The 112134-nt window shown below is 71.2% G+C and carries 109 protein-coding genes and 1 pseudogene (2 of these 110 cut by a window edge); 57 read left to right on the plus strand and 53 right to left on the minus strand.

Going from position 1 to position 112134, the window contains the following annotated elements; all coding sequences use genetic code 11:
• The 5 genes from HDC93_RS20680 to HDC93_RS20700 form a co-directional block, all read right to left on the minus strand.
• Positions 1 to 1259: the 5' portion of an acyl-CoA carboxylase subunit beta gene (locus HDC93_RS20680; protein ID WP_185012357.1), read on the minus strand. The gene continues 313 nt to the left of window position 1, outside the view; the window shows 1259 of its 1572 coding nt (coding positions 1-1259); it begins with the start codon at positions 1257 to 1259; its stop codon lies beyond the left edge, outside the window.
• The gene (locus HDC93_RS20685; protein WP_185012358.1) at positions 1256 to 1513 is read right to left on the minus strand and encodes a hypothetical protein; all 258 of its coding nucleotides are present in this window, start codon (positions 1511 to 1513) and stop codon (positions 1256 to 1258) included. Before HDC93_RS20685 ends, HDC93_RS20680 begins: the two co-directional genes overlap by 4 nt.
• Complete coding sequence (locus tag HDC93_RS20690) at positions 1513 to 2109, minus strand: VOC family protein (protein WP_185012359.1); 597 nt, start codon at positions 2107 to 2109, stop codon at positions 1513 to 1515. Before HDC93_RS20690 ends, HDC93_RS20685 begins: the two co-directional genes overlap by 1 nt.
• Positions 2110 to 2146: 37 nt before the next feature.
• Entirely contained in the window at positions 2147 to 3850 is a 1704-nt protein-coding gene (locus tag HDC93_RS20695) for a (2,3-dihydroxybenzoyl)adenylate synthase (protein WP_185012360.1), read from the minus strand.
• Positions 3851 to 3934: 84 nt separating this feature from the next.
• Positions 3935 to 9229 (minus strand): type I polyketide synthase, encoded by a 5295-nt coding sequence (locus tag HDC93_RS20700; protein ID WP_311774588.1) that lies wholly within the window; start codon positions 9227 to 9229, stop codon positions 3935 to 3937.
• A 378-nt stretch (positions 9230 to 9607) separates the two neighbouring features.
• Between HDC93_RS20700 and HDC93_RS20705 the strand changes: the two genes are divergently transcribed.
• Positions 9608 to 10057, plus strand: coding sequence for a MarR family winged helix-turn-helix transcriptional regulator (locus tag HDC93_RS20705; RefSeq protein ID WP_185012362.1), 450 nt, complete (start codon positions 9608 to 9610; stop codon positions 10055 to 10057).
• Positions 10058 to 10072: 15 nt separating this feature from the next.
• Here HDC93_RS20705 and HDC93_RS20710 read toward each other — a convergent pair whose 3' ends face one another.
• The 4 genes from HDC93_RS20710 to HDC93_RS20725 all read right to left on the minus strand — a co-directional run bounded on the left by HDC93_RS20710 (position 10073) and on the right by HDC93_RS20725 (position 15385).
• Entirely contained in the window at positions 10073 to 11932 is a 1860-nt protein-coding gene (locus tag HDC93_RS20710; protein ID WP_185012363.1) for an FAD-dependent monooxygenase, read from the minus strand.
• 105 nt (positions 11933 to 12037) lie between these two features.
• Complete coding sequence (locus HDC93_RS20715) at positions 12038 to 13387, minus strand: NAD(P)/FAD-dependent oxidoreductase (RefSeq protein WP_221516936.1); 1350 nt, start codon at positions 13385 to 13387, stop codon at positions 12038 to 12040.
• A gap of 63 nt (positions 13388 to 13450) precedes the next feature.
• A complete protein-coding gene (locus tag HDC93_RS20720) occupies positions 13451 to 14272 on the minus strand; it encodes an AfsR/SARP family transcriptional regulator (protein ID WP_185012364.1) in 822 nt (273 codons plus the stop codon).
• Positions 14273 to 14476: 204 nt separating this feature from the next.
• Entirely contained in the window at positions 14477 to 15385 is a 909-nt protein-coding gene (locus tag HDC93_RS20725; RefSeq protein ID WP_185012365.1) for a LysR family transcriptional regulator, read from the minus strand.
• A 186-nt stretch (positions 15386 to 15571) separates the two neighbouring features.
• Here HDC93_RS20725 and HDC93_RS20730 point away from each other — a divergent pair, with 186 nt between their 5' ends.
• On the plus strand, positions 15572 to 17017 hold the full coding sequence (locus HDC93_RS20730) for an MFS transporter (protein WP_185012366.1): 1446 nt from the start codon (positions 15572 to 15574) through the stop codon (positions 17015 to 17017).
• Between the two features lie 30 nt (positions 17018 to 17047).
• Here HDC93_RS20730 and HDC93_RS20735 read toward each other — a convergent pair whose 3' ends face one another.
• Positions 17048 to 17776, minus strand: coding sequence for a LuxR C-terminal-related transcriptional regulator (locus HDC93_RS20735; protein ID WP_185012367.1), 729 nt, complete (start codon positions 17774 to 17776; stop codon positions 17048 to 17050).
• A gap of 524 nt (positions 17777 to 18300) precedes the next feature.
• Here HDC93_RS20735 and HDC93_RS20740 point away from each other — a divergent pair.
• The 3 genes from HDC93_RS20740 to HDC93_RS20750 all read left to right on the plus strand — a co-directional run bounded on the left by HDC93_RS20740 (position 18301) and on the right by HDC93_RS20750 (position 21455).
• Positions 18301 to 19632, plus strand: coding sequence for a cation:proton antiporter (locus HDC93_RS20740; protein ID WP_185012368.1), 1332 nt, complete (start codon positions 18301 to 18303; stop codon positions 19630 to 19632).
• Positions 19633 to 19681: 49 nt separating this feature from the next.
• The gene (locus tag HDC93_RS20745; protein ID WP_185012369.1) at positions 19682 to 20014 is read left to right on the plus strand and encodes an antibiotic biosynthesis monooxygenase family protein; all 333 of its coding nucleotides are present in this window, start codon (positions 19682 to 19684) and stop codon (positions 20012 to 20014) included.
• Between the two features lie 1210 nt (positions 20015 to 21224).
• Positions 21225 to 21455 carry a hypothetical protein gene (locus HDC93_RS20750; RefSeq protein WP_185012370.1) on the plus strand — a complete coding sequence of 77 codons (231 nt, stop codon included), beginning with the start codon at positions 21225 to 21227 and terminating at the stop codon, positions 21453 to 21455.
• 96 nt (positions 21456 to 21551) lie between these two features.
• Here HDC93_RS20750 and HDC93_RS20755 read toward each other — a convergent pair whose 3' ends face one another.
• Complete coding sequence (locus HDC93_RS20755) at positions 21552 to 21899, minus strand: hypothetical protein (RefSeq protein WP_185012371.1); 348 nt, start codon at positions 21897 to 21899, stop codon at positions 21552 to 21554.
• 104 nt (positions 21900 to 22003) lie between these two features.
• On the opposite strand from HDC93_RS20755, the gene HDC93_RS20760 reads away from it, so the two are divergent.
• On the plus strand, positions 22004 to 22177 hold the full coding sequence (locus tag HDC93_RS20760; RefSeq protein ID WP_185012372.1) for a hypothetical protein: 174 nt from the start codon (positions 22004 to 22006) through the stop codon (positions 22175 to 22177).
• Positions 22178 to 22381: 204 nt separating this feature from the next.
• Here HDC93_RS20760 and HDC93_RS20765 read toward each other — a convergent pair whose 3' ends face one another.
• The 4 genes from HDC93_RS20765 to HDC93_RS20780 all read right to left on the minus strand — a co-directional run bounded on the left by HDC93_RS20765 (position 22382) and on the right by HDC93_RS20780 (position 24708).
• A complete protein-coding gene (locus tag HDC93_RS20765) occupies positions 22382 to 22801 on the minus strand; it encodes a PIN domain nuclease (protein ID WP_185012373.1) in 420 nt (139 codons plus the stop codon).
• Positions 22801 to 23049, minus strand: coding sequence for a type II toxin-antitoxin system VapB family antitoxin (locus HDC93_RS20770; RefSeq protein ID WP_185012374.1), 249 nt, complete (start codon positions 23047 to 23049; stop codon positions 22801 to 22803). The genes HDC93_RS20765 and HDC93_RS20770 overlap by 1 nt, the downstream gene beginning before the upstream one ends.
• A 674-nt stretch (positions 23050 to 23723) precedes the next feature.
• A complete protein-coding gene (locus tag HDC93_RS20775; RefSeq protein ID WP_185012375.1) occupies positions 23724 to 24497 on the minus strand; it encodes a hypothetical protein in 774 nt (257 codons plus the stop codon).
• Between the two features lie 13 nt (positions 24498 to 24510).
• Positions 24511 to 24708 carry a hypothetical protein gene (locus HDC93_RS20780; RefSeq protein ID WP_221516937.1) on the minus strand — a complete coding sequence of 66 codons (198 nt, stop codon included), beginning with the start codon at positions 24706 to 24708 and terminating at the stop codon, positions 24511 to 24513.
• Positions 24709 to 24999: 291 nt separating this feature from the next.
• Between HDC93_RS20780 and HDC93_RS20785 the strand changes: the two genes are divergently transcribed.
• Positions 25000 to 25893: a glycosyltransferase family 2 protein gene (locus HDC93_RS20785; RefSeq protein WP_185012377.1), complete on the plus strand. Its 894-nt coding sequence runs from the start codon at positions 25000 to 25002 to the stop codon at positions 25891 to 25893.
• A gap of 514 nt (positions 25894 to 26407) precedes the next feature.
• Here the strand turns inward: HDC93_RS20785 and HDC93_RS20790 are convergent.
• Positions 26408 to 28147 carry a bifunctional 3'-5' exonuclease/DNA polymerase gene (locus HDC93_RS20790; protein WP_185012378.1) on the minus strand — a complete coding sequence of 580 codons (1740 nt, stop codon included), beginning with the start codon at positions 28145 to 28147 and terminating at the stop codon, positions 26408 to 26410.
• Positions 28148 to 28199: 52 nt separating this feature from the next.
• Positions 28200 to 28532 (minus strand): hypothetical protein, encoded by a 333-nt coding sequence (locus HDC93_RS39710; RefSeq protein WP_398985800.1) that lies wholly within the window; start codon positions 28530 to 28532, stop codon positions 28200 to 28202.
• A 6-nt stretch (positions 28533 to 28538) separates the two neighbouring features.
• Here HDC93_RS39710 and HDC93_RS20800 point away from each other — a divergent pair, with 6 nt between their 5' ends.
• The gene (locus tag HDC93_RS20800) at positions 28539 to 29678 is read left to right on the plus strand and encodes a DUF2786 domain-containing protein (protein ID WP_185012379.1); all 1140 of its coding nucleotides are present in this window, start codon (positions 28539 to 28541) and stop codon (positions 29676 to 29678) included.
• A gap of 32 nt (positions 29679 to 29710) precedes the next feature.
• Here HDC93_RS20800 and HDC93_RS20805 read toward each other — a convergent pair whose 3' ends face one another.
• The 4 genes from HDC93_RS20805 to rpmB form a co-directional block, all read right to left on the minus strand.
• Positions 29711 to 30238, minus strand: a complete 528-nt coding sequence (locus tag HDC93_RS20805) for a DUF4232 domain-containing protein (protein ID WP_185012380.1) — start codon at positions 30236 to 30238, stop codon at positions 29711 to 29713.
• Positions 30239 to 30839: 601 nt separating this feature from the next.
• On the minus strand, positions 30840 to 31355 hold the full coding sequence (locus HDC93_RS20810; RefSeq protein ID WP_398985803.1) for a hypothetical protein: 516 nt from the start codon (positions 31353 to 31355) through the stop codon (positions 30840 to 30842).
• 114 nt (positions 31356 to 31469) lie between these two features.
• The gene (gene rpsN, locus HDC93_RS20815; RefSeq protein ID WP_185012381.1) at positions 31470 to 31775 is read right to left on the minus strand and encodes a 30S ribosomal protein S14; all 306 of its coding nucleotides are present in this window, start codon (positions 31773 to 31775) and stop codon (positions 31470 to 31472) included.
• Complete coding sequence (gene rpmB / locus HDC93_RS20820; RefSeq protein WP_185012382.1) at positions 31775 to 32011, minus strand: 50S ribosomal protein L28; 237 nt, start codon at positions 32009 to 32011, stop codon at positions 31775 to 31777. The genes rpsN and rpmB overlap by 1 nt, the downstream gene beginning before the upstream one ends.
• Positions 32012 to 32075: 64 nt before the next feature.
• On the opposite strand from rpmB, the gene rpmG reads away from it, so the two are divergent.
• The 5 genes from rpmG (at position 32076) to HDC93_RS20845 (ending at position 34876) form a co-directional block, all read left to right on the plus strand.
• A complete protein-coding gene (gene rpmG, locus HDC93_RS20825) occupies positions 32076 to 32240 on the plus strand; it encodes a 50S ribosomal protein L33 (RefSeq protein ID WP_030846000.1) in 165 nt (54 codons plus the stop codon).
• Between the two features lie 2 nt (positions 32241 to 32242).
• Positions 32243 to 32500, plus strand: a complete 258-nt coding sequence (locus HDC93_RS20830) for a type B 50S ribosomal protein L31 (protein ID WP_185012383.1) — start codon at positions 32243 to 32245, stop codon at positions 32498 to 32500.
• Positions 32501 to 32504: 4 nt separating this feature from the next.
• Positions 32505 to 33707 carry a GTP-binding protein gene (locus tag HDC93_RS20835; RefSeq protein ID WP_185012384.1) on the plus strand — a complete coding sequence of 401 codons (1203 nt, stop codon included), beginning with the start codon at positions 32505 to 32507 and terminating at the stop codon, positions 33705 to 33707.
• A gap of 5 nt (positions 33708 to 33712) precedes the next feature.
• On the plus strand, positions 33713 to 33946 hold the full coding sequence (gene rpsR, locus HDC93_RS20840; protein ID WP_185012385.1) for a 30S ribosomal protein S18: 234 nt from the start codon (positions 33713 to 33715) through the stop codon (positions 33944 to 33946).
• Positions 33947 to 34657: 711 nt separating this feature from the next.
• Positions 34658 to 34876 (plus strand): DUF397 domain-containing protein, encoded by a 219-nt coding sequence (locus HDC93_RS20845; RefSeq protein ID WP_045296613.1) that lies wholly within the window; start codon positions 34658 to 34660, stop codon positions 34874 to 34876.
• 92 nt (positions 34877 to 34968) lie between these two features.
• On the opposite strand, the gene HDC93_RS20850 is transcribed toward HDC93_RS20845, so the two are convergent.
• A complete protein-coding gene (locus tag HDC93_RS20850) occupies positions 34969 to 35463 on the minus strand; it encodes an ATP-binding protein (protein ID WP_311774589.1) in 495 nt (164 codons plus the stop codon).
• 195 nt (positions 35464 to 35658) lie between these two features.
• On the minus strand, positions 35659 to 35829 hold the full coding sequence (locus HDC93_RS20855) for a hypothetical protein (RefSeq protein ID WP_179878927.1): 171 nt from the start codon (positions 35827 to 35829) through the stop codon (positions 35659 to 35661).
• Here HDC93_RS20855 and HDC93_RS20860 point away from each other — a divergent pair.
• From HDC93_RS20860 to HDC93_RS20880, 5 genes and pseudogenes are all read left to right on the plus strand, one after another.
• Positions 35828 to 36652, plus strand: coding sequence for a helix-turn-helix transcriptional regulator (locus HDC93_RS20860; RefSeq protein WP_051715698.1), 825 nt, complete (start codon positions 35828 to 35830; stop codon positions 36650 to 36652). The two genes, HDC93_RS20855 and HDC93_RS20860, sit on opposite strands and share 2 nt — an antisense overlap.
• 118 nt (positions 36653 to 36770) lie before the next feature.
• The gene (locus HDC93_RS20865; protein WP_185012387.1) at positions 36771 to 38234 is read left to right on the plus strand and encodes an aldehyde dehydrogenase family protein; all 1464 of its coding nucleotides are present in this window, start codon (positions 36771 to 36773) and stop codon (positions 38232 to 38234) included.
• Between the two features lie 105 nt (positions 38235 to 38339).
• Positions 38340 to 38891, plus strand: a complete 552-nt coding sequence (locus HDC93_RS20870) for a DinB family protein (RefSeq protein ID WP_185012388.1) — start codon at positions 38340 to 38342, stop codon at positions 38889 to 38891.
• A 10-nt stretch (positions 38892 to 38901) separates the two neighbouring features.
• On the plus strand, positions 38902 to 39543 hold the full coding sequence (locus HDC93_RS20875; protein WP_185012389.1) for a PadR family transcriptional regulator: 642 nt from the start codon (positions 38902 to 38904) through the stop codon (positions 39541 to 39543).
• Between the two features lie 6 nt (positions 39544 to 39549).
• Positions 39550 to 39831 (plus strand): annotated as a pseudogene (locus tag HDC93_RS20880) (ABC transporter permease); the annotation flags it as partial.
• Positions 39832 to 39842: 11 nt separating this feature from the next.
• Here the strand turns inward: HDC93_RS20880 and HDC93_RS20885 are convergent.
• Together HDC93_RS20885 and HDC93_RS20890 are read right to left on the minus strand one after the other, a co-directional pair.
• Complete coding sequence (locus tag HDC93_RS20885) at positions 39843 to 40223, minus strand: hypothetical protein (RefSeq protein WP_260419674.1); 381 nt, start codon at positions 40221 to 40223, stop codon at positions 39843 to 39845.
• Positions 40220 to 40543, minus strand: a complete 324-nt coding sequence (locus tag HDC93_RS20890) for a hypothetical protein (RefSeq protein WP_185012390.1) — start codon at positions 40541 to 40543, stop codon at positions 40220 to 40222. Before HDC93_RS20890 ends, HDC93_RS20885 begins: the two co-directional genes overlap by 4 nt.
• A 121-nt stretch (positions 40544 to 40664) precedes the next feature.
• Here HDC93_RS20890 and HDC93_RS20895 point away from each other — a divergent pair, with 121 nt between their 5' ends.
• Both HDC93_RS20895 and HDC93_RS20900 read left to right on the plus strand, forming a co-directional pair.
• Positions 40665 to 41459 (plus strand): helix-turn-helix transcriptional regulator, encoded by a 795-nt coding sequence (locus HDC93_RS20895; RefSeq protein ID WP_185012391.1) that lies wholly within the window; start codon positions 40665 to 40667, stop codon positions 41457 to 41459.
• Positions 41452 to 41673, plus strand: coding sequence for a DUF397 domain-containing protein (locus tag HDC93_RS20900; RefSeq protein WP_185012392.1), 222 nt, complete (start codon positions 41452 to 41454; stop codon positions 41671 to 41673). The genes HDC93_RS20895 and HDC93_RS20900 overlap by 8 nt, the downstream gene beginning before the upstream one ends.
• Before the next feature lie 24 nt (positions 41674 to 41697).
• Here the strand turns inward: HDC93_RS20900 and HDC93_RS20905 are convergent, their stop codons facing one another.
• Complete coding sequence (locus HDC93_RS20905) at positions 41698 to 43104, minus strand: glutamate decarboxylase (RefSeq protein WP_185012393.1); 1407 nt, start codon at positions 43102 to 43104, stop codon at positions 41698 to 41700.
• A 42-nt stretch (positions 43105 to 43146) separates the two neighbouring features.
• Positions 43147 to 44439, minus strand: coding sequence for an ion channel protein (locus HDC93_RS20910; protein WP_398985818.1), 1293 nt, complete (start codon positions 44437 to 44439; stop codon positions 43147 to 43149).
• Positions 44440 to 44532: 93 nt separating this feature from the next.
• On the opposite strand from HDC93_RS20910, the gene HDC93_RS20915 reads away from it, so the two are divergent.
• The gene (locus tag HDC93_RS20915) at positions 44533 to 45294 is read left to right on the plus strand and encodes a MerR family transcriptional regulator (RefSeq protein WP_185012395.1); all 762 of its coding nucleotides are present in this window, start codon (positions 44533 to 44535) and stop codon (positions 45292 to 45294) included.
• Between the two features lie 19 nt (positions 45295 to 45313).
• On the opposite strand, the gene HDC93_RS20920 is transcribed toward HDC93_RS20915, so the two are convergent.
• The gene (locus tag HDC93_RS20920) at positions 45314 to 45679 is read right to left on the minus strand and encodes a YbjQ family protein (protein WP_184848451.1); all 366 of its coding nucleotides are present in this window, start codon (positions 45677 to 45679) and stop codon (positions 45314 to 45316) included.
• 134 nt (positions 45680 to 45813) lie between these two features.
• Between HDC93_RS20920 and HDC93_RS20925 the strand changes: the two genes are divergently transcribed.
• On the plus strand, positions 45814 to 46716 hold the full coding sequence (locus tag HDC93_RS20925; protein ID WP_185012396.1) for a VTT domain-containing protein: 903 nt from the start codon (positions 45814 to 45816) through the stop codon (positions 46714 to 46716).
• A gap of 89 nt (positions 46717 to 46805) precedes the next feature.
• On the opposite strand, the gene HDC93_RS20930 is transcribed toward HDC93_RS20925, so the two are convergent.
• Both HDC93_RS20930 and HDC93_RS20935 read right to left on the minus strand, forming a co-directional pair.
• Positions 46806 to 48503: a threonine/serine exporter ThrE family protein gene (locus HDC93_RS20930; protein ID WP_185012397.1), complete on the minus strand. Its 1698-nt coding sequence runs from the start codon at positions 48501 to 48503 to the stop codon at positions 46806 to 46808.
• Between the two features lie 119 nt (positions 48504 to 48622).
• Positions 48623 to 49114: an inorganic diphosphatase gene (locus HDC93_RS20935; RefSeq protein WP_003975424.1), complete on the minus strand. Its 492-nt coding sequence runs from the start codon at positions 49112 to 49114 to the stop codon at positions 48623 to 48625.
• Between the two features lie 79 nt (positions 49115 to 49193).
• Between HDC93_RS20935 and dacB the strand changes: the two genes are divergently transcribed.
• The 6 genes from dacB to folE all read left to right on the plus strand — a co-directional run bounded on the left by dacB (position 49194) and on the right by folE (position 56860).
• Positions 49194 to 50813: a D-alanyl-D-alanine carboxypeptidase/D-alanyl-D-alanine-endopeptidase gene (gene dacB / locus HDC93_RS20940; protein WP_185012398.1), complete on the plus strand. Its 1620-nt coding sequence runs from the start codon at positions 49194 to 49196 to the stop codon at positions 50811 to 50813.
• Between the two features lie 104 nt (positions 50814 to 50917).
• Entirely contained in the window at positions 50918 to 52045 is a 1128-nt protein-coding gene (locus HDC93_RS20945) for a zinc-dependent metalloprotease (RefSeq protein ID WP_185012399.1), read from the plus strand.
• A gap of 196 nt (positions 52046 to 52241) precedes the next feature.
• Positions 52242 to 53279, plus strand: a complete 1038-nt coding sequence (gene tilS / locus HDC93_RS20950; protein ID WP_185012400.1) for a tRNA lysidine(34) synthetase TilS — start codon at positions 52242 to 52244, stop codon at positions 53277 to 53279.
• A gap of 62 nt (positions 53280 to 53341) precedes the next feature.
• On the plus strand, positions 53342 to 53902 hold the full coding sequence (hpt, locus tag HDC93_RS20955; protein ID WP_185012460.1) for a hypoxanthine phosphoribosyltransferase: 561 nt from the start codon (positions 53342 to 53344) through the stop codon (positions 53900 to 53902).
• Positions 53903 to 54088: 186 nt separating this feature from the next.
• Positions 54089 to 56128: an ATP-dependent zinc metalloprotease FtsH gene (gene ftsH, locus HDC93_RS20960; RefSeq protein ID WP_185012401.1), complete on the plus strand. Its 2040-nt coding sequence runs from the start codon at positions 54089 to 54091 to the stop codon at positions 56126 to 56128.
• Between the two features lie 126 nt (positions 56129 to 56254).
• A complete protein-coding gene (gene folE / locus HDC93_RS20965; protein ID WP_185012402.1) occupies positions 56255 to 56860 on the plus strand; it encodes a GTP cyclohydrolase I FolE in 606 nt (201 codons plus the stop codon).
• A gap of 30 nt (positions 56861 to 56890) precedes the next feature.
• Here the strand turns inward: folE and HDC93_RS20970 are convergent, their stop codons facing one another.
• The 6 genes from HDC93_RS20970 to HDC93_RS20995 all read right to left on the minus strand — a co-directional run bounded on the left by HDC93_RS20970 (position 56891) and on the right by HDC93_RS20995 (position 61944).
• Positions 56891 to 57379, minus strand: a complete 489-nt coding sequence (locus tag HDC93_RS20970; RefSeq protein ID WP_097218629.1) for a DUF3180 domain-containing protein — start codon at positions 57377 to 57379, stop codon at positions 56891 to 56893.
• A 60-nt stretch (positions 57380 to 57439) separates the two neighbouring features.
• The gene (gene folK / locus HDC93_RS20975) at positions 57440 to 58051 is read right to left on the minus strand and encodes a 2-amino-4-hydroxy-6-hydroxymethyldihydropteridine diphosphokinase (protein WP_185012403.1); all 612 of its coding nucleotides are present in this window, start codon (positions 58049 to 58051) and stop codon (positions 57440 to 57442) included.
• On the minus strand, positions 58048 to 58407 hold the full coding sequence (folB, locus tag HDC93_RS20980) for a dihydroneopterin aldolase (protein WP_185012404.1): 360 nt from the start codon (positions 58405 to 58407) through the stop codon (positions 58048 to 58050). The genes folK and folB overlap by 4 nt, the downstream gene beginning before the upstream one ends.
• A 236-nt stretch (positions 58408 to 58643) precedes the next feature.
• On the minus strand, positions 58644 to 59150 hold the full coding sequence (locus tag HDC93_RS20985) for a nuclear transport factor 2 family protein (protein WP_031106701.1): 507 nt from the start codon (positions 59148 to 59150) through the stop codon (positions 58644 to 58646).
• On the minus strand, positions 59147 to 60037 hold the full coding sequence (folP, locus tag HDC93_RS20990; protein ID WP_185012405.1) for a dihydropteroate synthase: 891 nt from the start codon (positions 60035 to 60037) through the stop codon (positions 59147 to 59149). The genes HDC93_RS20985 and folP overlap by 4 nt, the downstream gene beginning before the upstream one ends.
• 71 nt (positions 60038 to 60108) lie before the next feature.
• Positions 60109 to 61944 carry a phosphatidylglycerol lysyltransferase domain-containing protein gene (locus tag HDC93_RS20995; protein ID WP_185012406.1) on the minus strand — a complete coding sequence of 612 codons (1836 nt, stop codon included), beginning with the start codon at positions 61942 to 61944 and terminating at the stop codon, positions 60109 to 60111.
• Between the two features lie 230 nt (positions 61945 to 62174).
• Between HDC93_RS20995 and HDC93_RS21000 the strand changes: the two genes are divergently transcribed.
• Positions 62175 to 63293, plus strand: coding sequence for an esterase family protein (locus HDC93_RS21000; protein ID WP_185012407.1), 1119 nt, complete (start codon positions 62175 to 62177; stop codon positions 63291 to 63293).
• A gap of 134 nt (positions 63294 to 63427) precedes the next feature.
• Positions 63428 to 64882, plus strand: a complete 1455-nt coding sequence (locus HDC93_RS21005) for a hypothetical protein (RefSeq protein ID WP_260419675.1) — start codon at positions 63428 to 63430, stop codon at positions 64880 to 64882.
• Between the two features lie 66 nt (positions 64883 to 64948).
• On the opposite strand, the gene HDC93_RS21010 is transcribed toward HDC93_RS21005, so the two are convergent.
• Positions 64949 to 66283: a PH domain-containing protein gene (locus tag HDC93_RS21010; protein ID WP_185012408.1), complete on the minus strand. Its 1335-nt coding sequence runs from the start codon at positions 66281 to 66283 to the stop codon at positions 64949 to 64951.
• Entirely contained in the window at positions 66280 to 66810 is a 531-nt protein-coding gene (locus HDC93_RS21015) for a PH domain-containing protein (RefSeq protein ID WP_185012409.1), read from the minus strand. The genes HDC93_RS21010 and HDC93_RS21015 overlap by 4 nt, the downstream gene beginning before the upstream one ends.
• Before the next feature lie 31 nt (positions 66811 to 66841).
• On the opposite strand from HDC93_RS21015, the gene HDC93_RS21020 reads away from it, so the two are divergent.
• Positions 66842 to 67993, plus strand: coding sequence for an NADH-quinone oxidoreductase subunit D (locus tag HDC93_RS21020; protein ID WP_185012410.1), 1152 nt, complete (start codon positions 66842 to 66844; stop codon positions 67991 to 67993).
• A gap of 120 nt (positions 67994 to 68113) precedes the next feature.
• Here HDC93_RS21020 and HDC93_RS21025 read toward each other — a convergent pair whose 3' ends face one another.
• On the minus strand, positions 68114 to 69109 hold the full coding sequence (locus HDC93_RS21025; protein WP_185012411.1) for an SAM-dependent methyltransferase: 996 nt from the start codon (positions 69107 to 69109) through the stop codon (positions 68114 to 68116).
• Positions 69110 to 69227: 118 nt separating this feature from the next.
• Here HDC93_RS21025 and HDC93_RS21030 point away from each other — a divergent pair, with 118 nt between their 5' ends.
• Together HDC93_RS21030 and HDC93_RS21035 are read left to right on the plus strand one after the other, a co-directional pair.
• Positions 69228 to 70421 (plus strand): sensor histidine kinase, encoded by a 1194-nt coding sequence (locus HDC93_RS21030; RefSeq protein WP_185012412.1) that lies wholly within the window; start codon positions 69228 to 69230, stop codon positions 70419 to 70421.
• 57 nt (positions 70422 to 70478) lie between these two features.
• Complete coding sequence (locus tag HDC93_RS21035) at positions 70479 to 71147, plus strand: response regulator transcription factor (RefSeq protein WP_097218660.1); 669 nt, start codon at positions 70479 to 70481, stop codon at positions 71145 to 71147.
• A 149-nt stretch (positions 71148 to 71296) separates the two neighbouring features.
• Here the strand turns inward: HDC93_RS21035 and HDC93_RS21040 are convergent, their stop codons facing one another.
• Positions 71297 to 72403, minus strand: coding sequence for a DUF5937 family protein (locus HDC93_RS21040; RefSeq protein ID WP_185012413.1), 1107 nt, complete (start codon positions 72401 to 72403; stop codon positions 71297 to 71299).
• A 159-nt stretch (positions 72404 to 72562) separates the two neighbouring features.
• Between HDC93_RS21040 and HDC93_RS21045 the strand changes: the two genes are divergently transcribed.
• Entirely contained in the window at positions 72563 to 72748 is a 186-nt protein-coding gene (locus HDC93_RS21045) for a hypothetical protein (protein WP_185012414.1), read from the plus strand.
• Here the strand turns inward: HDC93_RS21045 and HDC93_RS21050 are convergent.
• Positions 72741 to 73922 carry a low specificity L-threonine aldolase gene (locus tag HDC93_RS21050; RefSeq protein ID WP_185012415.1) on the minus strand — a complete coding sequence of 394 codons (1182 nt, stop codon included), beginning with the start codon at positions 73920 to 73922 and terminating at the stop codon, positions 72741 to 72743. The genes HDC93_RS21045 and HDC93_RS21050 overlap by 8 nt on opposite strands.
• Before the next feature lie 181 nt (positions 73923 to 74103).
• Between HDC93_RS21050 and HDC93_RS21055 the strand changes: the two genes are divergently transcribed.
• The 10 genes from HDC93_RS21055 (at position 74104) to HDC93_RS21100 (ending at position 83175) form a co-directional block, all read left to right on the plus strand.
• Complete coding sequence (locus HDC93_RS21055) at positions 74104 to 75033, plus strand: Rossmann-like and DUF2520 domain-containing protein (RefSeq protein ID WP_185012416.1); 930 nt, start codon at positions 74104 to 74106, stop codon at positions 75031 to 75033.
• Positions 75030 to 76031, plus strand: coding sequence for a pantoate--beta-alanine ligase (panC, locus tag HDC93_RS21060; protein WP_185012417.1), 1002 nt, complete (start codon positions 75030 to 75032; stop codon positions 76029 to 76031). The genes HDC93_RS21055 and panC overlap by 4 nt, the downstream gene beginning before the upstream one ends.
• On the plus strand, positions 76028 to 77737 hold the full coding sequence (locus HDC93_RS21065) for an L-aspartate oxidase (protein ID WP_185012418.1): 1710 nt from the start codon (positions 76028 to 76030) through the stop codon (positions 77735 to 77737). The genes panC and HDC93_RS21065 overlap by 4 nt, the downstream gene beginning before the upstream one ends.
• Positions 77738 to 77742: 5 nt before the next feature.
• Positions 77743 to 78717: a carboxylating nicotinate-nucleotide diphosphorylase gene (gene nadC / locus HDC93_RS21070; RefSeq protein ID WP_185012419.1), complete on the plus strand. Its 975-nt coding sequence runs from the start codon at positions 77743 to 77745 to the stop codon at positions 78715 to 78717.
• A 15-nt stretch (positions 78718 to 78732) separates the two neighbouring features.
• The gene (locus HDC93_RS21075) at positions 78733 to 79530 is read left to right on the plus strand and encodes a type III pantothenate kinase (RefSeq protein ID WP_185012420.1); all 798 of its coding nucleotides are present in this window, start codon (positions 78733 to 78735) and stop codon (positions 79528 to 79530) included.
• 1017 nt (positions 79531 to 80547) lie between these two features.
• Positions 80548 to 81282, plus strand: coding sequence for a hypothetical protein (locus tag HDC93_RS21080; RefSeq protein ID WP_260419693.1), 735 nt, complete (start codon positions 80548 to 80550; stop codon positions 81280 to 81282).
• Positions 81222 to 81410, plus strand: coding sequence for a hypothetical protein (locus HDC93_RS21085; protein ID WP_031111863.1), 189 nt, complete (start codon positions 81222 to 81224; stop codon positions 81408 to 81410). Before HDC93_RS21080 ends, HDC93_RS21085 begins: the two co-directional genes overlap by 61 nt.
• A gap of 184 nt (positions 81411 to 81594) precedes the next feature.
• Entirely contained in the window at positions 81595 to 82032 is a 438-nt protein-coding gene (locus HDC93_RS21090; protein WP_221516976.1) for a BlaI/MecI/CopY family transcriptional regulator, read from the plus strand.
• A 9-nt stretch (positions 82033 to 82041) separates the two neighbouring features.
• The gene (locus tag HDC93_RS21095; RefSeq protein WP_185012422.1) at positions 82042 to 82575 is read left to right on the plus strand and encodes an amino-acid N-acetyltransferase; all 534 of its coding nucleotides are present in this window, start codon (positions 82042 to 82044) and stop codon (positions 82573 to 82575) included.
• Between the two features lie 264 nt (positions 82576 to 82839).
• Positions 82840 to 83175 (plus strand): Lsr2 family protein, encoded by a 336-nt coding sequence (locus tag HDC93_RS21100; RefSeq protein ID WP_010048839.1) that lies wholly within the window; start codon positions 82840 to 82842, stop codon positions 83173 to 83175.
• A 9-nt stretch (positions 83176 to 83184) separates the two neighbouring features.
• Here HDC93_RS21100 and HDC93_RS21105 read toward each other — a convergent pair whose 3' ends face one another.
• Entirely contained in the window at positions 83185 to 83901 is a 717-nt protein-coding gene (locus HDC93_RS21105) for an SCO3374 family protein (RefSeq protein WP_185012423.1), read from the minus strand.
• Between the two features lie 430 nt (positions 83902 to 84331).
• Between HDC93_RS21105 and HDC93_RS21110 the strand changes: the two genes are divergently transcribed.
• A complete protein-coding gene (locus HDC93_RS21110) occupies positions 84332 to 86857 on the plus strand; it encodes an ATP-dependent Clp protease ATP-binding subunit (protein ID WP_185012424.1) in 2526 nt (841 codons plus the stop codon).
• Positions 86858 to 86926: 69 nt separating this feature from the next.
• On the opposite strand, the gene HDC93_RS21115 is transcribed toward HDC93_RS21110, so the two are convergent.
• Complete coding sequence (locus HDC93_RS21115) at positions 86927 to 87571, minus strand: HAD family acid phosphatase (RefSeq protein WP_185012425.1); 645 nt, start codon at positions 87569 to 87571, stop codon at positions 86927 to 86929.
• 440 nt (positions 87572 to 88011) lie between these two features.
• Here HDC93_RS21115 and HDC93_RS21120 point away from each other — a divergent pair, with 440 nt between their 5' ends.
• Complete coding sequence (locus HDC93_RS21120) at positions 88012 to 88725, plus strand: M23 family metallopeptidase (RefSeq protein WP_185012426.1); 714 nt, start codon at positions 88012 to 88014, stop codon at positions 88723 to 88725.
• Between the two features lie 190 nt (positions 88726 to 88915).
• On the opposite strand, the gene HDC93_RS21125 is transcribed toward HDC93_RS21120, so the two are convergent.
• On the minus strand, positions 88916 to 89512 hold the full coding sequence (locus tag HDC93_RS21125; protein WP_185012427.1) for a TetR/AcrR family transcriptional regulator: 597 nt from the start codon (positions 89510 to 89512) through the stop codon (positions 88916 to 88918).
• Positions 89513 to 89636: 124 nt separating this feature from the next.
• Here HDC93_RS21125 and HDC93_RS21130 point away from each other — a divergent pair, with 124 nt between their 5' ends.
• From HDC93_RS21130 to HDC93_RS21140, 3 genes are all read left to right on the plus strand, one after another.
• A complete protein-coding gene (locus HDC93_RS21130) occupies positions 89637 to 91220 on the plus strand; it encodes an MDR family MFS transporter (RefSeq protein WP_185012428.1) in 1584 nt (527 codons plus the stop codon).
• A gap of 116 nt (positions 91221 to 91336) precedes the next feature.
• On the plus strand, positions 91337 to 91771 hold the full coding sequence (locus HDC93_RS21135; protein ID WP_185012429.1) for a helix-turn-helix transcriptional regulator: 435 nt from the start codon (positions 91337 to 91339) through the stop codon (positions 91769 to 91771).
• Positions 91772 to 91842: 71 nt separating this feature from the next.
• Entirely contained in the window at positions 91843 to 92289 is a 447-nt protein-coding gene (locus HDC93_RS21140; protein WP_185012430.1) for a VOC family protein, read from the plus strand.
• Positions 92290 to 92305: 16 nt separating this feature from the next.
• On the opposite strand, the gene cseC is transcribed toward HDC93_RS21140, so the two are convergent.
• The 5 genes from cseC to HDC93_RS21165 form a co-directional block, all read right to left on the minus strand.
• Complete coding sequence (cseC, locus tag HDC93_RS21145) at positions 92306 to 93655, minus strand: two-component system sensor histidine kinase CseC (RefSeq protein ID WP_185012431.1); 1350 nt, start codon at positions 93653 to 93655, stop codon at positions 92306 to 92308.
• Between the two features lie 14 nt (positions 93656 to 93669).
• Positions 93670 to 94371, minus strand: coding sequence for a two-component system response regulator CseB (cseB, locus tag HDC93_RS21150; RefSeq protein ID WP_185012432.1), 702 nt, complete (start codon positions 94369 to 94371; stop codon positions 93670 to 93672).
• 128 nt (positions 94372 to 94499) lie between these two features.
• Positions 94500 to 95153 (minus strand): hypothetical protein, encoded by a 654-nt coding sequence (locus HDC93_RS21155; protein ID WP_185012433.1) that lies wholly within the window; start codon positions 95151 to 95153, stop codon positions 94500 to 94502.
• The gene (locus HDC93_RS21160) at positions 95141 to 95680 is read right to left on the minus strand and encodes a SigE family RNA polymerase sigma factor (protein ID WP_030251439.1); all 540 of its coding nucleotides are present in this window, start codon (positions 95678 to 95680) and stop codon (positions 95141 to 95143) included. The genes HDC93_RS21155 and HDC93_RS21160 overlap by 13 nt, the downstream gene beginning before the upstream one ends.
• A 322-nt stretch (positions 95681 to 96002) precedes the next feature.
• On the minus strand, positions 96003 to 96944 hold the full coding sequence (locus HDC93_RS21165; RefSeq protein WP_185012434.1) for an A/G-specific adenine glycosylase: 942 nt from the start codon (positions 96942 to 96944) through the stop codon (positions 96003 to 96005).
• A 535-nt stretch (positions 96945 to 97479) separates the two neighbouring features.
• Between HDC93_RS21165 and HDC93_RS21170 the strand changes: the two genes are divergently transcribed.
• Positions 97480 to 98337 (plus strand): hypothetical protein, encoded by an 858-nt coding sequence (locus tag HDC93_RS21170; RefSeq protein WP_185012435.1) that lies wholly within the window; start codon positions 97480 to 97482, stop codon positions 98335 to 98337.
• A 360-nt stretch (positions 98338 to 98697) separates the two neighbouring features.
• On the opposite strand, the gene disA is transcribed toward HDC93_RS21170, so the two are convergent.
• Positions 98698 to 99822, minus strand: coding sequence for a DNA integrity scanning diadenylate cyclase DisA (disA, locus tag HDC93_RS21175; RefSeq protein WP_031104906.1), 1125 nt, complete (start codon positions 99820 to 99822; stop codon positions 98698 to 98700).
• An 80-nt stretch (positions 99823 to 99902) separates the two neighbouring features.
• The gene (gene radA / locus HDC93_RS21180; RefSeq protein ID WP_142161067.1) at positions 99903 to 101312 is read right to left on the minus strand and encodes a DNA repair protein RadA; all 1410 of its coding nucleotides are present in this window, start codon (positions 101310 to 101312) and stop codon (positions 99903 to 99905) included.
• Between the two features lie 196 nt (positions 101313 to 101508).
• On the opposite strand from radA, the gene HDC93_RS21185 reads away from it, so the two are divergent.
• Complete coding sequence (locus HDC93_RS21185; protein ID WP_185012436.1) at positions 101509 to 103239, plus strand: BACON domain-containing protein; 1731 nt, start codon at positions 101509 to 101511, stop codon at positions 103237 to 103239.
• 8 nt (positions 103240 to 103247) lie between these two features.
• On the opposite strand, the gene HDC93_RS21190 is transcribed toward HDC93_RS21185, so the two are convergent.
• Positions 103248 to 104066, minus strand: coding sequence for a hypothetical protein (locus tag HDC93_RS21190; RefSeq protein ID WP_185012437.1), 819 nt, complete (start codon positions 104064 to 104066; stop codon positions 103248 to 103250).
• 71 nt (positions 104067 to 104137) lie between these two features.
• Between HDC93_RS21190 and HDC93_RS21195 the strand changes: the two genes are divergently transcribed.
• The 4 genes from HDC93_RS21195 (at position 104138) to ilvD (ending at position 108643) form a co-directional block, all read left to right on the plus strand.
• Entirely contained in the window at positions 104138 to 105070 is a 933-nt protein-coding gene (locus HDC93_RS21195) for a Ppx/GppA phosphatase family protein (protein ID WP_185012438.1), read from the plus strand.
• Positions 105071 to 105152: 82 nt separating this feature from the next.
• Entirely contained in the window at positions 105153 to 105977 is an 825-nt protein-coding gene (locus tag HDC93_RS21200) for a sugar phosphate isomerase/epimerase (protein WP_185012439.1), read from the plus strand.
• Positions 105974 to 106606, plus strand: a complete 633-nt coding sequence (locus HDC93_RS21205; RefSeq protein ID WP_185012440.1) for a TetR/AcrR family transcriptional regulator — start codon at positions 105974 to 105976, stop codon at positions 106604 to 106606. Before HDC93_RS21200 ends, HDC93_RS21205 begins: the two co-directional genes overlap by 4 nt.
• Before the next feature lie 183 nt (positions 106607 to 106789).
• On the plus strand, positions 106790 to 108643 hold the full coding sequence (ilvD, locus tag HDC93_RS21210; RefSeq protein WP_185012441.1) for a dihydroxy-acid dehydratase: 1854 nt from the start codon (positions 106790 to 106792) through the stop codon (positions 108641 to 108643).
• Between the two features lie 372 nt (positions 108644 to 109015).
• Here ilvD and HDC93_RS21215 read toward each other — a convergent pair whose 3' ends face one another.
• A complete protein-coding gene (locus tag HDC93_RS21215; protein WP_185012442.1) occupies positions 109016 to 111178 on the minus strand; it encodes a protein kinase domain-containing protein in 2163 nt (720 codons plus the stop codon).
• Between the two features lie 181 nt (positions 111179 to 111359).
• Between HDC93_RS21215 and HDC93_RS21220 the strand changes: the two genes are divergently transcribed.
• Both HDC93_RS21220 and HDC93_RS21225 read left to right on the plus strand, forming a co-directional pair.
• The gene (locus HDC93_RS21220; protein ID WP_185012443.1) at positions 111360 to 111680 is read left to right on the plus strand and encodes an SH3 domain-containing protein; all 321 of its coding nucleotides are present in this window, start codon (positions 111360 to 111362) and stop codon (positions 111678 to 111680) included.
• A 236-nt stretch (positions 111681 to 111916) separates the two neighbouring features.
• Positions 111917 to 112134 carry the 5' portion of an EamA/RhaT family transporter gene (locus HDC93_RS21225; RefSeq protein WP_185012444.1) on the plus strand. Its footprint extends 295 nt past the window's final position, so only the first 218 of its 513 coding nucleotides appear in the window; the start codon lies at positions 111917 to 111919; the stop codon falls past the right edge of the window.

Genomic DNA, 112134 nt, shown 5'->3' on the forward strand with positions numbered 1-112134 from the left:
CTGTCCATGACGATGTAGGCACCTCCGTACGCCTTGCGCAGGATCAGCGAGATCCTCGGCACGGTCGCGTTGCAGTAGGCGTAGAGGAGCTTGGCTCCGTGTCGGATGATCCCACCGTGCTCCTGGTCCACGCCGGGCAGGAAGCCGGGTACGTCCAGAAGGGTGACGATCGGGATGTTGAAGGCGTCGCACATCTGGACGAAGCGGGCCGCCTTCTCGGATGCCTCGATGTCCAGCACCCCCGCGAGGGACTGCGGCTGGTTGGCGACGACGCCGACGACCTGGCCGTCCAGCCGGGCCAGCGCGCAGATGATGTTACGGGCCCAGCGCTCGTGGACCTCCAGGTACTCGCCGTCGTCGACGATCTCCTCGATCACCTTGGCCATGTCGTGCGGGCGGTTGCCGTCGGCCGGAACGAGGTCCAGCAGGACGTCCGACCGGCGGTCGGCGGCGTCTGTGGACTGCACCCGGGGTGGGGTCTCGCGGTTGTTCTGCGGGAGCAGCGACAACAGGTAGCGCACCTCGGCGAGGCACGTCTCCTCGTCGTCGTACGCGAAGTGGCACACACCGGAGGTCTCGGCGTGCACGTCCGCGCCGCCCAGGGCGTTCTGGGTGATCTCCTCACCCGTCACCGCCTTGACCACGTCCGGGCCGGTGATGAACATCTGCGACGTCTCGCGGACCATGAAGACGAAGTCCGTCAGGGCGGGGCTGTAGGCCGCGCCGCCGGCGCACGGGCCGAGCATCACGCTGATCTGCGGGATGACGCCCGACGCCTTCGTGTTGCGCTGGAAGATGCCGCCGTAACCGGCCAGTGCCGAGACGCCTTCCTGGATACGGGCGCCCGCACCGTCGTTCAGGGAGACCAGCGGAGTACCCGCCGCGATGGCCATGTCCATGATCTTGTGGATCTTCGTGGCGTGGGCCTCGCCCAACGCGCCGCCGAAGATACGGAAGTCATGGGCGTAGACGAAGACCGTACGGCCCTCCACCGTGCCCCAGCCGGTGACGACACCGTCGGTGTAAGGCTTCTTGGCCTCCAGACCGAAGCCGGTCGCCCGGTGCCGGCGCAGCTGCTCGACCTCCTGGAAGGAACCCGGGTCCAGCAGCAGGTCGATCCGCTCCCGTGCGGTCAGCTTGCCCTTGGCGTGCTGCGCCGCCGTCGCCTTCTCGCCGGGACCGGCCAGTGCCTGCGCACGGATCTCGTACAGTTCGGCGACCCGGCCGCGCGCGTCGCGTACCACCGGCTGGGGAGTCATGCCGGCCGGTCTCGATCTTCCAGCCGGAGCACTGACTCGTCGAACCTGGCCATGGTTCCGCAGTAGCCGCCGGTGAGCGCGGAGAACCAGACGGCGTCGCGGGCGCCGATCCGGTCGCGCTCCAGGACGAGCGGTCCCTCGGCGGTGGCGATGCGCACGTAGTCGCCGACGGTGTCCGTCGTCGCGGAATCGCTCGTCACCGCGTCCAGCAGGGTGCGGAACTCCGGGACGTCGAGGACGTACAGGGTGGCCATCAGGTGTTGTCCCTCTCGTATCGTGCGGCGATCAGTTCGGCCTTGCGCTGCCAGGTGGCCTTGAGGGACGGATCGCCCTTGCGGACCACGTCGGTCAGCGCGGCCACGGTCAGCTCGGCGTCGCGGGCGTCGATGTCCCCGAACTCCCTCAGCGGGCGGGTGATTTCGAGCTGGATGCCGTTCGGGTCGTCGAAGTAGATGGATTCGATCATTTCGTGGGCCAGCGGAGGGGTGACCCGGATTCCGGCGGCCTTCAGCTTGGCGCGCCAGGCCAGGAGTTCTTCCTCGGTGTCGACGTGGAGGGCTATGTGCCGCGACACGTGCATGAGGTCGTCGGGGGCCTGGTCCTGGGGGAGGTCGAAGTAGTAGAAGAAGGCCAGGTGGTTGCCCTTGCCCAGGGCGAAGAAGAAGTGGACGAAGTCCGGGAAGTCCTCCGACAGCCAGCCGGTTCCCGTGACGGCGTGGACGAGCGGCAGGCCGAGGGCGTCGCGGTAGAAGGCCACGGTGGCCTCGGGGTCCCAGGTGACGTGGGCCAAGTGGTCGACTCCCTGGAGCGAGAGCCGGTCGTGCGGAGTGGGGCTGCCAGTGGGTTGCATGCTCGTTTCCTTTCCTGACGTACAGGTGGGGCTGCCGTTACGGGCGCGGAAGCGCGGTCACCCGCGCGGGCCGGGCCCGGCCGGGTGTCGGCCGGGCGGGGACGGCCCGTTCGCCGGCCAGCTTCCGCAGGGCCTTCTTGTCGATCTTCCCGACCGGCGTCTGGGGCAGTGCGGGGAGGAACATGAGCAGTTCCGGGGTCTTGAAGGCGGCCACACCGCGCTCGTGGAACAGATGCTGGATGTCCGCGAGATCGAGTGTCTGCCCGCCCTTGAGGACGACACAGGCGCACACCGACTCGCCCCACTCCCGGTGGGGCGAGGGCACTACGGCGACGTCGGCGACCTGCGGCAGGCTGCGCACCAGGTCCTCGACCTCGTCGGCGGAGATCTTCTCGCCGCCGCGGTTGATGAGGTCCTTCGTGCGGCCCTCCACGGTGAGATTGCCGGCCCCGTCCTGGCGGACGACGTCTCCCGTCCGGTACCAGCCGTCCGCGGTGAAGGCGCGCGCGTTGTGCTCGGGGGCGGCGAAGTAGCCCCTGGGCGTGTAGGGGCCGCGGGTGAGGAGCCGGCCCGGCTGCCCCGGGGGTACGGGCACGTCGTCGTCGTCGACGAGGAGGATCTCGTCGTCGAGGCAGATGGGCCGCCCCTGTGTGGTGAGGACCAGGTGGTCGGGGTCGTCGAGCCGCGTGTAGTTGAGGAGGCCCTCGGCCATGCCGAAGACCTGCTGGAGCCGGCCGCCGAGACCGCCCAGGAGGCTTTGCGCCTCGGCGGGCGACAGCACGGAGCCGCCGACCTGGACCACCTTCAGACTGGACAGGTCATGGTGGTTCGTTGCCGCGGCATCCAGCCACCGTCGGGCGACGGCGGGGACGAGCGAGGTGACGGTCGCCCGCTCCTGCTCGATCACGGCGAAGGCCGCCTCGGGGTTCGGCGACGGCATCAGCACGGCCCGGCCGCCGTTCATCAGCGCCGCGAGGACGCCGGGGCTGGCCAGGGCGAAGTTGTGCGCGATGGGCAGGACGGCGAGATAGACCGTGTCCTGGTCGTAGCCGCAGACCTCGCCACTGCGGCGGGCGTTGTACTCGTAGTCGTTGTGCGTCCTGGCAATGATCTTCGGAAGGCCCGTGGTGCCGCCGGACAGCAGGAACAGCAGTACCTCGCTCGCGTCGGGGGCGAGGGCGTCGAGCCGGTGCCGCCGGGCGGCCGGATCACCGGTGGCGGTCATGAGCGCGCGCAGGTCGACGTTGCCGGGGCGCACCGTGTCCCCGACGACCAGGACCCGGCATCCGTGGCCGCGTATCCGTGCGACGTGTTCGGCGAGCGACTGGTGGTCGAAGTCGCGCCAGTTGCTGGGCGCCACCACGGCCGAGACCTTGGCGAGCTCGGCCATGTACGTCAGCTCGTGCTCGCGGTGCGGGGGCAGGGCGAGGACCGGGGCCACGCCGAGCCGGGCGCAGGCGAGGACGAGGGCGATGAACTCCCGGCAGTTGGGCAGCTGGACGAGGATGTTGTCGCCGCGTTTCAGGCCGGTGCGGGCCAGACCTTCGGCCAGGATGTCCGCGGTCTCGGCGAGTTCCCGGTAGGTGATGCGCCGGTCGCCGTCGACCAGGGCGACGCGCGGCCCGTACGCGTCCGCCCATTCCCACATCAGCGCGCCCAGCGGCCGCTGCCGCCAGTAGCCTTTCGCGACGTACTGCTGGACGAGGTCGTCGGGCCAGGGGACGGCACCCGCTCGTGTCATGTGTCTCTCCTGCTTCTGCGGTCCTGTACGCACGGATCCCAGGGCTGGCGGCGGCGAAGACGCCGTCGCCGGCCGGTTGTCCGATCAGCCGACAAGGAGCTCCGCGTCGGTGCGCTCGGCGACGGGTTCGATGTCGGAGGGCATGTCCGTGTCAGCCTCGGCCGGTGTGAGTTCGCCGCGCAGGAACCCGGCCACGGCCTCCACCGAGGGCCGCTCCCACAGCAGCGTGGCCGGCAGGGCGAGCCGGAACCGCTTCTCCAGGCGGCGCCGTACGACCACGGTCATCACGGAGTCGAGGCCCAACTCCGTGAGCGGTGCCCGTACGCTGAGATCCGCGGGGCTGGTCTTCATGACGTCGGCGACACTCTGGCGGACGGCGTCGATCAGGTAGTCGTGCAGCTCGTCGGGGGACAGGGACTCCCACTCGGCGTTCCCGGCGTCCGCGGACGCGGCGACCTCGGGGTCGTCGACCGTCAACTCGCTGAGCAGCCGCGGCCGTACGGCACCCGGCGTCGGCGGCAGCGTGCGCAGGACGGCGTAGTAGCCGCTGTCGTGCCGGTCGGCCAGTTCCCAGCAGCGGAAGGCCTCTGCCACGGTGATGTCGGCGGTGCCGCGTGCCTCCAGCTCGGCGTCGATCACCTCGGAGGAGGTCGACATGCCGAGCCCTCGCCACGACGTCCAGCCGAAGCTGACCGTGGCGTGGTCACCGGCGGCCCGCCGGTGACCGGCCAGGGCGTCTAGGAAGGCGTTGCCGGAGGCGTAACTGGCCTGTCCGGGCAGTCCCAGGAGCAGACCGCAGGACGAGAACAGGGTGAAGAAGTCGACGCTGCCGGGCGGGAAGATCTCGTGCAGGACCAGGGCGCCGTCCACCTTCGGCCGCATCACCGTGCGCAGCGAGTCCTCGGTCAGATCCGCGAGCATGCGGTTGTCGAGGACACCCGCGGCATGCACCACGCCCCTGACCGGCGGGAGTTGCAGTTCGGACGGGGACAGCAGCTTGGCCGCCTGGTCGCGGTCGGTGATGTCCAGGTCGAGGGCCCGTACGGTCACGCCGAGCGCTTCGAGGGACCGCACGGCCTCGATCTGCCGCTGAACGCGCGGGTCCTCGACCGTGTCCCAGGTCTCGCGGGGCGGCAGCCCGGAGCGTCCGGCGAGCACCAGACGCCGGGCGCCCCGGCCGGCCATCCAGTGGGCGATCTCGAGGCCGAGCGCGCCCAGACCACCGGTGATCAGATAGGTGCCGTCGGCCCGGAACTCCGTCGCGGCCCGGGTTGCGTCCTTCTCGATCCGGGCGAGCCGGCTGACGGTCCACTGCCCGTCGCGTACGACGATGACGTCCTCGCCCCTGACCGAGCCGAGCACGGACAGCAGCCCGTCGTCGTCCGGCGACGCACCGTCCGCCGCGAGGTCGACGATGCCGCCCCACAGGTTGGGGTGCTCACCGCCGATCACACGGCCGAGCCCCCAGAGGCCGCCGTGACCGAGGCTTGTGTCGTCGGCGCTCTCGCGCACCCCCTGAGAGACGCACCACAGCTTCGGCCGGTCCGCGAGCCGCGCGGCGGCGAGCCACTGCGCGGTGCCGGCCAGCAGCCAGGTCGCGCGGAGGGCTGCGTCGGTCACGGTCTCCGTCGCGGTGGTGACCGCGGGCACCACCAGCACTGCCGTGGACGCCCCGAGCCGCTCCCGCACGGTTTCCAGTTCCTGGGGCATCGTCAGGCTCACGCAGGGGGTGCCCGCGGTGGTCAGTTGCCCGGCGAGGGCGGCCTTCACCGTGGTGTCGTCGCCGACCAGCACGACGAGGCCGGGACGGTCGGCCGAGGAGGCGTCGAGTTCGAGGGGCCGCCACACCATCTCGTGGACGAGGCGACGGGGGCTGGCCGCCGCCCCGGGATCGCCGTCCAGCACGCCGTAGCGCAGTCCGCGAAGGGTGGCGACGACGCGTCCCGTCTCCTCCGCGATCTCGACGTGCACGGTGTCCGTGGCCGCCGTCCCCTCGGCCACCCGCACGCTGATCAGCACGCGGGCGGGCGAGTCGCCGCGCAGGGCGACCTCCCGGATGTGCGCGGGCATGCGCAGCGTGGGCGGGCCGTCAAAGGCGACGGAGGCGATGGAGAGGGCGGCGTCGAGGACGGAGGCCCAGGAGGTGGGCCGCTCCTCGCGGTCGCCGTCGGCACGGACACGGGCCAGCAACTCGCCCGGGCCACGCAGGAGTTCCTCGACGGCCCACGGGAAGCCCATCGCGGCGACGCCGATCGAGGCGAGCCGGTCGATGGGGAAGTCCGGGGAGAGGGACTCCGTGCAGCGGCTCAAAACGTCCATGAGCGGGAGCATGCGGTCGTCCGCGACCGTCACGCCGTGCGACACCGACGCCGTGGTGTGGGTCAGCCAGGCCTGGCCGTCCTCGTCGTCCGCTCCCTGGTCGAGCAGCCGCGACGCCAGGCGCACGGTGCCGTCCTGCAGAGCGACCTGAAGCTCCCTCGCGGTGGTCACGGAGACGGGCACGCGAAGCGACACGTCGCTGAGCGCGGGCCGCTCGCCGGAGCCGGTGGCCGCGGTGAAGAAGGTGTTCAGCAGGACGGTGGCGGGGATGATCTCGACGCCCTGGACGGGGTGGTCGCCGGGGTAGGGGCGGCAGGTCTCGTCGAGGTAGGTCTGCCAGACCTGCAGCGGCGTCGTCCCGGTCACCACCGTGCGCGTGCCGAGCAGGGTGTGGCTGTCCACGTCGTGGCCGCCGCCACCGGCCAGTTTGGGCCCGGACTCGGCCCAGTAGGGGCGGTGCTGCCAGGCCGGCGGGGGCAGTTCCGCGAGGGCGGACGCGGGCCACATCGCGGCCCAGTCGATCTCGCCGCCGTGGCAGTGCAGGGCGCCCAGGTTGGTCAGCAGCGTCTCGCGCTCCGGCTTGCCGCGGCGCAGGGTGTGGGCGACCAGGGCGTCGGTGACGCCGAGGCTGTCGAGGGTCTCGTCGATCGAGTGCGCCACGACAGGGTGCGCGGAGACCTCGACGAACCGGCGGTAGCCGTCCTCGACCGCGGCCGTGACGGCTTCGGTGAAGCGGACCGGGTTGCGCAGGTTGGCCGCCCAGTAGCCACCGTACCGGACGGGGTTCGCGCGAGGATCGTCGAGAGCCGTCGTGTAGACGGGAAGCACGGCGGGGCGGATGTCCAGGTCGTGGTCCGCGGCGACGAGTTCGCCGAGGAGCGGATCCATGTGGCTGCTGTGGAAGGCCACATCGGAGTCCACACGCCGTACGACGAGCCCCTCGTCCTTCCACTGGGCGCTCACGGACTCCACCGCGGCCGTGTCACCGGCCACCACGGTGGAGGAGGGCGAGGCGGAGATGGCCGCGACGACGTCGGTCCGGCCGGCCAGCCGCCGGGCCGCCTCCTCGAACGGCAGGTTCACCATCGCCATGCCACCCAGGCCCGCGACCCGGCGCAGCAGGATCGACCGGCGGCAGATCAGCCGTGCACCGTCCTGGAGGCTCAGGACGCCGGCCGTCACGGCCGCCGCGATCTCGCCCACCGAGTGCCCGATCACCGCGTCCGGCAGGACGCCCTGGGCACGCCACACGGCGGCCAGGCCGACCTGCATGGCGAAGATCATCGGCTGGATTCGGGAGACGTCTCCCAACTCGCCGTCGCTGATGACCTGGCGCGGGGAAAACCCGATCTCCGCCATGAAGACGGGGGCGATCTCGTCGATGACTGCGGCGAACTTCGGGTCAGTGGACAGGAGTTCACGCCCCATGCCGGCCCACTGGGCGCCGTGCCCGGAGAACACCCACACGAGCCCCGCACCGGCGGCGGCCTCGGATGCGCTGCGCCCGGACGCGACGCCCGGTACGGACTCCTCGGCGGCCAGGGCCCGCAGCCGGGAGACCAACTCGGCGCGGTCGCCCGCGACGATCGTCGCGCGATGGGCGAGGTGGGACCTGCGCCGTGCGAGGGTGTGCCCGAGCGCTGCCGCCGAAGGCGCGGCGCCTTCGGTCTCCAGCGCGTCCGCGAGCCTCCCCGCGTAATCCCGGACCGCGGCCTCGGACGCGCCGGACAGCGGATACACCCGGGCGGCGGGCTGCGCGTCGTGGCCGTCCTCCGCCGGTTCGGCGCCCTGGGGCGCCTGCTCGAGGATGATGTGGCTGATAGTCCCGCCGTACCCGTAGCCGGACACACCGGCCCGCCGCGGACCGTCGGTCCGCGGCCAGGGCGTCGGTTCGGCGACGACACTGAGGCCGGACTCGGTCCAGGGAATGGCGGGGTTGGGCCGTTCGAAGTTGGCGGTCGGCGGTATCTGGGCGTGTTGCAGGGCGAGTACGCCCTTGATGACACCGGCCACGCCCGCACCGGCTTCGAGGTGGCCGATGCTGGGCTTGACCGAACCGATGAGACACGGGCGGTTGGCCGGACGGCCCGCGCCGAACACGGCAGCCATGGCGCCCGCCTCGATCGGGTCGCCCATGCGGGTGCCGGTGCCGTGGGCCTCCACGAAGTCGACGGAGGCGGGGGAGATCTGCGCGTGCTCGTAGGTGCGCCGCAGCAGGTGCGTCTGTGCCTCCTGGCTGGGCGCCATGATGCCGTTGGTCTTGCCGTCCTGGTGGATGCCGCTGCCCCTGACCACCGCGAGGACGCGGTCACCGTCGCGCTGGGCGTCGCTGAGCCGTTTGAGGACGATCACGCCGGCGCCCTCGCCGCGGCCGTACCCGTCGGCGGCGGCGTCGAAGGACTTCGAGCGGCCGTCCGGCGAGGTCGCGCCGGCGGCGTCCAGGACCATCGTCAGCCCCGGCCCCGCCATGATCATCACGCCGCCGGCCAGGGCGAGCGGCACCTCGCCCAGGCGCAGGGACTGGCAGGCCTGGTGGATGGCGACCAGGGACGAGGAGCACGCGGTATCCACCGCGACGCTGGACCCGCGCAGGTCGAGCGTGTACGAGATCCTGTTCGCGACGGCGCAGAAGGCGCCGCCGATGCCCGTCCACGCCTCGATGCGCGGCAGGTCCTCGAGAAGACGCCGTCCGTAGTCGTCCGAGCCGACACCGATGAAGACACCGGTGTCGCTGCCGGCGAGCGAGCGTGGCGGAACACCGGCGTGCTCCAGGGCCTCCCAGGCGACCTCGAGCACGATCCGCTGCTGCGGGTCCATCAGCTCCGCCTCGCGCGGGGTGATGCCGAAGAATTCCGCGTCGAATCCCTCGATGTCGGACAGAAACCCGCCGAAGCGTGTGGTGCGCCTGAGCAGCGCCGCGTTCTCCGCGCTGGAGGAGTTGTACGGCTCCCAGCGCTCGGACGGGATTTCACCGATGGCGTCCTTGCCCGCCATCAGAAAGTTCCAGAACCGCTCGGGAGAATCGATGTCACCGGCGAACCGGCATCCCATTCCGATCACCGCGATCGGTTCGATCGCCGTCGCTTCTCGCCCCGCATCCGGAGTCTGACTGACCACTGGAGAATGCCCCCTCGTCACTGCCTTGGGCCGTTCTCTCCACCACGTGGGGAAAGAAGGGCCTTCGTCGGGCGTACGAGAGGATCCTGGGCAACGCGACATGCCGCCCGCTTGCGGTACACATGGGGGCCCGACGTCGGAGGGGGCGGCGTCCGAGGCGCAGAGCTTGGCGTGGCTAAATATTAGCCGACCAACTATTACGGGGCAAGGGATCCCGGGGAATCCAAGTGGGGTGTGTGGAGGTGAACTTGTAGCCTCTGCAAGAAGACCGAGGTCGACGGCAGGGGGCGCCGGGTGAATCGCGCATTTGACGACGGATCAGTGAACCAGTTGCTGGCAAGCATCGCCCGCTCCCACCGCAACCTCGCGGGCGCCCTGCTGCGTCAGGTGGGCCTCTACCCCGGGCAGGAACTGCTGCTGATGCGCCTGTGGAACCGCGACCATCAGCCGCAGGGTGATTTGGTGACGGCGCTTCGGCTGGAGGCGTCGACGGTGACGAAGATGCTCAAGCGCATGGAGGCCCAGGGCTTCGTCACGCGGCACCGCCCGCCCGACAACCAGCGGATCGTGATCGTCTCCCTCAGCGACAAGGGCCGCGAACTGCAAGGCGAAGTGGAGGAGCTCTGGCGGGAGCTGGAGCAAGCCGCTGTCGGCAGCATGACCCCTTCCGAGCTCGGCCGGACGCTCGACGTCCTCCGGCACCTGGAGGCCGGCCTCGCCGAAGCCCAGGCGTCCCGCGAGCCCAGGCCCTCCCCGTCCGAAACGGAGTAGGGCCGGGGCCTGGGGTCAGAGCCGGGCCAGCGGGCGCGCTACGACGATGTCGAGCCGCCCGGACAGCAGGGCCGTGTGGATCCGCGTCCCCCAACTCTCACCGCGATGCGAGTCCGGCGCGGCGAGTGCCCATCCGTCGGGCGCGTCCAGGAGGACGATCTTGCGCGAGCTCTCGCGCACCAGGTCCGCGTAGGCGAGGGCCCGCCCCCACCCCTGCTCGGTCAACTCCTCTCTCGGCAGCCGCAGATGTACGCCGATGGCGCCTGCCCGCGTTTGCTCCGAGCACCACTGGACGAAGTCCTCACCCTCGGAGGTCCACGCGGGTACCGGAGGGCAGCCGACGCCGACCACCACTGACATACCGTCCTGCGGCGCCGCAGTCGTGGGCAGCACCCGCTCGATCATCCGGATCCCCACCGCACGCGCGAAGGCCTCACCGTCCGCGTCCTGCGCCCGCAACAGGGCCATGGGTTCCGCACCGTTCCATCGGACCCGCTCGATCCTTGCCCGCCAGGCGTCCTGACTGCCGTCGGGTCCGCCTGCGGACCAGTCCACGATGACGAGTCCACCGCCGGCCTGGGCGCTCGACTCGACAGCGTCCGGCGGCGTCACTGTGGCGATGCGGTTCGCCAGAATGGTGCCGTCCACTGTGAGCGGCAGGGAGACGGCCGAGCGAGCAGCCCCGGACTCTGGCGGGACGTCGGGTGTCGACCGGCGTGCGAACCAGGACTCGACCTCGTCGATGCGCGACGCGTGACGACGCTTCAGACCCGCGTACGAAATGGCTCCGGTCCTGGTGAGGAAGTGGAAGCCGAACTGCTCCGGCTCCATGTGCAGCCGCCGGGCGAACGTGCCCCACCAGCGCATGCTGGGCGCGGCCCAGTTCTGGGTGCGCTGCACCTCCGGCCGCCGCTTGGCCTCGTACGCGCGGAACGCGTCGGCCGTCGTGCCCTCGGTGTCCAGGGCCTCGGCGAGGGCGATCGCGTCTTCCATGGCCATCTTGGTGCCCGAGCCGACCGAGAAGTGGGCGGTGTGGGCCGTGTCCCCGAGCAGCACCATGTTCCGGTGCGACCAGTTGTCGTTGCGCACCACCTGGAACGAAGCCCACTTGCTGTTGTTGACCAGCAGGGGATGGCCGTCGAGATGTTCCTTGAAGATTTCTTCGAGCAGTTCCTTGGAGTGGATGTCGCTCACACCCGGGGCCCCCGCCGCGTCCGTGGAGACGTCCATGCCGGCCGCCCGCCAGGTGGCGTTGTCCGTCTCGACGATGAACGTGCTGGTCTCCGGCTCGTACGGGTAGGCGTGCGCGGCGAACGGGCCGAAGCGCGTCTGAACGAAGGGGAAGGTCACCCGGTCGAAGCGCGCAGGGGTCCCGAACCAGATGTACTTGGGCCCCGACGCGTCGACGGTTGTGCCGAAGACCTCCGCATACGCCCTTCTGGTCGCGGAGTTGGCGCCGTCCGCGACTGCCACCACATCGGCGTCGTGGAACGCGTCCGCGAGCGGTATCTCGTGGCGGAAGTACAGCTGGGCGCCGACCTCGGTGGCCTGTTCCTGGAGGATACGCAGGAGCGTTCTGCGGGAGATCGCCGTGAACCCGTAGCCGCCGTACCGAAGGCAGCGGCCCTGGTGCCGCAGTTCCATGTCGGTCCACTGCGCGCTCGCCTCGCGCAGGCGCCGGCAGGTTTGCGGGTCGGCCCGCTCGAAGGCGGCCATCGTGCGGTCGGAGAAGACTACTCCGAAGCCGAACGTCGCGTCCGCGGCGTTGCGTTCGTAGACGGTGACCGAGGCCTGAGGGGCACGCAGTTTGACGAGGCGGGCGAGGAAGAGGCCGGCGGGTCCGCCGCCGATCACGGCGAAGGTCTGAGGTCGCATGGTGGTGGCTCTCCTGGGAGCAGAAAAGAGGGCGGACGAGGGGAAGCCCCGGCGAGCAGCGCACCGCTCTGCTCGCCGGGGCTCGTGACTGAGGGCCGTAGGGAGTCACGCCACGGGGGCGGGTTCCTTGGCGGCTTCCTCGTCCTCCGCCACGTTCAGCTCCTCGTAGAAGGGGCAGCCCCAGTGGGGCTCGAACGGGGCGAAGGTGTCCCACTTCGACTGGGCGCGAAGGTGCCCGAGCAGGACGTTGCGCGGGTTCCAGAAGTCACCGCTGACCAGCCGCGCGACCCACTTGTTGCTGCCGAGCTGGTCGCCGGAGATGTCGAAGCCCGCGTCCGTGAGGAAACCGCGCAGGCTGTAACCGGCCTCGTAGTAGGCGTAGATGAGGCGTCCGTAGACGTCGTAGCCGGTCTTGTAGAAGTTGGAGTAGGCGAGCTGAAGCTCGTTGGCGCGCTCCGGCTCGGACAGGATGGCGTCCACCGCCTCGGCGGCCTTCAGGCCGGTGCACATGGCGAGGAAGACACCGCCGGAGAAGATCGGGTCGAAGAAGGTCGCGGAGTCGCCGACCATGAACCACCCGTCGCCGGTGATCGTGTCGGAGTAGTAGCAGTAGTCGGTCTCCACCTTCAGCTCGCCGATGGGCTCCGTGCCCGTGAGGCGCTGGGTGATCCGGGAGATACGGGACACGTGGTCCCTGAAGACGGCCTCGCGGTCGGCCACACCGTGCAGCAGGTCGCGCGGCATGACCGCGCCGACGCTGATGGTGTCCGACCAGATCGGTATCGCCCACACCCAGCCGTCGGCGTGGCCGCCGATCTGCAGGTCGCCCTCGACACCGGGGTTGTACTGCTCGTCCAGGCCCTTGAAGTGCTGGTACGCCGCCACCATGCGCAGGCTGTCGATGCTGCGGCGCAGCCCGAAGGTGTGCGCCACCTTGCTGGCCCGGCCGCCGGCGTCGATGACGTACGGCGCGTGGGCGGTGTAGCTCTTGCCGCCGTGCTCGTAGCGCACGCCCACGACACGGTCGCCGTCCCGCAGCAGCTCGTGGACCGTTGCCTCCTGCAGCACTGTGGCGCCGTTCTCCTGCGCCACGTCGGCCATCGTCTTGTCGAAGTGGGCCCGCTCGACCTGGAACGTGACGTGGTGGCGGCCGGGCCCCTGACCGGCGAACGGGATGCGCCCGAACCGTCCCTTGCGGCCGCCGCTGAACTCCGCCCCGTGCTTGAGCACGTACCCCTGCTCCAGGACGCGCTCGTACGCGCCGAGTTCTTCGAGAATTGCGGATATCGGCGGCAGCAGCGACTCACCGATATGAAATCGAGGGAGGGAACGCCGCTCAAGCACGAGCACGGACCGCCCCGACTGGGCAAGCTTGGTCGCCGCCGTGGTGCCCGCCGGGCCGGCACCGATGACGATGACATCCACCTGCTCGAGCGGGGTCTGGGCAGAATTCACTTACGGTCTCCTTCGAAAGGCATGAACCGGGAATGCGTGAACTGGGAACGTGCGCACAATTCGTCAGGCTGCGAAGCAGTCGAGCAGCATTCCGCCGCGCTGCGGGAGGCTTTCAAGGGTCGGATCACCGTTGAGGATCGCCCGGTGCAGACGGCTCAGCTTGTGCGACGGATCGATACCCAGGTTGGTGACGAGAGTGCTCCGGAGTCCGGCGAACACTTCAAGGGCCTGGGATCGTCGGCCGGCCCGATAAAGGGCGACCATCAATTGTGCGTGCAGGTTTTCGTGGAAGGGGTGCTCAGCCGTGAGGTCCGTGAGATCGCCCAGTATGTCCAGGTGCCGGCCCTGGCGCAGTTCGGCCTCCATGAGCTGCTCGACAGCGGTCACCCGGGCGTTGTTCAGCCTGGTCACGTGCGCTTGCAGCAGCGGACCGGTGCTGACGTCGACCAGGGCGGGCCCACGCCACATGTCCAGAGCCGACCGCAGCACCAGCGATGCGCGCGCGTAGTCGCCCGTGGCGATCTCACCGCGGCCCCGGGCCGCGAGATCCTCGAATCGGCGGTATTCCAGGACGGCCGGATCGACAGTGAGCTGATATCCCCCGTGGAAGGTTTGGAGGAGACCCTTCGGGTCGAGTGAGGCGCCGCTCAGCTCAAGGTCTTTGGAGAGCTGTTGGCGGAGGCGGACAATATAGGTCTGTAGCGTTATCTTTGCGCTCTGCGGCGGGGTTTCTGACCAGAGTTCCTGCACCAGGTCGCGCAGCAGGACGACCTGATTGCTGCGTACGGAGAACAGGGCGAGCATTTGCCTGATCTTGGGTGCCCTGGGAGCCGCTTCATTTCCATTGATCTGAAATCTGAACGGACCAAGAGTGCCTATATCCATCTGCCCTCCGCACACAGTTTTGCGCCGTTTGGCATTGCGTGACTGCAGGTGTGGAACTTAGGCAGCGATTTGGGTCGTACACAAGGTGTGCGGCACTAAGGTGTGAGCGCTCGGTATCGGAGGGCGTACCTCAAGTGATCCCGTGGATGCCTCGACCGCCACCGACCGGTACGAAGGCCGGTATCGATCAGGCCTGTCGCGGGGTCAAGCGGCTCGTTCGAGTTCCTGGAAGGCCTCGCGGGCCGTGGCGAGGAACGCGGGCACGCTGGGCCGCAGCTCCGCCCGGCGCAGCCAGGTCATCGTGATCTGGGTCTGCGAGGCGCTGCCCGTCAGGGGTACCGCGGCCACTTCGCCGCGGGCGGCGGGTCCGGTCACCGCGATCTCGGGCAGCAGCGCGCAGCCCATGCCCGCGGAGGCGCACTGGCACAGGGCGGCCATGCTCGCGACCTGGGCGTCGATGACAGGCGCGTCCGGACCCAGCGTGTCGATCAGCGTGTCGAGCATTTCCCGGAATCCGCACCCCTGCGGGGTGGCGAGGAACGACTCGCCGCGCAGGTCCTGGCCGACGACCCGGGCGTAGGACGCAAGTCGGTGGTCGATGGGCGCGACCACCATCAGCCGGTCGGTGGTGAGGGGCTCGCTCGCCAGGAGCTTGTCCCGGGGTGCCTGGCCGAAGGTGAGCGCGACGTCGATCTCGCCGCGCCGGACCCACTCGTAGAGCTGGCCGCGCCCCCCCTCGCGCAGCGTTACCTGGACGCGCGGGTAGAGCCGGCGATAGCGGGCGAGGATGGCGGGCAGCCGGTGCGCGCACAGGGTCTCCAGGCCGCCGACGGTCAACTGACCGCCGGGCTCCTGGGCTTCCTCCTCCACGGCGGTGCGCGCCTCCTGGACGAGCAGGAGCATCTGGTCGGCGTACTCGACCAGCCGTTCACCGGCCGGAGTCAGCGACAGCTTGCGGCTGGTGCGGTCGAAGAGCTTGGCGGCGAGCTCGTTCTCCAGGGCCTGGATCTGCTCGGTGACGCTGGACTGGGCGTAGTTGAGCTCTGCCGCGGCCCGCGTGAAGTTGAGTGTGCGCGCCACGGTCCGGAACGTCCGCAGGTGACGCAGTTCCACAGCTCCCGCCCTTCTGATCGGCTCTGCCGATGGTCGTCATCGGAAGTGCCCGCTTCTGCAACCGGGTTCGCACTGCAAGGATTTCAGGTATCGCCCCCTGCCCACAACCGGTCCCGGCGATATCTCATGCTGCCGTTGTGCGGCTTCTGCTCAAGAACACCCCCGTACCTCCTTGGGAGGACAGCCATGTCCAGCCAGTCCGCCAGCCCCCCGAACGTCTCCCGTCCTTCTCCCGGCGCCCCGCCCGGCACATCCGCCACCGCATCGAAGGGGCTCCTGCTGCTGGGGCTGTCGCTCGGTTACTTCATGGTCATGCTGGACACCACTGTCGTCACGGTGGCGCTCCCCGCAATCGGCGAGGATCTCTCGGGCTCGCTCGCCGGACTGCAGTGGGTCTCCAACGGATACACGCTCACCTTCGCGGCCCTGCTGCTCACCGCCGGTGCGCTCTCCGACCGCTACGGCGGCCGGAAGGTCTTCCTGACCGGCCTGTGGCTGTTCGCCGTATTTTCCGGCCTCTCGGCGGTGGCCACCTCCATGGGAGCACTGATCGCCCTGCGGGCCCTGCTCGGCATCGCGGGCGCTCTGCTCCTGCCCACGTCACTGGCGATCATCGCGCACGCCTACACCGATCCGGCGGCCCGTGCGCGGGCCATGGGCGGCTGGGCCGCGATCAGCGGCACCGCGCTGGCCGCGGGTCCGCTGGTCGGGGGTGTCCTCACCGACACGCTCGGGTGGCAGTCCATCTTCCTGCTCAACATCCCGGTCGGGCTCGTCAGTATCGCCATCACGATGAAGTACGCCCCGGTCAGCGCCCCCAAGCCCGCCAAGGGACTCGACCTGCCGGGCCAGATCAGTGCCGTTCTGGCCCTCGCCGGCCTGACGTACGCGCTCATCGAGAGCCAGCCCAAGGGCTGGGGCTCTCCCGAAGTGCTCGGCGGATTCGCGGTGTTCGCGGTGGCCGGGGCTCTGTTCGTGCTTGTCGAGCGCCGCAAGGAGACCGCGACCCGCGCCCCGATGCTGCCGCTGGAGATGTTCCGCAACCGGACGCTGTCCGCCGGCCTGTTCGCCGGACTCCTGGTCAACTTCGGGCTCTCGGGAGTCCTGTTCGTCCTGTCGCTCTTCTTCCAGGAGGCGCTCGGCTACTCGGCCTTCACCGCGGGCCTGGCCTTCCTGCCGCTCACCCTGCCGACGGCCTTCAACCCGATCTTCACCGGCCGTCTCGTGGCCAGGATCGGCGCCCGCAAGCCCGCCATCGCAGGCTTTCTGATGATGGGCGTCGGTGTCCTGATCCAGTCCGCCTCAACAGCGGATTCCGCCGTCTCGCTCGTCGCGATGTGCGTCGGCCTGCTGGTGCTGGGATTTGGTGTCTCCTTCTCCATTCCGCCGCTGATGACGGCGATCGTGGGGTCGGTGGCCAAGGAGCAGGCGGGTATCGCCTCGGGCGCGCTGAACTCCGCGCGTCAGACCGGTGCCGTCCTGGGTGTGGCTGTCCTGGGCGCGGTGATGGGCGGTGCGTCGTCGGCCGACGACGGCACCCGGGTCGCGCTCGTGGTGGCCGGCCTCGTCCTGCTCGCCGGGGCGGGTGTGGTGGCCGCGTACATCGGCCGCCCCGCAAAAGACAGCGCCTGACGGGGCGGGCCGCCGGAAGAAGCCGACCGACTATGAGAAGAAGCCGGTCGGCCGACGCGCGGAGATCAGGGATGCGGCTCGGGCCTTGTTCACCGCGTCGATCCGTGAAACGGCGCCCAACTTGCTGAAGATGTTCCGCAGATGCCGCTTCACGGTCGGTTCCGACAGACCAAGTGAAGCGGCGATCTGCGCGTTGCTCATCGCGCAGGCCGTCAGATCGAGCACCTCACGTTCCCGGTCGGTGAGCCGGACGTCGTTGCTCTGCCTCCTGGACAGCAGCAGTGCCTCGGGCGGTACGGCGAGGAACACGCGCCGGTTGCTCTCGCGGCAGGCGCGCACGGTGGCGATCAGCTCGTGGCCGGACGCGGTGCGCGAGAGGAACCCGCGCACTCCCGCACTGAGGAGTTCCTGCACGAGCCCGAAGTTGGCATGGGCGCCCAGTATCACGATGGCCGCCTGGGGGGCTGCCTGTCTCAGGTGGTGCACTGCCATCGTCGCACCGTCGGCATCGCGGATGCCGAGGAGGATGACATCCGGGTCACGTGCGCCGGCCAGAGCGAGTGCGTCGCTCATGGCTTCGGTGTCGCCCACCACCGCGATCTCCTGGGCATCGGACAGGAGACTGCACAGTCCCTCTCGGAACAGGGCTTCCTCGTCGATCAGGAGGACTTTGCTGACCTGGGGCCCTAAGACCGGCGACGCCGCTGCTGAAACGCTCTTCACGCTTGTTCGACTCTGGCCTACGTGAACGTTGTCCATACTCTCCTCGGATTCCTCCGGGCAGAACGAAGAGGTGGGCCGGCATGGCCCAGCCCCGAGTCGGGACCGGATATACGGAGGTCGATGCGCGGAGCGGGAGACAGCACTGTCTGACCCGCTGCGGGAGTCATGGCATGGGTGTGGACGCTGCCTCAACGCGTGGAGACGCCGGGCGTACGGGGACACATTCGAAATGTCGGACTCGCGTCATCGGCTTACCGACCTGCATAGTGCCCCCCGATTCGCGCGGTCAAGTCTTTTAAGAGTCAACATCCCAGCCGTTGTGACGGTATCAGCCGCATACGTGATGCAGGTAATCCGAAAGCAAAGGATCGACGGTGAGTGAATACTGGGCGGCTGGCCCTCTGTCGTCACGTCTTGTGACTTGATCTGTACTTGCAGCACGCGCCCCGGGCGTGTAAGGCGAACGGTGGTCGATGACGCATGCAACTTCCATGTGATCCGCAGTGGCGACCCGCCATCCTCGGGTACCGCATCTGTATCCGCTGGGGTTAGGGGGATTCGTGCAGCACGCCATCCACTTGTCGGCGGCCGCCGACAAGAATCTCGAACTGGTATTAAAAGTCCTGCCGGCCATCGCCGTGATCCTGGCGGCCTCTGCAGTCTGCGGCCGGCTCGCGGTCATGGCGAAGCAGCCCCGCGTACTGGGAGAAATGATCGCGGGCGTACTGCTCGGTCCGACATTCTTCGGCGCGCTGTTTCCCGACGTGCAAAAGGCTGTGTTGCCCGTGGAGACGAAGCCGATTCTTTATGTGCTGAGCACCATTGGGCTGACCTTCTTCATGTTCCTCGTCGGGGCGGGACTGGACCACGGGTCGGCCGACGGGGCGAAGCAGGGCAGGCAGGCCGCGGTCCTGGCGATCTCGGGTGTGGTGCCGTCGTTGCTGCTCGGGGCCGGGGCGGGGTACCTGCTCCACGGCCGCCTGTCCCGCGACGACGTGAGCCCTGTCGAATTCGCCTTCTTCGTCGGCGGAGCCTTGTCGATCACCGCCTTCCCCATGCTGGCCCGAATCCTCTACGAGCGCCGGATGCAGAATACGACGCTGGGGCGCATGACATTGCTCGGTGCCTCGATCGACGACGCGGCAGCGTGGTGCTTCCTCGCCGTACTGTCCGCGGTGCACGCCGATGAAGGCGCACTGCACGCGGTCCGCACCATCACGCTCTCGGTCGTATTCGCCCTCGTCATGTTGCTGATCGTAGCCAAGTGGCTGCGCCCGCTGGGGGCTTCTGCGGAACGCACAGGGCGCCTCGGTTTCGACCAGATGTACCTGGTGGTCGGCATCGTCGTGCTGTGCGGTTACATCACCGACTACATCGGGATCTACTCGGTCTTCGGCGGATTCATCGCAGGCCTTGCCATGCCGCGAAACCCCGCGTTCCGCGAGGCATTGCACAGCCGCATGATGGATTTCGTGTGTGTGCTGCTCCTGCCCGTCTTCTTCGCCTTCTCTGGCCTGAACACCCAGTTGAACGGGCTCGCGGGATGGGGCATGGTACTTCCCTTCCTGCTGATCCTGGCGGCTGGTTTCACTGGAAAGTACTTCGGTTGCGCCTTTGCGATGAAGGCTTCAGGATTCTCCTGGCGTGAGTCTTATGCCGTCGGCGGACTGATGAACGCCCGCGGCCTGATGATCCTCATCTTCATCAACATCGGTCTGGCGCAGGGGATGATCACGCAGGACGTCTTCTCTCTCCTGGTGCTGGTGGCCGTGATCACCACCGCCGCCGCGCTGCCGTTGTACAAGCTGGCGCTGCCCGAGCGCATGGAAAAGCAGTTGGAGACCGGGCAGGAGATACAGGCTCAACGGCCCGAACTCGCCCGCATGACCTGATCGGATCCACTCTCGACTCCCATCTCCCGGCCCGAGGAGCCCACCACCCATGAGTGAAACCGTCATCCGCGCCGACGACGGCACCGTTTCCATGATCAACGTTTTCGAGGTCGAGCCCGAGCGCCAGCAGGATCTGGCCGAACTGCTCAGCGAGGGCGCCGAGAAGCACATCCGGCACCGGCCGGGATGCATCTCGGTGAACATCCTCCCCAGCAACGACGGCAAGCGGCTCATTTACTTCGCCCAGTGGCGCAGCAAGGCCGACATCAAGGCGACCATGTCGGACCCCGACTGCCAGGTCTACCGCGACAAGGCAGCCGAACTGGCCAAACCGGACGCCCACGCGTACTCGGTGTTCGCGGTTCACCATCCGGAGGGCTGACAGTCGATAACGCTGAAGACGGCCCGCCAGAATGGGCCTGACGTAGTACGCACCGGCCTGGCCACGTCTCCCGGATGACCGGGCCGGTCCGCCGCCATGCCTACGACCGGCTCGACCCAGCCGAACGGTGAGAGCACACCGACGGCGTTCGAGAAGGCTTGCGGCGTTGGCCGCCTCCGCACCAGCGCAGGAGGGGGTCTTGTGTACTCGCTACACGTGGTCACGCAGAATGCGAGCTGGTGCAATCAGGAGGGCGGCCCGCTGCTGCTGGAGCCCACGCAGTGTCAGCGGCAGCTGCCTCTGGTGGACAGCCGGTGGAGGACATGGTCATGGAACGGCGGGTGACCGGCCGTGCTCTGTCCAGTGTGGCTCGGGCCGAGCCGCAACTGCCCGTAGCGCTGCCCACGGACGACGAGCTGCGCCGACGGGCCGCGGCCTCGACGATCGTGGGACAGTTGCGCGGGCTCGCCGAGTGGGTGGCGCGCGACGTCCGCGCGGTGACGGCGGCGGGGCGGCTGCGGATGGCGGATGCCCGCGAGCTGGTTGACGTGTTGGGCACAGGCGACAAGGCCGAGAGGGTGCGCTCGTCGGCCGACCTGCCGCGTCTGGGGCTGCTGGCGGAGTGGGCGAAGAAGGCGCGGCTGGTCCGGGTGGTCAAGGGGCGGTTGTGTGCGGTGGCCAGGGCCCGGCCGGTGCTGGCCGACCCGCTTCAGCTGTGGCTCCGTGCTTTCGAGGCGTGTTCTGAGCTGCGGCAAGCCCTGATCGGTGCGCGAAGTGGCTGGCATATGGAGTCGATGCTCTTCGACGCGTACGAGGATGTGCTGGAGGACGTGCTGAACACGCTCTACAGCCTGCCGTACCCGATGCCCTGGCCGCGGCTGCGTGACTCCGTTCACCTGGCCTACCGGGCCCGCTTCCAGCTGGACGGTGGTTCGGACATCCAGCACCGGATGTGGTTCGAGCGCGCCGATCAGGACCTGCGCATGGTGCTCGACACGTTGGTGGACCTGGGCGCGATCGAGCGTGAGCGGGGGAGGGCCGATCCGGTGTTCGAGGTCGATCTTTCCGCCGAACCCGAATTGCCTGAGGGCATGCCGCCGGAGCTCGCGGAGTTGCTGGGCGCCGCAGGGGTGGCGCCGGACCCGGCGGCACAGGAGCGTGACCGCCGCCTGCGTGAGGAGCTGAGTGCCGCCGGGCCGGCTACCGGGACATGGAGTTGTTCATCGACGGGCTCGGTGACGTCGCCCTCGCCGACCGGCTGCGGATCGCCATCACCGAGCGGGGCGCCTTCCGGTGTTTCAAGGACGTCCTCGCCCGGGACGAGCGCGCCTGGCGTAGGTACCACCGGCTCCGTGATGAGCGACAGCGCGGCCGGGCCCGCGCCTGGTTGGCGGAGGAGGGCTATTGCCCGTCCGCGTCACGCAGCACGTCCTCGCGCTGACCGTCGCGATCATGGCACGACGACCACGCCGGACAGCCAGTCCTGCGCTCACTGCCCGCCTGTGATCACTGATCCCTTGGATCGGAATCAGTCATCTCAGCGGGGCGTCAGGCCGGCGTCGGTGAGGCGGCGCATCAGTGAGGGCTTGCCGCGGTGCTGCTCGCGCAGGTCGTCAAGGCGCCGGGCGAATTCCTCGGGGGTGCCCGCTCGGTCGTGGAGGTCGCGGAGATCCTTCAGGAGGGTGACAGCGGTGTCGTAGGGGCCGGGCTGCTTCCGTCCGATCAGGTGGGCGATGTCCTGCCAGCCATGCTGGGTGTTCTCGGCCAGGTGGTCCAGGTGGCTCTCGCGCGCCCGCTGTTCGGCTCGGCGGGCCTGGGCGCGGGCCTGTTCCTGCTGTCGGGTGCGAGCGGGTGCCGCGTGCTGCCGACGACTGGTCGGTGGCATGGTCCGGGTGCGGTTGTGAGCTGTGCCGTGCCCTTGGCGCGTTCCTCGGCTCCCGGTCGCGGCGGGTCCTCGAATGGCCACTGGCGAAGGGGGGACGACGGCATGTGCACACGAGGATCGACTCGGCCGAGTTGCGGGTGCGCCACCAGATCAGGCGGCAGGGGCGCCCGTACACGCTGGTGCTGACGAAGACCCAGGAGCTGTTCACCCGTGAGCAGACGGTCCGCGGCCAAGCCGCGGCGGATCTGGCATGGCTGATGTCGCTGCGGAACGGATGACCGCGGCCTCCGGCCGGGTGGCCTTGTCGTGCGGATACGCCCATCGGAACCGGTTCGTCGACCGAGGTGACCGCCGCGGCGTTGCCACCGGCGCGGAGAGTCGTCACCGGCGGCCGTCTTCGCCCCCGAGCTTGACCGTCCGGGCACCGCGCTACCGCAGGAGACGTACCCACCCTGCGAGATTGGGTGGGAGGCTCGACCTGTTCAACGGTCGGCGCTCCCGGGCGGGACGACCCATTCGGTGGGTTGGCCGGTGAGGGAGGCGATCATGTCGAAGTCGCCGTCGTAGTGGAGGACCGTCCGCTGGTGCAGTTCTGCCGTGGCGGCGATCAGCAGGTCGGGGAGGGACAGGGCGCGGTGGAAACCCGCGTTGAGAGCGTGACGCTGGACTTCCAGGGCGCGGGCGAAGGCGCGGTCGTCGGCGTGGAGGTAGTCGAAGGCGTGGAGCCAGGTGCTGATCCGTGTCGCCTCCGAGCTGTCCCGTGCGGAGTGGATCATCTCGTACTCGGTGGGCTGGCACACGGCGAGGAGGTAGCGCTCATGCAGGGGCTTGAGTACGTCCTTGACGTTCGGCTTCGTCCAGCGGGCCAGGGCGGACTTGTCGATCAGGTAGCGGTCCTGCATCAGGCGGCCCGGCCTCCGTCGCCGTCGCGCTTGAGGGAGCCGTCCGCGTTGCGGGGCCCGGTGTTCTCGACGATCTCACTGAAGTCGAGCTCGCCGGCCTCGATGGCGTCGAAGCCCTCTTGTCGGAGGTGCCTCTTGACGGCGTCTTCCATGGCGAGGCGGACGGCTTTGGCCTTTGTCTTGGTCCCGAAGATACGCATGGCCTCGGTGACCATGTCTTCGTCGAGGTCGATGACGGTTCTGGCCATGTGGAGATCCTCTCGGAGATGCTTCCGCTAGTGAAACGATACCATTCATCGTCTATGGCAGATATCGTTTCCTTCGGGGATCTCCCCTCATGGATGGAGGCTGTGGCGTTCATGGCGACACACTGCGCGGTCACTCCTTGTGGAAGATGGACAGTCGTCCTGATGTCAGGCTCCGCCCCTGTCGTGGGTTGCATCAGAAGCGACGGGATGGCGAGAGGCGGCTGGCCAAGCAGCCCCGTCGGTGGACAGCCGGTGGACAGAAGCCTTTGGACGGTTCGTCACGGGGTGGCGCAGGTCAACCTGGCGCACATGCTTTGATCAGCAAAAACGCCACCGGACAGCATGGCGAGGCACTGGGTAACACGAGTGCTCGCGGTCTCGTAATGCGTAGGTCTCGGGTTCGAATCCCGAAGGCGGCTCCATCGTAACCCCAGGTCGGGCCTCTGACCTGGGGTTTCTTGTCTTGGGTGACCTGGGAACATCGGTAATCAGGCACTTCCGTCTGTGCATCGCAACGCCTTGCTTGCGCGAAGCGCCCCGGGTGGACAGCCGTGCGTGATCCTCCGTCAGGGGACTTCTGCTGCCGCCCTGGGGCATGGGTGAATTCCACCGGTCTCCGATGAAACGACAGGCGCCTCGCCTGCCGTCCGCCATGGGCGACGCAGGCCGGTGCTTCACCGCTGCTGCTGCCCGGGCGGCCGGTCGGCGTAGTCCTCGACCAGGTTGCTGATGAGCGCCAGGAGGGCGTTGGCTCGGAAGCGGTCCTGGTGTTGGGTGCGGAGGGTCTGGTGGGCCTCGCGGAGCCGGGTCAGGGCGGTCGGCTCGCGGTTCTGTACCGCTTCGAGCAGCGGGTCGGAGACCAGGTCCAGGCAGGCGCTGAGCAGTCGGCGGGTGGCCGGGGTCGGTGGGGCGGGGTCGGGGGCGGTGTAGGCGGTGGTCAGGTAGCGCGACGGATCGGTGAGGCTCCAGCCGACGACGGTGCCGTGCTGGACCAGGAGCGCCACGTCCGGGGCGATGCCGATGGCGGCCTCCAGAGGTTCGTCGAGGACGTCGACGTTGCGCAGACAGGTCAGTACGGCGTCCTCGGGAGCGCGGCACAGCACCGTGCACATGTCCAGCCGGAAGTCCCGGACGTCGTCCGCCATGAGCCCGCCCGGGCGTACCGCGGGCAGGACGGGGACGCGGTCGGAGATTTCTGCGTACGTGGACACATATGGCATCTGGAATTCGGCTCCCACCAGTTTCCGGCTGTCCTGGTCGAAGCGGAGGATGTCGGGGGTGTCCCACAGCCAGTCCTGGCTGCCGAACGTGGCCGAGAGGAACCGCTCACGCTCCTCCGTGTTCGCGTAGTGCGCGACGTCCACGGAGTTGCCCGTGAAGCGGGGGGTGAGGGGCAACTGATCGGCCGTCACCGTTGCGTGCCAGCCGTCGCCCAAGGTCAGTCTCATGGTCGATGCCGTCTCATTTGATCTGCACTGCCGGAGCCATGTAGCCGTTCTTGGCTGGAATCCTGCCCTCCACCACGTCGGCGTGGGTGATCGGTTCGCCGGGGTCGGTGGGCAGGCCGCCCAGCGCCTCGGCCCCGGACTCGCCCTTGATGCCCGACGGACCGTATGCCGTGATGACATTGCCTCCTCCGGCGCCGCCACCCCTGGCCACCACGACGTCCTCGCCCTGTCGGAAGATCAGGTTTCCGCTGCCCGCCGTTGAGTGCGGTCCATCGCCTGGTCGAGCCGGTCCAGCACGTCCGGTCTCCTTCCTTTCGTGCCTCACGCCAGGCAGCGCGTGCCCTGCCGCACCCGACATCCTGTGCCCGCTCCGGTCGGGTGCCGCCTGCGCTGAACGGCGTAGGGGAACCGCCGTCCGGCAGGCGTACTCAAGGGGTCCCTACCGTGAACGGCTAGCATCGCCCGTCAATCAGTCAGCTGCCGACCGGTACGAGGTGAGGACATGGGGGCGCCCAGGATCGCCGTCGCCGTGGTGACGATGGGCAACCGGCCCGACGAGGTCGAGGCCCTGCTGGAGTCCGTGGCCAAGCAGGACGTGCCGCCCGAGCGGATCGTCATCGTCGGCAACGGCTGCCCGCTGCCCGACTTCGCCCGGCGGCTGTCGCTGCCCGGCGAGGTCACCGCCGTCGAGCTCGACGAGAACCTCGGCTGCCCCGGCGGGCGCAACGCGGCCCTGGCACGGCTGCGGGAGTTCGGTGACATCGACGTCGTGGTGGATCTGGACGACGACGGTCTGCTCGTCGACGCCGACGTGCTGCGCCGCGTGCGGGACCTGTACGCCGGCGACGAGCGGCTCGGCATCGTCGGCTTCCGCATCACCGACGAGCTCGGTGAGACGCAGCAGCGGCACGTGCCCCGGATCGGCAACTCGGACCCGCTTCGCGGCGGTTACGTCACCGGGTTCCTCGGCGGCGGGCACGCGCTGCGGATGGCGATGCTCGACGAAGTCGGCGACTGGCCCGCCGAGTTCTTCTTCGCGCACGAGGAGACCGACCTCGCGTGGCGCGCCGTGGATGCCGGGTGGCGGATCCTGTACGCGCCGGAGCTGCTGCTCCGGCATCCGAAGACCTCGCCCGCCCGGCACGCCATCTACTTCCGGGTGAACGCCCGCAACCGGGTCTGGCTGGCCCGCCGCCGGCTGCCGCTCCCGCTCGTCCCCGTCCACCTGGGCGTGTGGGTGCTGCTCACCCTCGCCCGGAACCGGTCGCGCGCCGGACTGCGGGCGTGGTTCGGCGGGTTCGTGGAAGGCGTACGGGAGCCGGCGGGGGAGCGGCGGCCCATGCGGTGGCGGACGGTGTGGCGGCTCACCCGGCTGGGGCGACCGCCCGTCATCTGACGCCGTGCAGGTGTCGGATGGCGACCGCCCGTCATCTGACGCCGTGCAGGTGCCGGAGCGAGCGATGGGGAGGACTCCGCCGGAGCGATGGAGAGGGCCGCGCCGGGGCGAGTGGGCCCGTCGGAGCGATGGAGTGGGCCCCGGTCGATCACCTCTGCCGACCGGGACCCGGATCCGGCCGCGGCGGCGACACTCCCCCGAGTTGCGCGTCCAGACGCGCGCACCGCCGGGCCGGATCCGATGTAGTGATCACATCAGGCTTTGCCAACCGATGGCTGACATTCGGCCAACGGTTCGCCGTTGTGTCGTCTCCCGGGCCGGAAGTTACTAAGCCAACGTCGAGGACGGCCAGGGCAGCGGCAGGTCCCGGTGGAAGCACGGGCTGCTGCTGCGCGAGCGGGGGCACATCGGCGAGGCGCGCGAGGAGTGGGGCTCCGCGCCGGCGGCGCTGGAGGGCACGGACGAGCGGGCGGTGGTCAGGGAGCTGCGTGAGCTCCTGGCGCGTTCCGTCTGATCACTTGGCGTCCGCGTAGCACTCCACCACCGCCGTCGTGAACGGGAACCGCACCGGTGTGTCCCCGAAGGTCAGCCTGCCGGCCAGGTCCGCCGCCTCGCGGATCGCCGCCACGACCGCCTCCGTCTCCTCCTCGGGGCAGTGCACGATCACCTCGTCGTGCTGGAAGAAGACCAGCTCGGCCGCCAGCTCCGCGCAGGTCCTGCGCAGCGCGGCGAGCAGGAGCAACGCCCAGTCGGCGGCGCTGCCCTGGACGACGAAGTTGCGGGCGAAGCGGCCTCGGGCGCGGGCGTTGGTGGAGGCGTATCCGGGCACCCACTGCCCGCCGTCCGACTGCTCGTCCTCCCCGGAGCCGGAGCCGGAGCCATAACCGCCCCCGGAGCCGGAACCTTCGGCAGCCGTCGGGATGCCGGCCTCCTCGCTCGCGTCGTCCGTCCTCCGGGCCGCGGGCGGGCAGGTCCGGCCGAGCCAGGTGCGTACGAGCCGGCCCTCCTCACCGGCCCGGGCCGCGTCGTCGACGTACGCCACCGCCCTGGGGAAACGGCGTCGAAGCGCGGCGAGGTTCTTCAGGCCGTCGCCGGAGGTCTGGCCGTAGACCGCGCCGAGCACGGCGAGTTTGGCCTGGGAGCGGTCGCCGGAGAAGGCCCGGTCGGAGACGGACTGGTACAGGTCGGTCTCCCGGCCGGCCACCTCCATCAGGCCGGGGTCGCGGGAGATCGCCGCGAGGACGCGCGGTTCCATCTGGTCGGCGTCGGCGACGACGAGCCGCCAGCCGGGGTCGGCGACCACGGCGCGCCGGATCACCTTGGGGATCTGGAGCCCGCCTCCGCCGTTGGTGACCCAGCGCCCGGTCACCGTCCCGCCCGCGAGGAACTCCGGCCGGAAACGGCCCTCGCGGACCCAGTCCTGGAGCCAGGACCAGCCGTGGGCGACCCAGATGCGGTACAGCTTCTTGTACTCGATCAGGGGCTTCACGGCGGGGTGGTCGACCGTCTGGAGCTCCCAGCGGCGGGTCGAGGAGACCTTGATGCCGGCCTGGGAGAAGGCTTTGACCACGTCGGCGGGCAGATCGGGGCGGACGCGTCTGCCGAACGCGGCGGACACCTCGTCGGCCAGCTCGGCCAGGCGGCGCGGCTCGCCGCCGCCCGCGTACCGCTCGCCCAGCAGGTCCTGCAGCAACGCGCGGTGCACCTCGGCGCTCCAGGGCAGCCCGGTGCGGTTCAGCTCGGCGGCCACCAGCATGCCCGCCGACTCGGCGGCCGTCAGCAGCCGCATGCGGTCGGGGTGCTCTGCGCTCGCGTGCCGCCGCTGCTGCTCGGCGTAGACCGCGAGGAGGTCCGGCAGGGGCAGGTGGACGCCCCGGGGCTCGAACAGGGAGGACTGGGAGCCCGGTTCGGCGGAGCGCTGCGGTGGATCGGGAGGCACGGGGCCGCCGCGCAGCCGGGCCAGGGCGGCCGCGGCCGAGCGTGGTTCCCCGTACCGCCCCTCGTGGCCGAGGAGGAGGGTCTCGGCGGCTTCGATGTCGTAGCACCGCTCGGCTCGCACCCCCGTGGCGAGCAGGCGCGGGTAGACCTCGGCGGTGGACCGCCACACCCACCGCGTGACGCCGGGACGGCTCCGGACGGACTCGGCGGGATCGGCCTCCCGCTGCACCGGGCCGGCGGGCAGCCCGTCCGGACCGAGGGGGGCGACGTCCACGCCACCGTCCTCGGCCGGAGCGAGTGCCCACCGGTCGGCCATGCTGCGAGTGTGCCAGGGGGGTCTGACAACGCCCCGGCGGCGCAGGCCGCCGTCAGGACTCGTCCAGCACCTCCTTCTGTGCCTGCACGATCTTCTCCAGCACCGCGGCGACGTACCGCCCGGTCTGCTCCTTGCCGATGCCGATGCCGATGCCGATGCCGATGCCGATGCCGAGGCCGCTGAGGACGCCCTCGCCGTTCTCGTGCTCCAGCAGCGCGAGCAGGATGTGCTCGGTGCCCCTCGAAGCCCCGCCGCGCCGGGGCGAGCGAATTCGGGAGTGAGACGTACGGGATCGCGGGCGTCGGTCCGGGGCCGAATCCGGAAGCGGGTCCGCGGGTCGCCCTTGCGGGGCCGGGCCGGCCCTGGCGTGCCGACATGGCACCATCGGCCCGTGAGTACGTCCACCACCGTCGACCGCGCGTTCGGAGCGGCCCTCTACCAGACCGGCGAGACGGCCCTCGACACCGGCGCGTCCCTGCTCGCCTCCGACCCGGCGGCGGACGCCGAACTCGACCGGCGTGGGGAGGAGTTCGTCGCGGCGGCCTGGCGGCGCGGCTGGCAGCCCGCCGACGTCGTACGGATCGTGCGACGCGAACTGGACGACGTCCACGTACTCCTCGTGGCCGCGCTGATCCGCGCGCAGGCACCCGGCGACGGACCCCGGGGCCACCGCTGGAACACGCAGCTCGCGGAACTCCCCGCCGACGCCCCGCCCCGCACCGACCGCTTCTCGTACGCCACCGCCGTACTGGAACTGTACCGGCTGCTGCTGCGGCTGCCCTCCCTGGAGGCCCTGGAAGACGCGCCCGGGGAGGCACTGACCGAGTCCCGCATGCTCACCCGCATCCGTGCCCTGCTCGCCAAGGCCGAGGCCACCGGGTTCCCGGAGGAGGCGGAGGCGCTCAGCGCCAAGGCGCAGGAGCTGATGGCCCGGCACAGCGTGGACGAGGCGCTGCTCGCGGCGCGGGCGCCCTCCCCGGACACCCCCGGGGCCTGCCGGATCGGGGTCGAGCCGCCGTACGAGCAGGCCAAGGCGGTGCTGCTGGACGCCATCGCCGGCGCCAACCACTGCCGGGCGGTGTGGAGCGAACCCCTCGGCTTCTCGACCGTCGTCGGATTCGAAACCGACCTGGAGGCGGTCGAACTCCTCTACACCTCACTCCTGGTGCAGGCCACGACCGCGATGACGAAGGCGGAGGCCGCGCTGGGGGCGCCCCCTGCCCGAGCGCAGCCGAGAGCTCGGGGGAGGGCGGGCGGCCGCAAGCGCACCAAGACGTTCCGGCAGTCGTTCCTCGCGGCCTACGCCCACCGCATCGGCACCCGTCTGGCGGCGGCTGCCGAGACCCAGGTGACCGACGACCTGCTCCCGGTCCTCGCCTCCCGCGAGGTCGCCGTCACCGGGAGGCTGGACCGGATGTTCCCGGAGACCACCACGACCCGGCTGCGCGGGGTGCGGGACGCGGCGGGCTGGACGCAGGGCGCGCAGGCGGCGGACCGGGCCCAGGTCCGGCACCGGCCGCCGCTGCGCTGACCTGCGGTCGTCGGTCAGTTTTGTCAGTCCCGTCAGTCGCCCGACGTCTCGAAGCCGCTCACCGACGGCTTCTGGTCATCCGTCCAGTCGACCGCGCCGTACGACCAGGTCAGTTCGTGCGCCGTCCTGGTGTCGCCGGGCAGGGTGAAGGACGCCTTGCGCACGTCGAGGCTCCCCGGGGAGCCCGCCTCGCTGCGGACGTAGGTGATCGTGAAGGACGTGGTGCCGCCCTTCCCGAGGGTCAGCGACTGGGGCTTCGCGCCCTCGTCCGGAAGGACGGAGGTCGTCTTGTCGTCGGCCAGCAGGTCCACGCCGGGGAAGCCCTTCAGGGTGCACTGCGCGCCCTTGTTGCTGAGCGTCACGGTGACGGTGCCGGTGTCGCCGGCGGCCGGGGCGGCGGCGGCGCCGACCTCCACGCCCATGTCACCGAGCGCGCAGGCCGAGTCGCTCGGCCGGTCCGCGTTCTTGACGTCGTCGCCACCGGACTTGTCGTCGCTGCAGCCGGTCAGCAGGACCGTCGCGGCGAGGGCGGCGGCCAGGGTGAGGGAGTAGGTGCGCATGAGGTCCTCTGGACGTGTCGAACGAAAGCGGCATCGGGCCCCTGGATCATCACGCACGCGACTGCCGCAGGGGCACGCACCCCCTACGATTCCCCCGAACGCCGGACGGGCCCTTGGGGTCCTTGGACTCGCGGTGCCTTCCCGGACGTGGAGGGGGCCGCTGGGCTCGTGGTGACTTTCCGGACGCCGGACGGGTCCTTGGGCTCGCGGTTACTTCCCGGACGCGGGCGGGCCACTGGGCCCCCGCTGACTCCGCGAACGCCGGACCGGTCCTTGGACTCGCGGTGCCTTCCCGGACGTGGATGGGGCCGCTGTGCTCGTGGTGACTCTCCGGACGCCGTCGGGCCGCTGTGCTCGTGGTGGCTCTCCGGACGCCGTCGGGCCGCTGTGCTCGTGGTGGCTCTCCGGACGCCGACGGGCCGCTGTGCTCGTGGTGGCTCTCCGGACGCCGACGGGCCGCTGTGCTCGTGGTGGCTCCCCGGACGCCGACGGGCCACTGGGCCCCCGCTGACTCCTCTCCCGCTGACTCCTCCCCGAACGCCGGACGGGCCGCGGTGCCCGCAGGCGATCCGCGGCCCGTCCGTACGTACGCCGTCGGGTGTCAGCCGAGGCTCGCCGTCGGCAGTCCCGTCGGGAGCTTGCCGCCCTCGGTCTTCCGGTAGGTCTCCGCGCCGAGGCCGCCCTCCCAGGTGACCTTGAGGCTGCTCCCGTTCACGGAGTCGACCATGCCGGTCGCCCGGTCCTTGGAGCCGTCCGTGCACTTCAGGCGGATCATGCGCATCCCGGACTCCTCGCCCGCGGTGCCGCTGCACACGCTCCCGCCGGTGCCGAACAGCGCGGCCTGCTTGCCGGTGATCACCAGGGCCACGGCCTTGCCGTCGGTCGTCGCGAGCCAGCTGCCCGCCAGTTCGCCGCCGGCCGAGTCCCCGGAGCCGGACCCGGAGTCGCCGCCCGTACCGGCGGACGAGGAGGCGGACGGGGACGCGCTGGAGGCCGTGTCGTCGCCCGAACCGCCGTCGCTGCTGCACGCGCTCAGCACGAGCACGCCCGCCAGCCCCGCGGCCGCCGCCGCGACGCGCACGGCGCCGGAGCGGCGCGAGAAGATCACCGAAGTCACAGCAAGCCCCCAAGCTGTAGCCGGCCGACCGGCCCGGACGGCACCGGCCGGCCACCTGGCCGGAACGATCGCAGCAAGCTATCAGGGCCCGTCAAGGGCCCCCGGGTCCGCCTCTCACCAGGACGACTTGCGCACCCCGGGCAGATACCCCGCGTGCGCCTGCTCCCGCAGACTCACCCGGGACAGCCCGAACGCCCGGAAGTAGCCGCGCGGCCGGCCGTCGACGCCGTCGCGGTTGCGCACGCGCGTGGCGCTCGCGTCGCGCGGCTGCCTGCGCAGCTCCGCCTGTGCGGCGAGCCGTTCGGCCTCCGTCGACGACGGCCGTCGGATGATCTCCTTCAGTTCGGCCCGCCGGGCGGCGTACCGCGCGACGACCTCCTGCCGCCTGTCGTTCTTCGCGATCTTGCTCTTCTTGGCCATCAGACCCTCACTCCCCGGGCGCGGATCCGGGCGACGGCCGCCTCGATCCCGATCGTGTCGACGGTCTTGATCCCCTTGGTGCTGAGCCGGAGCCGTACGTGCCGGCCCTCGCTCGGCAGCCAGTAGCGCTTCGACTGGATGTTGGGGTCGAACCGGCGCGACGTGCGCCGGTGGGAGTGCGAGATGCGGTTGCCGAAGCCCGGCCGGGTGCCGGTCAGCATGCAGTGCGCGGACATGGGTGGTGACGTACCTCTCTGCTCAGACGATGGAAATGGATTTCATTTTCAGTATCATAGCGGCATGGCACGCAACGAACTCCGTCCGGTCATCAAGCTCCGGTCCACCGCCGGGACCGGCTTCACCTACGTGACCCGCAAGAACCGCCGCAACGACCCGGACCGCATGACCCTGCGCAAGTTCGATCCGGTCGCCGGCCGCCACGTCGACTTCCGAGAGGAGCGCTGACCATGCGCCAGGGAATCCACCCGGAGTACGGCCCCGTCGTCTTCCGCGACCGTGCCGCGAACTACGCCTTCCTCACCCGCTCGACCCTGTCCGCCACGGCGAGCGAGAAGACCGTCGAGTGGGAGGACGGCAACACCTACCCGGTCGTCGACGTCGAGATCTCCGACGTGAGCCACCCCTTCTACACCGGCACGGCCCGCGTCCTGGACACCGCCGGCCGCGTGGAGCGCTTCGAGCGCCGGTACGGAAAGAAGGGCTGATCCCGTGGCTGTTCCTCCCGGTCTCCCCGTCGTGATCGTCGGCGGGCTGCACGCCGACGCCCGCAGGGCGGCCGTCGCTCGGCTGCTCGCCGACGTCCCCGGCAGTGTCGTCCTCCACCACGACCTGGCGACGGCCGCCGCGGGCACGGTCGTACGGACCATCAGGGGCGCCTCCGGCATCCTCGACGCGGGGGAGGCGCCGCTGGTCAACGACTGCGCGTGCTGCGCCCTGCGTGAGGATCTGGTGCCCGAGCTGGAGCGGCTGCGGGACGCCGGCGGCACCCGGCTCGCCGTCGTCGAGCTGTGGGACTCGGTCGAGCCCAAGGCCATGGCCGAGGTCGTCACGGCCGGCGGGCTCACCGTCACCGGTGTGATCACCGCAGTCGACCCGGCCCTGGTCCTGCCGTACCTCGGCAACGGCGACGACCTGGCCGACGGCGGGCTCGCCGCGGCCGCCACCGACCAGCGCACGGTCGCCGACACCTTCGCGCGCCAACTGGAGTACGCCCCCGTCCTCGCGGTCGCCGATTCCCCGGAGGCCGACGACGAGGACCGCGAACTGCTCGCGCAGCTGCACCCGACGGCCCGCCAGGTCCCGATCGGCCGGGCAGCCCCCGCGGACCCGGTCGACGACGGTCTGACGGTGCCGACCCCGCGCCTGCGTCCGCTCTCCCCGCTGGCCCGGGCCGCCCTGGCCGGCTTCGACGTGGAGGCGGCTGCCGCCGCCCAGCACCCGGCCTGCGCCCTGCTGCCCGCCGAGGCCGACGCGCACGGCGTCTCCACGCTGGTCTGGAACCGGCGCCGCCCCTTCCACCCGGAGCGGCTGTACGCCGCGCTGGAGGACCTGACCTGCGCGGCCGCCCGCAGCCGGGGCCGCTTCTGGCTCGCCGACAAGTCCGACACGCTGTTCCACTGGGACGCGGCCGGCGGTGCCCTGTGTGTGGAGAGCGCGGGCCCCTGGCTGGCCTCCCTGCCGGACGCGGCCTGGGAGATGGTCCCGCCGGTGCGCCGGGCCGCCGCCGCACTGGACTGGGACGCCGAGCACGGCGACCGCTGCCAGCACCTCGTCTTCACCTCGCCCGGCCTCGACCGGGACGGCCTGGAGCGGCTGCTGGAGTCCTGCCTGCTGACCGACGCCGAGTACGCCGCCGGGCGCGACGCCTGGCAGCGCCTGCCGCACGCCTTCGACACCCTCCTGGAGGTCTGACCCCCATGCCGCGCAAGCCCGACCGCAAGCCCGCCAAGGACCGGCCCAACCCCCTGGACCGGGCCGGGATCACGTACATCGACTACAAGGACACCGAGCTGCTGCGGAAGTTCATCTCCGACCGCGGCAAGATCCGCAGCCGCCGGGTCACCCGGGTGTCGTCCCAGCAGCAGCGACAGCTGGCCAGGGCGATCAAGAACGCACGCGAGATGGCGCTGCTGCCGTACGCCACCCGCTGAGCGGGTCCGATCAGGGTGAGGTTCCCCACGCTTGACGGGTGGGGCCTCCCGCCCATGACGTGACGGGGCCGGACCGCCCCCGCCGGCCGACGGCCGGGGCACGGGTCGCGACGGGCCATCGGGACCGGCCGGGCACCGGCCGGACGCCGGTCGGGCCTGCCGGGCCGCGGTCGTCGTCCGGGCGGTCCGGGACGCGCGCCGCGCGGGTCGTCCGGGTCCGAACGCCGAGCGGGTGTCCGGCGATGGTCCGAGCACCGCACCGGCAGGGAGGACGACCCGCACCTCCTGCGACCGGCCTATTTCTCCCCGTCCTCGCAGGCCGCAGCGGTATTCCGGATGCCGGTCGGCCAGTCGAACGGCCGTCCCGCCGCCCCGCGCCTCAGCTCCCGCTTCTCCTGCGCTGCTCCGCCGCGGCCGTCCCGCACCGCAGCCGAGCGGATGCTCCGCCTCCACCGGACCTCCCCGAATCCGGCGACTTCGTCGCAGGCCACCGGGAACGAGAGGCGGGGCGGGGCCGTCAAACAGTCGAGAGCTTCGGTAAAGCGGTCGTCAAAGCTGTAACCGCGGGACCACCCCGCGTGCACGTGCATCTGCCCATGCATCTGCACATGAACAGAGCTATGATCCGGGTCAGTTGACCACTGCACCAATGGCCACACCAGCCAGTGCACCACCGGGGAGCGACCTGTGGATCACGACGCGTACAACGGCATGGCGGCCGCCGGGCTGCACGGTGTGGCCTGGCAGAAGAGCCGGCACAGCAACTCGCAGGGCTCGTGCGTGGAGTTCGCCCGGCTGCCGGGCGGCGACGTGGCCGTGCGCAACTCGCGCTTCCCCGACGGTCCCGCGCTCGTCTACACCCGTGCGGAGATCGAAGCGATGCTGCTGGGAGTGAAGGACGGCGAGTTCGACCACCTGGTGGGCGGCTGACGATCCGCCAGGCCCCGGAGAAAAGGGGGCAATCGGCACTCAACGTGCGGTGACGCGCGTAGAACCGCGACGCGAGGAAGCGCCGCGGTTTCTCATTCGCCGACCGTCCGTGAACCGGTCCGCGGCAGCCGGAACAGCGCCCAGACCACCTTGCCGTCGAGCGCGCCCGCGAGCGGATGCCAGCCCCAGCTGTCGCTGAAGGAGTCGACGAGGAACAGCCCGCGGCCCGACTCGGCTGAGAAGTCGTCGGTCTCCCGGGCGACCGGGCTGTCGTGGCTGGGATCGCGCACCGCGCACACCAGTCGCTCGGTCCACCGCATCAGGTGCAGCCGCACGGCGGCTTCACGGCCGCCGGTGCACGCGCCGGCCGCCGGGAGGCCGTGCCGCAGGGCGTTGGTGACGAGTTCCGAGACCACCAGGCAGACGTCGTCGAACCGCTCGCCCATGTCCCACTGGTCGAGGGTTCTGCGGGTGAAGTGCCGGGCCTCGCGCACCGCTTCGTAGCGGGCGGGCAGAGCGCAGGAGGCGGCGTCGGACACGGCCGCGGGATCCAGCGGCGGAAGGCCCTGCCGTAACGGCTCGAGCATGGTCGATCCATTCGTCCCCATGCGAGGCACTCCCGGGAATTCGCGGTCGGTGCGATGCGGCGGTGGTGCGGGACCATGGTTTCGGATGCGTACAGCAGATGCAAGGGCAGATGCACGTGCAGGTGACCGGAATGCGATGTCCCGTACCGCTTGTTGGTCAATTTTTCCGTCATCTTCATGTCTCTCTTCGGCCGTTCACTTGCCTTCTTCTTGCTCCCGCGCGCGAGCGTCGACCGTCTCGATTCCGTTTCCGTAACCGGACGAGTACTGCTCGAAGTGTTTTAGTGGCAGACTGCGGCCCCTGAAGACGTTGGGGAGGCTGGCGAACGTGAGCGCGGGAGAGCCGGGATCGGTGGTGCGGCGCATGCTGCTCGGATCACAACTCAGGCGACTGCGTGAGGCGCGGGGGATCACGCGCGAGGCGGCGGGCTATTCGATCCGCGCCTCCGAGTCGAAGATCAGCCGGATGGAGTTGGGCCGGGTGAGCTTCAAGACCAGAGACGTCGAGGACCTGCTCACCCTGTACGGCATCACGGACGAACAGGAACGCGCCTCCCTGCTGTCGCTGGCGAAGGAGGCCAACGTCGCCGGGTGGTGGCACAGTTACTCGGACGTGCTGCCCAGCTGGTTCCCGACCTACGTCGGCCTGGAGGGCGCCGCCTCACTGATCCGGGCGTACGAGGTGCAGTTCGTGCACGGCCTGCTGCAGACCGAGGCGTACGCGCACGCGGTGGTCCGGCGGGGCATGCAGGGCGCGAGCGAGGCCGACGTCGAGCGCCGGGTCGCGCTGCGTCTGGAGCGGCAGAAGTACCTCGTCGACGAGCGCGCGCCCGACTTCCACATCATCCTGGACGAGGCCGCCCTGCGCCGCCCGTACGGCGACCGCGAGGTGATGCGGGGCCAGCTCCAGCACCTCATCGAGATCTCCGAGCGGCCCAACGTGCGCCTCCAGGTGGTGCCGTTCAGCCTCGGCGGCCACTCCGGCGAAAGTGGCGCGTTCACGATCCTCAGCTTCCCGGAGTCCGACCTGTCGGACGTCGTCTACCTGGAGCAGCTCACCAGCGCGCTGTACCTGGACAAGGCCGAGGACGTCGCCCAGTACGAGAAGGCGCTCAAGGAGCTCCAGAGCGACAGCCCGGGCCCCTCGGAGAGCCGGGACCTTCTGCGCGGACTCCTCCAGCTCTCCTGAAGGATCCCTCCGAGTCTCCCCAAGGACCCCTCCAACTGGCCTGAAACACAAGTACGATGACGTGTGATCAGATCGTGGAGGCGCGATCAGGGGTCTGCTTAGGGATCGAGGGATCACATTGTCGTCGTCCTGCTTCACCGACCTTGCACAGCAGTACATCGACGGTGAGTGGCGCCCGGGTACCGGTTCCTGGGACATCATCGACTTCAACCCGTACGACGACGAGAAGCTCGCGTCGATCACCATAGCCACGGCCGACGAGGTCGATCAGGCGTACCGGGCGGCGGCCCGCGCCCAGAAGCAGTGGGCCGCGACCAACCCCTACGCCCGCCGGGCGGTCTTCGAGAAGGCGCTGCGCCTGATCGAGGAGCGCGAGGCCGAGATCTCCGAGGCCATCATCGCCGAGCTCGGCGGCACGCGTCTGAAGGCCGCCTTCGAGCTGCACCTCGCCAAGGAGTTCCTGCGCGAGGCGGTCCACCTGGCGCTGGCCCCCGAGGGCCGGATCATCCCCTCGCCGGTGGACGGCAAGGAGAACCGCGTCTACCGTGTGCCGGTCGGCGTCGTGGGCGTGATCAGCCCCTTCAACTTCCCGTTCCTGCTGTCGATCAAGTCCGTCGCCCCGGCGCTCGCGCTCGGCAACGCCGTGGTGCTCAAGCCGCACCAGAACACCCCGATCGTCGGCGGCTCCCTGGTCGCGAAGCTCTTCGAGGACGCGGGGCTGCCCGGCGGGCTGCTGAACGTCGTCATCACGGACATCGCGGAGATCGGCGACGCCTTCATCGAGCACCCGGTCCCCAAGGTCATCTCCTTCACCGGTTCCGACGCCGTCGGCCGGCACGTGGCGACCGTCTGCGCCCGGCTGTTCAAGCGTTCCGTCCTCGAACTGGGCGGCAACAGCGCGCTGGTGGTCCTCGACGACGCCGACATCGACTACGCCGTCGACGCGGCGGTCTTCAGCCGGTACGTCCACCAGGGCCAGGTGTGCATGGCCGCCAACCGGGTCCTCGTGGACCGGTCGGTCGCGGACGAGTTCACCGAGAAGTTCGTCGCGAAGGTCAAGACCCTCAAGACGGGCGACCCGCGCGACCCGGAGACCGTCATCGGCCCGGTCATCAACTCCTCGCAGGCGGAAGCCCTCTCCGGGGTGGTCGAGCAGGCCCTCGCCGAGGGCGCCACGGCCCTGGTGCGCGGCGGGCGGACCGACAACCTCGTCGAGCCGTCCGTGCTCACGGACGTCCCCGCCGACTCCGCGCTGCTGCGGCAGGAGGTCTTCGGGCCGGTCGCGTTCCTGGTCCCGTTCGACGGCGAGGAGGAGGCCGTACGCCTCGTCAACGACACCCCGTACGGCCTGAGCGGTGCCGTCCACACCGGGAACATCGAGCGGGGTGTGGCGTTCGCCAAGCAGATCGACACGGGCATGTTCCACGTGAACGACGGCACCGTCCACGACGAGCCGATCGTCCCCTTCGGCGGTGAGAAGCACTCGGGCATCGGCCGGCTCAACGGCGACACGATGCTGGACTCGTTCACCACGACCAAGTGGATCTCGGTGCAGCACGGCCGGAGCGGGTTCCCGTTCTAGAACCTCTCGGCGCCCGGGCCCTTGCGGACAGAAACTGACCGCAAGGGCCCGTAGCTTGGTCGTTGTCGGGGGAGAGGCCCCCTGACCAGGCGAAAGGCGGCGGTCATGGTCACTCACGTTCCGGCGGAGGCACACGGCGACGAGCGCGGGGCGCTCCTGTCCTTCATCGCCGAGCAGCGCGGAGGGGTCCGCCGGGCGGTGCTCGGGCTGACGGACGAGCAGGCCTCGTCGCGGCCGAGTGCGAGCGAGCTGTCCCTCGCCGGGCTGGTCAAGCACGTCGCCGAGGTCGAGCAGATGTGGATCTCCCTGGCCAAGGGCGAGCCGCCGGCCGTCGTGCGGGACCAGACCAACTGGCACGAGTGCTTCCGGCTGGTCGAGGGCGAGACGGTCGAGTCGCAGCTGGCGTACTGGGAGAAGGTCGCCGCCGAGACGGAGGCCTACATCCGCTCGGTGCCGAGCCTCGACGACACCTTCGCGCTGCCGGCACAGCCCTGGTTCCCGCCGGACGGCCGGGTCTCGCACCGCTGGCTCTGTCTCCACCTCATCCGCGAGACGGCCCGGCACGCCGGTCATGCCGACATCGTCCGCGAGTCCCTGGACGGCAGGACCGCATTCGAGCTGGTGGCCGAGGAGCAGCGGGCGGTGGCAGAGGCATAGCCTTGGCCGCATGTCAACGATCCGCCTCCTCGTGCTCGGCGCGGTCCGTATGCACGGGCGGGCCCACGGCTACCAGGTGCGCAACGACCTGGAGTACTGGGGCGCGCACGAGTGGTCCACCGCCAAGCCCGGCTCGATCTACCACGCGCTGAAGCAGATGGCGAAGCAGGGGCTGCTGCACGCGCACGAGATCGCCCCGTCCACGGCCGGCGGTCCGCCGCGCACGGAGTACGAGATCACCGGGCCGGGCACCGAGGAGTACTTCCGGCTGCTGCGGGAGGCGCTGGTCACCTACGACCAGCGGGGGGACATGAAGGCGGCCGCCGTCGGCTTCGTCGTCGACCTGCCGCGTGCCGAGGCGGTCGCGCTGCTGAAGGAGCGGACCCTGCGGATCGAGCAGTGGCGGGCCGCCGTCCTGGAGCACTACGTGCCCGAGGAGGGGCCCGGGCAGCTCGGGCACATCGGCGAGATCATGAACATGTGGGTCCACACGGCCGACTCCGAGGCCGAGTGGACCCGCGGTCTCATCGAGCGCATCGAGGGCGGCGCCTACACCTTCGCCGACGAGGGCGACCCGTTCGTCGGCGTCCTGGCGGAGGACGAGGAGAACCCGTACGCGACGGGGGAGCGGCACCCGGGGGACGCTCACTAATCAAAACTGGTCGCGGGCAAGCCCGAGATGGTCCAGGCCGTGCAGATCCTGGTCTGGCCGGTCGGCTTCCTGTCCAACGCCCTGGCCACCCCCGGCTCGATGCCCGGCTGGCTGGGCACGGTCGTCGAGTGGAACCCGATGTCCCACACGGCCACGGCCGTCCGCGACCTGCTCGGCGTACCCGGCACGGAATCCGGGCACGTGTGGGCGGCCGTCGCCTGGCCTCTGGCTCTGCTGGCGGTGTTCTTTCCGCTGGCGGTGCGCAGGTTCGGTCGGCTCAGCCGGTGAGTGCGGAGGTTTCAGCCCTCCGTACGTGACGGGAGGACGGCTGATGCCTCGCCGGCATCGGGAGAGGAGCCCTCGCCCGGACAGGAACGCGCCTTGACGTCCGCATATACGAGAAGACGGGCGCCCCTGCTCTCCGCGATGCGGCACACGTCGGTCAGGGCCTCGCTCACGCGGGCGAGGAGGTAGCGGAGCTGGGCGGCGGTCACGTGCTCGTCGTCGAGCATGTCGGAGAGGTGGGCGAGCAGGTCACCGGCCATGTCGAGCTGGACGCTCTCGGTCGTGTCGGCGGCCCGGGAGAGGCGACCGCTGCCGTCGGTCAGGAGGTAGCAGGGCCTGCCTTCGGGGCTTGACCAGGGCAGGAGGCGGGCGGGGGTGAGGGCGTGGTGTGTCATGCGGTCAGTCCCAGGTGCGTCGGGTGCGGGTGTGGGGGCAGGTGGATGCGGATGCCCTGCGGGGCGATCAGCAGGGAGCGGCGCCGGGCTTGTCGGCGCCTCTCCTGCTCTCGGCGCTCGTGCGCGATGACGTAGGGGCGTACGAGGTTGTGGTCCTCGCCGCGGAGAGGGCGTGCGCCGGAGCAGTGCGGGGGCGGCCCCGCGGCGGGCGGGGGCGCGGGGCTGTCGTAGCCGTCCCGTGCGTCGAGCCGACGTCGTCCCGTACCGGGGGCGACGAAGTCGAGCAGCGGTGCGAGGAGGCGGGCGATGAGGTCGAGCATGACGTGACTCCGTGATCGATGTCGCGTTCTGTAGCGATCGACGTACAGAGTGAAACGGCCCGTATTAGGCTCGCCAGAGGGTTCGGTGTGACAGAGCATTTGTCACAGGGGAGTTGATCTCGTGGGCACCAACTACGGTGACTGGCTCAAGGAGCGGCGCGAGGCGGCTGGGCTGACGCAACAGCAGCTGGCCGAGGCCGCGGTCATGACTCGAACGCACATCGCGCATATCGAGGCGGGGCGTCGGGTGCCGTCACGGGAGGACGCGCGGCGGCTGGATGACGTGCTGAACACGGGAAACGTGCTGAGTCGCTTCCTGCCGCAGGAGGAAGTGGCGGTCGCCGACTACTTCGAGGCGGCCCGGCTGCTCGAACAGCAGGCGGTGATGATCCGGGAGTTCGCCCTGTCGTTCGTCCCGGGCATCCTGCAGACGGAAAGGTACGCGCGTGCGGTTCTGAGCACGTCATTCCCTCCGGTGAGTGAAGAGGAATGTGACAGGCTCGTTGTCACACGCCTTGAGCGGGCGAAGATCCTGGACGACCCGGTCACGCCCGTGGTGTGGGCGCTGTTGGACGAGGCGGTGTTGCGGCGGGTCGTGGGTGGCCGGGAGGTCATGGCGGAGCAGATCACGCACATGGCCCTCCTGATGGAGTCGGGGCGCGTCCGTATCCATGTGCTGCCGTTCGAGCTGGGCTTTCACTCGCTTATGGACGGCATGCTCACGTTGATGGAATTCGAAGACCAACCGCCAGTGGCATACGGAGAAGGCGTTCGCATGGGAGCTGTGCACGACTCCCCGTCAGTAGTAAGGGAGTTGCTAGGTCGCTACGATCTTGCGCTCAGCGACGCACTGCCGCTGAAGGAGTCTCTGGCCCTGCTGAGGGCACTAGCGAAGGGCTACGGGCATCATGACTGACCAGGTCATACCGAACGCTGCCGCACACACGGGCTGGCGGGCGTCGTCCTACAGCAACAGCGAAGGTGGCAGCTGCCTCGAAATCCTCGACGGCCACCGCCGGGGCGTTCCCGTACGCGACTCGAAGACCCCCGACGGACCCGCGCTGATCGTTCCGGGGCCCGCCTGGTCGACGTTCGTCACGGCGGTCAAGAGCGGCTCCTTCCCCTCCTGACCGCCTGCTGACGCACCCGGCTCGCTAGTGGTGGAAGCTGGTGGCCGCCCCCTTGTCCCGGGTCAGCGGGTGCGGCTGCCGGCGCAGGTCGGGCAGCAGCCGTTCCAGGTCCTGCGCGAGCAGGTCGGCGAGGTCGGCGGAGAAGCCGTTGCGGCACACCACCCGCAGCACGGACAGGTCCTCCCGGTTGGCCGGGAAGGTGTACGCGGGGACCAGCCAGCCGCTCTCGCGCAGTCGCCGGGAGACGTCGAAGACGTCATAGGCCTTCACGTCCGGCGCGGTCGTGAAGGCGAACACCGGCAGTTCGTCGCCCCGGGTCAGCAGGTGGAAGTCGCCGAGCGCCTCGATCCGCCCGGCCAGTTCCGTCGCCACGTCGCGCGCGGCCTGCTGCACGGCCCGGTAGCCCTGCCGGCCCAGCCGCAGGAACGTGTAGTACTGCGCCACGACCTGCGCGCCCGGCCGGGAGAAGTTCAGCGCGAACGTCGGCATGTCGCCGCCCAGGTAGTTCACCCGGAACACCAGCTCCTCCGGCAGCGCCTCCGCGTCCCGCCAGAGCGCCCAGCCGACACCCGGGTAGACCAGCCCGTACTTGTGCCCCGAAGTGTTGATCGACGCCACCCTCGGCAGCCGGAAGTCCCACACCAAATCCTCGTCGAGGAACGGCGCGACCATGGCCCCGGACGCCCCGTCGACGTGCACGGGGACGTCCAGCCCGGTCCGTTCCTGCAATCCGTCCAGCGCCGCGCACAGGTCCGCGATCGGCTCGTAGGACCCGTCGAAGGTGGAGCCCAGGATCCCGACGACCCCGATGGTGTTCTCGTCGCACAGTTCGGCCGCGGCCTGCGGGTCCAGGTGGAACCGTTCGCCCTCCATGGGCACCAGCCGGGCCTCCACCTCCCAGAAGTTGCAGAACTTCTCCCAGCAGACCTGCACGTTCACGCCCATCACCAGGTTGGGCCGCGCCCCGGGGTAGCGGTCGGCGTTGCGCTGGGCCCAGCGCCGCTTCAGCGCCATCCCGGCGAGCATGCACGCCTCGCTCGACCCGGTCGTCGAACACCCCACGGCACTCGCCGGGTCGGGCGCGTTCCACAGGTCGGCGAGCATCGCCACGCAGCGCCGCTCCAGCTCGGCGGTGCGCGGGTACTCGTCCTTGTCGATCATGTTCTTGTCGCGGCACTCCGCCATCAGGATCCCGGCCTCGGGCTCCATCCAGGTGGTGACGAAGGTGGCGAGGTTCAGCCGGGCGTTGCCGTCGAGCATCAGCTCGTCGCGCACCAGCTGGTGGGCGGTCGCCGGTGCCATGGGCTGGTCCGGGAGCCGGTGCGTGGGCGGGGCCTCGGCCATGTCCCCGAGCGGGTTGGCGGGGCCGTAGAAGGGGTTGACGGACAGGCGGCGTTCGGCGGTCCGCGGGGTGCCTTCGCTGAACGGCATGGGGGCCTCCAGGGGTGGGTTCGAGTGGGGGAGGAGAAGGCGTCAGCGGACGAGTGTGCCGTCCGCGCGCAGCTGCATCTGCGGCCGGCCCGTCACCAGCAGCCAGGCCGGCAGCGAGGCCATGCAGAGCAGGGCGATGACCATCGGTTCGGCGACCAGCACCGCGGCGACGAACAGGCTGATCCAGCCCTGCCGCGTGATCGCCAGCAGCACCCCGAGCACACCGGCGGACACGCCCACCGAGGGATGCACTGCGGGCACCAGGGCGTGCGCGCACAGGCCGAGGGCGGTACCGACGAACACGGCGGGGAAGATCCGCCCGCCACGGAAACCGCAGGACGCGGCGACGACCAGCGCGGCCAGCTTCACCACCGTCATGACGGCGAACTCCCCGGCCGACCAGCCGTCCGGGTCGTGGGCCAGCGTGGCGATCTCGTCGAGCCCCTTGAACAGCGTCAGATGGCCGCCCACAGCCGCGAGGCAGCCGAGCACGACCCCGCCCGCCGGGAGCATCAGCATCGGGTGCCGCAGCCGCTGGAAGGCACTGTGCACATACGGCAGCGCCCGCACGGCGCACATGGCGAGCAGCGCGCCCACCGCGGTGACCACGACGGACGCCAGCAGGTCGGACCACCCCGGCCGGCCGAAGGACGGCAGGCCCAGGTCGAAGCTCGGGTGGTCGAGGAGGGTGACGGTCAGGGAGCCGGCGGCCGCGGCGGTCAGCGGCGCGAAGAGGTTGTCCCACAGCATGCCGCGGGTCTCCTGCGTGGCCAGCAGCTCGGAGATCGCCAGGGCGGCCGCGACCGGGGTGCCGAACAGCGCGCCGATGGTGGCCGCCTCCGCCAGCGCCGGCCAGATCCGTCCGGGTGCCCGGGGGACGAGCCGGCTGCCCAGCCAGACCGCGAGGCCCACGTTCACGGTGATGATCGGGTTCTCGGGGCCGAGGCTGGGTCCGCCGGCCAGCATCAGCGCGGTCACCAGCAGCAGCCCCGGCAGCACCACGGGCGGCAGGACGGGGGCGTCCAGACCGATGGTGGCGGGATCGGGGCCCGCGTGCCCCGGCACCTTCCACACCACCAGCCCGACCGCGATGCCGGTCGCGACGAGCACGACGAACATCCACGCCACGGAGTACCGGCCGATCCCGAGCGCGTCCGGCACGGTCTGCCAGAGCACGTCCTGCAACTGCTCGGCGGCGACCTCCACCCCCACCAGGATCAGGCTGCAGAGCACGCCCACGGCGACGGCGGGCACGATCGAGGGCAGCAGGGCGCGAGCGGGCGTCGAGGGATGGACGGAGGATGCCTGGTCTTCGGATTCCTGGACCACGGGCACACGATAAGCGGATCAAACGGCACAGACAGGAAACACGCTTGCACCTCACGTGGCGTGAGGCCCGACCGTGGAGCGCGGAAGAAGGGAGCGGAAGTGAACTACTCGGTGGGACAGGTCGCGGGCTTCGCCGGTGTCACGGTGCGCACGCTGCACCACTACGACGACATCGGCCTGCTCGTCCCGAGCGAGCGCAGCCACGCGGGCCACCGGCGCTACAGCGACGCCGACCTCGACCGGCTGCAGCAGATCCTGTTCTACCGGGAGCTCGGCTTCCCCCTCGAAAAGGTCGCCGCCCTGCTCGACGACCCGGACGCGGACCCGCGCGCGCACCTGCGCCGCCAGCACGAACTGCTGACCGCCCGGATCGAGAAGCTGCGGAAGATGGCGGCGGCCGTGGAGCACGCCATGGAGGCACGCACGATGGGAATCGACCTCACGCCCGAGGAGAGGTTCGAGGTCTTCGGGGACAACGACCCGGAGCAGTACGCCGAAGAGGTGGAGCAGCGCTGGGGCGACACCGAGGAGTACGCCGACTCGCAGCGCCGCACCGCGAGCTACACCAAGGAGGACTGGAAGCGCATCCAGGCCGAGGCCGCCGACTGGGGCGAGCGCTACGGCGCCCTGATGTCGGCGGACGAGCCGCCCACCGGCGAGGCGGCCATGACCCTGGCGGAGGAGCACCGGCAGCACATCTGCACGTGGTTCTACGAGTGCTCCTACGAGATCCACCGCTGCCTCGGCGACATGTACGTCTCCGACGAGCGGTTCAAGGCGTTCTACGACGCGCTGCGCCCGGGCCTCGCCGAGCACCTGAGGGACGCGATCGTCGCGAACGCGGCACGTCACACCGCCTGACCCCCGGCCCGGGAGTGCCTCACTCCCGGGTCAGGACCACCGCCGTGCCGTACGCGCACACCTCGGTGCCCACGTCGGCCGCCTCCGTCACGTCGAAGCGGAACGCGAGGATGCCGTTGGCGCCACGCGTGCGTGCCTGTTCGACGAGCCGCTCCATGGCCTGGTTGCGGGTCTGCACGAGCGTCTTGGTGAGCCCGCGCAGCTCGCCGCCGACCATCGACTTCAGTCCGGCGCCGATCTGGCTCCCCACGTGGCGGGAGCGCACGGTCAGGCCGAAGACCTCGCCGATCACCTCCCGCACGTGGTAGCCGGGTACGTCGTTCGTGGTGACGACGAGAACCTCGGGGTCGGGGCCCTGTCCGCCGCCGTATTCATCGATGCCCATGCTTCACAGCTTTGACCGGGGCCGGGCACAGTGCATCCTGAGTACGCCCATGGAACCTGGGCCATGACGGCTGCGTTGATACCTTGAGGCAGCCAGCCCCGCCCGTCCCCCACAGCAGCAGGAGCCACATCCCCGTGACCACGCTTGCGCTCGGCCCCGAGTGGCTCAGCCCGGACTACCTGATCTCCACGTTCAGCCTGCCCGGCATCCTGCTCATCGTCTTCGCGGAGTCCGGCCTCTTCGCGTTCCTGCCGGGTGACTCCCTGCTGTTCACGGCCGGCCTCTTCGTGGCCGAGGGCACCTACATCACCCAGCCGCTGTGGCTGGTCTGCACGCTGATCGTGCTCGCCGCCGTCATCGGCGACCAGGTGGGCTACATGATCGGCAAGTTCCTGGGCCCGAAGCTCTTCAGCCGCCCCAACTCCAAGCTCTTCAAACAGGAGAACCTGGACAAGGCCCACGAGTTCATGGAGAAGTACGGCCCCAAGGCCATCGTCCTGGCCCGCTTCGTCCCCATCGTGCGCACCTTCGCCCCCATCGTGGCCGGCGCCGGCCGCATGAAGTACCGCACGTTCCTCACGTACAACGTCATCGGCGGCATCGCCTGGGGCACCGGCGTCACTGTCGCGGGTTACTGGCTGGGCCAGATCGGCTTCATCAAGAAGAACGTCGAGTCGATCCTCATCCTGATCGTCCTGCTCTCCGTCGTCCCGATCATCATCGAGTACCTGCGCGACCGCTCGAAGAAGAAGCGCGCGGCGGCCGAGGCCCCCGCGCAGCGGCAGCAGCCCCAGGACGACGCGACGACCCAGCTCCGCCGCATCACCCCGGACGACCAGCCGCCCCACCAGCGGCCGCAGCAGCCGTACAACGACCGGAACGGCTACAACGACCAGCAGTACTACAACCAGTACCCGCAGAGCCCGGGCTACGGGCAGCAGCAGCCCTACGGCACCCAGCAGCAGCCGCAGCAGCCCTACGGCACGCCGCAACAGCCGTACGGCACGCAGCAGGGGCCTTACAACAACGGCTACTGAGCCGGTTGTCCTGGGGGCGCGGGGAACCGCGCGAAGACCCTCACCGGCCCGCGGCCGCCGACGCACCCCCGGCCCCGACCTCCTCGGCGCTAGAAACCCCTCGTGCGCTTGGCGGCCCGCCGCTTCTCCGCGGACCCGATGCGCAGGAACATCCGGGAGATCTCCGACCCGAGGTTCACCCCGATGGCGATGGCCATGGCGAGCGCCACCGCCTTCGACAGCGACACCAGCCCCTGGTCGATCTCGTTCTGCGCGATCGCCAGCAGTCCGAAGTACGTCGCGGAACCCGGCAGAAGCGGCCCGATCGCCGCCGTCGTGTAGGGCAGGGCGGAGGCGAACTGATACCGGGACAGCAACTGCCCGAACAGCCCCACCAGCCCCGCTGCCGCCGCCGTGGACGCCACCGGCGAGATGTCCCCCACGTAGTGCATCGCGCCGTAGACGACCCACGCGACACCGCCGTTCAGCGTCACCCACATCACGGTGGATCGTTCCTGCTGGAGCAGCACCGCGAACGCCAGGGACAGCAGCATCGACGCCCCGATCATCATCACCGGGTCGTCGGAGGCACCGAGCGCCTGGTCGGGGTTGAGCCGCGCGCCCAGCTGCACGCCGAAGTACAGCACCAGCAGCACACCCGCGACGATGCCGACGAAGAAGTACAGGACCTCCAGCAGCCGCGCGGACGCGGTGATGTAGAAACCGGTCAGCCCGTCCTGCACCCCCGCCACCAGCGCCCGCCCCGGCAGCAGCGCGAACAGACCACCGGTGATGACCGCGGACGCCTTCACGTCCACGTGGCCCAGCGTCAGCGCGACCCCGATCGCGGCCGGCGGCATCGCGGCCACCGTGAACTGGTAGAACTCCGGCAGCCCGCGCCCCGCGCACAGCCACGCGAGCCGGTCACCGAGCATCGCGCCCAGCGCCGCCGCGACGAACACGATCATGTCGCCGCCCACCAGCACGGAGGCCGCACCGGCCAGCAGCCCGCTCGCACCGGTCAGCGCCCAGCCGGGGTAGGGGTGGCGGTTACGGCGGATCTCCGCCAGCCGCCGGTAGGCCTCCTCCAGGGAGACCGCCGTCTCGTGGTCGCTGAGGTCGTCCACCAGCTGGTAGACGGCCGCCAGCCGCGTGTAGTCGGTACCGCGCCGGCGCACCGTACGCGACGCCGTGACCGGGTCGTCCACGAGGGACGGCTGGTAGGAGATCGCCAGCAGGGTGAAGGTGACGTTCGGCTCGCAGCGGTCGAGACCGTACGACCGGCACACGGCGAACATCGCCGCCTCCACGTCCTCGGCGCCCTCACCGCCCGCCAGCAGCAACTCCCCGATACGCAGCGTCAGGTCGAGCACGCGCGGCACCGCCGGCCCGCTCTCGTCGCCGCCGCGCTGGCTCACCTCCGGCGCCGGCCGCTCCGCCACCGGCATGCGCAGCATCGTGCGCATCCGGTCCTGCCAGGGCACGTCCTTGGTCAGACTGACCACGGGGATCCCGCTCGGCGGCGTGAAGGCCGTGGGGGCGTGCTTCGAGCTGTACGTGCTCGGCGGGGTGAACGCCGACCCCTCCTGCTCCGCCGCGGGCGCCGCATGGACGTCCAGCCCCTGCGGCACGGCGAACTCGGACGTCGTCTCGGACTCCGCGCCGGCCGCCTTGTGCAGAGCCAGCCCGTCGGGGATCGCGAACTCCGACGTCGTCGACATGTCGCCGTCGACGCCACTCCCGGCCGGAGGCAGGAACGCGTTCCTCGCCTCGTCCGACCTCGGCTTGCGGTCCTCCGCGTCCGTCACTGCCTGGCGCTCCCTGTACGACACGTCAGCCTCGTACCCCCCACAGCCTCAGTATGCGCACAGAGGGACGAACGGGCCGCACACGCAGGCGTGCGGCCCGTCAGCATCAGGAGAGGAGGTCAGTGACCGCCCTGGTCCTTGAACCGCTTGTAGGACCGCTCGATCTCGGCCTCGGCCTCGGTGCGGCCCACCCAGTCGGCACCCTCGACCGACTTGCCGGGCTCCAGGTCCTTGTACACCTCGAAGAAGTGCTGGATCTCCAGGCGGTCGAACTCCGACACGTGGTGGATGTCCCGCAGGTGTTCCACACGCGGGTCCGTCGACGGCACGCACAGCAGCTTGTCGTCGCCGCCCGCCTCGTCCGTCATGCGGAACATGCCGATCGCGCGGCAGCGGATCAGACAGCCCGGGAACGTCGGCTCGTCGAGGATGACCAGCGCGTCCAGCGGGTCGCCGTCCTCGCCGAGGGTGTTCTCGACGAAGCCGTAGTCGGTCGGGTAGGCGGTCGAGGTGAAGAGTCGCCGGTCCAGGCGGATACGACCGGTCTCGTGGTCCACCTCGTACTTGTTGCGCGAACCCTTCGGAATCTCGATCGTGACGTCGAACTCCACCGGTGGCTCCTCCATGATCAACACATAGTTCTGGTGGTTAAGTGTCCCTCACGCAGGTGTGTGATCGCGAAAGGGGCTGGTGGTCGTGCCGGAGCTGAGGCCTTGGCGGGCCGCGAAACCGCACGTGGTGCGCCTCGCGGATGCCGTACGACCACGCCTGGCCCGGGTCGCAGCGGCCACGAAACCACAGGTCGCGCGGCTCGCACGAGCCACGAAACCACAGGTCGCGCGGCTCGCACGAGCCGGGAAACCGCAGGTCGCGCGGGTCGCGCTGCCGAAGACCTGGCAGTACACCGCGGGTGCCGCCACCGCCGGACTCGCACTCGCCGCCGGTGTGGTGACCGCCGCCGGTCCCTGGGACTCCTCCGGTCAGCGTACGGCCGAGCGGGACCGGGCTGTGGCCCTGGGCCGCGCGGGTGGCGCAGATCACGGCAGCGCCCCCGGCGCACCCGGCCGGCCCCGGCCCGCCCCCAGCGCCGGACCCGTGCTGACCGGCCTCGGCGGCGTCAGCACCGTGAAGTCCGCCCCGGAGAGCAAGGCCCTCGCGGGCGCCCTCGACCCGCTGCTGAAGGACCCGGCCCTCGGTACCCGGCCCGCCGCGGCCGTCATCGACGTGACCACCGGCAGGCGCCTGTACGGCTCCGGCTCGGGCACCGGACTCACCCCCGCCTCCACCACCAAGGTCGCCACGGCCGTCGCCGCACTGTCCGCCATGGGCACCGACCACCGCCTCACCACCCGCGCCGCCCTCGAACCCGACACCAAGGAAGTCGTCCTGGTCGGCGGCGGCGACCCCACCCTCACGGCCCGCGAGAAGGCCGAGGGCTCCGCGAGCCTGCGCACCCTGGCCGCCGGCACGGCTGCCGCCCTCGCCGACCGGGGCGTGCGCGAGGTCACCCTCTCCTACGACACGACCCTCTACGCGGGCGACGAAATGCACCCGATCGGGGTCGACGGCAACCTCGCCCGCGTCACCCCCCTGATGGCCGACGAGGGCCGCACCGACGACTCCACGAGCGGCCCCGTCGCCCGCGTGCCCGACCCGGCGGCGGACGCCGCCCGCCGCTTCGGTGACTTCCTGAAGTCCCACGGCGTCAAGACCACCGCCCCCGGCCCCTCCAAGGCCACCACCCGCGCCAAGACCCTCGCGACGGCCTCCTCGCCCCCGCTCTCCGCCCTCGTCGAGCGCATGCTGACCAACAGCGACAACGACATCGCCGAAGCCCTCGCCCGCCTGACGGCGATCGCCACCGGCGACCGCGCCGACTTCGCCGGCGCCGGCAAGGCCATCGGCTCCCAGCTGCGGGGGCTCGGCCTCCCCGTCAAGGGCGCCGCCTTCAAGGACGGCAGCGGCCTCAACCGCGCCGACCGGCTCACCCCCGACCTCCTCACCGCCCTGCTCGCCAAGGCCGCCGACCCCTCCCACCCCGAACTCCGCCCGGCCCTCACCGGCCTCCCCGTCGCCGGCTTCACCGGCACCCTGACCACCCGTTACACGGACGGAGCATCCGGCGTCGTCCGCGCCAAGACCGGCACTCTCTCCGGCGTCCACACCCTCGCCGGCACCCTCGTCGACGCGGACGGCCGCCTGCTGGCCTTCGCGTTCATGGCCAACGGCACGGACGGGATCCTCCCCACCACGACCCAGAAGGCCCTGGACCGGATCGCCACCGCCCTGGCGGCGTGCGGCTGCCGGTGACGGACCCCTCCACCCGCCCGCCGGCTCCGGCCGGAGCCGGGCCCCGGCGGCCCCCGGCCCTCGCCGCCCTGCCCCAGCGGCGAGCGCTCACGTACGGTTGACGCATGACGAGCATCGGTGGTGCTTCAACCGGCATGGTCGACTGGAACCTCGCGGTCGCGACCGCGACCCGGCTCGTACGGCCGGGCCCCGAGGCCAGTCGCGACGAGGCCCGCGCCGTCGTCGCGGAGCTGCGCCGGCATGCCAAGGCCGCGGAGGAACACGTCCGCGGATTCACCCGTCTGGGCACCGAGGAGGGCCACGACACCCCCGTCCTGGTCGTCGACCGGCCGGGGTGGATCCGGGCGAACGTCGCCGGGTTCCGGGAAATCCTCCGGCCCCTCCTCGACAAGATGCAGGAACGGCGCGGCGACACCCCGGCCGGCTCGGTCATGAGCGCCGTCGGCGGCAAGGTCACCGGCGTCGAACTCGGCATGCTGCTCTCCTTCCTGTCCTCCCGCGTCCTCGGCCAGTACGAGACCTTCGCCCCCGCCACCCGCGAACTCCCCAGCGGCGGCAACGGCGGCGGCCGGCTCCTGCTCGTCGCCCCGAACATCGTCCACGTCGAGCGCGAACTCGACGTGGACCCGCACGACTTCAGGCTCTGGGTGTGCCTGCACGAGGAGACGCACCGCACCCAGTTCACCGCCGTGCCCTGGTTGCGGGACCACCTCGAGGGTGAAATCCAGTCGTTCCTGCAGGAGACCGACGTCGACCCCATGACCGTCCTGGAACGCGTCCGGGAAGCCGCCCAGACCCTCGCCGGAGGCCGCCCCGAGGCCGAGGAAGGCGACCGCGGCCGCTCCCTCGTCGAGATCGTCCAGACCCCCGCCCAGCGCGAGATCCTCGGCCGCCTCACGGCCGTCATGTCCCTGCTGGAAGGCCACGCCGACTTCGTGATGGACGGCGTCGGCCCGTCCGTCGTACCCTCCGTCGGCGAGATCCGCGAGAAGTTCCAGCAGCGCCGCGCCAAGGGCGCCTCCCGCCTCGACCTGGCCCTGCGCAAACTCCTCGGCCTGGACGCCAAACTCCGCCAGTACCGGGACGGCGAGCGCTTCGTACGGGCCGTCGTCGACGAGGTCGGCATGGACGGCTTCAACCGCGTGTGGACCTCACCCAACACCCTCCCCACCAAGTCGGAGATCGCCAAACCGGCGGACTGGGTCGCGCGGGTGCACCGCAGGGCCGAGTAGTGAACATCGCGGGAAGGTCGTGAAAGGAAACCGGCCGACGGCAGGCGAACGCCCCTCCAATCACCCGTCCGAGGGACCGTGAGGCAGGGGTGGGCGTGCAATGCTCAGGGAACGGCCCGGTTCTGTCACCATCTACACACTCTGCGTGACCGACACGTGGGCTCACCCCCCGAAAACTTCATGAAGGGAACCGGACATGGGTCCCCATCCTGCGGTCGCGGCGATACGCCTGGCGGTCCGCCGCGTCCTCCACGACCTCCTCACCGAACACCACCGCGCCCCCGCCGCGGTCCCGCACGCCCCCTCGCACGAGCAGCCGCCCCCGCCGCTCGTGCTCGTGGCATGCTCCGGCGGCGCCGACTCCATGGCCCTCGCCTCCGCCCTCGCCTTCGAATCCCCCAAACTCGGCATCAGAGCCGGCGGCGTCACCGTCGACCACGGCCTCCAGCCCGGCTCAGACGCCCGCGCCGCGGAAGTCGTCCAGCGCCTGCGCGAACTCGGCCTCGACCCCGTCGACTCCGTCGCCGTCACCGTCGGCCGCACCGGCGGACCCGAAGCCGCCGCCCGCGACGCCCGCTACGCCGCACTCGACACCGCGGCCGAACGCCACGGCGCCGCCGCCGTCCTGCTCGGCCACACCCGCGACGACCAGGCCGAAACCGTCCTGCTCGGCCTCGCCCGCGGCTCCGGCATCCGCTCCCTGTCCGGCATGGCCGCGGTCTCGGGGGCCGGCGGCCGCTACCGGCGCCCCTTCCTGGAACTCGACCGGCAGACCGCCCGCAAAGCCTGCATGGTCCAGTCCCTGCCCGTCTGGGACGACCCCCACAACGCCGACCCGGCCTACACCCGCTCCCGGCTGCGCCACGAAGGCCTGCCCGCCCTGGAGAAGGCCCTCGGCAAAGGCGTCGTCGAAGCCCTCGCCCGTACGGCCCGGCTCTCCCGCGACGACGCCGACGCCCTCGACTCCTGGGCCGGCCAGGCCGAGGCCACCGTCCGCGACGCCACCGGACTCCTCGAATGCGCCAAGCTCTACGCCCTGCCGCCCGCCGTACGCCGCCGCATCCTGCGCCGGGCCGCCATCGCGGTCGGCGCACCCGCCGGCTCACTCTTCGCCCGCCACATCGAGGAAGTCGACCGGCTGATCACCGGCTGGCGCGGTCAGGGAGCCATCAACCTCCCCGGCAAAGTCGTGGCCCGGCGGCAGGGTGGCAGACTGGTGATTCGGCAAGGCTGAACCACGACCCCTCCCCACAGCCTGGCGGAGGGGCCGCTCGGCCGGTGGGACGACCGAAAGTGATGCGGGTGGACGCGAAAGACATGGGTGCCGACCTCGAGAAGGTGCTCATCACCAAGGAAGAGATCGACGCCAAGCTGGCCGAGATGGCAGCGAAGATCGACGCGGAGTACGCGGGCAAGGACCTGCTGATCGTCGGAGTCCTCAAGGGCGCGGTGATGGTCATGGCCGACCTCGCCAGGGCGCTGTCCACCCCCGTCACCATGGACTGGATGGCCGTATCCTCGTACGGGGCGGGCACCCAGTCCTCCGGTGTGGTGCGGATCCTCAAGGACCTCGACACCGACATCAAGGGCAAGCACGTCCTGATCGTCGAAGACATCATCGACTCCGGCCTGACCCTGTCCTGGCTGCTCTCCAACCTCGGCTCGCGCGAACCCGCCTCCCTCAAGGTGTGCACGCTGCTGCGCAAGCCCGAGGCCGCGAAGGTCGCCATCGACGTGGAATGGGTCGGCTTCGACATCCCCAACGAATTCGTCGTGGGCTACGGCCTCGACTACGCCGAGAAGTACCGCAACCTCCCGTTCGTCGGTACGCTCGCGCCCCACGTGTACGGCGGCTGAAACCCCGGCCGCAGTGCCGTCACGGTGATCGGGAACCCCAGCGGACCTCCCGCCGTTGGAGCAGGCGTAGGCGGATCGCCAGTCGTCCCACGCGGCTTCAGGTGACAATGCTGGGGTACCGTCCGAAGAACAGTCTTTATCAAACTCACTATGGCAGGAGGGACGGGGCGGCACCGCTCCGTATGGATGGACGTGAAGCGATACTTCCGTGGGCCGGTCATGTGGATCGTGCTGGCCGTCCTTGCCGTGGTCGTGTTGATGCAGGTCGTCGGCTCGTCCGGCGGCTACAAGACGGTGGACACCGGCCAGGTCGTCCAGGCGATCAACCAGAACAAGATCGAGTCGGCCAAGCTGACCACCGGTGACGAGCAGACCATCAAGGCCACGCTCAAAGACGGTGTGAAGATCGAGGGCAGCTCGAAGATCCAGGCGAGCTACATCGGCGACCAGGGCGTCGACATCGCCAACACGCTGCAGAACAAGTACCAGGACAAGCAGATCCCGGACGGCTACACCGTTTCGCCGTCCAAGCAGAACCCGTTCGTCGGCATCCTGCTCTCCCTGCTGCCCTTCGTGCTGATCGTGGTCGTGTTCCTGTTCCTGATGAATCAGATGCAGGGCGGCGGCTCCCGGGTCATGAACTTCGGGAAGTCCAAGGCCAAGCTCATCACCAAGGACACCCCCAAGACCACCTTCTCCGACGTCGCCGGATCCGACGAGGCCGTCGAGGAACTCCACGAGATCAAGGAGTTCCTCCAGGAGCCGGCCAAGTTCCAGGCCGTCGGCGCCAAGATCCCCAAGGGCGTCCTGCTCTACGGGCCTCCCGGCACCGGCAAGACCCTGCTCGCGCGCGCCGTCGCGGGCGAGGCGGGTGTCCCCTTCTACTCGATCTCCGGTTCCGACTTCGTCGAGATGTTCGTCGGCGTCGGTGCGTCCCGAGTCCGTGACCTGTTCGAGCAGGCCAAGGCGAACGCCCCGGCGATCGTCTTCGTCGACGAGATCGACGCGGTCGGCCGCCACCGCGGCGCCGGCCTCGGCGGCGGTCACGACGAGCGCGAGCAGACCCTGAACCAGCTCCTCGTCGAGATGGACGGCTTCGACGTCAAGGGCGGCGTGATTCTCATCGCCGCGACGAACCGCCCCGACATCCTCGACCCGGCGCTGCTGCGCCCCGGCCGTTTCGACCGGCAGATCGCCGTCGACCGCCCGGACATGCAGGGCCGTCTGGAGATCCTCAAGGTCCACCAGAAGGGCAAGCCGGTCGCACCCGACGTCGACCTGTCGGCCATGGCCCGCCGTACGCCCGGCATGACGGGTGCCGATCTGGCCAACGTCCTGAACGAGGCCGCCCTGCTGACGGCCCGCAGCGACCAGAAGCTGATCGACAACCACATGCTGGACGAGGCGATCGACCGTGTGGTCGCGGGCCCGCAGAAGCGGACCCGGATCATGTCGGACAAGGAGAAGAAGATCACCGCGTACCACGAGGGCGGACACGCCCTGGTCGCGGCGGCCTCGCCGAACTCCGACCCCGTCCACAAGATCACGATCCTGTCGCGAGGCCGCGCCCTCGGCTACACGATGGTGCTGCCGGACGAGGACAAGTACTCCACCACGCGCAACGAGATGCTGGACCAGCTGGCCTACATGCTGGGCGGCCGCGCGGCCGAGGAGCTCGTCTTCCACGACCCGACCACGGGTGCCGCCAACGACATCGAGAAGGCCACGGGCCTGGCCCGCGCGATGGTCACGCAGTACGGCATGACCGAGCGTCTCGGCGCGATCAAGTTCGGTGGCGACAACACCGAGCCCTTCCTCGGCCGTGAGATGTCTCACCAGCGCGACTACTCGGAAGAGGTCGCCGCGCTCGTGGACGAAGAGGTCAAGAAGCTCATCGAGACCGCGCACAACGAGGCCTGGGAGATCCTGGTCGAGAACCGCGACGTCCTCGACAACCTCGTGCTGCAGCTGCTGGAGAAGGAGACGCTGGGCAAGGAGCAGATCGCCGAGATCTTCGCCCCCATCGTCAAGCGCCCGCCCAGGCCCGCCTGGACCGGCTCCTCCCGCCGCACGCCGTCCACCCGTCCGCCGGTCCTCTCCCCCAAGGAGCTGGCCCTGACGAACGGCGCGAACGGCGCGACGCCGGCCATCTCCACCGCGAAGAGCACCGCGGCGGAGCCCGCCCCGGCGCCCGAGCGGACCCCGGAGGACCGCCCCGAGAGCTGACCGAGCTCTCCCGGCGGCCCACCGCCCCGGAATGGATGCCGCGCCCCCCAGGTTTTAGCCTGGGGGGCGCGGCTTTTCGCCATTTCCGCAGGCCGCCCCGTGAAGGACACAGGAACGAGGCATCAGATGACCGACCCCGTGACGCTGGACGGCGACGGCCATATCGGCGAGTTCGACGAGAAGCGCGCCGAGAACGCCGTACGCGAACTCCTGATCGCGGTCGGCGAGGACCCGGACCGCGAGGGCCTCCGGGAGACGCCTGCGCGGGTGGCGCGGGCGTACAAGGAGATATTCGCGGGTCTGTGGCAGCAGCCCGAGGACGTGCTGACGACGACGTTCGACATCGGGCACGACGAGATGGTCCTGGTGAAGGACATCGAGGTGTACTCGACCTGTGAGCACCATCTCGTACCGTTCCGGGGCGTCGCGCACGTCGGGTACATCCCGGCCACCAGCGGCAAGATCACGGGGCTGTCCAAGCTGGCCCGGCTCGTGGACGTCTACGCCCGCCGCCCGCAGGTGCAGGAACGACTCACCACGCAGATCGCGGACTCCCTGATGGAGATCCTGGAGCCGCGCGGAGTCATCGTGGTCGTCGAGTGCGAGCACATGTGCATGTCCATGCGCGGGATCCGCAAGCCGGGCGCCAAGACGCTGACGTCGGCCGTGCGGGGGCAGTTGCGGGACATGGCGACGCGCAACGAGGCGATGAGCCTCATCATGGCGCGCTGAGGCCCGCTGAACCCCCGCTGAAGCCCTGCGTCAGACCGTCGGGGCAACCCCCGTGCCGTCGTTCTCGTCGTCTTCGGGGAGTTTGCAGACGCGTTCCAGGAAGATCGCTGCCGCTATGACGCCGATGCCCGCGAGGACGGAGAGGCCGGCGTAGATGGCCTGGTCGCGGCGGGCGGGGATGTCGAGGGACTCCAGGAGGAAGACGCCGGTGCCGCCGTACATGCCGGCGACCAGGGCGGCGACCAGGGCGCTGGCGTGGCCGAAGACGACCGCGCGGGCCGCCATGAGGGGGTCGACGCCCTTGGCCTCGGGGCGGCGCTCGCGCTGGGCCTTGAGGCGGGCGCGGATCGAGAGTGCCGTGGCCAGCAGGACCACGGCGATCACGGCGAGGACGATGGGGGCGGCCAGGGGGACGCTCGGGAGTGTTCCGACCGAGTTCCACAGGCGGGCGCCCGCCCAGGAAAGGATGCCGGCCACGACGAAGACGGCGGCCAGCACCCTGATACGCAGCTCTCTCACGGTGTCCCTTCGGTTCCCCCGGTTTGCCGGCCCGGTTCGCGGCCGTCTTGACCTTAACGGCTACTCGGGCAGCCGGAGTTCCAGGTCCTGGCGCGGCGCCACGCCGTCGCGGGTGACGGTGTCCAGGAGGCCGGCGACGGGTCCGCGGCCGGGCAGCTGCGCCTCGGGGTCGAGGTCGTGCCAGGGGGCCAGGACGAAGGCGCGCTCGTGGGCGCGGGGGTGGGGGAGGGTGAGCTGCGGGTCGTCGGAGACGACGTCGGCGTAGGAGACGATGTCGACGTCGAGGGTGCGGGGGCCCCAGTGCTCGTCCCGGACGCGGTGGAAGGCCTCCTCGACCGCGTGGGCGCGCTCCAGGAGCGAGGACGGCGGGAGGGTGGTCTTGAGGACCACGACGGCGTTGAAGTAGGCGGGCTGGCTGCCGGGGTCGACGCCCCAGGGCTCGGTCTCGTAGACGGGGGAGACGCCCTTGATGCGCAGGCCGGGCGTGTCGCCGAGGGCGTCGACGGCCCCCTGGAGGGTCTCCAGGCGGTTGCCGAGGTTGGAGCCGAGGGCGACCACGGCCCATTTGGGGTTGGACAGGGTCGTGTCGGCGGCGTCGACCTTCTCGACGACGGAGGCGGGTACCGGCTGTACGGTCGGGTCGCTGGGACCCTGGATGAAGGGCGCGGTCATGCTCGGCTCCGGGTGATGGTGACGGTCACGTCGTCGAAGGGGACGGTGATCGGGGCGTCCGGTTTGTGGACGCAGACCTCGACCTCCTGTACTCCCTCGTGCTTCAGACAGACCTGGGCGATGCGCTCGGCGAGCGTCTCGATGAGGTCGACGGGCTCGCCCTGAACGACGGCCACGGCCTCCTCCGCCACGATGCCGTAGTGCACGGTCTTCGCCAGGTCGTCGTCGGCCGCGGCCGGTCGGGTGTCGAGGCCGAGGACGAGGTCCACGATGAAGGTCTGGCCCTCTTCGCGTTCCCTGGGGAACACGCCGTGGTGCCCGCGGGCCTTCAGGCCGCGCAGCGCGACACGATCCACGCGAATCACTCCTGCAATCGTCGGTCAGGGCCGGTGGGTGCCGTGTGCGGTCGGCACACCGGCCTCGGTCGAATCTACCTGCGCGCACGGACGGGACCGGGCCACGGGGTGGGGGCTTTGGCCGGGCCCGGCAGGGTTCATCCAGCGTTTCTCCTGGGGAATCCGCCGGTGCGCAGGTTGGTAGCCGCCCCTACCCGGGCGTCCGTGATTCCAACCACTTCCTGCTGCCTACCCACTCAGGCGGGGGTGTCGTCCTGTTCGTCCTCGTCGGTTTCCGCCAGGACCGGGGAAGCGTGGTGCGACCAGAGTTTCCACCCCTGGGGCGTGCGCCGGAACACGTTCGTGGCGACCACGAGCTGCCCGACGAGCGGTCCGAGCTCCTCGCCGGCTCCTTCGGGGGCGGGGCCGCCGCTGAGGATGTTCTCGGTGCAGTTGACCAGGGCGGTGTCGCCGGTGACGGAGACGTGCACGTCGGTGAGGAAGAACTGGATGTAGTCGGTGTTCGCCATGATCAGCGCGTACGACCGGAGGACTTCGCCGCGGCCGGTGAGGACGGGCCAGCCGGGGTGGACGCAGGAGACCACGCCGGTGTCGGCCGGGTCGTGGTACGACTCGTCGACGCCCAGGTCGGCGGGGGTCAGCCAGAGCGACGCCAGTTCCTCGAAGTCGCCCTGTTCCAGTGCCTCGTAGAAGGCGGTGTTGGCGGCCTCGACCTGCTCGACGTCGGTGTGCGGGGCGCTCACCGGGCTCCTTCTGCGCCGGTGCCCGTGCTGCGCGCCCCCGCGATGGCGCGGGCGACCCGGACGGCGTCGGCGGTGGCGCGTACCTCGTGGACACGGACCGCCCAGGCGCCGGCGTGTGCGGCGAGTGCGGAGACGGCGGCGGTGGCGGCGTCGCGTTCGCGTGCGGGGGGTGGGGGGCCGTCGGGGCCGGCGAGGACGCGGCCGAGGAAGCGTTTGCGGCTGGCGGCGACGAGCAGTGGGTGGCCGAGGGTGAGGATCCGGTCGAGGGCGGCGAGGAGGGCGAGGTCGTGTCCGGCGTCCTTGGAGAAGCCGAGGCCGGGGTCGACGACGACGCGCTCGGGGGCGATGCCGCCGGCCAGGACGGCCTCCACGCGCGCGTGCAGCTCGTCGACGACTTCGGTGACGACGTCGGTGTACTCGCCCCGGACGTTGCCGCCCTGGAGGAAGCCGCGCCAGTGCATGACGACGAAGGGGGCGCCGGCGTCGGCGACGGCCGGGATCATGCGGGGGTCGGCGAGGCCGCCGCTGACGTCGTTGACGAGGGCGGCCCCGGCCGCGAGGGCCCGTTCGGCGACGGAGGCGCGCATGGTGTCGACGGAGACCGTGACGCCCTCGGAGGCCAGGCCGCGGACGACGGGGACGACGCGGCGCAGTTCCTCGTCCTCGTCGACGCGGGTGGCGCCGGGGCGGGTGGATTCGCCGCCCACGTCGACCAGATCGGCGCCTTCGGTGACCAGGTCGAGGCCGCGTTTGACGGCGGCGGTGGTGTCGAAGAAGCGGCCGCCGTCGGAGAAGGAGTCAGGGGTGACGTTCACGACTCCCATGACCGCGCAGCGGTCCCATTCCGGTAGGCCCGCCACGCGCCCGCGTCCGCTCTGGTTGCTCATATGTTCAGCGTAGGCCCCGGCGGGGGCCGTCAGGCGCTGCGGCCCGGGCGACGGCCCCGTGGGTGGCGGGGTCATGCCGCCCGGACGTCCCGTTCCGCGGTGGTGGCGTGGGCGCAGGGGCGGGGGGTGGACAGGCGTCGGCGGCGCAGGAAGCGCGGCAGGGGCAGGGCGAGGGTGACGAAGCCCTCGGCCTGCATGGCGGCGAAGCCGATGCGGGGCAGGTCGGCGGAGGCGCGGTAGACGACGAAGCGGGGTTCCCAGCGTGGCTGGAACTTGGCGTTGAACTTGTAGAGGGACTCGATCTGGAACCAGCGGGAGAGGAAGACGAGCAGTCCGCGCCAGGCGCGCAGCACGGGTCCGGCTCCGATCTTCTCGCCGCGGGCGAGGGCCGCGCGGAACATGGCGAAGTTGAGGGAGACGCGTGCGATGCCCAGCTTGGGGGCGGCCTGGAGGGAGGCCACGATGAGCAGTTCGTTCATGCCGGGGTCGGCCGAGCGGTCGCGGCGCATCAGGTCCAGGGAGACGCCGTCGGTGCCCCAGGGCACGAAGTGCAGGATCGCCTTGAGGTCGCCGTAGGGGCCGGGGTGCTCGTCCTGTTTGTGGGCGGTGGCGATGAGGCAGTCGCCGTCGGCGGGGTCGCCGACGCGGCCCAGGGCCATGGAGAAGCCGCGTTCGGTGTCGGTGCCGCGCCAGTCGTCGGCGGCCTGGCGGATGCGCTCCAGTTCGGCTTCGCCGAGGTCACGGACACGTCGTACCCGGGTTTCGTAACCGGCGCGCTCGATGCGCTTGACCATCTGGCGCACGTTGCGCATCGCGCGGCCGGCGAGGGAGAAATCCGCGACGTCCACCACCGCCTCGTCGCCCAGTTCGAGGGCGTCGAGCCCGGTCTCGCGGGTCCACACCTCGCCGCCGGTCTCGGAGCAGCCCATGACGGCGGGGGTCCAGGAGTGGGCCTTGGCCTCGTCCATGAAGCGTTCGATGGCGCCGGGCCAGGCCTCGACGTCGCCGATCGGGTCGCCGCTGGCGAGCATCACGCCGGAGACGACGCGGTAGGTCACGGCCGCCTTGCCGCTGGGGGAGAAGACGACGGCCTTGTCGCGGCGCAGGGCGAAGTGGCCGAGGGAGTCGCGGCGTCCGTGCTTGTCCAGCAGGGCGCGCAGGCGGGCCTCGTCCTCCTCGGTGAGCTGTGCGGCCGGGTGCTCGGGGCGGAAGGCCAGGTAGATGGTGGTGACGGCGGTGAGCAGGCCGAGGGCGCCGAGGGAGAAGGCGACGGTCCAGGAGGTGTCGCCCTGGTAGCCGACGGGGCCTTCGAAGCCGAACAGGCCGTAGATGACGTGGGTGATGCGGTCGGCGAGGCTGGGGTCGCCGATGATGCGCTTGCCGTGCACGCTGACGACGATCAGGCCGAGCAGGAGTGAACCGGCGCTCATGAGGACGAAGTTGGCGAGGGCCCGCCAGCGGCTGCGCGGGTCGGGCAGGGCGTTGAACTGGTCGCGGTGGCGCAGCAGGGGAGCCAGCAGCGCCAGGGAGATCAGTGTGCCGACGAGCGAGTGCCGGTAGGTGAACTGCGCGACGGCGCCGGCGGGCAGGAGCGCGACCGCTGCTCGCCAGGCCCGGCGCTTGCCGCGCTTGAGGCCGTGGGCGAGGAGGAGCAGCAGCACGCCGGTGCTGAGGGACAGGGCGGCCGCGAACGGGCCGAGCGCGCCGGGCAGGACCTCGGCGATGGCGTGCATCCTGCTGTGCCGGAAGCGGGGGAAGACGCCGGCGGCGATGTCCAGGACGCCCACCAGGGCGCAGGCTCTGCCGACGAGGACGGGGACGGCTTCGGGGCGTGGCCCGCGCAGTATCCGGCGTATCCGGCCCGGACGGGCCGAGCCGCTGCCGCGACTCGGAACCGCGCCCGACATTTCCTCATCTGTCCTGACAGACATCGCATCCCGTAGTTCTGCGAGAGACCTTGGATCCGGTGCCGATTCGGGCATCCGGCGACATTGCGCCCTCTAGGACGGTGTCTTGGGGGAAGAGGTTCACTCCCCACGTCAAAGCCGTTTCAAAGGCCGAGGAAAGTCCGGGACAAGCCCTTGCGAAGGTGTGAACGCGAGGGCCCGGGCGGAGAGCGCGAGCAGGTAACCGACGTATGGGTCTGACGAGCAACAAGGTGCTGGTCCTGGTGGTGCTGTCCGCCGTGCTGCTGTTCGCCGGCACGGTCTGGGTCTGGCCACGGCTGGCCCGGCGCAGTTGGCGTGCCGTGGGCGGGCGGGTCGGTCTGCTGCTGGGCACCCAGCTGGCGCTGTTCGCCGCGGTGGGCCTCGCCGCCAACCAGGCCTTCGGGTTCTACGCGAGCTGGGCCGACCTGTTCGGGCAGGAGAAGGACCAGGGTGTGGTCGTCGACCACACACCGGGCGGCGGCCCGCTGGAGGTGACCGGCTCGCGCCGGGTGCCGGGGGCGGGCGGTGCGCTGCCCCAGGCCGGCGGGCGGGTCCAGCAGGTCGGCATCGTGGGCCGTACGACCCGTATCGCCACGCCCGCGTACGTCTATCTGCCGCCGGAGTACTTCCAGCCGCGGTACCGCACCCACCGGTTCCCGACCGCCGTCGTGCTGACCGGCTATCCGGGTACGGCGTCGGCGCTGGTGGAGAAGCTGCGTTATCCGCGTACGGCACTGGAGCTGGCGCGGGCGGGCCGGGCGAAGCCGATGATCCTGGTGATGCTGCGGCCGACGGTGGCGCCGCCCCGGGACACGGAGTGCGTCGACATACCGGGCGGGCCGCAGACCGAGTCGTTCTTCGCGAAGGATCTCCCCGACGCGTTGCGCTCGCACTACAGGGTGGCGGAAAAGCCGGGCGGCCTCGGCATCATCGGCAACTCCACGGGTGGCTACTGCGCGCTGAAGATCGCCCTGCACCATCCCGATGTGTACGCGGCGGGGGCGGGCTTGTCCGCGTACTACAAGGCGCCGGTCGACGCCACGACGGGCGATCTCTTCCAGGGCGACAAGGCGCTGCGCAATCGCGCCGACCTGGGGTGGTACGTCGCGCACATGCCCGCTCCCGATACGTCCCTGCTGGTCAGCAGCAGCAAGCAGGGAGAGGGCAACTACAAGGAGACGCTGAGGTTCATCGAGCGGGTGGAGGGCAACGGGCGGACGCGGATCTCGTCGATCATCCTCGAAAGCGGCGGCCACAACTTCAACACCTGGCGGCGTGAGATTCCGGCGGCGCTGGAGTGGATGAGCGGGCGGCTGGGCGGCCGTTGAAATGATCTTGGGAATTGGATGAGCGGTCGATTCCGCTTCTTCCCGAGTTCTGATGTGGTGTGAACGTTTCGGTGTGGCTTTGTTTTTGCGGGGCGGGTCACCAAGATTCGCCTACGCGCGGTAAGTTTCTGGCCATGCCACGTGGACGTCACCGCCATTCCCCGCCCCTGCACAGGATGCTGCCCCCGTCGGCGATCGCAGGCGTCTCCCTCGTCTGCGCCCTGGGGCCCTGGGTGTTCACGGAGCCGATGGTGCTCCGCGGCCTGGCCGCGGCCGCCGCGGCGACGGCGGTCATCGGCGCGTTCGTGCTGCGCCGTTGGGACGCCCAGGCGGGCAAACGCGTCGCCGACCTCACGCGCGCGCGTGCGAGCGACGAGTGGCGCTTCGAGGAGCGGGTCGCCGAACTGGAGGCCGACCTCGAGGAGTCGCGCGAGCTGCGCGGGAAGCTGGAGCAGCGGCTGCGCGCCAAGCGTACGGAACTGGCCGGGCTGCGCAACGAGCACGCCGCGCTGCTGCGCCGGTACGCCACGTCGGAGACCGAGCGCGCGAGCGTCCTGGAGGAACGCCGGATGCTCGAGATAGAGGCGACGGCTCCGGTGCGGGCCGCGCTTCCGGCGAGTGCGTCGGACACGGCGGACGCCGAGCCGGAGCCGGACGAGACGGCCGCCGATCTCGCCGTCGAGGAGGGGCCCGAGGTCCCCGCAGTGTTCTCGCCCGAGGGTTCCCGGCTGTTCCTGCGGGCCGCTGCCGCGCTCGCCCGGTTCGACGGCGAGACGGTCCCTGTGCCGGACCCGGACGGTGGCGGCGACGGCGACGGCGCCCCGAAGGACGAGGACGCGGAGCCCGCGCAGAAGCCGAAGCCGAAGCCGGAGCAGACGGAGCCGCGGGAGCAGGCGCCGCAGGACGAGACCGAGGCACAGGGGCGGTCCGAGGCGGCCGACGGGCACGAGCGGGCGACGGCCGAGACGGACGGTGAGCGTTCCGCGCAGGCCGCCGAGGCCCCCGCGCAGGCCGCCGAGGCCCCCGCGCAGGCCGCCGAGGCCCCCGCGCAGGCCGCCGAGGCCCCCGCGCAGGCCGCCGAGCCCCCCGCGCAGGCCGCAGAGGCCCACGAGCCGGCCGTCGGCACCTTCGAGCCGGCTGCCGAGGCAGCGGCGTCGGCCACCGAGACTTCCGTGCGGCCCGGCGGCGCCGGGCAACTCCCGGAGGCCGCGCGGCCCGGGGAGACGGCCCGGCCCGAGGAGACGGCCCGGCCCGAGCAGCCCGGAGGCCGGCCCTCCGGCCACTACACCGTGCCCACCGCCGTGGCCGTCCCGCCGCAGGCGCCGGTGCGGCGCCCGTCGGCCGGGGGCGGGTTCGACTTCTTCGGCACGAAGGCCGGCGCGTCCCGGGCGGCCCTGGAGGCCGTGCAGAACGAGGACCTCGCCGATGTCGTCGGCCAGGAGGCGCTCGCCCTGCACAAGGCCGAGACCGAGGCCCGCTACAAGCCGGTCGACGAGGAGTCGCGCGGTATCGGCCAGGTCATCGACCTGACGGCGCACGACGAGACGGAGCAGATCGACGTACAGGGGCTGCGCAGCGCGGTGTCCTGAGGCGCGTTCGCAAGCTGGTCACGACGGAGGGCCGCCCGGAACCGGGGGCCCTCCGTGCGTCGTCGGTCACGCCATCCAGCGGTCCGGCCGTGCGTCCCTGCGCCCCGTCCGGGACCGCTCCGCCTGCGCCGCCAGCAGCTCGCGCGCCTCGGCCGCGTCCCGCAGCCGGGCCCGCACCGTCTTGTTCGCGCCGGTGTCCACACACACGTCGGCGACGCCCCGGGCCCGCTCCCACGGCCCCTGCGTCATCCGCACGCTCTGCACCTTGGCGTGCGGTACCAGCGCCAGGCTCCGCCGCAGCAGCCCGGACCGGGCCGCGAACACCGCGTCCGTGACGGCGAGTCCGTAGCCGCGCCACCACAGCGGCACGCACCAGCGGGCCCTGCGCGGCGCCGGTGACAGGGCCGCGGGCTCCGGCACGCTCACCCCGGGCAGCACGCGCGCGACGACGTCCTCGGCGATCTCGCGCGGAGCGACCGGCACCAGCACGGAGTTGGACGAGCCGGCCACGTCCAGCTCGACGCGCACCCATCCGCGCCGCCGCCACAGCAGCGGCTCCACGAGCCGCACGGTCTGGACGCGGCCGGGCGGCACCGTCTCATGGGCCCGGTCCAGCAGCCCGTGGTCGATGCGCAGCCCGTCGGGCGACTCGCCCACCGTCCAGTCGTACTCGGCGACGAACCGCCCGACGCTGCTCGCGCCCGCCGCGCCCAGCAGCGGCAGGGCGACCGCGAGGACCGTCCACAGGCTGTGGGTGAGCAGCCACAGCACCGGCGGCACGACGAGCGCCGCGGCCAGCGACAGCCAGGTCGCGCCCGTCAGCACCAGCGACCACGCGAGCACCCGGGGCGGCACCCGCAGCAACTGCCGGGACGGGGCCTCGCCGACCTCGTGCGCGGTCTCGGGGGCGAAACCGGCCGCCCGGGCGAGCAGTTCGGCCCGCAGCGTCCGCGCCTCGTCCGCGCCGAGGAAGGCCAGTTCGTCCTTCTTGTCGGTTCCTATGACGTCGAGTTTGAGCTTGGAGACGCCCGCGACCCGGGCCAGCAGCGGCTGGGTGATGTCGATGGCCTGGATCCGCTCCAGCCGGATGTGCGCGGTGCGCCGGAAGACGAGCCCGGTACGGATGCGCAGTTCGCTCTCGGTCACCGCGAAGTGCGTGAACCACCAGGAGCAGAAGCCGTAGAGGGCGGCGGCCGGGACGAGCACGGCGAGGCCGATGAGCAGCGTGGTCGTCGTCAGCCGGGTCAGTTGGCGCTGCGCCCCGTCGGGGTCGTGCACGGCCCAGCCGATGAGCACGGCGACCGGCGCCCAGGCGCGGCGCAGCGGGGTGACGGGGTGCAGCCGCCGCTCGGTGACCCCGGCGACGGCCCCGGAGGCCTCGGCGGCCCCGGGCGCCGTCACAGCCCCGCCGACCGGGCTTCGCCCAGCTCGGTGAGCCGGTCGCGCAGCCGCTCCGCCTCGGCCGGGTCCAGGCCCGGGATGGTCGCGTCGGTCGCCGCGGCGGCCGTGTGCAGCTGCACGCTGGCCAGCCCGAAGTGCCGCTCCACGGGCCCGGAGGTGACCTCGACCAGCTGCATCCGCCCGTACGGCACGACCGTCTCCTCGCGCCACAGCACACCCCGGCTGATCAGCAGGTCGTCGGCCCGCTCGGCGTACCGCCAGGAACGCCAGTTGCGCTCGGTCATCACCCAGCCCCAGACCATCAGCGCCAGCGGCGGCAGCGCGAAGGCGGCCCAGGCGGGACCGGCCAGCAGCCCCGGCAGCAGCCCCGCGGCCAGGGCGATCAGCCCGAGCCACACGACCAGCAGCAACCGGCGCATCTTCAGCAGGCCGGGCGGCAGCGCGATCCACACCGGCTCGTTCCCGACGGCCTCGATCGTGCCCTGCGGCCCGTCCGGCCCCGTGTTCTGCGCACTCCCCGTCTCCATGGGGCCAGCGTACGTAGGGGAGACTGTGTCCATGACTCCTACGACGGAGACCATGGTCGGAATCGGCGGCGCCGCGGAGAGCACCGACATGGTGCTCAACATCGGGCCGCAGCACCCCTCCACCCATGGCGTGCTGCGGCTGAAGCTCGTCCTGGACGGCGAGCGCATCAGGCACGCGGAGCCGGTGATCGGCTATATGCACCGCGGCGCGGAGAAGCTGTTCGAGGCGCGCGACTACCGCCAGATCATCATGCTCGCCAACCGCCACGACTGGCTGTCGGCGTTCTCCAACGAGCTGGGCGTGGTCCTCGCCGTGGAGCGGATGCTCGGCATGGAGGTCCCCGAGCGCGCGGTGTGGCTGCGCACGCTGCTCGCCGAGCTGAACCGGGTGCTCAACCACCTGATGTTCCTCGGCTCGTACCCGCTGGAGCTCGGCGGGATCACCCCGATCTTCTACGCCTTCCGGGAGCGCGAGGAGCTCCAGCACGTCATGGAGGAGATCTCCGGCGGGCGGATGCACTACATGTTCAACCGGGTGGGCGGTCTCAAGGAGGACCTGCCGGCCGGGTGGACCACGCGCGCGCGTGCCTCCGTCGCCGACGTGCGCTCCCGCATGGACCGCTTCGACGACCTGGTGCTCGGCAACGAGATCTTCCGGGGCCGCACCCGGGGCGTGGGCACCCTCACCGCCGAGGCCGTGCACGCCTACGGGGTCAGCGGGCCGATCGGGCGCGCCTCGGGCGTCGACTTCGACCTGCGCCGGGACGAGCCGTACCTCGCCTACGGCGAGCTGGCCGATGTCCTGAAGGTGGTCACCCGGCAGGAGGGCGACTGCCTCGCCCGCTTCGAGTGCCTCCTGGAGCAGACGCACAACGCGCTCGACCTGGCCGAAGCCTGCCTGGACCGGCTCGCCGAGCTGCCGCCCGGGCCGGTCAACCAGCGGCTCCCGAAGGTCCTGAAGGCGCCCGAGGGCCACACGTACGCGTGGACCGAGAACCCCCTCGGCATCAACGGCTACTACCTCGTCAGCAAGGGCGAGAAGACCCCGTACCGGCTGAAGCTGCGCTCGGCGTCGTACAACAACATCCAGGCGCTGACGGAGCTGCTGCCGGGGACGCTGGTCGCCGACATGGTGGCGATCCTGGGGTCGATGTTCTTCGTGGTCGGGGACATCGACAAGTAGCGCCTGGAAGACCGATGAAGATCGTGCTCCGGCCGCCGGGACCGCCCCGGACTGCCGGTACATGTCAATCGCCACGAACCGGTGCAAGCCGGGCGCAATTCCAAGATCTTCAGGACACTCCTAGAAGGGGTCCTCGACGCCGAGGGGCTGCACCAGCCAGCCGAAGTCGCCCAGCCCGCCCGTCGCGGTGAGCTCGGCGGCCTCTCCGGCGCTCGCGAGGGCGCGCACGTATGCGGCGGGGTCGGTGGAGGCCAGGGTGAGCGGAGGGCGTCCGCCGGTCACGCCCAGGGCGCGCAGCGCCTCGCGCTGGGGGAGCACGCGCCCGCCGGGCAGCGCGCACGCGTCCAGGGCGACATGGGCCGTGAGGTCGCAGGAGCCGTCCGGGACGGGTGTGGTCTCGCGGCCGTCCCGGAACCCGGTGAGCGTTCCGAACGGCGGCCGGGTGTCCGCCGTGTGCGCGTAGTCCACGGCGACGGCGAGACCCTGCCGGAGCGTCGCGACCGCCGTGGCCCAGGCCTCGTCCCGGGACAGGCCGATCTCGGCCCGCAGGCCCTCCTCGCCCGGCAGCGGCCACCACCGCTCCAGCCACCGCGCCGGGTCCCCGTCCACCGGCTCGCCGAGCCGCTCGGTCCCGTCCTCCCGGACCAGCACCAGCCGCGCGACACCAAAGGCGTCCACCTCCGCGACCTCCACGGGGACGTTGTCCAGCCACTCGTTGGCGAACAGCAGCCCGGTCGTCCCCCGCGGGGGCTCGGCCAGCCACTCGATCCGGTGATCGAGCCCCGCGGGCCGCTCGGCGATCTCGACGGCGCACACGCGCGTGCGGGCCGCCACGTCCGCGGGCAGAGCGGCGAGTACCCCGCCGGCCAGCTCGCCCCGCCCGGCCGCCATGTCGACGAAGTCCAGGACCGCGGGCCGCCCCAGCGCCTCGTCGACGCGGCACAGCAGCCGCGCCACGGCCTGGGCGAACAGGGCCGAGGCGTGCACGGACGTCCGGAAGTGTCCGGCCGGCCCCTCCGTGCGCCGGTAGAAGCCCCCCGGCGCGTACAGGGCGTCCTGCGCCGCCGCACGCCACCCGCGCCACTCCTGCCACTCATCCCTCGTTCCTGCCGTCACCGGGCCAGGCTATGCGGACACAACGCACGCAACTCCACCTTGCGGAGTACGCGCGCCCGGTGCGGATCGGTCCTCCGGTTGACCCCTGCACCTATCGGGCTTCCCTACGCTGGGTTACGTGCAGCGCGTCTATGACTTCCTCCGCAGGCACCCGATGTGGGTCGACGGCTTCTGGGCCGTTGTCCTCCTCGGGATTTCGGTAGTGGGCGGGGCGGCGGGCGAGCAGGTCGGCCCCTGGGCCGTGGTCGTTCCGATCACGCTGCTGCTGAGCCTCGTGGTCGCGCTGCGCCGCCGCACGCCGGAGAAGATGCTGCTGCTCGCGGCGGCGGTCGGCGTGGCGCAGCTGGTCACCGACGTCGCGATCCTGCCCGCCGACTTCGCCATGCTGGCGATCGTCTACACCGTCGCCGCGGAAGGCGCCCGCTGGGCCTCCCGCTTCGCGCTGGCCGCCGGTCTGTGCGCGGCCCCTCTGGCGCAGCTGCGCTGGTCGACCGAGCAGACGGGGGTGGCCGGCGACATCGCCCTGGCGATCCTGCAGACCGTCCCGTTCGCCCTCGCCTGGGTGCTCGGCGACTCCATCCGCACCCGCCGCGCCTACTTCGCGCAGCTGGAGGAGCGCGCCGCCCGCCTCGAGAAGGAGCGCGAGGCGCAGTCCAAGGTCGCCGTCGCCGCCGAACGGGCCCGGATCGCACGCGAGTTGCACGACGTCGTCGCGCACAACGTGTCGGTGATGGTGGTCCAGGCCGACGGCGCCGCCTACGTTCTCGACGCCGCGCCCGACCAGGCGAAGAAGGCCCTGGAGACCATCTCCTCCACCGGCCGCCAGGCCCTCGCCGAGATGCGCCGCCTGCTCGGCGTGCTGCGCACCGGAGAGCACCAGGAGGCCGGCGAGTACGTGCCCCAGCCCGATGTGCAGCAGATCGAGGACCTCGTCGAGCGGTGCCGCACCTCCGGACTGCCCGTCGACTTCAAGGTCGAGGGCACCCCCCGCCCGCTGCCCAGCGGCGTCGAACTCACCGCCTACCGCATCGTGCAGGAGGCGCTCACCAACACCCGCAAGCACGGCGGGGCCAACGCGGGCGCGAGCGTGCGACTGGTCTACTTCGACGACGGACTCGGCCTGCTCGTGGAGGACGACGGCAAGGGCGCCCCGCACGAGCTGTACGAGGAGGGCGGGTTCGACGGCCAGGGCCACGGCCTGATCGGCATGCGCGAGCGGGTCGGTATGGTCGGCGGCACCCTGGACGCCGGCCCGCGCCCGGGCGGAGGATTCCGCATCAGTGCACTGCTGCCGCTCAAACCCGCGCACTGACACCGGCGCACGCCCCCTGCTGACACCTGTAACGACTCCCCCAATGGAAGAGGCCCGATGACGATCCGCGTGATGCTCGTCGACGACCAGGTGCTGCTGCGCACCGGGTTCCGGATGGTGCTCGCCGCCCAGCCGGACATGGAGGTCGTGGCAGAGGCGGGCGACGGCGTCGAGGCCCTCCAGGAACTGCGGACGACCGAGGTCGACGTGGTGCTGATGGACGTCCGCATGCCCAAGCTCGACGGTGTGGAGACGACCCGCCGGATCTGCGCCGACACCGACCCGCCGAAGGTGCTCATCCTGACGACCTTCGACCTCGACGAGTACGCCTTCTCCGGGCTGAAGGCGGGCGCCTCCGGCTTCATGCTCAAGGACGTGCCGCCCGCCGATCTCCTGGCCGCGATCAGGGCCGTGCACAGCGGTGACGCGGTCGTGGCGCCCTCCACCACCCGGCGGCTGCTGGACCGGTTCGCGCCGATGCTGCCGGGCACCAAGCAGCCCCAGCACAAGGAGCTGGAGCGGCTCACCGAGCGCGAGCGCGAGGTCATGGTGCTGGTCGCGCAGGGCCTGTCCAACGGCGAGATCGCGGCGAGGCTGGTGCTGTCGGAGGCGACCGTGAAGACCCACGTGGGCCGCATCCTGACCAAGCTCGGGCTCAGGGACCGGGTGCAGGTCGTGGTGCTCGCCTACGAGACGGGGCTGGTGAGGGCCGGCGGACACGGCTGATCCTGCGCGCGCAGGTGATCGGTAGGCGGGCACGTGATCCGTACGCGCGCACGTGATCGGTAGGCGGGCACGTGATCCGTACGCGCACGCGTGATCCGTAGGCGGGCACGTGATCCGTACTCGCGCACGGCTGATCCTGCGCGCGCCCGCTACCTGAGGATCCCCTCCAGGAACTCGCTGCCGAGCCGGGCCACCACCGTCACGTCCAGCTGGTGCAGGACGTAGCGCCCGCGGCGGCGGGTGGTGATCAGGCCCGCCTTCTTCAGCACGGCCAGGTGCCGGGATATCTCCGGGGCCGTCATGCCGTGCACCCGCGCCAGCTCGCTGGTGGTGTGCGCGCTGCGGGCCAGATGGCGGCACATGCGCATCCGGACCGGGTGGGACAGCGCGGTCATCCGCATGGCCAGCTGCTCCAGGGTCTGCGGGGCGGCGAGCTCCGGGGAACCGACCGGGTAATGCAGCACCGGCTGCCAGCCGTACCGGTGCAGGACCATCAGATGCGGCCATCCCAGGCTCGTCGGGACGAGCAGCAGGCCGCCGTCGCCCGTGGACGTACGGCCGTCGCCCAGCTTGTCCACCGTGATCCGGCCGGCGGCCTCGTCGAGGGTGATCGCCGGGGACACCGCGGCCAGCGCCTCCGCCAGGCCCTTGCGCCGCAGCAGGTCCGTCTTGTGCCGGGCGTCCGCCGCGAGCTGGTGGCGCAGCCGGGCCCAGGCCTCCGCGAAGAACGCCTCGTCGCAGTCCCGGAGAAACTGCCGCAGCCACGCCCGGATCCGGGGCGGGTCGGCCAGCAGCCGCTCCCCGAAGCGCAGTTGCCGCGGACCGCGCGCGGCGGCCAGGTCCAGCGCCCGGCGGCGGGTGTCGGGGTCGGACAACGCCGTCGGCCCGTGCTCGCCGTAGCCGGTGGCACAGGTGAACTCCAGCGCCGCGTCCACGAACTGCTCGTCGGACAGCTTGTCGAGCTGGTCCAGCTCCTCGGCGAGGGTGGCGCCCGGGAGCGCACGCCGGTCCGGCAGGCCCGCCCAGGGCAGGAACAGGTCCGAGAACGTCGTCCGCCACAGGAAGTCCGCCTCGCACATCCGGTCGGCCAGATGCGGGTCGAGCCGGGCCGTCACGCCCGTCACCCAGCCCTGCAGACCCGGGTGGTGCGCCGGTTCGGACAGCGCGTGCAGCGCCATGCCCAGCTCGGCCAGGGGCGAGGGCACGACGGCGGCCTCCTCCGGCCGCAGCCCCGCGATGTCGATGTGCACGCTCATGACCTCATGGTGCACCCGGCCACCGACAACGCCCCCGTCGATTGACGGGCCCCGTCAATCGACGCGACGCCGCCCCCCGCGCGGGCGCACGGTGGATCCACCGGGGCAGCCGCGGAGCCTTCGGACCTCCATCACCCCGTCCCGCAGAGGCGATTCACCTTGAGCGTCACGCAGCAGCACCTCCTCGACACCTACCGCGCCCTGACCCTCGGCGAGCCCGCGCCGCCCGCGCCGGGCACGCACGACCGGCGGGTCGTACGGGAGCGGCGCGACGCACGGCGCTCCCGCGCGGGCCGCAACGTGCTCCGGGACGCCCTGAGCCGGTGGCGGCGGCGCCCTACCTGACCTGCTCCGGCAGCCGGGCCGTGAACTCCGCCACCGCCGCCTTCACGTCCTCGGCGGTCCACTCCAGGCCGTCGGCCCGTACGTGCACCTCCGTGAGCGCCAGGCCGGGCCCGCCCCGGTCCCAGCCGCTTCCGAACAGGACCACCCCGGTCTCCTCGGCCGTGCGGACCGCCGCCTCCGCGAGGAGCTCCGGCTCGTACGGCAGCCACACCTGGAAGTCGTGGGTGTGCGGCACCTCCGGGTGCACGCGCGCCCACGGCACCCCGGCCGCAGCGAACCCCTCGCGCAGGGCGGCGGCCACCACGCGCGCGTGGGCCACGTACTCCGGCAGCCGGGGCAGCTGCCGCTCCAGCCCGACCAGCGCCGACAGCGCCGTGGGGAACTGCTGGAAGACCATCCCGCCGTACCGGTGCCGCCAGGTCCTCGCCTCCTCGACGAGCTCCTTCGGGCCGGCGAGCGCGGCGCCGCCGAAGGCCTCCAGGGACTTGTAGAACGACACGTAGACACTGTCGGCCAGGCCCGCGATCTCCGCCAGGGGCCTGCCGAAGTGGACGGTGGACTCCCACAGGCGGGCCCCGTCGAAGTGCACCACCGCGTCCCGATCCCGCGCGGCGTCGACGACCTCGGTGAGCTCCTCCCAGGTGGGCAGGACGAAACCGGCGTCCCTGAGGGGCAGTTCCAGCATCAGCGCCCCGAACGGCTCCTCGAAGTCGCGCACCTCGGCGGCGGTCGGCATCCGCGGCTCCCCGGTCAGCCGCACCGGGCGCAGCCCGCCCACCTCGCTGAACGCGTTCCGCTCGTGCACCTCGGGATGGCTGAGCGCGTGCAGGGCGACGGTCGGGTTCCCGGTGCGGCCCGCCCAGCAGCGCAGGGCCACCTGCTGGGCCATCGTGCCCGTCGGGAAGAACACGGCGGCCTCGGTGCCGAGCAGCCCGGCCACCTTCGTCTCCAGCGCCTCGACGACACCGTCGCCGTACACGTCGGACAGCTCGTCCAGGTCGTGGACGCCCTCCGCCTCCTCCAGCACCGCCAGGCGCTCCCTGAGGGTGCGGTGGAAGCCGAAGCGTGCGAACACGCGCCGCGCGGCGCGGTGGGCGGCCAGCCGCCGCTCCCGCAGCCCTGCACCCCGGTCCTCGTCCGTCATCTGATCGTCGTGTTCCGCCGTATCGGTCATGCCCCGGATCCTCCCGCGCGTCCCTGGGGCGGGGCATCCGCATTTCCTCACGCCGTTCCGGGAACGCCGCACACGTGTGCACAGCCTGTGGACGACCGAACGCCCCCCGAACCGATCGCGTTAACATGACGAGAAATCGTCCGGTACCCGGAGCGGACTGGAACGGGAAGGCCGCCGTCGAGTGAACACAACCCCACAGCCAGACCCCAAGGACCGCCCCGCGCGGCTCACCGTCGGCGTCGTCGGCGCCGGCCGCGTGGGCCCCGCGCTGGCGGCGTCCCTGCAGCTCGCCGGGCACCGCCCGGTCGCCGTCTCCGCGGTCTCGGAGGCCTCCCGGCGCCGCGCCGGGCAACTGCTGCCCGACGTGCCGGTGATGCCGCCCGCCGAGGTGCTCCAGCGGTCCGACCTGGTCCTGCTGACCGTTCCCGACGACGCTCTGCCCGACCTGGTCACCGGCCTCGCCGACACCGGCTCCGTCCGGCCCGGGCAGCTCCTCGTCCACACCTCCGGGCGGTACGGCACCCGGGTCCTCGACCCCGCCCTGCGCGCGGGCGCCCTGCCGCTCGCCCTCCACCCCGCGATGACCTTCACGGGCACACCCGTGGACGTCCAGCGGCTGGCCGGCTGCTCCTTCGGCGTCACCGCCCCCGAGGAGCTGCGCCTGGCCGCCGAGGCCCTCGTCATCGAGATGGGCGGCGAGCCGGAGTGGATCGCCGAGGAGAACCGGCCGCTCTACCACGCGGCACTCGCCCTCGGGGCCAACCACCTGGTCACGCTGGTCGCCCAGTCCATGGAGCTGCTGAGCGCGGCCGGGGTCGCCGCCCCCGACCGGATGCTCGGCCCGCTGCTCGGCGCGGCCCTGGACAACGCCCTGCGCTCCGGCGACGCTGCCCTCACCGGCCCGGTCGCGCGCGGCGACGCGGGAACGGTCGCCGCGCACGTGACGGAGCTGCGCCGGCACGCCCCGCAGACCGTCGCCGGGTACCTGGCGATGGCCCGCGCGACCGCCGACCGGGCCCTGGCCCACGGCCTGCTGAAGCCGGAACTCGCCGAGGACCTCCTCGGGGTACTCGCCCATGGGACCGACGGCACCGAAGGGGACGCCCGATGACCACCACCCTGCTGCGCACCGCGGGCGAACTCCACGCACGCACGCGTACGGGCCGGCGCGCCGTGGTGATGACCATGGGGGCGCTGCACGAGGGCCACGCCACGCTGATCCGCACCGCGCGCGGCATCGCCGGGCCGGACGGCGAGGTCGTCGTCACCGTCTTCGTCAACCCGCTCCAGTTCGGCCAGGGCGAGGACCTCGACCGCTACCCGCGCACCCTGGACGCCGACCTCGCCCTCGCCGAACGGTCGGGCGCGGACGTCGTGTTCGCCCCCGCCGTGGACGAGGTCTACCCGGGCGGCGAGCCCCAGGTCCGCATCACGGCGGGCCCCATGGGCGAGCGCCTGGAGGGCTCCTCCCGCCCCGGCCACTTCGACGGCATGCTCACCGTCGTCGCCAAGCTGCTGCACCTGACCCGCCCCGACGTCGCCCTGTACGGCCAGAAGGACGCCCAGCAGCTCGCGCTGATCCGCCGCATGGTGCGGGATCTGAACTTCGGCGTGGAGATCGTCGGCGTGCCCACCGTCCGCGAGGAGGACGGCCTGGCCCTGTCCAGCCGCAACCGCTACCTGTCGGCCGCCGAGCGGCGCACCGCCCTCGCCCTGTCCGGGGCCCTGTTCGCGGGCCAGGACCGGCACGCAGCGCAGGAGGCACTGCGTGCCCGGGCCCGCGAAGTGCCCGCCACGCGTGCGCGTGCCGAGGCGCTCAGCGCCATAGGGGAGTCCCGCGCGGCAGCCGACGCGCACGCCGTGGCGACCGCCGTCCCGGGCGGCCCGGCGGCCGTCCGCGCGGCCGCCCGCCAGGTCCTCGACGAGGCCGCCCGTCTCGAACCGCCGCTCGCGCTGGACTACCTCGCCCTGGTCGACCCCTGCGACTTCACCGAGATCGGGGACGACTTCACCGGCGACGCGGTCCTCGCCGTCGCCGCCCGGGTCGGGGCGACCCGGCTGATCGACAACGTCCCCCTCACCTTCACCAGCTTCGGAGCCGCCTCGTGACGACCACAGGCATACGACTGCACGCCCCCGCCGCCGGGTGGTCCATCGCCGCGGACGTGGTCGTCGTCGGCTCCGGCGTCGCCGGGCTGACCGCCGCCCTGCGCTGCGAGGCCGCCGGCCTGCGCACGGTCGTCGTCACCAAGGCCCGGCTCGACGACGGCTCCACCCGCTGGGCCCAGGGCGGCATCGCCGCGGCCCTCGGCGAGGGCGACACCCCCGAGCAGCACCTCGACGACACCCTGGTCGCGGGCGCCGGACTGTGCGACGAGGACGCGGTCCGCCTCCTGGTCACCGAGGGCCCCGACGCCGTACGCCGCCTCATCGAGACCGGTGCGCGGTTCGACGAGTCCTCCGAAGGCGACCTCGAACTGACCCGGGAGGGCGGCCACCACCGCCGCCGCATCGCGCACGCCGGCGGCGACGCCACCGGCGCCGAGATCTCCCGCGCCCTGGTCGAGGCCGTCCGCGCGCGGGGCGTGCGCACCGTCGAGAACGCGCTCGTCCTGGACCTCCTCACGGACGCGGACGGCCGTACCGCCGGGGTGACCCTGCACGTCATGGGGGAGGGCCAGCACGACGGCGTGGGCGCCGTCCACGCCCCCGCGGTGGTCCTCGCGACCGGCGGCATGGGCCAGGTGTTCTCCGCCACCACCAACCCGTCGGTGTCGACGGGCGACGGCGTGGCACTCGCGCTCCGGGCGGGCGCGGAGGTCAGCGACCTGGAGTTCGTCCAGTTCCATCCGACCGTGCTGTTCCTGGGACCGGACGCGGAGGGCCAGCAGCCCCTGGTCTCCGAGGCCGTGCGCGGCGAGGGCGCCCACCTGATCGACGCCGATGGTGTCCGCTTCATGGTCGGACAGCACGAACTCGCCGAACTCGCCCCCCGCGACATCGTCGCCAAGGGCATCCTGCGCCGCATGCTGGAGCAGGACGCCGAGCACATGTACCTCGACGGCCGGCACTTCGGCGCGCAGATGTGGGAGCACCGCTTCCCGACGATCCTGGCCGCCTGCCGCGCCCACGGCATCGACCCGGTCACCGAACCCATCCCGGTCGCCCCGGCCGCCCACTACGCCTCCGGCGGCGTCCGCACCGACTCCCACGGCCGTACGACCGTCCCCGGCCTGTACGCGTGCGGCGAGGTCGCCTGCACCGGTGTGCACGGAGCCAACCGGCTGGCGTCCAACTCCCTGCTCGAAGGCCTCGTCTACGCCGAGCGCATCGCGGACGACATCGTGGCGAACGGCCTGCCCGCGCGCGTGCCCCAGCCGGTCCCGCACCCCGAGATCCCCGAGCACCCGCTGCAGACCCCCGAGGCCCGCTTCGCGATCCAGCGGATCATGACGGGCGGGGCGGGCGTCCTGCGCTCGGCCGGCTCCCTCGCCAAGGCCGCCGACCAGCTCCAGCGCCTGCACACCGACGCCCGGGAGGCCCTCGCCGAGCACGGCAAGACGGCCGAGGCCGGCGTCGACACCTGGGAGGCCACCAACCTCCTGTGCGTGGCCCGCGTCCTGGTCACCGCCGCCCTGCTGCGCGAGGAGACCCGGGGCTGCCACTGGCGCGAGGACCGCCCCGAGCGCGACGACGCGGCCTGGCGCCGCCACATCGTCGTGACCCTGAACCCGGACCGCACGCTGGCCGTGCAGATCACGGACACCACACACTTCCCCACGACCCTCCCGCCCCAGGCCCCCCAGGAGCAGTGACCGACGTGAGCACCCCCGACCTTCCCCTCGTCTCCTCCGGAGGCTGCGGAGACGGCTGCGCCTGCGGCGCGGACGACGCGGCGTACCTGGAGTGCGGTCTGGACCCCGCACTCGCCCAGCTCCTGGCCGACGCCGGCCTCGACCCCGTCGAGGTCGAGGACATCGCCAACGTGGCCCTCCAGGAGGACCTGGCCCACGGCGTGGACGTGACGACGGTGGCGACCATCCCCGAGGACGCGGTGGCCACGGCAGACTTCACCGCACGCGAGGCGGGCACCGTGGCCGGTCTGCGCGTCGCCGAGGCGGTCATCTCGGTGGTCTGCGAGGAGGAGCTCGAGATCGAGCGCCACGCGGAGGACGGCGACCGCGTCGAAGCGGGCCAGAAGCTCCTCTCCGTCACCACCCGCACCCGCGACCTCCTCACGGCCGAGCGCAGCGCGCTGAACATCCTGTGCCGCCTGTCGGGCGTGGCGACGGCCACGCGCGCGTGGGCGGACGCGCTGGACGGGACCAAGGCGAAGGTCCGCGACACCCGCAAGACGACCCCCGGCCTGCGCAGCCTCGAAAAGTACGCGGTCCGCTGCGGCGGCGGCGTCAACCACCGCATGTCCCTCTCGGACGCGGCCCTGGTCAAGGACAACCACGTGGTCGCCGCGGGCGGCGTCGCCCAGGCCTTCCAGGCGGTCCGGGAACGCTTCCCGGACGTGCCCATCGAGGTCGAGGTCGACACCCTGCACCAGCTCCGCGAGGTCCTGGACGCCGGCGCCGACCTGATCCTGCTGGACAACTTCACGCCGGGTGAGTGCGCGGAGGCGGTCGCGATCGTCCAGGGCCGCGCCGCCCTGGAGGCCTCGGGCCGCCTCACCCTCGGCGACGCCAAGGCCTACGCGGACACCGGCGTCGACTACCTCGCCGTCGGAGCCCTCACCCACTCCTCGCCGATCCTGGACATCGGCCTGGACCTGCGGCCGGCGGAGTAGGGACGGGTACGGGTCATGCTGCTGACGATCGACGTAGGAAACACCCACACCGTCCTCGGCCTGTTCGACGGCGACGAGATCGTCGAACACTGGCGCATCTCCACGGACGCGCGCCGCACCGCGGACGAACTGGCGGTCCTCCTCCAGGGCCTGATGGGCATGCACCCGCTCCTCGGCGACGAGCTGGGCGACGGCATCGACGGCATCGCCATCTGCGCCACCGTCCCCTCGGTCCTGCACGAGCTCCGCGAGGTGACGCGCCGCTACTACGGCGACGTGCCCGCGATCCTCGTCGAACCGGGCGTCAAGACGGGCGTGCCGATCCTCATGGACAACCCCAAGGAGGTCGGCGCGGACCGCATCATCAACGCGGTCGCGGCGGTCGAGCTCTACGGCGGCCCCGCGATCGTCGTCGACTTCGGCACGGCGACGACGTTCGACGCGGTCAGCGCGCGAGGGGAGTACGTCGGCGGGGTCATCTCACCCGGCATCGAGATCTCCGTGGAGGCCCTGGGCGTCCGCGGCGCCCAGCTCCGCAAGATCGAGGTGGCCCGGCCCCGCAGCGTCATCGGCAAGAACACGGTCGAGGCGATGCAGTCGGGTGTCATCTACGGTTTCGCCGGCCAGGTCGACGGAGTGGTCACCCGCATGGCCCGCGAGCTGTCTCAGGACCCGGACGACGTCACCGTCATCGCCACGGGCGGTCTCGCACCGATGGTCCTGGGCGAGTCGTCGGTCATCGACGAACACGAGCCGTGGCTGACGCTGATCGGCCTGCGGCTGGTCTATGAGCGGAACGTGTCGCGCATGTGAGCGGCTGAGGTGGGGCCGCAACCCGACTGAAGCGGGCTGCGGCCCCCACCCCTGTCCGCGACCGCCCCCGGCATCCCAGCCGAGCCGCCTGGCGCCCCTGGCCGCGCTGCCCTCGATGTTCCCCGGGCCGAACCGCCTGGCCGCGCTGCCTCTGGCGTCCCCGGCCATGCCGCTCCTGACGTCCCCGGCCGCGCCGTTCGGCGCTCCACGGTCGCGCGGCTGTCCGGCTCTCGGCCGAGCCGCGCCCGGTGTCTCCCTGGGACGCTGGCCTCGGCTGCTCTGGCCGCGCCGTTTCGGGCGCCCCCGGCCACGCTCCTCCAACGTCCGCCGGCCACACCTTTCCCGGCATCCCCGGCCAGGCCGCTTCCGGCGCCTCGGTCACACCGCCCCCGGCGGGTCCGTCGGCCACGCCGCTCCCTGGCTCCCCGGCCCGCCGCTTCTGGCGCGTCGGCCACGCCGCCCCTGGCATCCGCCGGCCACACCACCCCCGGCGTCCCCGGCCACGCCGCCCCTGGCGTCCGCCGGCGACACCTTTCCCGGCGTCCCCGGCCACGCCGCCCCTGGCGTCCGCCGGCCACACCTTTCCCGGCGTCCCCGGCCACGCCGCCCCTGGCGTCCGCCGGCGACACCTTTCCCGGCGTCCCCGGCCACGCCGCCCCTGGCGTCCGCCGGCGACACCTTTCCCGGCGTCCCCGGCCACGTCGCTTCCGGCGCCTCGGTCACTCCGCCCCCGGCGGGTCCGATCGGCCACGCCGCTCCTGGGATCCCCGGCCCGCCGCCTCTGGCGCGTCGGCCACGCCATCCCTGGCATCCGCCGGCCACACCACCCCCGGCATCCCGGCCACGCCGCTTCCGGCGCTCCGGCCAAGCCACCCCCGGCATCCCAGTCCCTCCACCCCCGGCATCCCCCGCCCCCACCCGAGTGTTCCCCCGCGCCACACCCATCCCCTATGAGTAATTTGTCTGATTAGCGCGTATCGTCGCCGCATGCCCACGCCATACGGATCCCGCGGCGGCATGGCGTTCGGTGTGGAGGAGCTGCGTGTGCTCCGCCGCGCTCTCGCCCTCGCCCTCGACCCCGCACCCGCCTCGGCCGACGACGTCCAGGACTGTCTCCGTCTCGCAGAGTCCCTCGACGAGGCACTGCGGGAGGGAGCCAGGCTGCGCGCCTTCCTCGTGGCCGACCTGGGCCGGTATCGCGCCGCCCTCCCCGGAACCGCCGCCGGCTACCTCGCACTCCTGGACGAGGCGCTGGGCGCCGGCTACCGCCCCCTGCCAGACGACCTCGCCGCCCTCCGCGCCCTGCGCGGCAACCCCGCCGCGGCGGCCCTGCTGGATCGCTGCGCGGTCACCCCCCTCACCCCCGCCGCTGTCCCCGTGCCCGCCGTTCCCGGCTCCCGCACCCGCCTCCTGGCCATCCCCGGAGGCCGCTGCGCCCCGGCGGCCGCATCCGCCGGGGACGGCGCGGAGAAGCAGCCCGAGAAGAAGCCCGCCCGCAAGCCACCCGCCCCGGCCCCCAAGCCCGCCCCGGCCCCCAAGCCCACCCCGGCCCCGGCGCCCGGCCCGGACACGCCGAAGCCCTCCCGCCCGATCCCCACCCCGGGCGAGGTCTTCCCGCGCCGCAAACCGGTCCCGCCACCCCCCGCGAACCCCCAGCAGCTCGCCGCCGGTGACGTGGCTACCCTGGATCCATGGACTACGTCTCCGCGCTCCTGCCCCCGGCCGTCATGGCCGTCTTCTTCGTCGGCGTGATCCGGGTGATCGTGAAGACACAGGGCGGCGCCAACAAGGCCAAGGAGGACGCGGCCGTGGACGCCGCCCTCGCGCGCGTGGAGGGCGCCCGCCAGACCACCGCGACCTCCCCGAAGGCCGAGGCCTGACCCCACCCCCTCCGAGGGCGTACGACTCGGCGGACCCGCACCCCGCGGCGCCCGTACTCGCGAGCCGTACGCCCTTTTTGTTCCCGTTCGCCGGTCCCGCGCACGTCCGCCACGCCATTACCGGGATCTCCCACTATTGTTCTGAGCTGTGCCTCGCCCATTGGGAGAACTCGAAGACGCGGTCATGTCGCGGGTGTGGAAGTGGAACCGCCCGGTGACCGTTCGAGAAGTCCTGGAAGATCTTCAGAAGGAGCGGTCCATCGCGTACACCACCGTGATGACCGTTTTGGACAATCTCCATCAGAAGGGCTGGGTGCGCCGCGAGGCGGAAGGCCGTGCCTATCGATATGAGGCGGTCTCCACCCGCGCCGCCTACGCAGCCGCCCTGATGAACGACGCCTGGTCGCAGAGCGACAACCCCGCCGCCGCTCTCGTCGCCTTCTTCGGCATGATGAGCGAGGAACAGCGGCGGTCTCTCAGTGATGCCGTCCGCATCGTCCAGGGCCCGGAAACCCAGGAACCGACCGAACCGTCGGAATCCGCAGAACCAGCCGGACGAGCGGAACCCGGTGAAGAGCCCGAGGAGAACCCCGCCTCCGCTCGGGACCTCGGCGGGCGATAGCGTCCCGTCATGTCCGCGAAGAGCCCCGAAGCCACCGCAAAAGCCATCACCGTCCGACGGGCCCGCACCAGCGACGTCCCGGCCGTACGGGGCCTCCTTGACGCCTACGTCCGCGGCCGCATCCTGCTCGACAAAGCAACGGTGACGCTTTACGAGGACATCCAGGAGTTCTGGGTCGCGGAACGGGACGACAACGCCGAGGTCGTCGGCTGCGGCGCGCTGCACGTGATGTGGGAAGACCTCGCGGAAGTCCGCACTCTCGCGGTGAAGCCCGGCCTGAAGGGCGCGGGCGTCGGACACCGTGTGCTGGAGAAGTTGCTGCAGACCGCCCGCTGGCTCGGCGTTCGCCGTGTTTTCTGTCTGACCTTCGAAGTCGACTTCTTCGCCAAGCACGGCTTCGTGGAGATCGGCGAGACGCCCGTCGACACGGATGTCTACGCGGAGCTCCTGCGTTCCTATGACGAGGGTGTCGCGGAGTTCCTCGGACTCGAACGAGTGAAACCGAACACCTTGGGTAACAGCCGGATGCTTCTGCATCTGTGATCGCCGAGCGCCAGTAGACCGCTAGCGGGTCCGGCCGGTTCGTCAAGGCATATTCCGCGGCGCCCGCCCCTGCCCCGGTTCCCTATGTCCGAAACGCGCACGTTTCCGGACCGGGGTCGGGCTGCCGGCCTCTGCCGGGGGTTTGTGTTTTTCCGGCAAAAGCGGTTTGCTTTCCGACGTACTGCAGTACTGCATATAACAGGGGACGGCGATACGGCGGACGCCGGCACACCCGCCCTGAAGATATCGATGAAAGGAAATCCGGTGGCACAGAAGGTTCAGGTCCTTCTTGTCGACGACCTCGACGGTGGCGAGGCGGACGAGACCGTGACGTTCGCGCTGGACGGCAAGACGTACGAGATCGATCTCACCACTGCCAATGCGGACAAGCTCCGTGGCCTTCTCGAGCCTTACGTGAAGGGCGGTCGTCGTACCGGAGGCCGTGCTTCGGGCGGGCGCGGAAAGGCGCGCGCCGCTTCGAGCGGCAGCCAGGACACCGCGGCGATCCGCGCCTGGGCGAAGGAGAACGGTTACGAGGTCAACGACCGCGGCCGTGTTCCCGCGACCATCCGCGAGGCTTACGAGAAGGCCAACGGCTGAACATCGGCCCTACCGACCCTGCGCACGCATGGCCGGTGGCTGGGCGCACGCGCGCCGCAGCCGGACCCGGTGGCACTGTGTGGCCACCGTGTTCACCAGCCGCACGAGATCGGGGGCGCCCCCATCGCCCCCCAGCGCCGACAGCGTCGGCAGCGAGGCCTCGACCTCGCATACCGGCTCGGGGGGCCGCAGCCACACGGCGGCCCCCTGGGAACCGACCCGGCCCCAGGGAGCAGGCGGAGCACCCGCCTCGCAGGACGCCGCGGCGCGCGACCCGCGTGCCGGCGGTGCCGGCCTCTCCCCGTGAGGCACCGCCCTCTCCCCGTGAGGCACCGGGGGCGACGGCGCCTCCATGAGCCCGCCCGCGCCGATCGCCACGAGATCCAGCGGCAGGTCCCCCCAGTCCAGCCACTCCAGCAGCCCGGGGAGCTCCTCCGCGCTGCCCGCGGCCACCAGGAGCAGCATCCGGCCGCCGTGCAGCGCGACGGGGGAGCCGGACGCCAGGCGCCGCAGGGCCGCGTGCCCCGCCTCCGCCGGGACGTCCAGGACGTCGTAGCGCACCCCTACCGGCAGTCGCAGAGGATCGCCGGGCACCGTCGGCCACCCCAGTTCGTTCTCGTACCAACGCCGGACCTGACCGCTCGCGCCGGACGGGCCGAGCGGCCGGCGGGGCAGCGGGACGAGCGGGGTCGAGGATGCGGTCACGGGCTGAGGGGCGCCGAACATGCCAAGTGCAACAGCCGGAAGAGCCTGCGGGTTACGCTGGGTGGCGCTGTGAGCGCACTGCGTGGCGAGTCGGGGGCGCACGGGGGGTGCGGGGAGGCGCAAGGTTGTTCGCCCGTAGCGGAGGGAACGGGGGCGCCCGGCATGGACTTCCGGTGCCTACGGGTAAGACATCCCTAGTGGGAGGGGGCGACACGCAGGAAGGGACGTCTCACGTTCGCCATCGGCGTACTGGCGAGTGGGGTATCTGCCTGGCCTGCGGGAACATCGTCTCGCACCATCGGGTTGGAGCAGATGTCGGCGTTCGGGGTCAGGAGGCCAAGGACGGTGTCGGCAGTTGGAATGAGCGGTCCCCGCTTGCGGGACTAAGCTGCGGAAGGACAGGGAGGGGAAGTTCCCCCCACTGCCTGACCGCTCTGAGGAGCGATTAACGATGTTCGAGAGGTTCACCGACCGCGCGCGGCGGGTTGTCGTCCTGGCTCAGGAAGAAGCCCGGATGCTCAACCACAACTACATCGGCACTGAGCACATCCTCCTGGGCCTGATCCACGAGGGTGAAGGTGTCGCCGCCAAGGCCCTTGAGAGCCTCGGGATTTCGCTCGAGGCGGTCCGCCAGCAGGTGGAGGAGATCATCGGCCAGGGCCAGCAGGCCCCGTCCGGCCACATCCCCTTCACCCCCCGTGCCAAGAAGGTCCTGGAGCTGTCGCTCCGCGAGGCCCTTCAGCTGGGCCACAACTACATCGGCACGGAGCACATCCTGCTCGGCCTGATCCGCGAGGGCGAGGGCGTCGCCGCCCAGGTCCTCGTCAAGCTGGGCGCAGATCTGAACCGTGTGCGGCAGCAGGTGATCCAGCTGCTCTCCGGTTACCAGGGCAAGGAGACCGCCACCGCCGGCGGTCCTGCCGAGGGGACCCCCTCCACGTCCCTGGTCCTCGACCAGTTCGGCCGGAACCTCACCCAGGCCGCTCGTGAGTCCAAGCTCGACCCGGTCATCGGGCGCGAGAAGGAGATCGAGCGGGTCATGCAGGTGCTGTCCCGCCGTACCAAGAACAACCCGGTGCTGATCGGTGAGCCCGGCGTCGGCAAGACCGCCGTCGTCGAGGGCCTCGCTCAGGCCATCGTCAAGGGCGAGGTGCCCGAGACCCTCAAGGACAAGCACCTCTACACCCTGGACCTCGGCGCGCTGGTCGCCGGCTCCCGCTACCGCGGTGACTTCGAGGAGCGCCTGAAGAAGGTGCTCAAGGAGATCCGCACCCGCGGCGACATCATCCTGTTCATCGACGAGCTCCACACGCTGGTCGGTGCGGGTGCCGCCGAGGGCGCCATCGACGCGGCTTCCATCCTGAAGCCGATGCTGGCCCGCGGTGAGCTGCAGACCATCGGCGCCACGACGCTGGACGAGTACCGCAAGCACCTGGAGAAGGACGCCGCCCTCGAGCGCCGCTTCCAGCCCATCCAGGTCGCCGAGCCGTCCCTGCCGCACACGATCGAGATCCTCAAGGGTCTGCGTGACCGGTACGAGGCCCACCACCGCGTCTCCATCACCGACGAGGCGCTGGTCCAGGCCGCCACGCTGGCCGACCGGTACATCTCGGACCGCTTCCTGCCGGACAAGGCGATCGACCTGATCGACGAGGCCGGTTCCCGGATGCGTATCCGCCGGATGACCGCGCCGCCGGACCTGCGCGAGTTCGACGAGAAGATCGCCGGCGTCCGCCGCGACAAGGAGTCCGCGATCGACTCGCAGGACTTCGAGAAGGCCGCCTCCCTGCGCGACAAGGAGAAGCAGCTCCTGGCCGCCAAGGCCAAGCGCGAGAAGGAGTGGAAGGCCGGCGACATGGACGTCGTCGCCGAGGTCGACGGCGAGCTGATCGCCGAGGTCCTCGCCACGGCCACCGGCATCCCGGTCTTCAAGCTGACCGAGGAGGAGTCCTCCCGTCTGCTGCGCATGGAGGACGAGCTCCACAAGCGGGTCATCGGCCAGGTCGACGCCGTCAAGGCACTGTCGAAGGCGATCCGCCGTACGCGTGCCGGTCTGAAGGACCCGAAGCGCCCCGGTGGCTCGTTCATCTTCGCCGGTCCGTCCGGTGTCGGTAAGACCGAGCTGTCCAAGGCGCTCGCCGAGTTCCTCTTCGGCGACGAGGACGCGCTGATCTCCCTCGACATGTCGGAGTTCAGCGAGAAGCACACGGTCTCGCGGCTCTTCGGTTCGCCCCCCGGTTACGTGGGCTACGAGGAGGGCGGCCAGCTCACCGAGAAGGTCCGCCGCAAGCCGTTCTCCGTCGTCCTCTTCGACGAGGTCGAGAAGGCCCACCCGGACATCTTCAACTCGCTGCTGCAGATCCTGGAGGACGGTCGCCTGACCGACTCCCAGGGCCGGGTCGTGGACTTCAAGAACACGGTCATCATCATGACGACCAACCTCGGCACCCGGGACATCTCCAAGGGCTTCAACCTGGGCTTCGCGGCCCAGGGCGACACGAAGTCCAACTACGAGCGCATGAAGAACAAGGTCTCGGACGAGCTCAAGCAGCACTTCCGGCCCGAGTTCCTCAACCGCGTCGACGACGTGGTCGTCTTCCCGCAGCTCAGCCAGGACGACATCCTCAAGATCGTCGACCTGATGATCGGCAAGGTCGACGAGCGCCTGAAGGACCGGGACATGGGCATCGAGCTCTCCCAGTCCGCCAAGGAACTGCTGTCCAAGAAGGGGTACGACCCGGTGCTGGGTGCGCGTCCGCTGCGTCGCACCATCCAGCGTGAGATCGAGGACTCGCTGTCGGAGAAGATCCTCTTCGGCGAGCTGCGCCCCGGTCACATCGTGGTCGTCGACACGGAGGGCGAGGGCGAGACCAAGACCTTCACCTTCCGCGGTGAGGAGAAGGCGCCTCTCCCGGACGTCCCGCCGATCGAGCAGGCGGCCGGTGGCTCGGGCCCGAACCTGAGCAAGGACGCCTGAGCGTAGTGACCCAGTGAGAAGGGGCCGGTGCTGAACAGCACCGGCCCCTTCTCCATGCCCGGACCCTCCCTAGGACAGCTGCCCGTCGTAGTCCGGCAGCTTGTACGTCCGCTCGGCGTGCCCGCCCGAGAGGTCGGTGCCGCTGTTGCCGATGTTCGCGATGATCGTGTAGCCCTTGCGCTCGATGTCGACGCGCTGGGCTGTCTTGTAGTCGGCGACGTTCTTGAAGAGGTCGATGAAGTTGCGGACGTAGAGCCCCGAGACCTGGTAGCCGGCCTGCTTCAGGTTGTACTGGGTGAACGAGGCGATGATGTCCGGCCGGGCGGTCACGAAGAACAGGGCGACGCCGCGCTCCTGCGCGTATCTGGCGGCCTCCAGGACCGGCTTGTTGGCCGGTTGCGGGTAGCTGAAGCCGAAGTCCGTCTCCAGCGCCGTGTTGTCGATGTCGAAGACGATGGCCTGTTTCTCGCCCGGCTTCGTGGCCGCGATCCGCTGCTTCAGATAGGGCATGGCCTGGTCCATCACGGCCTGGCAGTCCTTCTGCCAGGTGCCGTAGTCGACGTCCGCGGCGGCGGACGTGGTGGCGGTCGCGGTGGCGGCCGTGGAGGCCCGGCTGGTGGTCGCGGCGTCGGCCGGTGCGGCCATGGCCACGAGGGCCGCCGTCGAGACGGCGGTCACTGATGCGCGGCGCAACCAGGGGCGTCGGGTCTGCATGTCGTGGGGGTCCTCTCACGTCAGTGACGCTGCCAACATGTCGTGTGCATGCTCGTGCGCGAGGGTGGCGCGAGGGGAACCGTAGGGTTACCGGGCGGTAAGTGCCTAGAGGCGTGCGCCACATTTCCGGATGGGCCGAAGAGGGCCCCCGGTGACATGGCGCACAGGCGATATGTCCGTTACTAGGTGGAATAGTGGGTAACGGACCGGGAGGAAAGGGATTCTTGCCCCAAGGTGAGGGCGAAAGTGCGGGCCAGTGCCCTGATTCGTCTCGAATGACTGCTGTGTCAAGAGACGTAGAACACTGAACCAAATTACTAACTAGCGTCGTAGATCACGCTTTTGGGAGTTTGTCGGACTTCGGGTTACCAAGGGATGGCCACACGGCGAGCGGTTGTGCGCCGGGTGGTTTTCTCCGTCCCCTTCCACACGAGGTTTCGATGTCCCAGCGCGTCACGTCCCGTTCTTCCCGTACGTCCCAGCTCCGCACCCGTGCGACCGTGCTGGCCGCCGGCCTTGGTGTCTCGGTCGCACTGGGAGCCGGGGTCGCGTCCGCCGCCGACACCACGGCCGCGTCCGGTGCCGCCAGTGCCGTGCAGGCGCAGGCCGCCGCCCAGGCCAAGGTCGCCAAGGCCGAGGCCGTGAAGGCCGAGAAGGCCGCCAAGGCCGCCGCAGCGAAGAAGGCGGCCGAGAAGAAGGCCGCCGAGAAGAAGGCGGCCGCCAAGAAGGCCAAGCCCTCCTGGGTCGACCCGGTGAAGAAGTACAGCCTCTCCGCGAGCTTCGCCCAGAACGGCGGCATGTGGGCGCACAAGCACAGCGGCCAGGACTTCGCCGTGCCGAGCGGCACCCAGGTCGTCGCCACCCACGGCGGCACCGTGGTCAAGGCCGGCGGCAACGGCGCCGGCGACGGTCCCGCGTACGGCAACGCCGTCGTGATCAAGCACGGCAACGGCACGTACTCCCAGTACGCCCACCTGTCGAAGGTCACCGTGCACGTCGGCCAGATCGTCAAGACCGGCCAGGAGATCGCCAAGTCCGGCAACACCGGCAACTCGAGCGGTCCCCACCTGCACTTCGAGATCCGTACGACCCCGAACTACGGCTCGGCGGTCGACCCGGTGAAGTTCCTGCGCGCCAAGGGCGTGAAGGTCTGACCCCAGGTGTGATCCCCTCGGCCCGCTAAGGGGTCCTTTCACTATGAGCGTCCGATCAGGGCGCGTGGTCTGGTGCCGTGCGTCGCAAGGCGCCGGGAAGCCCTCGTAACGGAGCTACTAGGGCTTTTCGGCAACGCGGCGAGGTGCGGTGCCAGGCCGCGCGACCCGGACGGGCATAGTGAAAGGACCCCTAAGAGCCCCCGGCTCCCCGGTGGGCCTGGGTCACCAGGTCCGTGGCGACCTCGAGGACGGCTCTGTTCTTCTCCTCGGGGTCGTCTCCCATGTCCTGGAGCAGGAACATGCCGGCGTGCAGCGTGAAGATGGCGCTGGCGCAGCGGACCTGGTCGACCAGGTCCGCGTCCGGGTCGACGATGATGTCGCGCAGGCTGTGGATGCGGGCCTTGAAGGACTCGCCGATCCGCAGGTCCCGTACCGTCGCCTGGTTCTCGTGCATGAAGCGGAACAGCGGCGTCGCCTCGGCGAGGGTGTCGGCGTAGCGACGGATGATCTCCTGCTTGGTCGCGAGGGTGTGCGGCTGCTGCCGGCCCCACTCGATCAGGTCCTCGATCGGCTGGGTGAGGTCCTCGAAGATGCTGACGAGGATCTCTTCCTTCGTTTTGAAGTGGTAGTAGAGCGCGGCCTTGGTGACCTCCAGGCGCTCGGCGATCTCGCGCAGGGAGGTCTTCTCGTAGCCGTGCTCCGCGAAGAGTTCGAGGGCCACGTCCTGGATGCGCCGGCGGGTGTCCCCGCGGCGCCGCTGCTTGGTGCCGTCCATGGTGCCGCCCATCCTCCTACGCCCCCCGCTTTCCCTAAAACTTACTTGACGCCCGGCTAGTTCCGGGACTAGCTTCCGAGTGTAGTCACTAGCCGGTCGGCAAGTAAGTAGCGGTAGCTGGGGGAGTGGGACAGCGATGACGGACACGATGGACACACCGGCGGCCGACGCCGGGGGGAAACAACCCAAGAGCGTGCGGGTGGTTCTGCTCGCGCTGATGATCGCGATGATGCTCGCGATGCTCGACAACATGATCATCGGCACCGCGATGCCGACGATCGTCGGTGAGCTGGGCGGGCTCGAGCACCTCGCGTGGGTCGTCACCGCCTATACGCTCGCGACCGCGGCCTCCACCCCGCTGTGGGGCAAGCTCGGCGACATGTACGGCCGCAAGGGCACGTTCATGACGTCCATCGTGATCTTCCTGGTCGGCTCCGCGCTCAGCGGCATGGCCCAGAACATGGGCGAACTGATCGGTTTCCGCGCCGTGCAGGGCCTCGGCGCCGGCGGTCTGATGGTCGGCGTCATGGCGATCATCGGTGATCTGATCCCGCCCCGCGAGCGAGGCAAGTACCAGGGCATGATGGCCGGCGTCATGGCGCTGGCGATGATCGGCGGCCCGCTGGTCGGCGGCACGATCACCGACAACTGGGGCTGGCGCTGGGCCTTCTACATCAACCTGCCGCTCGGAGCGGTGGCGCTCGCCGCCGTCGGTGCCGTGCTGCACCTGCCGAAGAAGCGCTCCGAGGCGCGGATCGACTACCTGGGCGCCGCGCTGCTGACCGTCGGCATCACCGCGATCGTGCTCGTCACCACGTGGGGCGGCACGGAGTACGCCTGGAGCTCCGCGCGGATCATGGAGCTGATCGGCATCGGGGTCGCCGCGCTGGTCGGGTTCGTGTTCTGGCAGACCAGGGCCGCCGAGCCGATCCTGCCGCTGCACATCTTCCGCAGCCTCAACTTCACGCTGATGTCGGTCATCGGCTTCATCACCGGCTTCGTGATGTTCGGCGCGACGCTCTTCCTGCCGCTGTACCAGCAGTCCGTGCAGGGTGCTTCCGCGACCAACTCCGGGCTGCTGCTCCTGCCGATGCTCGGTGCGATGCTCGTGACCTCGATGGTCGCCGGGCGGGTGACCACCAGCACCGGCAAGTACAAGGTCTTCCCGATCGCCGGCAGCGCGCTGATGATCGTCGGCCTGTACCTGCTGTCCACGATGGACACCGGCACCTCCCGACTGACCTCCGGTGTCTTCATGGCCGTGGTCGGGCTCGGCATGGGCTGCCTGATGCAGATCACCATGCTGGTCGCACAGAACAGCGTGGAGATGAAGGACATGGGCGTCGCGTCCTCGTCGACCACCCTGTTCCGCACCCTCGGCTCCTCGTTCGGCGTCGCGCTCATGGGCGCGCTGTTCAACCACCGCGTCCAGGACGTCATGAGCGAGCGGGCCGGTGCGCTCGGCTCCAAGGTCACCGAACAGTCGGCACAGCTCGACGCCAAGAGCCTGGAGAAGCTCCCGGTGCTGATCCGGGAGGCGTACCAGCACGCGGTCTCGGCCGGCACGCACACGGCGTTCCTGCTCGGAGCCGTGGTGGCGGTGATCGCACTCGTGGCGGCCGTGTTCGTCAAGGAGGTGCCGCTGAAGGGAGCGGGACCGAAGGAGGACGGCAAGCCGGACACCCCGGCGGCGCAGCCGCCCATGGCCGAGGCCGTCTGACCGCACCGCGCGAGGCCCCCTGGGAGTGTCCGCCCGGGGGCTTCGTCATGCCCGGTCGCGAGATCAGCGGTCGCCGGCGGGAGCCGCTGTCAGACCCCCGTGCCACCATCGATCCCATGGACAGGACGCGGCGGATGCGGCTCGCCAAGGACGCCATGGACCGGGACTGGGCCGACCCGGAGCTGGACCTGGACACCGTCGCCGCGCACGCAGGGTATTCGCGCTACCACTTCATCCGCGCCTTCAAGGAGGCCTACGGCGATACCCCCGGCCAGTACCTCACGCACCGCCGCATCGAGCGCGCCGAGGACCTGTTGCGCACGGCGAACCTGTCGGTGACGGAGGTCTGCCACCTGGTCGGCTTCAGCAGCGTGGGCACGTTCTCGGCCCGCTTCAAGGCCTGGACCGGGCTGACACCCAGCGAGTACCGCACGAAGCACGTGGGCCGGGGAGCCGCCCTCATACCCGGCTGCTACGCCATGCTCTGGGCCGGCGGCTTCCGCCCCGCGCCCGGCGCCGGCGAGAAGCGCAATTCCGGAGAAGCGGTCTGACACCCCCGCTGCCTACCGTGGCAGGGCGGGCACATCCGGCCGCAGCCGCAGCGTCAGAGCAGGAGCACGCCATGATCAAGGGTCTCGCCATCTCGACCGTCTGGGTCCTCGACCAGGACCGGGCCAAGGAGTTCTACACGGAGAAGCTGGGCCTGGAGGTCCGTACGGACATGACCATGGGCGAGGGCGGCATGCGCTGGCTCACGGTCGGCTCGCCGAACCAGCCCGACGTCGAGCTGACGCTGATGGTGCCGGGCGGGCCCGCGATGGACCCCGAGTCCGCCGAGATGCTCCGCACGCTGGTGACGAAGGGCGCGCTCGGCGCGGGCGTGCTGACCACCGACGACATCCACGGCGACTACAAGAAGCTCAAGGACCGGGGCGTGGAGTTCCTCCAGGAGCCGCAGGAGCGCCCGTACGGCACGGAGGCGCTGCTGCGCGACGACTCGGGCAACTGGTTCTCGTTCACCCAGCCCCGCGAGGGCGGCCTCGACATGGACCAGGACTGGTCCTGCTGACCTGCCGCAGCGCCCCTCACGACCCCGGCAGCATCGGGTAGCTCCCCGTGTTCGTCGGCGCGTGCTCCGGCAGCCACAGCACGGCGACCGCGCCCTCGGCCGGGAGGTGCTCCGGCGTCCCGGGGGTGCGGACGTTGCGGAAGGTCAGCCGCGCGCCCAGCACCCGGGCCTGCCCGGCCGCGATGGTCAGACCGAGACCGTGGCCGTGCCCGGCCCGGTCCTTGCTGCCGGTGCGGAAGCGGCTCGGCCCCTCGGCGAGCAGGTCCTCGGGGAAGCCCGGGCCGTGGTCGCGCACGCGGATGACCCGGCCCTCGACACTGACCTCGATGGGCGGCTTGCCGTGCCGGGCCGCGTTGGCCAGCAGGTTGAACAGGACGCGTTCCAGGCGGCGCGGGTCGGTGGTGACCTCCGACTCGTGCACGATGCGCACCTTGACGGCCGGATCCTTGGCCGCCACCCGTCGGGCGACGAACTCGCCCAGCATGATGTCCTGCAGCTCCGCCCGCTCGGACGCCCCGTCGAGACGGGCCACCTCCAGCACGTCCTCGACCAGCGTGCGCATGGCCTTCGCCCGGTCCAGCACCAGCTCGGTCGGGCGCCCGGGCGGCAGCAGTTCCGCCGCGGTCAGCAGCCCGGTCACCGGGGTGCGCAGCTCGTGCGCGATGTCCGCGGTGACCCGCCGCTCGGCCTCGATGCGCTGGCGCAGCGCGTCCGCCATGGCGTCCACCGCGCTCGCCAGGTCGTCCGTCTCGTCCCGTACGACCCCGCCCATGGCGTCCCGTACGCGCACGTCCGTCTCGCCGCCCGCGAGCTGGCCCGCCGCGACGGCCGCCTTGCGCAGCCGCCGTGACAGGTGCCCGCCGATGAGCACCCCCAGCGCGCTGCCGCCGAGGACGACCGCGATGGAGCCGATGAGCAGGGCCTGGTCGAGGTCCTGGAGGATGTCCGAGCTGCGGTCGGTGAAGCCCGAGTGCAGCGACATCACCTGCCCGTTCTTCAACGGCACGGCGGCCCATATGTCGGGCACCTCGCCCGGCCGGTCCGCGACGTACGTCGCCCGCTGGCCCGCCTCGACACGGTCCCGCAGCGCATGCGGCAGATCCGGGTCGTTGATCTTGGTGTTGGGGAAGTTCATCCGCCCGGACAGCTCGAAGTTGCGCTGGGCGATCATGATCCGCTCGTCGGCGAGGTCACGCGCGTTGTCCAGCATCGAGACCCGGGCGGCGTTGTGCACGACGAGGCTCAGCGCGATCGCCACCAGCGCCCCCACCAGCGCGATGGCCGCGCTCAGCTTCCATCTGAGGCCCGTACGGATGCCCGCACGCTCCAAGCCCGCGGCGACCAGGCGCCGGAATCGCCCCCTCATACCCCTGCCCCTGCTCAGGCCTTCAACTTGTAGCCGAACCCGCGGACCGTCTCGATCCGGTCCTGGCCGATCTTCTGCCGCAGCCGCTGCACGTGCACATCGACCACGCGGGTGTCCCCGCCCCAGCCGTAGTCCCACACCCGCTCCAGCAGCTTGTCGCGGGAGAGCACCGTGCCCGGAGTCGAGGAGAACTCCAGCAGCAGCCGCATCTCGGTCGGCGTCAGCGCCACCGGCTGCCCGGCGCGGCGGACCTCCATGCCCTCGGTGTCGACCTCCAGATCCCCGAAGGCCAGCACGCCACCGCCGGCCGGGGCCTGATGTGCCTCGCCCCGGCCGCCGCCGGCGTGCCCGAAGCGGCGCAGCACGGCGCGGATCCGGGCGACCAGGACGGCACCGTCGAACGGCTTGGTCACATAGTCGTCGGCGCCCGCTTCCAGGCCCAGCACGACGTCGATGGAGTCGGCCCGCGCCGACAGCATGATGACCGGCACGGTCGACTCGTCGCGGATGCGGCGGCACAGGCTGACACCGTCGAGTCCGGGGAGCATGACGTCCAGCAGCGCGATGTCGGGGCGGTCCGTCCGGAACGCCTCCAGGCCCGACAGCCCGTCGGGCATGGCGGTGACCACGAAGCCGTCCCGTTCCAGGGCGAGCTGCGTGGCCTCGCGGATGACGTCGTCGTCCTCGACGAACAGGACGTGGGTCTGGTCTGCCATCCCGGTGCTCTCAGTCCTCTGTGGTCATGGGGGTGCGTTCTACTGCTGGGACGCACGGTCCCGGCGATGCGTTCACCGAGGGATCGGTCCGAACGGCCCGATCGGTTCACGCGGCCCTTCGTTCCGCGTCAGCTCGCGGGCACCGGCGTCGCGCTGTCGCCGACGACCTTCCCGTAGTCGTTGTGCGTGTGGTACTTCTCGGCGAAGTGGCCGGAGGTCCATCTGTACGTGATCACGTTCTCTCCGGAGGGACTCGACACCGGGTCGCCCTTCTCGTACACCTGCTTGGTCACCACCAGGTCCCCGCGGTCGATCTCCGCGTAGACCGGCGGCTCCTCCGCCTTGAACACGTTCTCGTACGAGCCGTCCTGCTCGTGGTACACGTAACTGCCCACGCCCACCGCATCACCGCAGGTCAGCACGTTGACGACGACGTCGTCCGACGCGCCTTTCGTCAGATTGCCGTAGGAGACGTCGACCGGGTACTCGTCGGCGACGCACGGCTTCAGCTCCCGCTTCACCTCGGGCGCGACCTTCGGATCATCTTTGACGAGCTTGACCGCGTTCACGGTGTCGGGCGGCTTCGGCGTGGCGGACGGTGTGGCCGCGGCGGCGCCGGCCACCGAGTCGGCGTGCGCCGGGCCCTCGTCACGGGCGCCGGTGCCGCCCGCACCGCACCCGGCCACCAACAGGGCGAGGGCGGTGGGCACGGCCAGTGCCGCGCTCACCGCCTGGAAACTGCCCCGGGTCCGTGCAGAACCGTCGCCGGTCAGGCCGCGCACCGCTCCCGCTCCTCACGCTCCAGCGCGCGTGCGTCCAGGTCGCGGGACTCCAGCTCCTCGCGGAGCCGGGCGAGCGCCCGGTGCAGCGTGCTCTTGACCGTTCCGGCCGACATGCCGAGGGCGGCGGCCGTCTCCTCCGTGGACATCTGCTCCCAGTGTCGCAGCACCACGACACTGCGCTGCTTCGGGGCGAGCACCTTCAGGATGTCCATCAGCAGGGCGCGGTCCGCGTGCTGCTCGGTGGCGTCGTCGACCGAGGCGTCCGGGAGCTGCTCGGTCGGGACCTCCTCCAGCTTCCGCGCCCGCCACCACTCCGTGCGGGTGTTGATCATCACCCGGCGCAGGTAGGCGTCCGCCAGCCGCTTGTCCTCGATGGTCTCCCAGCGGCCGTACGTCCGTACCAGTGCCGTCTGCAGCAGGTCCTGCGCGTCCGTCGGGTCCGGAACCAGGCGGCGGGCACTGCGCAGCAGCGCGTCCTGCCGGGTGCGGACATACTCCTCGAACTCGAGCACCTCGCCCTGCGCCATGGTGAACCGCCTCCCGTTTCCCCGTTCGGGCCGGCTCCCCGCCGCCCGTGTACTGCCTGTGGTCTTCAGCCGTCCCGTGTCTTCCGGGAACGCGTCTGAAGGTACGGAGGCGTTGTCACGGCGCTGTCCGAAGCAGCCTTCGGCTAGCGCTCGGCTGTCCGTCGGTTGTGTAACGGAAGCCGTAACGGGGTAGTGCGGTGGGGGTGTTGAGGACGGTTCGGGGTGATTTGTCCACCCCGGCTTGTGTGACGGACGGCGGCCCGCGGCTGTGACCTGTCTGTGCGTCAGGCCTGTGGGCCAGATCTGTGGGGCAGGTTGTACGTCAGGTCAGCGGCAGCCGGTACGAGCCGCCCGCCAGTGGCTCCACCAGACCGTCGGCGACGAGACCGTCCAGGGCGCGGGCCCGCTGAACCGGCTCGTGCCACACCCGGTCCAGCGCCGCCTGCGGAACGGCCCCGTGAGCCTCCCGCAGCACGGCGAGCAGCCGCCCGCGCACCTGCCGGTCGGTGCCCGCGTAGGTCTGGCCGCGGCGCGGCGGTCCGTCGTGCTCCGGCTTGCCCGCCAGCCGCCACGCGCACTGCGCGGCGATCGGGCAGCGGTGGCACGACTCGCTCTTCGCCGTGCACACCAGCGCGCCCAGTTCCATGGAGGCGGCGGCCCAGCGGGCGGCGGTCGGCTCGTCGTCGGGCAGCAGCGCGCGGGCCAGCTTGCGCTCGGCGGCGGTGGTCGCGTTCGGCGGGTACTGCACGCCGGTGACCGCCCGGGCGAAGACCCGCCGCACGTTGGTGTCCAGCACCGGGTGCCGCTGCCCGTAGGCGAAGGAGGCGACGGCTGCGGCCGTGTACTCGCCGATGCCGGGCAGCGCCAGCAGCTGGGCGTGGTCGGCCGGTACGTCACCGCCGTGCCGTTCCGTTATGGCGACGGCGGCGCCGTGCAGCCGCAGCGCCCGGCGCGGGTAGCCGAGCCGCCCCCAGGCACGGACGGCCTCGCCGGGCGCGTCCTTGGCCAGGTCGGCGGGGCGCGGCCAGCGCTCCATCCACTGCTCGTAGACGGGCAGGACGCGGCTCACCGGCGTCTGCTGGAGCATGAACTCACTGACCATCACCCCCCACGCCCCGGCCTCGGGGCGCCGCCACGGCAGGTCACGGGCGTGTTCGCCGAACCAGTCGATGACGGGGGAGTGCAGGTTCTCTCCGAGGGGCGGCCCGGAGGGGGTGTCGGCGGAGGCGGCGGTGGGGTGCGGGGGCTTCGTGGGAGCAGTCATGGCCCTTCGATGGTGCCACGCAGAGGTGCCGAATCGGGCACACCGCCACTCCACCGGGGCGGTTACCCGAAGATCGGCAGATTTTCGTTCGAGCCGCAGGTCGTCGGCGGGCGCCGTCCCGGCCTCCTCCGCCGTCCCCAACGGTGTCTCCACCGAGGGAAGTTCACTCGGGCCGCGCCGTGAACTGCCGAGCGGCGCGCGGGCGCTCCGGTGAGCGCGCGGGCGTTCCCGACCGGCCGTGCGCCGCGCGGCGCGGCTCGGTGGCGCGCGGGCGTCTCGCGTGAGGAGAAGGGCGCCGCACCGGCACGGGAACGCAGGCCCCGGCCACGCGCCGTACCCACATCGGGGCGTCCTGCCCGCCCTCACGGACGGTAAGGGGTGGACCGATACCGTCACGCCCTGCGATCACTGCATCCCGTACCCGACGAAAGACCAGGGCGGGAACGTGATTTCCGGGATGATGATCCGGAAAAGTTGTCGGTCCGAGCGGCGGGTGGGACCGGTGAACGCGCCGATCTCTCGTAAGGTTTGCGCCGTGGGATCTCTGCGCAATCCGGTCGGGCCGCTTCCCTCCTCCATCTACTGGCGTCGGAGGGTCGTACTGGTGTCTGTAGTCGCCGTGTTGGCGCTGCTGACCCTGTGGATCGTGACCATGGGCGGCGGAGGCGGCAAGGACGGCGACAACGGCGCCAACGGCAAGAATCCCGCGCCCTCCATCACACCTGGCCCGTCGAGTTCGGGCCCCGCCATCAGTCAAGCGCCGGGCGGGCGTGACGAGTCGGGGGACGAGGGCTCCGGCGGCTCGGGCGACGGCTCCGGAAGCGGGTCGGGAGACGGCTCCGGGGACGGTTCCGGCCCGGGATCCGGCGACGGTTCCGGTTCCGGCGGCTCGGGCGGCTCCGAGGGTGCGGGCGGCGCCGGGGGCTCGGGGAGCGGTACCGCCGCGGGCGGCGTGGGCGCGGGCGACACCCTGCCGGCCGGCTCCACTCTGCCCAACTGCGCCGCGAGCGCCGTGAAGTTCAGCCTGCGCAGCCGTCACAACACCTACGACCCCGAGCAGACGCCCACGTTCCTGCTGACCGCGCGGAACGTCTCCGGCAGCGACTGCAAGATCGATCTCGGGCCGAAGAACGCGGTGTTCACGATCGCCCCGGCGAGCAGCGACGACGACTACTGGTCCTCCGAGGACTGCCCCAAGGCCGCCGCGCACCAGCTGTACCGGGTCGCCGCCGGCAGCGGCATCACCTACACGCTGAAGTGGGACCGCAAGCCGAGCGCCCCCGAGTGCGCCACGCCTCCCGCGGGCTCGGCCGGGTCCGGCACGTACCTGGTGGAAGCCAAGGCCCCGGGCTTCGCGAAGGTCCAGACGTCGTTCGTGCTCTCGGCCGACTAGAGCCGCAGTGCCGGAGAGGCATTTCAGGTCCGCCGGGCCGCAGTGCCGGAGAGGCGCCTCCGGTCCGCCGGGCCGCAGTGCCGGAGAGGCGCCTCCGGTCCGCCGGGCCGCAGTGCCGGAGAGGCGCCTCCGGTCCGCCGGGCCGCAGTGCCGGAGAGGCACCTCCGGTCCGCCAGGGCCGCAGAGCCCGAGAAGCACCTCAGGCGCACCAGGGCCGCAGCGCCCGAGGTGTACTCCTGGCCGACCGGGCCCCAGCGCCCCGGGTGCACCCCTGGCCGGCCGGGCCGGGCCGAGAACGCCCGAGGGCGGTACCCCTTCCCGGGTACCGCCCTCAACCGTTCCAGCCGGATGCCGTACGCGTCAGACGTACCGCTCCAGAATCGAGGACTCCGCCAGCCGCGACAGCCCTTCGCGGACGCTGCGGGCCCGGGCCTCGCCCACGCCGTCCACCGTCTGGAGGTCGTCGACGCTCGCGGCGAGCAGCTTCTGCAGTCCGCCGAAGTGCTCGACGAGGCGGTCGATGATCGCGCCGGGGAGCCGGGGCACCTTGGCGAGGAGGCGGTACCCCCGCGGGGAAACCGCCGAGTCCAGCGTCTCGGGTGCGCCGGTGTAGCCCAACGCCCTTGCCACCGTGGACAGTTCGAGCAGCTCGGCATGGGTGAGGGCGTCGAGTTCGGCGAGGGCCTGGTCGACCGTGCGGGAGCGCTTGGCCGTGGGCTCGGGGACGTAGTCCCGCACGACCAGCTCGCGCTCGGGTTCCACACCCGCGATCAGCTCGTCGAGCTGGAGGGCCAGGAGCCGGCCGTCCGTGCCGAGCTCCACCACGTACTCGGCGATCTCCGTGGCGATGCGGCGCACCATCTCCAGGCGCTGGGCGACCGCCGAGACGTCCCGGACGGTCACCAGGTCCTCGATCTCCAGCGCCGACAGCGTGCCCGCGACCTCGTCGAGGCGGAGCTTGTAGCGCTCAAGGGTGGCGAGCGCCTGGTTGGCGCGGGACAGGATCGCCGCCGAGTCCTCCAGGACGCGGCGCTGACCGTCGACGTACAGGGCGATCAGCCGCATCGACTGGGAGACGGAGACCACCGGGAAACCGACCTGCTTGCTGACGCGGTCCGCCGTGCGGTGCCGGGTGCCCGTCTCCTCCGTCGGGATCGTCGGGTCCGGGACCAGCTGCACGCCCGCGCGCAGGATCTTCGACAGGTCGGAGGACAGCACGATGCCGCCGTCCAGCTTGCACAGCTCGCGCAGACGGGTCGCGGTGAACTCGACGTCCAGCACGAAACCGCCGCTGCACAGCGCCTCGACCGTCTTGTCGGAGCCGAGCACGATGAGTCCGCCGGTGTTGCCCCGGAGCACGCGCTCCAGGCCGTCACGCAGGGCGGTGCCGGGTGCCACGGCGCTCAGGGAGGCGCGCATCAGGCCATCGGTACCGGCGCTCCCGCCGGATTTTCCGGGAGCAGATGCCCGGTCGTTGGCTGCCACTGCACTCCTCCGGTCGCAGGTTCTGGGCGCCCCCGTGTCGCGCGCTCGGTTCGCACGGACGGGCGAGACCAGGGCAAAGTCTACCGGCGACCCTCCTCGTCCCGTGGGGCCTCTCTGCGACGGGAGCGGGGAAGGACCCTCAGGGCGTCCCCTATGTCCGCGACTTCCAGGACCTTCATGCCCGCCGGGACCTTGCCCGGATCGCCCGGGACCAGCGCGTGCGTGAAGCCCAGACGGTGGGCTTCGGCCAGTCTGCGCTGCACTCCGGTGACCCGTCTCACCTCGCCCGCGAGGCCCACTTCGCCGATCGCGACGAGATTCTTCGGGAGAGGTGTGTCACTCGCCGCGCTCGCCAGGGCGAGGGCGACGGCCAGGTCCGCGGCGGGCTCGGTGAGCTTCACCCCGCCGACCGTCGCGGAGTAGATGTCCCTTTTGCCCAAGGCGCTGATCCGCCCCCGCTGTTCCAGCACCGCGAGCATCATCGAGACGCGGGAGGTCTCCAGGCCCGAGGTGGTGCGGCGCGGGGAGGGGATCTGAGAGTCGACCGTGAGCGCCTGGACCTCGGCGACCAGCGGGCGGCGGCCCTCCAGGGTGACGGTCAGGCAGGTGCCCGGGACCGGTTCGGCCCGGCGGGTCAGGAAGAGCCCGCTCGGGTCGGCGAGACCGGTGATGCCCTCGTCGTGCAGCTCGAAGCAGCCGACCTCGTCGGTGGTGCCGTAGCGGTTCTTGACGCCGCGCACGAGGCGCAGGCGGGCGTGCCGGTCGCCCTCGAAGCTCAGGACGACGTCCACCAGGTGCTCCAGCAGGCGCGGGCCCGCGATCGCGCCGTCCTTGGTGACGTGGCCCACCAGCAGCGTGGACATGCCGCGTTCCTTGGAGGCCCGGATGAGGGCGCCCGCGACCTCCCGCACCTGGGCCATGCCGCCGGGCGCGCCGTCGATCTCGGGGGAGGCCACCGTCTGCACCGAGTCCATGATCAGCAGCGACGGCTTCACCGCGTCCAAGTGGCCCAGCACCGCGGCCAGATCCGTCTCGGCCGCCAGATACAGGTGGTCGTCGATGGCGCCGATGCGGTCGGCGCGCAGCCGGACCTGGCTCGCCGACTCCTCGCCCGTGACGTACAGCGTGCGGTGCTCGTCGCTCGCGGACTTGGCCGCCACGTCCAGCAGAAGCGTGGACTTGCCGACGCCCGGTTCGCCCGCGACCAGCACCACCGCGCCGGGGACCAGCCCGCCGCCGAGCACGCGGTCCAGCTCGGGCACGCCGGTGGGACGGGCGGTGGCCTGGCGGCCGTCCACCTGTCCGATGGGCAGGGCGGAGGTGGTGACCCGGCCCGGTGCCGTCGTACGCACCGCGGGCGCGCCGTACTCCTCGACCGTCCCCCAGGCCTGGCACTCGGGGCAGCGGCCGAGCCACTTCGCCGTCTGCCAGCCGCATTCCGTGCAGCGGTAGGACGGACGGTCCTTGGTGGTCTTCGTACGGGCAGCCATGGACGAAACCGTAGCCGCAAGCACTGACATCCCGGGACCGGCCGACGGCGGCGATCTGCGCGCCAGGGGTTCGCCACCCCGCGCCAGCGGCGGAACGACCGGTTCATGTCCCCGATTGAGGGATCGTTTCACCCGTACGGATTAAATGTGCTCAAGCCGCCTGAAGGTGCCACTCCCGGCCCCCTACGGTCGCCGAATGATGAGCAGTACTCCGGAGATCTCGACCCGCTCGGCCCGCACGGTCGGCGCCCACCGGGCGCACCGGGAGGCGCGCGACCGCGGGGCGGCGCGCACGCTGGCGCAGCGGCCGCCCGCGCCCTACGAGCCCTACCTGGACGGCCTGTTCACCTACTGCCTGTCCGTGCTGTGCGACCACGAGGCCGCGACCGCCGCCCTGGGCGACGTCCTCGCACTCGCCGAACGCCGGGGCCGGCACGGCCCCCAGGCGCCCGCGGACCGCAGGGCCTGGCTGTACGCGCTGGCCCGCTGGGCGTGCCTGCGCAAGCTGGCCGAGGCCAAGCAGAAACGTCAGAGCAGCCATGCCGCGGGCCGTACCGGCCGGCAGCGCGCCGAGCGTCCGGCCGCCCCGGCCGCCTCCGAGGAGGTCCAGGAGCGGCGCCGTCGCGAACTGGCCCTGCTGGCCTGGCCGGAGGCCGCCGGCACCACGCCCGAGCAGCGCGAGGCGCTCGAACTGGCCGTGCGCCACCACCTCGCCGCCCGCGAGGTCGCCGCCGTCCTCGGCATGGCCCCGGCCGCCGCCCGCGATCTGCTCGCCTCCGCCGCCTGCGAGGTGGAACGCACGCGTGCGGCCCTCGCCGTGGTCGAGACCGGGGCGTGTCCGAGCGTGTCGCACCTCGCCGGCGACGAGCGGCTCGTGCTCGGCACGGCCCTGCGCCGCGAACTCGTCCGGCACGTCGACGACTGCCCGCGCTGCCGCCGCGCCGCCGAGCGCGCCACCCCCGGCCGCTGGCCCGGCACCAGCGTCACCCCCGCCGAACTGCCCGTCCTGCCGGCGCCCCGCGCGGCCCTGCACGTCGCGATGGCCCACCACCCGCGCGCGCGGACCGCCGCACCCCGCTTCGACCGGCGCGGCTTCCCGATGGACCCCAAGGACCACGCCGCCCGCAGGGACCGCCTGCGCGCGCGTGCCGTCACCACGACCGTCGTCGCCACCGTCGTGGCCGCCCCCGTCCTCGCCCTGTGGGCCGCCTACCGGGGCACCCCCATCGGCGAGGGCCAGGACGGCCGCTCGGCCTCCGCGCGCGAGGCGGACGACCCGTTCGGCCCGGACGGCGAGATGGCGGACGGCGGCTACGAGAACACCGGCAACGCGAGCACCCGCCCCGGCCCCCGCTTCGGCAAGGACGGCAAGGCCGACGTGTCCGTCGAGGTGATCGGCGTCGCCGGCGCGGGACGCGAGAGCGCCCTGGAGGTCACAGCCGACAACAGCGGCGACACCACCCTGGTCACGCTGACCGCGAGCGGCCCGGCCCCGGTCCGCTGGTCCGCGTCGACGGGAGCCCCCTGGCTCTACCTCAGCCGGTCCTCGGGAACGCTCCGGCCCGGCGAGTCGGTGACGATCAAGGTGTACGTCGACCACCTGCGGGAGCCCGCGGGGCCCTGGCACGCGCAGGTCGCGGTCGCACCCGTGGGCGCCGTCGTCCGCATCGAGGGCTACGGCACCGCGCCCAGCCCCTCCGACCCCGGCCCGGCCCCCCGCCCCAGCGGCCCGGGCGACCCGTCTCCGACCCACCCGGACCCGACGCCCACGACCTCCGCCCCGGACCCGGACCCGACGCCGACCACTCCGCCCCCGTCGACCGACCCGGATCCCACGCCCACGCCGACGGACCCGGCCCCGACCGACCCCACGGGCGCGACGCCACCGCCGTCGGACAGCGGCGACCCGAGCCCGGTCACGTCGTAGCCGGGCCCTCAGGCCCCAGGGCTCGCCGGATGCGCGGGATCCGCGGGGTGCGGTGCCAGCAGCGGCAACTGCGAGGCCAGCCGCTCCTCGCACAGCTCGACCAGTCGGTCGTAGCCGGCCTTGCCCATCAGCTCGATCAGCTCGGGCCGGTAGGAGACGTACACGGGGTCGCCCGCGCCGTGGGCCGAGGTCGCCGACGTGCACCACCAGTGCAGGTCGTGGCCGCCCGGGCCCCAGCCGCGGCGGTCGTACTCACCGATCGACACCTGGAGGACGCGCGTGTCGTCGGGCCGGTCGATCCACTCGTACGTCCGCCGCACCGGCAGCTGCCAGCACACGTCCGGCTTGGTCTCCAGCGGCTCGCGGCCCTCCTTCAGGGCCAGGATGTGCAGCGAGCAGCCCATGCCGCCCTCGAAGCCCGGCCGGTTCTGGAAGATGCACGAGCCCTGGAAGGGCCGCGTCTGCCGCTCGCCGTCCTCGTCCTCAAAGACCCAGCCGCCCCGCGTGCCCTCGGCATGGTGCTGCCAGATGTCCGGCGTGAGCCTGGCCACATGCTCGGCGACGCGCTTCTCGTCGTCCTCGTCGGAGAAGTGCGCACCCAGCGTGCAGCACCCGTCGTCCGCGCGGCCCGCCTGGATGCCCTGGCAGCCGCTGCCGAAGATGCAGTTCCAGCGAGATGTCAGCCATGTCAGATCGCAGCGGAAGACCTGCTCGTCGTCCGCCGGATCAGGAAACTCCACCCAGGCGCGAGCGAAGTCGAGGCCCTTCTCGTCGGCCTCCACGACGCCCGGTGATTTGTCGCGCTTCGCCTTTTTCGTCTTTGGCACGAGTCCAGGGTACGGGCCTCGTGCCCCCGCCGAGGACCGCGGAGGGCCCGGCGGGCAGTAGCGTTCCGTACATGAGACTCGGTGTCCTCGACGTGGGATCGAACACGGTGCATCTGCTCGTGGTGGACGCGCACCCCGGCGCGTGCCCGCTGCCCGCGCACTCGCACAAGGCGGAACTGCGCCTCGCCCAGCTCCTCGACGACGACGGCGCGATCGGCCCGCACGGCGTCGACCGGCTGATCTCGGTCATCCAGGAGGCGCTCCAGGCCGCCGAGGACAAGGGCGTCGAAGAGGTCCTCCCGTTCGCCACCTCCGCCGTGCGCGAGGCCCGCAACGCCGACGACGTCCTCGCCCGCGTGCGCGCCGAGACGGGCGTCGAGCTCCAGGTCCTCACCGGCGCCGAGGAGGCCCGGCTCACCTTCCTCGCCGCCCGCCGCTGGTTCGGCTGGTCGGCCGGGAAGCTGCTGGTCCTGGACATCGGCGGCGGCTCCCTGGAGGTCGCCTACGGCATCGACGAGGAGCCCGACGCGGCCGCCTCGCTGCCGCTTGGCGCCGGCCGCCTCACCGCCGGGTGGCTCCCCGGCGACCCGCCCGCCCCGGACGACGTCCGCGCCCTGCGCCGGCACGTGCGGACCGAGATCGCCCGCACGGTCGGCGAATTCAGCCGCCTCGGCACCCCCGACCACGTCGTCGCCACGTCGAAGACCTTCAAGCAACTGGCCCGCATCGCCGGCGCCGCCCGCTCCGCCGAGGGCCTCTACGTCCAGCGCGAGCTCAAGCGGGAGTCCGTGGAGGGCTGGGTCCCGCGCCTGGCCGCCATGACCGAGCGGGAGCGCACGGAGCTGCCGGGCGTCTCCGAGGGCAGGGCCGGGCAGCTCGTGGCGGGCGCCCTGGTCGCCGAGGCCGCGATGGACCTCTTCGGCGTGGAGCGCGTCGAGATATGCCCCTGGGCGCTGAGGGAAGGCGTGATCCTGCGTCGCCTGGATCACATGGAGTCCGCGTAGGAGCCCGCTCGTCTATGGCAAACACCACAACGGCCAAGAGGCCCCCCACGCCACCCCGACCACACCCCGTAATCTGTCCTGCATGGCAGAGCCAGCCGTGAAGATCCCGGACGCGAAGGTCGCCCTGTCGACGGCCTCGGTCTACCCGGAGTCGACGGCCACGGCCTTCGAGATCGCCGCGCGCCTCGGTTACGACGGAGTCGAGGTCATGGTCTGGACCGACCCGGTCAGCCAGGACGTCGAGGCCCTGCGCAGACTCAGCGACTACCACCGGATCCCGATCCTGGCCGTGCACGCCCCGTGCCTGCTCATCACGCAGCGCGTCTGGTCCACCGACCCCTGGACCAAGCTCCAGCGGGCCCGCGCGGCGGCGGAGAAGCTCGACGCGAGCACGGTCGTGGTCCACCCGCCGTTCCGCTGGCAGCGCCAGTACGCCCGGGACTTCGTCAACGGCATCTGGCGCATGGCCAACGAGACGGACGTACGGTTCGCCGTCGAGAACATGTACCCCTGGCGCTACCGCGACCGCGAGATGCTCGCGTACGCGCCCGACTGGGACGTGACGAAGGACGACTACCGGCACTTCACGATCGACCTCAGCCACACCGCGACGGCCCGCTCCGACGCCCTGGACATGGTCGACCGCATGGGGGACCGGCTCGGCCACGTCCACCTCGCCGACGGCCGGGGTTCGGCCAAGGACGAGCACCTGGTGCCCGGCCGCGGCACGCAGCCCTGCGCCGAGGTGCTGGAGCGGCTCGCCCTGACGGGCTTCGACGGGCACGTCGTCATCGAGGTCAACACCCGCCGCGCGATGTCGAGCGCGGAGCGCGAGGCCGATCTGGCGGAGGCCCTGGCCTTCACCCGCCTGCACCTGGCCTCGGCCGTGAAGGTGCCGCGGTCATGACCGACGGGCCGGCGGCGGGCAGCGGGTCCGGCACGGCCGCCCGCCGCCGTGGCCGCCCCCCGCGCACGGAGTCGGCGGACACCCGCGACCGCATCCTGACCGCCGCCCGCGACGAGTTCTCCGAGCGCGGCTACGAGAAGACGTCCGTGCGCGGCATCGCCAAGTCCGCCGGCGTCGACTCGGCCCTCGTGCACCACTACTTCGGCACGAAGGAGCAGGTCTTCGAGGCGGCGATCACCCTGGCCTTCGGACCCGCCCTGCAGGCCCCGAAGGCCATCGAGGAGGGCCCGCTGGACGGGGTGGGGGAGCGCCTGGCCCGCTTCTTCTTCGGCGTCTGGGAGAACCCGGCGACCCGCGCGCCGCTGCTCGCCATCGTCCGCTCCGCCCTCACCAACGACACCGCGGCCGCCGTCTTCCGGCGGATCATCGCCACCCAGGTGCTGCGCCGCATCGCGGTACGGCTGGAGCTGCCGGACGCCGAGCTGCGGGCCGAGCTCGCGGCGGCGCAGCTCGTGGGCACCGCCATCCTGCGCTACGTCCTCAGGATCGAGCCGCTGGCCTCGGCGGACCCGGAGCAGGTCATCGCGCGGCTCGCGCCCGTCGTACAGGGACATCTGACCGATCCGTAGGGCGTGCGGGTGCCGTCGTACAGGGACATCTGACCGATCCGTAAGGCCTGCGGGTGCCGTCGTCCGAGACAGGCGTCCCGCATTCCGGACACACCGTCCCGCCCACTGGATGACCGGCGTACGCTCGGTAGCAGTCAGAAATCTCCGAACTCTCTGACGCCGTCTTTGAAGGAGCGAGCGACGATGCCCGAGCTGAGGTCCCGCACAGTCACCCACGGCCGCAACATGGCGGGCGCACGCGCCCTGATGCGCGCCTCCGGTGTACCGGGCGGGGACATCGGCCGCAAGCCGATCATCGCGGTCGCCAACAGCTTCACCGAGTTCGTGCCCGGCCACACGCACCTGGCGCCGGTCGGCCGGATCGTCAGCGAGGCGGTCGTCGCCGCCGGCGGCATCCCGCGCGAGTTCAACACGATCGCCGTCGACGACGGTATCGCCATGGGCCACGGCGGCATGCTGTACTCCCTGCCCTCCCGCGACCTGATCGCGGACAGCGTGGAGTACATGGTCGAGGCGCACTGCGCCGACGCCCTGATCTGCATCTCCAACTGCGACAAGATCACCCCGGGCATGCTGAACGCCGCCCTGCGGCTGAACATCCCGACGGTCTTCGTCTCCGGCGGCCCGATGGAGTCCGGCCGCGCCACCCTGGTCGACGGCACGGTCCGCACGCTCGACCTGGTCGACGCGATCTCCGACGCCGTGAACGACAAGATCTCGGACGAGGACATCCTCCGCATCGAGGAGAACGCCTGTCCGACCTGCGGCTCCTGTTCCGGCATGTTCACCGCCAACTCGATGAACTGCCTGACCGAGGCCATCGGCCTCTCCCTCCCGGGCAACGGCTCGGTCCTCGCCACGCACACGGCCCGCAAACAGCTGTACGTGAACGCGGCCAACACGGTCATGGACATCACCCGCCGCTACTACGAGCAGGACGACGAGACGGTCCTGCCCCGCAGCGTGGCCTCCTTCGCGGCGTTCGAGAACGCCATGGCCCTCGACATCGCCATGGGCGGCTCCACCAACACGATCCTGCACCTGCTGGCCGCCGCCCAGGAGGCCGGCGTCCCCTTCGGCCTGGACGAGATCAACGCCGTCTCGCGCCGTGTGCCGTGCCTGGCCAAGGTCGCCCCGAACGTCGCCAAGGACCGCACGTACTACATGGAGGACGTGCACCGCGCCGGCGGCATCCCCGCCCTGCTCGGCGAGCTGCACCGGGCGGGCCTGCTCAACGAGGACGTGCACTCCGTGCACAGCCCGTCCCTCGGCGACTGGCTGAAGACCTGGGACGTGCGCGGCGGCTCCCCGTCCGCCGAGGCGGTCGAGCTGTGGCACGCGGCGCCCGGCTGCGTCCGCTCCGCCGAGGCCTTCTCCCAGTCCGAGCGCTGGGAGGCCCTGGACGAGGACGCCGAGGGCGGCTGCATCCGCTCCGCCGAGCACGCCTACTCCAAGGACGGCGGCCTCGCGGTCCTCAAGGGCAACCTGGCCGTGGACGGCTGCGTCGTGAAGACGGCCGGCGTCGACGAGTCCATCTGGACCTTCGAGGGCCCGGCGGTGGTCTGCGAGTCGCAGGAGGAGGCCGTCCAGAAGATCCTCACCCAGCAGGTCAAGGACGGCGACGTGGTCGTCATCCGCTACGAGGGCCCCAAGGGCGGCCCCGGTATGCAGGAGATGCTCTACCCGACCTCGTACCTGAAGGGCCGCGGCCTCGGCAAGACCTGCGCGCTGGTCACGGACGGCCGCTTCTCCGGCGGCACCTCCGGCCTGTCCATCGGCCACGCCTCGCCCGAGGCGGCCGCGGGCGGCACCATCGCCCTGGTCGAGGACGGCGACCGCGTCCGCATCGACATCCCGAACCGCTCCATCGAACTGCTGGTGGACGACGCCGAACTGGCCCGCCGCGACCAGGCGCTGAACGGCGTGTACGCCCCGAAGAACCGCGACCGCAAGGTCTCGGCGGCGCTGCGGGCCTACGCGGCGATGGCGACGAGCGCGGACAAGGGCGCGGTGCGGGACGTGTCGAAGCTGGGCTGACCTGGTCTCGCGCCGAGGGCCGTCTTCCGCGTGCCGGGGGGCGGCTCTCGCGTATGCCCGTCGGCTGCCGGGTGGCTCTCGCGTATGCCCGTCGGCTGCCGGGTGGTCCTCGCATGCCCGACGACGACCGGGCGGTCCTCGCGCATGCCCGACGACGACCGGGCGGTCCTCGCGCATGCCCGACGACGACCGGGCGGTCCTCGCGCATGCCCGACGACGACCGGGCGGTTTCGCGCATGCCTGTCGGCGACCGGGCCGCCGGAGCCGATGCCTGTCGGCGACCGGGCCGCCGGAGCCGATGCCTGTCGGCGACCGGGCCGCCGGAGCCGATGCCTGTCGGCGACCGGGCCGCCGTGAACCGATGCCCGTCGGCTACCAGGCCGCCGGATCGCGCCCGTTCACGGCGAAGACGGTCCCGTCCGGCGCACTGCCGTAGACCCGGTCGCCCACCACCACGGGCTCGGGCAGCACGGCCGGGATCCGGTCCGACCGGTCGCCCAGCAGGGGGGACGTCTGCCCGGCGAGCTTCCCGCGCCGGGCGTCGACGGCGAGCAGCCGCCCGTCCGACGCGGCCACGTACACGTACCGGTCACCGGCGACCGGCGTGGACCCCCGCATCGTTCCCGTCTCCAGACTCCACAACTGCTCACGCGCCTCGAGATCGACGGCCACCATCGATCCCCCGGTCCCCATGAGGTAGACCCGGTTCCCGCGCACGGCGCCATGGGCCTGCTGGAGGAGAGTGGCGAGGGGCACACGGCGGGTCTCACCCGTCTTCGGGGTGTAGCGGAGCACGCCCCGCGCATCGCCGTGCACCGCGTCGACGGACAGGAGGAACACCGAGCCGTCCGACGCGCCGAAGGGCTTCAGTGTCCCGTCGAGCCGGACGTCCGACCGCACGTCACCCGTCTGCGGGTCCACCACGGTGAGCCGGGTGCGCTTCCCGTCCCCCGACGCGCTGATGGCGTACGCCGACGGGTCACCGGTGAACGTGGCGACGTACGGCATCTCATGGCCGGGGATCCGGGTGCTCCACCGCGAGTCGCCCGAGGCGCCGTCCACGCCGGTGACCTTCCCGTCGGCACCCGTGACCAGGAGCATGCCGCCGGCGTACACCGCACTGCCGGCCTCGGGTGTGTCCCGCTGCCAGCGCACTTTGCCCGAGGCCGGATCGAGCGCCTCCAGGCGACGCCCCTGGTCCGGCGAGGGCTGGACGAGCCCACCGGCCAGCACCGGCGACTCCTTCCGGGGTCCCTTGCCGACAGGGTGCCGCCACAACAGGTGTCCGTCGGACGGATCCAGGGCGAAGACCAGGCCGGACGTGGCGCAGAGCAGCCGTCCTGCCCCGTGGGAGCACAGGGGTGCGCTGTCCCCGGCAGCCGGGGACGTCCGCCACCCGCTGAACGCCGCCGATGTGGTCCGCGGAGAGGCGGGCTGCGGTGAGCCGGCGTCAAAGTCGAGCAACGGGAGCGAGGCCAGGGCACCGACAACGGCCAGGCCGAACGCCCCGGCTCCGAGGAGCGTCCGTCTGCCGAGCCGCAGTCTTCTGACACGAGCGGCTTTCACCGCATCACCGGCCACCACGGCATGACCGGCCCCGACGGCACGGGCGGCTTCGACCCCACGGACGGGTTTCCCGGCGGGCGGCCACGACCCTTGGGCGTCCCCGGTCCGCTGAGCCGGTATGAACGTCTGCGTGTCGTACGACGCCGCGACGGATCGCAGCTCCCGCATCAACTCGTCCGGCGTCGGCCGCTCCTCCGGCTCCTTCGCCAGACACCGCAGCACCAGCGGCGCGACCTCGTCCGGCACACCGGTCAGGTCGGGCTCGTCGTGCACCACCTGGTAGGCGACGATGTACGGGCTGTCGGAGTCGAACGGCCCCCGCCCTGTGGCCGCGTGCACCATCACCGACCCGAGCGCGAAGATGTCGGCGGCCGGCCCCACCTCGCGCGGTCGCCGGAACTGCTCGGGCGCCATGAAGGGCGGCGTACCGATCAACCTCCCTGTCTCGGTGCGCAGTTCGCTGTCCATCGGCCGGGAGATGCCGAAGTCGATGACCTTCGGTCCGTCGTCGGCGAGCAGGACGTTGCTCGGTTTCAGATCTCTGTGGACGACCCCGGCACGATGGATGTCGCGCAGCGCCTCGGCCAGCCCCGCCATCAGGCGCCGCAACTGGGAGGGCTCCATGGGGCCGTTCCGCTTGACCTGGTCGGACAAGGTCGGTCCCGGGATGAACAGCGTCGCCATCCACGGCCGTTCGCTCTCCGGGTCGGCATCGACGACGGGTGCCGTGAAGGCGCCGCTCACCTTCCGCGCCGCCGCCACCTCCTGCCGGAAACGCCCTCTGAAGTCGGGGTCCTTGGCGAACTGGGCGTGTACGACCTTCACCGCGAGCTTCATCCCAAAGGCGCTGCGGGCCATATGCACGACACCCATGCCGCCCGAGCCCAGACGGGACTCCAGACGGTAGTGACCGGCGTATTCGGGAAGTTCCGCTTCCGCGCCCGATCCGGCGTTCCGCTGTGGCGCCATGGAACCACCCCCGTGCTGTTCGTCCGCGCGCGCGACGCACGGAGCCTAGTCGAAGACTCGTACGGGACAGAGACGGCTTGCTAGCCTCCACGAGCGAGTTACGCACACGTGTTTCATGGTGTGACTCGGGGGAATCAACGACACCCCATGGCAGTCATGGGGTTCAACGGGGGAGAAACGCATGTCTGTCGACCATGTCGAGGAACTCGAAGGCAGAGGCGAGGGGGAGGCCGTCACCATGGCGGCGTCGGCCCTGCGCTCGTACGCCGTCGCCCCGGGCGTCCGCCTGAACGTCCGCAGCGGCCCCGGCACCGGCTACGCCCTCGTCCGCGTCCTGCCCGAGGGAGCCAGGGTCACCATCTTCTGCCAGCGCCCCGGCACCACGGTGACGGGTCCGTACGGGACGACGAACATCTGGGACAACATCGACGACGGCGAGTACGTCTCGGACGCCTATGTGCAGACCGGCAGCGACGGCTACGTCCGCCCGCGCTGCTCCTGATCCGACTCTCGCCGGGCCGGGACCACTCACTCATGCCATCCGGTGGTCCCGGGGGTCGGGCAGTAGATCGGCACCCGGGTCACCGGCACGTACGGCACGTCGAACATCTGGGACAACACCGGCAGGGGTGAGTTCGTCGCGGACGCTTACGTCGAGACGGGCAGCGACGGCCACGTCGCCCCCGCTGCGGCTGGCCCGCACGGAGCCCGCGGTCCGGCAAGGGTCATAATCGACCCGTGAGTGCAGACGACAGCACCCGTGTCACCCCCGCGGGCTCCACGGCCGAGGCCCTCGGTCCCCGACCAGAACCCCTGCGCTTCTTCGGCACGACCTGGCTGAACCACGACAACGGCTACACCGCACGCCGTATCGCGGTCGCCGCCGGTTCCCTCGCCACCGCCGCCGCCTCCTGCCTCGTCCTCCGCCTCGCCTACCAGGGCCTCCGGATCGCCGC

It is taken from the genome of Streptomyces sp. AK010, assembly GCF_014207295.1.
GTDB classification, from domain to species: Bacteria; Actinomycetota; Actinomycetes; order Streptomycetales; family Streptomycetaceae; genus Streptomyces; species Streptomyces massasporeus.

Excerpts from the sequence above, each read along its gene's own strand:
- HDC93_RS21035 (WP_097218660.1), top strand. The coding sequence starts at position 70,479 with ATGACGATCCGCGTGATGCTCGTCGACGACCAGGTGCTGCTGCGCACC.
- ilvD (WP_185012441.1), top strand. The coding sequence starts at position 106,790 with ATGCCCGAGCTGAGGTCCCGCACAGTCACCCACGGCCGCAACATGGCG.
- HDC93_RS21085 (WP_031111863.1), top strand. The coding sequence starts at position 81,222 with ATGGACTACGTCTCCGCGCTCCTGCCCCCGGCCGTCATGGCCGTCTTC.
- HDC93_RS21095 (WP_185012422.1), top strand. The coding sequence starts at position 82,042 with ATGTCCGCGAAGAGCCCCGAAGCCACCGCAAAAGCCATCACCGTCCGA.
- HDC93_RS21080 (WP_260419693.1), top strand. The coding sequence starts at position 80,548 with ATGGCGTTCGGTGTGGAGGAGCTGCGTGTGCTCCGCCGCGCTCTCGCC.
- HDC93_RS20945 (WP_185012399.1), top strand. The coding sequence starts at position 50,918 with ATGACGAGCATCGGTGGTGCTTCAACCGGCATGGTCGACTGGAACCTC.
- HDC93_RS21135 (WP_185012429.1), top strand. The coding sequence starts at position 91,337 with ATGGACAGGACGCGGCGGATGCGGCTCGCCAAGGACGCCATGGACCGG.
- HDC93_RS21115 (WP_185012425.1), bottom strand. The coding sequence starts at position 87,571 with ATGCAGACCCGACGCCCCTGGTTGCGCCGCGCATCAGTGACCGCCGTC.
- HDC93_RS20860 (WP_051715698.1), top strand. The coding sequence starts at position 35,828 with ATGCTGCTCGGATCACAACTCAGGCGACTGCGTGAGGCGCGGGGGATC.
- HDC93_RS20735 (WP_185012367.1), bottom strand. The coding sequence starts at position 17,776 with ATGGACAACGTTCACGTAGGCCAGAGTCGAACAAGCGTGAAGAGCGTT.
- HDC93_RS21105 (WP_185012423.1), bottom strand. The coding sequence starts at position 83,901 with ATGTTCGGCGCCCCTCAGCCCGTGACCGCATCCTCGACCCCGCTCGTC.
- HDC93_RS20745 (WP_185012369.1), top strand. The coding sequence starts at position 19,682 with ATGAGTGAAACCGTCATCCGCGCCGACGACGGCACCGTTTCCATGATC.
- HDC93_RS20805 (WP_185012380.1), bottom strand. The coding sequence starts at position 30,238 with ATGCGCACCTACTCCCTCACCCTGGCCGCCGCCCTCGCCGCGACGGTC.
- HDC93_RS20765 (WP_185012373.1), bottom strand. The coding sequence starts at position 22,801 with ATGCAGGACCGCTACCTGATCGACAAGTCCGCCCTGGCCCGCTGGACG.
- folE (WP_185012402.1), top strand. The coding sequence starts at position 56,255 with ATGACCGACCCCGTGACGCTGGACGGCGACGGCCATATCGGCGAGTTC.
- rpsN (WP_185012381.1), bottom strand. The coding sequence starts at position 31,775 with ATGGCCAAGAAGAGCAAGATCGCGAAGAACGACAGGCGGCAGGAGGTC.
- HDC93_RS20695 (WP_185012360.1), bottom strand. The coding sequence starts at position 3,850 with ATGACACGAGCGGGTGCCGTCCCCTGGCCCGACGACCTCGTCCAGCAG.
- HDC93_RS21040 (WP_185012413.1), bottom strand. The coding sequence starts at position 72,403 with ATGAGCGTGCACATCGACATCGCGGGGCTGCGGCCGGAGGAGGCCGCC.
- HDC93_RS20875 (WP_185012389.1), top strand. The coding sequence starts at position 38,902 with ATGTCAACGATCCGCCTCCTCGTGCTCGGCGCGGTCCGTATGCACGGG.
- panC (WP_185012417.1), top strand. The coding sequence starts at position 75,030 with ATGACCACCACCCTGCTGCGCACCGCGGGCGAACTCCACGCACGCACG.
- cseB (WP_185012432.1), bottom strand. The coding sequence starts at position 94,371 with ATGGCAGACCAGACCCACGTCCTGTTCGTCGAGGACGACGACGTCATC.
- HDC93_RS20995 (WP_185012406.1), bottom strand. The coding sequence starts at position 61,944 with ATGTCGGGCGCGGTTCCGAGTCGCGGCAGCGGCTCGGCCCGTCCGGGC.
- HDC93_RS21215 (WP_185012442.1), bottom strand. The coding sequence starts at position 111,178 with ATGGCGCCACAGCGGAACGCCGGATCGGGCGCGGAAGCGGAACTTCCC.
- HDC93_RS21140 (WP_185012430.1), top strand. The coding sequence starts at position 91,843 with ATGATCAAGGGTCTCGCCATCTCGACCGTCTGGGTCCTCGACCAGGAC.
- HDC93_RS20790 (WP_185012378.1), bottom strand. The coding sequence starts at position 28,147 with ATGGCCGACCGGTGGGCACTCGCTCCGGCCGAGGACGGTGGCGTGGAC.
- HDC93_RS20845 (WP_045296613.1), top strand. The coding sequence starts at position 34,658 with ATGGCGGCCGCCGGGCTGCACGGTGTGGCCTGGCAGAAGAGCCGGCAC.
- HDC93_RS20730 (WP_185012366.1), top strand. The coding sequence starts at position 15,572 with ATGTCCAGCCAGTCCGCCAGCCCCCCGAACGTCTCCCGTCCTTCTCCC.
- HDC93_RS20905 (WP_185012393.1), bottom strand. The coding sequence starts at position 43,104 with ATGCCGTTCAGCGAAGGCACCCCGCGGACCGCCGAACGCCGCCTGTCC.
- HDC93_RS21020 (WP_185012410.1), top strand. The coding sequence starts at position 66,842 with ATGACTCCTACGACGGAGACCATGGTCGGAATCGGCGGCGCCGCGGAG.
- HDC93_RS21005 (WP_260419675.1), top strand. The coding sequence starts at position 63,428 with ATGCCACGTGGACGTCACCGCCATTCCCCGCCCCTGCACAGGATGCTG.
- folP (WP_185012405.1), bottom strand. The coding sequence starts at position 60,037 with ATGAGCAACCAGAGCGGACGCGGGCGCGTGGCGGGCCTACCGGAATGG.
- HDC93_RS20890 (WP_185012390.1), bottom strand. The coding sequence starts at position 40,543 with ATGCTCGACCTCATCGCCCGCCTCCTCGCACCGCTGCTCGACTTCGTC.
- HDC93_RS21075 (WP_185012420.1), top strand. The coding sequence starts at position 78,733 with ATGCTGCTGACGATCGACGTAGGAAACACCCACACCGTCCTCGGCCTG.
- HDC93_RS20920 (WP_184848451.1), bottom strand. The coding sequence starts at position 45,679 with ATGGGCATCGATGAATACGGCGGCGGACAGGGCCCCGACCCCGAGGTT.
- HDC93_RS20685 (WP_185012358.1), bottom strand. The coding sequence starts at position 1,513 with ATGGCCACCCTGTACGTCCTCGACGTCCCGGAGTTCCGCACCCTGCTG.
- HDC93_RS20850 (WP_311774589.1), bottom strand. The coding sequence starts at position 35,463 with ATGCTCGAGCCGTTACGGCAGGGCCTTCCGCCGCTGGATCCCGCGGCC.
- HDC93_RS20785 (WP_185012377.1), top strand. The coding sequence starts at position 25,000 with ATGGGGGCGCCCAGGATCGCCGTCGCCGTGGTGACGATGGGCAACCGG.
- HDC93_RS21120 (WP_185012426.1), top strand. The coding sequence starts at position 88,012 with ATGTCCCAGCGCGTCACGTCCCGTTCTTCCCGTACGTCCCAGCTCCGC.
- HDC93_RS20775 (WP_185012375.1), bottom strand. The coding sequence starts at position 24,497 with ATGAGACTGACCTTGGGCGACGGCTGGCACGCAACGGTGACGGCCGAT.
- folK (WP_185012403.1), bottom strand. The coding sequence starts at position 58,051 with ATGACCGCGCCCTTCATCCAGGGTCCCAGCGACCCGACCGTACAGCCG.
- HDC93_RS21090 (WP_221516976.1), top strand. The coding sequence starts at position 81,595 with ATGTCGCGGGTGTGGAAGTGGAACCGCCCGGTGACCGTTCGAGAAGTC.
- HDC93_RS21195 (WP_185012438.1), top strand. The coding sequence starts at position 104,138 with ATGAGACTCGGTGTCCTCGACGTGGGATCGAACACGGTGCATCTGCTC.
- rpsR (WP_185012385.1), top strand. The coding sequence starts at position 33,713 with ATGCCGCGCAAGCCCGACCGCAAGCCCGCCAAGGACCGGCCCAACCCC.
- HDC93_RS20770 (WP_185012374.1), bottom strand. The coding sequence starts at position 23,049 with ATGGCCAGAACCGTCATCGACCTCGACGAAGACATGGTCACCGAGGCC.
- rpmB (WP_185012382.1), bottom strand. The coding sequence starts at position 32,011 with ATGTCCGCGCACTGCATGCTGACCGGCACCCGGCCGGGCTTCGGCAAC.
- HDC93_RS20900 (WP_185012392.1), top strand. The coding sequence starts at position 41,452 with ATGACTGACCAGGTCATACCGAACGCTGCCGCACACACGGGCTGGCGG.
- HDC93_RS21165 (WP_185012434.1), bottom strand. The coding sequence starts at position 96,944 with ATGACTGCTCCCACGAAGCCCCCGCACCCCACCGCCGCCTCCGCCGAC.
- HDC93_RS20710 (WP_185012363.1), bottom strand. The coding sequence starts at position 11,932 with ATGCGACCTCAGACCTTCGCCGTGATCGGCGGCGGACCCGCCGGCCTC.
- HDC93_RS20885 (WP_260419674.1), bottom strand. The coding sequence starts at position 40,223 with ATGACACACCACGCCCTCACCCCCGCCCGCCTCCTGCCCTGGTCAAGC.
- HDC93_RS21200 (WP_185012439.1), top strand. The coding sequence starts at position 105,153 with ATGGCAGAGCCAGCCGTGAAGATCCCGGACGCGAAGGTCGCCCTGTCG.
- HDC93_RS21050 (WP_185012415.1), bottom strand. The coding sequence starts at position 73,922 with ATGACCGATACGGCGGAACACGACGATCAGATGACGGACGAGGACCGG.
- HDC93_RS21000 (WP_185012407.1), top strand. The coding sequence starts at position 62,175 with ATGGGTCTGACGAGCAACAAGGTGCTGGTCCTGGTGGTGCTGTCCGCC.
- HDC93_RS20830 (WP_185012383.1), top strand. The coding sequence starts at position 32,243 with ATGCGCCAGGGAATCCACCCGGAGTACGGCCCCGTCGTCTTCCGCGAC.
- HDC93_RS21110 (WP_185012424.1), top strand. The coding sequence starts at position 84,332 with ATGTTCGAGAGGTTCACCGACCGCGCGCGGCGGGTTGTCGTCCTGGCT.
- HDC93_RS20720 (WP_185012364.1), bottom strand. The coding sequence starts at position 14,272 with ATGGATATAGGCACTCTTGGTCCGTTCAGATTTCAGATCAATGGAAAT.
- hpt (WP_185012460.1), top strand. The coding sequence starts at position 53,342 with ATGCGGGTGGACGCGAAAGACATGGGTGCCGACCTCGAGAAGGTGCTC.
- HDC93_RS21205 (WP_185012440.1), top strand. The coding sequence starts at position 105,974 with ATGACCGACGGGCCGGCGGCGGGCAGCGGGTCCGGCACGGCCGCCCGC.
- HDC93_RS39710 (WP_398985800.1), bottom strand. The coding sequence starts at position 28,532 with ATGGTGCCATGTCGGCACGCCAGGGCCGGCCCGGCCCCGCAAGGGCGA.
- rpmG (WP_030846000.1), top strand. The coding sequence starts at position 32,076 with ATGGCACGCAACGAACTCCGTCCGGTCATCAAGCTCCGGTCCACCGCC.
- HDC93_RS20855 (WP_179878927.1), bottom strand. The coding sequence starts at position 35,829 with ATGCGCCGCACCACCGATCCCGGCTCTCCCGCGCTCACGTTCGCCAGC.
- radA (WP_142161067.1), bottom strand. The coding sequence starts at position 101,312 with ATGGCTGCCCGTACGAAGACCACCAAGGACCGTCCGTCCTACCGCTGC.
- HDC93_RS21160 (WP_030251439.1), bottom strand. The coding sequence starts at position 95,680 with ATGGCGCAGGGCGAGGTGCTCGAGTTCGAGGAGTATGTCCGCACCCGG.
- HDC93_RS21125 (WP_185012427.1), bottom strand. The coding sequence starts at position 89,512 with ATGGGCGGCACCATGGACGGCACCAAGCAGCGGCGCCGCGGGGACACC.
- HDC93_RS20870 (WP_185012388.1), top strand. The coding sequence starts at position 38,340 with ATGGTCACTCACGTTCCGGCGGAGGCACACGGCGACGAGCGCGGGGCG.
- HDC93_RS21130 (WP_185012428.1), top strand. The coding sequence starts at position 89,637 with ATGACGGACACGATGGACACACCGGCGGCCGACGCCGGGGGGAAACAA.
- cseC (WP_185012431.1), bottom strand. The coding sequence starts at position 93,655 with ATGAGGGGGCGATTCCGGCGCCTGGTCGCCGCGGGCTTGGAGCGTGCG.
- HDC93_RS21220 (WP_185012443.1), top strand. The coding sequence starts at position 111,360 with ATGTCTGTCGACCATGTCGAGGAACTCGAAGGCAGAGGCGAGGGGGAG.
- tilS (WP_185012400.1), top strand. The coding sequence starts at position 52,242 with ATGGGTCCCCATCCTGCGGTCGCGGCGATACGCCTGGCGGTCCGCCGC.
- HDC93_RS21185 (WP_185012436.1), top strand. The coding sequence starts at position 101,509 with ATGATGAGCAGTACTCCGGAGATCTCGACCCGCTCGGCCCGCACGGTC.
- HDC93_RS21015 (WP_185012409.1), bottom strand. The coding sequence starts at position 66,810 with ATGGAGACGGGGAGTGCGCAGAACACGGGGCCGGACGGGCCGCAGGGC.
- HDC93_RS20755 (WP_185012371.1), bottom strand. The coding sequence starts at position 21,899 with ATGCCACCGACCAGTCGTCGGCAGCACGCGGCACCCGCTCGCACCCGA.
- HDC93_RS20750 (WP_185012370.1), top strand. The coding sequence starts at position 21,225 with ATGGAGTTGTTCATCGACGGGCTCGGTGACGTCGCCCTCGCCGACCGG.
- ftsH (WP_185012401.1), top strand. The coding sequence starts at position 54,089 with ATGGACGTGAAGCGATACTTCCGTGGGCCGGTCATGTGGATCGTGCTG.
- HDC93_RS20690 (WP_185012359.1), bottom strand. The coding sequence starts at position 2,109 with ATGCAACCCACTGGCAGCCCCACTCCGCACGACCGGCTCTCGCTCCAG.